The organism is Curtobacterium sp. AB451, from assembly GCF_050585845.1.
Taxonomy (GTDB): domain Bacteria; phylum Actinomycetota; class Actinomycetes; order Actinomycetales; family Microbacteriaceae; genus Curtobacterium.
The window spans coordinates 560561-653136 of the sequence record NZ_JBOBQG010000002.1; the positions used below are offsets into that span (position 1 = coordinate 560561).

The window sequence follows — 92576 nt, forward strand, 5'->3', positions numbered from 1 at the left end:
CCCGCGGGGCCGTGCCGGCTCCGGCAGCGGGTCCGATCGACGTCCGGGCGCGTGTCGCCCTCGACCCGAACCCGATCGACCTGGCTCGACCCGGGGCGTTCGACCGGCTCGTCGAGGCCGTCCCGCCCGAGGCGACGGACCGCACCGCCCTGATGCGCGAGGCGCGGCGCGCGACGCTCGCCGTGCCTCCCGTCCGCATCCGGGGCTCCCTGCCGGGCGACCTCGACCGTGCACTCGACGCCCTGCCGGACGACGTCACCCCGGTCGTCCTGACCACCGGGACCCTCGTGTACGTCCCCGGGGTGGACCGCCAGCGCGTCGTCGACCGCATGCGTGAACGCGGCGTGCACTGGATCGCGCTGGAACGTACGGGGATCCTCGCCGGGGTCGCCCGGACCCTGCCGGACGACGTCGACCCCGCCGATCCGGACGCGTTCGCGACCGCGTCGCTCGACGGTGTGGCCGCGGCCGTCTCCGATCCCTTCGGGGTCCGCGTCCGGTGGCTCGCCGACCCGAACCTGTGACCGGTCTTCGCGACAGTCCAGCGGCGTGCCAGGGTCCGGATGCCCTCCACCCCTACGATGTGCGAGACCCGCCCTGACCGCGATCGGAACCGCAGTGACCGCCACACCCGCCCACGAGCGCAGCGCTGACCAGCTCAGCGCCGACCCGCTCAGCGAGCTCGCGAGGCACGTGCTCGCGTTCGAGCAGGAGCGGGCGCGGCACGACCGCACGAAGGAAGCGGAGATCCGGGTCGAGTTCGACATGTCGCCGGCTCGGTACTACCAGGTGCTGAACCGCGTGATCGACTCGCCGGCGGCGCTCGCGTACGACCCGCAGCTGGTCTCCCGGCTGCAGCGGCTCCGGTACGCGCGCACCAGTGCCCGGGCAGCGCGCACCTTCGTCGCGCCCGGCCCCGCACCCGAAGGACGTGAAGAGGAACGATGACGACGAGATACCCCCGAGACCGGTTCGACGACGTCGCCGACGGCCCGCGGGTCGGGGCGCACCGTGGGGCGCAGCGGCGGGGACGCGGCTGGATCGCGTTCGCGTGGGCGGCCCTCGCCACCGGTGTCATCGTCGCGATCGGCGTCGGGGCGCTCGCGCTGCTGAACGGCACCTACTCGTTCGACAGCGCCGGATCGCCGTCCGCGTCGGCCTCGGCGTCGGCGTCCGCCTCGGCGAAGCCGTCGGCGTCCGCGTCCTCCCCGGCGTCCCAGGCCCCGGCGGCGGCGACCCCGGCCGACCAGGGTGCGACGACGCTCGTCGTGCTGAACGGCACGTCGACGACCGGCCTCGCGGCGAAGGGCAGTGCGGCGCTGACCGCTGCCGGGTGGAAGGTGACCTCGACCGGTGACGCCGGCACGACCGGGACCACCGCGACGATCGTCTACTACCAGCAGGCGGCGCAGGCCACCCTGGCCCAGGGGATCGCGAAGTCGCTCGGGGTGACGGCCGTGCAGCAGTCGGCGGCGTTCCCGAACGCGGACATCAGCGTGGTGCTCGGCGCGGACTACGCCGGCTGATCGGTCCGGACGCATTCCGTCGGTCCCGACGCATTCCTGGGTGCGTTCTCCGGACGATTGATCGTGCATTTGTGACGAGTGTGTTTCCGGCACGTTGATTCTTGTCGGAATCGACGTTGAACAACGTCACACCTCTTGCCCTGTCGGCATTGTTCGGCAAGAGTCGTGCCGGGACGGCGACAGCGCCGTCCGCATCAGCACCACCGCAGGGAGCAAGAGATCATGGCCAACGGAACCGTGAAGTGGTTCAACGCCGAGAAGGGCTTCGGCTTCATCACCGTCGATGGAGGGGGCCAGGACGTGTTCGTGCACTACTCGGCAATCGACATGTCGGGTTACAAGGTCCTCGAGGAGGGCCAGGCAGTGACGTTCGACGTCGGCACCGGGGCGAAGGGGCCGCAGGCCGAGTCCGTCCGTCCCGCCTGAGTCCGAACCACCGCGAACGCGTCGTCCCCACCGGGGCGGCGCGTTCGTCGTGTCGGGGCCGGTGCGTGACGCGCCGCTCGTGCCGGGCCGGCGTGTGACGGGCCGGTGCGTGTCCTGGGAACTCGACCCGCGCCTCCCGGCGGTGTTGCACTCGACCCCTGCGAGTGCCAGAATCGGCGTTGGCACTCGCTCACGCTGAGTGCCAGCACGACCCCCATGACGACGTCCGGGAGGGACGAGAAACTCACATGGCTAAGATCATTGCTTTCGACGAGGAGGCCCGCCGTGGCCTCGAGCGCGGCCTGAACATCCTGGCTGACGCCGTGAAGGTGACGCTCGGCCCGCGCGGCCGCAACGTCGTCCTCGAGAAGAAGTGGGGCGCCCCCACGATCACGAACGACGGTGTCTCCATCGCCAAGGAGATCGAGCTCGACGACCCGTACGAGAAGATCGGTGCGGAGCTCGTCAAGGAGGTCGCCAAGAAGACCGACGACGTCGCCGGTGACGGCACGACCACCGCGACCGTCCTCGCCCAGGCCCTCGTCCGCGAAGGCCTCCGCAACGTCGCCGCCGGTGCCGACCCCGTGTCGCTCAAGCGCGGCATCGAGAAGGCCGTCGCCGCCGTCTCCGACCAGCTCCTCGCCAACGCGAAGGACATCGAGACCAAGGACCAGATCGCCGCCACCGCGTCGATCTCGGCCGCCGACCCGACCATCGGCGCGCTCATCGCCGAGGCCATCGACAAGGTGGGCAAGGAAGGCGTCGTCACCGTCGAGGAGTCGAACACCTTCGGCACCGAGCTCGAGCTCACCGAGGGCATGCGCTTCGACAAGGGCTACCTGTCGCAGTACTTCGTCACCGACCCCGAGCGTCAGGAAGCCGTCTTCGAGGACGCCTACATCCTGATCGTCAACTCCAAGATCTCGAACATCAAGGACCTCCTGCCGGTCGTCGACAAGGTGATCCAGGCGGGCAAGCAGCTCCTGATCATCGCCGAGGACGTCGACGGTGAGGCCCTGGCCACGCTCGTCGTGAACAAGATCCGCGGCATCTTCAAGTCCGTCGCCGTCAAGGCTCCGGGCTTCGGCGACCGCCGCAAGGCCATGCTGCAGGACATCGCGATCCTCACCGGCGGCCAGGTCATCTCGGAAGAGGTCGGCCTCAAGCTCGAGAACGCGACGCTCGACCTGCTCGGCAAGGCCCGCAAGGTCATCATCACCAAGGACGAGACGACCATCGTCGAGGGTGCCGGCGACGAGGAGCAGATCGCGGGCCGCGTCCGTCAGATCCGCTCCGAGATCGAGGCGACCGACTCCGACTACGACCGCGAGAAGCTCCAGGAGCGCCTCGCGAAGCTCGCCGGTGGCGTGGCCGTCATCAAGGCCGGTGCCGCGACCGAGGTCGAGCTCAAGGAGCGCAAGCACCGCATCGAGGACGCCGTCCGCAACGCGAAGGCCGCCGTCGAGGAGGGCATCGTCGCCGGTGGTGGCGTCGCGCTCATCCAGGCGTCCGTCGTGCTCGACACCCTCGAGCTCGAGGGTGACGAGGCGACCGGTGCGAACATCGTCCGCGTCGCGATCGACGCGCCGCTCAAGCAGATCGCGCTGAACGCCGGTCTCGAGCCGGGTGTCGTCGCCGCCAAGGTCCGCGAGCTCGAGTCGGGTCACGGCCTCAACGCCGCGACCGGTGAGTACGTCGACCTCGTCGCCGCGGGCATCATCGACCCGGCCAAGGTCACGCGTTCGGCGCTGCAGAACGCTGCGTCGATCGCCGGTCTGTTCCTCACGACCGAGGCCGTCGTCGCCGACAAGCCCGAGAAGTCCCCGGCCATGCCGGCCGGCGACCCCACGGGTGGCATGGACTTCTAGTCCGTCGTTCCGGAAGGGCCCCGCACGCTGCGCGTGCGGGGCCCTTCCGCGTGCGGGGGCCCTTCCGCGTGCGTGCGGGTGCCGGCCGGCCGTTGCACCGAGCGGGCGAAATACGTCACGCTCGGGGCGCTCCGGCGGCGTATCCCGCCCGCTCGGCGCTCAACGCGCGGCGTGTCCTGCCCGCCCGGTCCGCGGGTTCCTCACGCACAGGAGGCGCGGCCCGGCGGTTCTCCACAGGTTGCGGTTCCGAGAGCTCACGCCGAGCGCCTCGTCGAGACGATTGAGCGCATGCGTGATGCTTCCCATCTTCCGGATCCGTTCCGCCATGCGCCGTTCCGTGTGCGGGACGCCCTCGCGCGGCACGTCCCTGCCGGCCGACTCCGCCGACGCGACCTCGAATCGCCCGTGCACGGTGTGCGCACCCGGGCGGGCTCGGCCACCAGTCGGATCGATGCGATAGCCGTGGTGCTCCGAATCGATCAGCACTTCAGCCACACGAGCGCCGCGGTCATCTGGGGTGCCCCGTTGCCGTCGGCGGTCCGGGAAGGGCCGCTCCACGTCACCTCGACCTCGGACACCGCGATGCGCCGCAACGGCGTGGTGGGCCATCGCTCCGCAGCACCGGACGTCCGGCAGCGTGGCGGCAAACGGGTGAGTGCGCCGGCGCAGGCCTGGTTCGAGTGCGCCGGGATCCTCGACCTTGTCGATCTCGTGGTGCTCGGCGACCACTTCGTGGGGCGGAGTGGACTCTCGACCGTCGATGAGCTGGCGAATGCGATCCGTCCTGGTGCGCGGGCGTCTCGAGCGGCACGCGCAGCGCTGGCCCTGGTCCGTGTCGGTGCAGAGTCGGCGATGGAGACGCGCTTCCGGCTCGCTGTGGTCCACGCGGGATTCGCCGAGCCGCAGCTCAACATCGACGTCCTCGATGAGGCCGGTGTCTTCCTCGGACGAGTCGACATGGCGTGGCCGGAGTACCGGATCGCACTGGAGTACGACGGCGACCACCACCGGGAGCAGGAGACCTTCCGGCACGATCAACGCCGCCGCAACGGCTTCGAGGTGAACGGGTGGCTCGTGATCCACGTCACCGCCGCGGATGCCGCGCGCCCGGCTGTCATGTTCGAGCGACTGCGGCAGGCGTTCGTGCTGCGAGCGGGCGGGACACGCCGCAACCTCGACGCCGAGAGGGCGCTTCTCGCCGATTCGGATCGCCGAGTGTGACGTATTTCGCCCGCTCGACGACGCATGCCGGCGGGGCGGGGCGGGCCCGACGGGGCGGGCTCGGTGGGCGCGGGCCCGGCGGGCCCGGGCGCGGGCCCGGGCGCCGCGCGGCGCCCGCGCTCAGGCGCCGGCGGGCGCGGGGGCCGCGGGCGGGGTGTAGTCGCGGGGGAGCAGGGGGAGCCACACGCGGAAGGTCGCGCCGCCGCCCTCGGTGTCGAACACCTCGACCGAGCCGTTGTGCGCCGCGACGATGCCCGAGACGATGGCGAGTCCGAGCCCCGAGCCACCGGTGTCCCGGGCCCGCGAGGTGTCGGCACGCCAGAAGCGCTGGAAGATCTTGTCGCGCAGCTGCGGCGGGATGCCCTCACCGTGGTCGATCACGTCGATGTGGGCCATCCCACGCTCGTCGTCCACGCCGATGCCGATCTCGATCGGGTCGTCGTGCTCCGTGAAGCGCATGGCGTTGCCCATGAGGTTCGTGACGATCTGGCGGATCTTGTTCTCCTCCGCCAGGACGATCGGCGGCCGCTTCGGCAGCACGACGGTGGGCAGCGGCGTGGTCTCGTCGGAGGGGGCAGCCGTGCCGTCGACGCCCATCGCGCGGGTGCGGCGGGCGCGGAGCCGCGCGATCGTCTGGCGCGAGAACGCGATCGGGCCGGTCGTGTTCGCGGACGTCGGCGATGCCGGGGGCCCGTCGCCGGAACCGGGGGCGGAGGCGGGAGCCGACGCCGGACGGACGGCATGCGGCACGCTCTCGCCGGTCACCGAGTCTTCGACGAGCACCTGGATCTCGCGATCGGGGTTCGACGCCATCGTGTCGAGCGCGGAGTCCCGGGCGATGGCGACGAGGTCGACCGGGCCGAGCTCGAGCGGCTTCGACTCGTCGATGCGGGCGAGCTGCAGCAGATCCTGCACGAGGAGGCCCATGCGCTGGGCTTCCTTCTCGATACGCTCCATCGCCTGGGCGACGTCCTCTTCCTTGCGGAGCGCGCCCATCCGGTAGAGCTCGGCGTAGCCGCGGAGCGACACGAGGGGCGTGCGGAGCTCGTGGGAGGCGTCCCCGACGAACCGGCGCATCTGGTCGATGGTGCGCTGCCGGTCCTCGAACGCGGAGTCGATGCGCTCGAGCATGGAGTTGAGGGACCGGTTCAGCCGACCGACCTCGGTGTTGGGGGTGTCGGCTTCGAGGCGCTGGTTGAAGTCACCGGCTGCGAACCGGGCAGCGGTGTCCTCGACGTCGCGCAGGGGGTCGAACGTCGCCGTCACGAGGAGCCGCGTGAGCATGGCGCCGAGCAGGATCACCGAGGCGCCGAAGCTCAGGAAGATGGCGGTGAACCGCAGGACGGTCTGGTCGGTGTCGGCGCTCGACACCGCGACCAGGACGTACCCGGCCTGCGTGGTGCCGGTCGACTGGTCCTGCAGCGATGCCGGGATGACCTGCGCACGCCACTCGTGGTTGTGCTGGCTGTCGTACAGCGAGAAGCGCGAACTGGTCTGCGCCGCGGAGGAGAAGTCGAGTTCGTGGATGTCGGGGCGGCTCGACGCCGGGGTCTGGCAGATCTGCTTGCCGGCGGAGTCGTAGGCGGCGACGTACGCGCTCTGCGAGAGGACGACGGAGAGCTTGCAGTACTGCTCACCGTCGCTGATGTTCTGACCCTCGAGCTGTTCCGTCGTCTGACGGACGTTGTTGTCCAGCTGCGCCATGAGGTACGTCGACAGCACCGTCATCGTGCCGAGCCCCGCGACGAGCAGTCCGAGCGCCACCAGGAGCACCGTGATCCCGGTGATCTTGGTGCGCAGGGAGATCCCGTCCCACCAGCGGCTCATTCTCGTGTGCATGCTTCCCCAACGATAGACAGCGGTCGCCCGGTGAAACCGGACGACCGCCGTGAAGTCGAGCCCCGAGGAGCCCGGACGCGCTACGGGGCCTTGGAGGCCTTCAGCATGTAGCCGAACCCGCGCTTGGTCTGGATGATCGGCTCGGCCGAGTACTGGTCGAGCTTGCGGCGCAGGTAGGAGATGTACGACTCGACGATGCCGGCGTCGCCGTTGAAGTCGTACTCCCACACGTGGTCGAGGATCTGCGCCTTCGACAGCACGCGGTTCGGGTTGAGCATGAGGTAACGGAGCAGCTTGAACTCGGTCGGGGAGAGCTCGATCTGCGCGTCGCCGATGGTGACCTCGTGCGTGTCCTGGTCCATCGTGAGCTCGCCGGCGCGGATGATCGCGTCTTCCTCGTCGTTCATCGTGCGACGGAGGATCGCCTTGATGCGGGCCACGATCTCGTCGAGCGAGAACGGCTTCGTGACGTAGTCGTCGCCGCCCACGGTGAGGCCGGTGATCTTGTCCTCGGTGTCGTCCTTGGCGGTGAGGAACAGGATCGGGGAGGTGTAGCCCGACGACCGCAGGCGCTTGGTGACGCCGAAGCCGTTCATGTCGGGCAGCATGACGTCGAGGATGATCAGGTCCGGCTCTTCCTCGAGCACGGCGGAGATCGCCTGTGCTCCGTTGCCCACTGCGCGCACGGCGAAACCGGCGAAGCGCAGCGAGGTCGTCAGGAGGTCGCGGATGTTCGGCTCGTCGTCGACGATCAGGATCTTGGGGCCATCGCTCATGGTCCTATCTTCTGACCGTTCCCTAGTGGTTTCCTGAGAGCGGTTGGTGCGTCAGCCAACGACCGCCTGGACCTGATCGGCGTCGAGGATCGTGTAGGAGTACCCCTGCTCGGCGAGGAAGCGCTGTCGGTTCTGCGCGAAGTCCTGGTCGACGGTGTCGCGCGTCACCAGCGTGTAGAACGACGCCGGCAGCCCGTCCTTGTTCGGGCGCAGGAGTCGGCCGAGTCGCTGGGCCTCCTCCTGCCGGGAACCGAACGAGCCGGACACCTGGATCGCGACCGTCGCGTCGGGCAGGTCGACCGAGAAGTTCGCGACCTTCGAGACGACGAGCACGTCGATCGTCCCCTCGCGGAAGGCCTGGTAGAGCCGCTCCCGCTCGTCGACGGGCGTCGCACCCGTGATCTCGGCGGCGTCGAGGGACGCAGCGAGGTCGTCGAGCTGGTCGATGTACTGCCCGATCACGAGGATCTGCTCACCGCGGTGCTTCTCGATGAGCTCGCGGACCACCGGGGTCTTCGCCGGTGAGGTCGCCGCGAGCCGGTAGCGCTCGTCGTCGCTCGACGCGGCGTACTCGAGGCGGTCCTGGTGGGGCAGGTCGATGCGCACCTCGTAGCAGGCTGCGGGGGAGATGTACCCCTGCGCCTCGATCTCCTTCCACGGGGCGTCGTAGCGCTTCGGTCCGATGAGGGAGAACACGTCGCCCTCGCGGCCGTCCTCGCGCACGAGGGTCGCCGTGAGACCGAGTCGGCGCCGCGCCTGGAGGTCGGCGGTGAGCTTGAACACCGGTGCCGGCAGCAGGTGCACCTCGTCGTAGACGATGAGGCCCCAGTCGAGGGCGTCGAGGAGCGACAGGTGCGTGTACTCGCCCTTCCGGCGGGCGGTGAGGATCTGGTACGTCGCGATCGTGACGGGCCGGATCTCCTTCACGCTGCCCGAGTACTCGCCGATCTCGTCCTCGGTGAGGGTGGTGCGGCGCAGCAGCTCGGACCGCCACTGCCGGGCCGAGACCGTGTTCGTGACGAGGATGAGCGTCGTGGCCTTGACGGTCGCCATCGCCCCGGCTCCGACGAGCGTCTTGCCGGCGCCGCACGGCAGCACCACGACGCCCGAGCCCTGCGCGAAGAAGGTGTCGACCGCCTGCTCCTGGTACGGCCGCAGGTGCCAGTCGTCGGTGTCGAGGTCGATCGGGTGCGGCTGGCCCGGCGTGTAGCCGGCGAGGTCCTCGGCCGGCCAGCCGAGCTTCACGAGCTCCTGCTTGATCTGCCCGCGGGCCCACGGCAGGAGCTCGACCTCTTCCGGGGACCGCATGTCGCCGAGCAGCGGCTTGATCCGCTTCGACCGGATGACCTCGGCGAGGATGGTCGGCTCAGACGCGGTGAGGAGGAGCACCGGCTGCCGTTCGAGCTCCTCGGTGGGGGAGTTCGCGACGGCGGGCGCGTCTGGGCGTTCCTCACGCCGGATGACGAGCCGACCGTAGCGCGCCACCGTGTCACGGATGTCCACGGTCACGCTCTGCGGGACGGGGAACTTCGCGAAGTGCTCGAGCGTGTGGATCATGCTCTCGGCGTCGTGTCCGGCGGCGCGCGCGTTCCAGAGGCCGAGCCGGGTGATGCGGTACGTGTGCACGTGTTCCGGCGCGCGTTCGAGCTCGGCGAACACCGCGAGGTCGTGCCGTGCGTCCTCGGCGTCGGGGTGCGCCACCTCGAGGAGCACGGTGCGGTCGCTCTGCACGATCAGCGGTCCGTTCATGACGGATCAGCCTAGGCCGCTCGGCTGCGAGCCAGCGCGGATCGGCTCAGCGGTGGATCAGGCGTCACTCTCCACGGCCACCACGAGGGAGAGCGGGAGCGTGCGTTCGACGTCGGCGGTCGTGTCGCGCCCCCGCACCCGGCCGGCCGCGACCGACGTCGGCACGATCGAGAACGGCCGCTCGGAGCCGTCCGGCATGCGCACGGTCAGACGGATCGGCGTCCGCCCGCGGACGGCCAGGTCGATCTGCCGTCCCAGCCACTCCTGTTCGGGCTCGGCGTCGCCCCGCTCGGTCGTGACGCGGAGCCGCTCCACGAGTGCGTGCGCCGCCTGCTCCGGGTTGCGTCCGGTGGTGCGTCGTCGGACGGGAGGAACGGATCCCGCCGCGGGGCGGGCTGCGGCCGTCAGGACGGCCGGGTAGCGCTGGCCCTCGAGCGCCGTGTGGACCACGTGCGGCGGGTAGCGGGTCACCAGGGTCGTGAGGTCGCTGCGCTCCCACGCCAGCTGGCGGAGCTCGGCGTCCACACCGACCAGGTCGAGCTGGTCCGGGGTGCCGTGCACGCGGGCGCCGATCCCCTCGGGCCCGACGTCGACCACGATGCTGCCGTCGCGGGAGGACACCTGGTCGACGAGGTACGACAGCGGCTGCGGGACGTCCGTCGCCGACAGCCGTTCGAGCAGGGCGACGACGTCCTGCCGGGTGTGCCCGGCCCGGAACGCCCGGCGGAGCGAGTCCTCGGAGATGCGGTACCGCGCGGCGAGACCCGGGGCCTCGAGCACGGCGACGGTCCGGAGCGCCGCGTCGTCGACCGGGGCGAGCGGGCCCGGGGCGATGACGGTGAGGTCGTGCTGCAGGTACACGGCGTCCACCGTGCGGGGGAGGTCCTCGGCCGCGGGGGTCGGGTCCCCGTCGAGCAGTGCGCGCCCGGTGCTCGTCACGAGCCCGTCGTCGGTCACGCCGAGCGCCGCCGCGGTGCCCGCGACGTCGAGCAGCACCGCGTCGAGCCAGCGCGAGCCCGCGGGGTAGGCCCACCGGCCGACCGACACGAGGTCGCGGAGGTCGTCGCCTGCCACGTCGAGCACCGTCCGCACGGCGGGGTCGAGGGCGTCCCGCCACGCCGAGACGAGCGTCGACCAGCGGTCCGGCCAGCCGGCGACGAGCCAGGCGTCACCCGGTGCCGTCGTCGCCCACGTGCCGTCACCCGGCGCGGCGAACCCGACCCGGTCGAGCAGCGCCAACCGGTCGGGCACGAGGGTCGGGTCCGCCCCGGCCCGATCGCCGAGCGTCTTCGCGAGCGGCGTGCCGATGCCGCCCTTCACGAGCTCGCGGACGGCGCCCTCGGACACCGCCCGCAGCAGTTCGGCGAGCACGGTCATCGTCTCGAAGGCGCGCTCCGCGCCGGTCGTGCGTGACCGCTCGTCATCGTCCGTCCCGCGGGCGGGAGTGACGGGGCGGGGCTGCGCCGCGCCTCCCGGGAGTCCCGCGACCTCGTCGTGGGCGGCCAGACGGGCCGACACCGCGTCGTCGACGCCGCCGTCCTCGTCGGCGAGGCCCAGCGCGACCGCGGGGGCGAGGTCGTCGGCCGACCCCGCGCCGTCGCGCAGCGCGAGCAGCGTCCGGCGGGGCAGGTGCTCGATCGCGGCGTCCACCGCGTCGTCGGTGCGGAGCGCCTCGGCGAGGTCGAAGAAGTCCGAGACGCGCAGCGGACCGGTCTCGGCGAGGACCGCCGTGGGGAGTCGACGCGCCACGACGAGCCGTTCGAGGGCGTCGTCGGGCATCGCCCGGAGCCGGGCGGCCAGGTCTGCGGTGGTCGTCATCGTCCGCCGCGATCGTTCGACGCGGGCCTCAGCGACTCGCTCGGTTCTCACGGGCACGTCGAGTCCAGACGATGCCGAGGAGCACGAAGAGGAGGACCATGCCGATCGGGAACCCGTACAGCGGGATCGCGAGCACGACCGGCCACGGCATGGAGCCCGCGGCGCCCGGGGCCGTCAGCCAGACGATGATCATCGCGACGAAGCAGAGCAAGCCGAGGATGATGATCCCGCCGACCATGAACGCGAGGGCGCGTTCGGTACGATTGAACGTCACCGGGGGTTGCGCGGAGTCCTGCGTGTTCCCGGCGGATCGGGTCGGCTTGGCCATCGACCCAGGATATCCGACGCACCACGGCCGTTCCACGATCACGAGGAGACCGACGAATGCCCACCGGCAAGGTCAAGTTCTACGACGACCAGAAGGGGTTCGGGTTCATCACCGGCGACGACGGCGAACCCGTCTTCCTGCACGCGTCCTCGCTCCCGGACGGCGTCACGTCGGTGAAGGCCGGTTCGCGGCTCGAGTACGGCGTCGTCCAGGGGAAGAAGGGGTCGCAGGCGCTGTCCGTGCGGCTCCTCGACCCGCAGCCGTCGCTCGCGAAGATGTCCCGCCGATCGGCGGACGACATGGCCGTCATCGTCGAGGACCTCGTGAAGGAGCTCGACCGGATCAGCGGGGACTTCCGGCACGGCCGGTACCCGAAGAACGGCACCCGAATCGCTGCGATCCTGCGGCACGTCGCTGACCAGTTGGACGCGTGATGACCGATACCTCCCCCGTTGCCCCGGCTCCCTCCGAGGACCTCACCGCGCTCGCCCGGACGGCGCTCGTCGAGGTGACCCCCGAGTCGACCGTCGGCGCGTTCGCCGGCACCGTCGACGAGGGCGACGGCGTCGTCTCGGTGCTCTTCGCCAACCGGATGGCCGGCTACCCCGGCTGGCGCTGGACCGTGTCGATCGCCCAGGTCGCCGGTGACGAGCCGACCGTGCTCGAGGTGGAGCTCATGCCGGGCGACGGTTCGCTGGTCGCACCGGAGTGGGTGCCGTGGTCCGAGCGGCTCGCCGAGTACCGGGCCGGGCAGGACGCCGACGGCGCCGCGGGCGAGCACCCCGACGAGGACGACGAGTTCGACGGCGACGAGGACGAGGACGACGACGCGGACGAGGACGCCGACTACGACGACTCGGACGACGACGAGTCGGACGACGACGAGTCCGACGACGAGGACGACTTCGACGCAGACGAGGACGACCTCGACGAGTCCGACGACGACGACATCGACGGGGTGGACGTCGACGAGCTCGACGGCTCGACGGAGGACGACACCGACGACGCCCCCGAGCAGGACGCACCCGCCGAGCCCGTCCGCGGCCGCCGACGGACCCAGCGGGTCCGCCCGGTCGACCCGGACGCCGACCTCGAGCTCGATCGACTGGACGCCGGCGAGGTCGACCCGGAGCACCACCGCTCCTGACCGGTGACCGACCGGTCCCCGGGAAGGACAGGAGGCGCGGTGCCAGCTGGCACCGCGCCTCCTGTCACGAGGACCGACCGCCTCAGCGCAGGGCGTCCACCGTGAAGTCGATCGCCCGCACGAGCTTGGCGACGTCGTCCGGGTCGATCGCGGTGAAGGTCGCGATGCGCAGCTGGTTGCGACCGAGCTTCCGGTACGGCTCGGTGTCCACGATCCCGTTCTGGCGGAGGGTCGCGGCCACGGCCTTGGCGTCGATCGCGTCGTCGAGGTCGATCGTGGCGACGACCTGCGACCGGGCTGCGGGGTCGGTCACGAACGGCGTCGCGTAGTCGACCGACTCGGCCCAGTCGTAGAGCGTGGACGACGAGGTCTTCGTGCGCGCGTCGGCCCAGCCGAGCCCGCCGGACTCGTTGATCCACCGGACCTGGTCGTCGAGCAGGATCAGGGTGGCGAGTGCGGGGGTGTTCAGCGTCTGGTTCAGCCGCGAGTTGTCGACGGCGTTCTTGAGCGACAGGAACTCGGGGACGTAGCGGTCGCTCGCGGCGATCCGCTCGACGCGCTCGATCGCCGCGGGGGAGAAGAGCGCGAGCCACAGGCCGCCGTCCGAGGCGAAGTTCTTCTGCGGGGCGAAGTAGTAGACGTCCGTGGCGCCGACGTCGAACCGGGCACCACCGGCGGCGCTCGTCGCGTCGACCACGGTCAGGGCGCCGGGGTCACCCGCGGCGCGGACGACCGGGGCCATGACGCCCGTCGAGGTCTCGTTGTGCGGGTAGGCGTAGACGTCGACGCCCTCGACCGGCTCGAGCGACGCGAGGGACCCGCCGGGGGCCTCGACCACGTGCGGTGCCTCGAGCCAGGGGGCAGCCGCGGCCTTGGCGAACTTCGAGCCGAACTCGCCGAAGGACAGGTTCTCGGCACGGCGCTCGATGAGCCCGAACGCGGCGGCGTCCCAGAACGCGGTCGAGCCGCCGTTGCCGAGGACGACCTCGTAGCCGTCGGGCAGCTCGAAGAGGTCGGCGAGGCCGGCGCGGACGCTGCCCACGAGGTCCTTGACGGGCTTCTGACGGTGGGAGGTGCCGAGGATCGTCGCGCCGCGGGTCACGAGGGACTCGAGCTGGGCGCCACGGATCTTGGACGGTCCGCAGCCGAATCGGCCATCGGTCGGGAGGAGTTCGGCGGGGATGACGATGTCTGCCATGCACCGATCCTAACGAGCGGTATCCCAGCGCGAGTGACCGTGTACCGGCCGGACGGGGCGGGCCGACACCGCGCCTCCTGGCCGCATCACGCACGTCCTTCCTTGCGTCGTGCAAGCGTCGGTCGCTCCATGTCGTCCCGAACAAGTAGGGTGGGGCGCGCTGGGCCCAGACATGAGAGGCGGACCGTGACCGATCTCGTCGACACCACGGAGATGTACCTTCGCACCATCCTCGACCTCGAGGAAGAGGCGATCGTGCCCCTGCGCGCTCGCATCTCGGAGCGCCTCGGCCACTCGGGTCCCACGGTCTCGCAGACGATCGCCCGCATGGAGCGCGACGGCCTCGTCGTCGTCTCGGGCGACCGTCACCTGGAGCTCACCGACGAGGGACGGTCCCGCGCGACGCACGTGATGCGCAAGCACCGGCTCGCCGAGCGGCTGCTCTCCGACGTCATCGGCCTCGACTGGGCGTTCGTCCACGACGAAGCATGCCGCTGGGAGCACGTGATGAGCGAGCAGGTCGAGGTCCGGCTGCTCGAGATGCTCGGCAACCCGACCGAGTCCCCCTACGGCAACCCGATCCCCGGCCTGGCCGAGATCGGCGGACCGGCGGCACCGGGCTTCCTCGACGGCGTGCAGAACATCGTCGCCGCGACCGAGGGCACCGACGCCGTGGCGACCGGGATCATCCGCCGCCTGGGCGAGCCCGTGCAGTTCGAGCCGGAGCTCCTCCACCAGCTGCGGTCCGCCGGGGTCATGCCCGGCCGGGTCGCGAGCGTGCAGCGCGCCGGCGCCTACGTGGCGGTGCGTGTCGACGGCGAGGACGCCGGCATCGAGCTGCCGACCGAGGTCGCGCAGCACGTCTACATCGAACGTTCCTGAGGCGTCTGCCCCCGGAACTGGGGCGAGGCCGATTCCTGCGCGCTGATCAGGGCTTCTTTACCGTTCTGTTACAAACGGGCGTTTTCATCTCGACAAGGTAACGGTCGCCACGTACACTCGTCCGAGTCCGCCGGCCACCCACGAGGCCCAGGACCCGTGACAGGACGTCTCGAACCCGTCTCCTGTCTCGATCGGAAACGATGACGAACGGATGGGGTTGCACGGCCGGCGATCACCCCCGCTGGCAGTGGTGACGAGACGCCGGAGACACCCCTTGACGCAGACCGGTTCCGCCGCGGACGACCAGACGCCCGCGAACCCGACGAACACCGTGATCGCCACCGACGCCCCCGTCTCACGCCGCGCAGCGCGCACCGTGACCCCGGTTCGCGACGCCCCGCTCCCCGGCGGTCGCCGCGCAGCCCAGGCAGCCCGTGCCGCCGCGACGACCAAGGCGAGCTCGTCGGCCCGCAAGCGCCGCTTCCTCGCGCCGGTCGTCCTGACGGTCGCCGCCGGCATGTTCGGCACCGTCGCGGTCGCCCCCGCGTTCGCCGCGACGTCGCAGTCGACCGGTACCGACGCCGCCGCCGCGCAGCGCCAGGTCCGCACCACCCAGGCCCAGAACTTCTCCGTCTCCGACGCGGTCGCCCTCGCCGGCACGAGCCGCGACGGCTACGGCGCGACCTCCCAGTCGACGCTCGACGCCGAGGCCGCGAAGAAGGCCGCCGACGCCGCCGCGAAGCAGGCCGCCGCGCAGGCTGCGGCCACCCAGGCGGCCCGCGCCCAGACCGCGTCGCAGTACGCCTCGTACACGGGCCCCAGCGCTTCCGACTACGTCGCCTCGTCGACCGCCGCGAACACCCCGTTCTCGCTGCCGGCCGTGGTCGCCACCGCCAAGCAGTACATCGGCACCCCGTACGTCTTCGGCGGGGCCGACCCGTCGGGCTTCGACTGCTCGGGCTACGTCATGTTCGTGTACGCGCAGTACGGCATCAACCTCGCGCACTCCGTGCCGCTGCAGGACCAGGCCGGCACCACGATCCCCGAGTCCGAGGCGCAGCCCGGTGACGTCGTCATCTTCAACAACGAGGCGCACGACGGCTTCTACATGGGCAACGGCATGATCATGGACGCCCCGAAGCCCGGCGGCTCCGTCTCGATCCGTCCGATCTGGACCAGCGACTACCACATCGTCCGTTTCGGCATCTGACGACGGGGCGCCCACGGGGCACCTCGGCCGCGACGACCGAGCGTCGATCCCGTGAACATCGCCGGAACCGGCCCGTGCACCCTCGTGCCGGGCCGGTTTCTGACGTACCCTGACCCTGCACCGGCCCGAACGGTCCGAGCAGGGAGACCCCATGTCAGCGTTCCGCACGACCCGCACCATGGGTCGGCGCGCGCACGTCGACATATGGTCGACCACCGCCTGCGTGCACGAGCACGCCCCTGCATGACGAGAGCACTGCCCATCCGGGTGGTGCTCTTCGTGGTTCAGGGGCCGTTCGCGCGAGCGGAGGTCACCTGCGCGGTACCCCGGTCCGACGCACCCGCACAGCCTGGAAGCCGTCCAGGCACGTCGGAAGGGAACCCATGCGCACTCTCGTCCTCAACGCCGGTTACGAGCCCCTCGCGGTGATCTCGTTCCGTCGGGCCCTCGTGCTGGTCATGAACCAGAAGGCCGCCATCGTCGCCGCCGACCTCGACCACCCGGTCACGGGATCGACGTCGACCTACGACCGTCCGTCCGTCATCATCCTCACCCGGTACGTCCGCATCCCGCACTCGAGGCTCGTGCCGGTGTCCCGCCGGGGCGTCCTGCGCCGGGACGCGAACCGGTGCGCGTACTGCGACCGGCACGCCACGACGATCGACCACGTGCAGCCCCGCTCCCGCGGTGGCGAGGACTCGTGGGAGAACCTCGTCGCCTGCTGCCTGGCGTGCAACAACACCAAGGGCGACCGCACCCCGCAGGAGATGGGGTGGCGGCTCCGCTTCCACCCGAAGGCGCCGCACGGGGCGTCGTGGGTGGTGCGGGGCATCGAGCGTCCGCAGTCGGAGTGGGACGAGTACCTCGTGGCCGCGTAGCGGCTGATGCCGCGGCTGACGCCGTGGCGGACGGGAGGCGCGGGTCGGCACCGGCCCGCGCCTCCCGTCCGCCGGGATCCGCGTCGGACTGTCGGGACCCGCGTCGGACGGTCGGGCGCTGCCTGCGCGCGCGATGCGTCCGCCGGGACCCGCGTCGGAGTGTCGGGTGCGCGGCGTAGCGTGCCGCCATGGCCGAGACCCCGTGGATCGACGACGACACCATCGCGGACCTCCGTGCGCGGCTCCGGGCCACCCGGTGGCCCGACGCCCCGGTCGGCACGGGCTGGTCGCTCGGGATCGACGTCGACGAGCTGCGGGCGCTCGTCGCGTACTGGGCGGACGGCTTCGACTTCGCGGCGCACCGAGCGACGCTCGCCGCCCTGCCGTCGCGTCGGACGGTCGTCGACGGCATCGGCATCCACGTGCTGCACGTGCGCGCGGCGACACCGGGAGCCCTCCCGCTGCTGCTGGCGCACGGCTGGCCGGACTCCGGGTGGCGGTTCCGCAAGGTGGTCCCGATGCTCGTCGACGCCGGGTTCGACGTCGTCGTGCCGGACATGCCCGGGTACGGCTTCTCGGACGCCCCGCCCCGCGTGCTCGACGCCCGCGAGGTCGCGGGCCTGTGGGCCACGCTCATGACCGACCTCGGGTACGAGCGGTTCGCGGTGTCCGGCGGGGACATCGGCTCGCACGTCGCACGGTACCTGGCGCTCGACCAGCCCGACCGTGTCGTCGCCGTGCACCGGATCGACGGCGGGCTCGCGTGGCCCGGCCTCGACGCATCAACGCTCTCCGCCGCCGAGCAGGAGTTCGTCGCCGCGACCGACCGCTGGCGCACCGCTGAGGGCGCCTACGCGATGCTGCACCGCACCAAGCCGCAGACCGCCGCGGTCGGGCTGACGGACTCACCAGCCGGGCTCGCGGCCTGGATCGTGGAGAAGCTCCGGTCGTGGAGCGACTGCGGCGGCGACCTCTGGTCGGTGTACACGCGAGACGAGGTGCTCGCGCTCGTCACCGAGTACTGGGCGACGGCCACGATCGGGTCCTCGATGCGGATGTACCACGCCAACGCGGCGATCCCGGCGTCGCAGCTGGCCCGTCGGGTCGAGGTGCCGTCCGGGTTCTCGATCTTCCCCGGCGACATCGTTCGGGCGCCCGTGGAGTGGCTCGAGCGGACGACGAACCTCGTGTACCACCACGAGCTCGACCGGGGCGGGCACTTCGCGCCGTTCGAGCAGCCGGTGCTCTTCGTCGACGAGGTGCGGGCCTTCCTGGAGCCGTTCCGCCGCTAGAGTGGTGGGGCCAGCCTCTGTAGCTCAATGGAAGAGCAGTTCCGTCCTAAGGAAACGGTTGGGGGTTCGAGTCCCTCCAGGGGCACCGAATCATCGTGGGGGTTCGAGTCCCTGCAGCGCCTCCAAGGGGCACCAACGCTGGCCAGCGGCGCCAGTCGATGTACCGGCTGGACTCCCCGTACGATTGACGTCGTGTCCAAGGTCCTGAGCAGTCTCCCCGTCGGCGAACGAGTCGGCATCGCGTTCTCCGGAGGTCTCGACACCTCCTGCGCGGTCGCCTGGATGCGCGAGAAGGGAGCGGTGCCCTGCACGTACACGGCCGACATCGGCCAGTACGACGAGCCGGACATCGACGCCGTCCCGGGGCGCGCGCACGAGTACGGTGCCGAGATCGCCCGCCTCGTCGACGCGAAGAGCGCCCTGGTGGAAGAGGGCCTCGTCGCCCTGCAGACCGGCGCGTTCCACATCCGTTCCGGCGGCAAGACCTACTTCAACACGACGCCGCTCGGCCGCGCCGTGACGGGCACGATGCTCGTCCGCGCCATGAAGGAGGACGGCGTCGACATCTGGGGCGACGGCTCCACCTACAAGGGCAACGACATCGAGCGGTTCTACCGCTACGGCCTGATGGCGAACCCGCGGCTGCGTGTCTACAAGCCGTGGCTCGACTCCGAGTTCGTCGAGGAGCTCGGCGGCCGCAAGGAGATGAGCGAGTGGCTCGTCGCCCGTGGCTTCCCGTACCGCGACTCCGCCGAGAAGGCGTACTCGACCGACGCCAACATCTGGGGCGCCACGCACGAGGCGAAGAGCCTCGAGGAGCTCTCGAGCGGCCTGGACATCGTCGAGCCGATCATGGGCGTCGCCGCGTGGCGTGACGACGTCGAGGTCGCGACCGAGGTCGTGTCCGTCCGCTTCGAGGCCGGCCGCCCCGTGGCGATCAACGGCGTCGAGTACGCGGACGCCGTCGCCCTGGTGTACGAGGCGAACGCGATCGGTGGCCGCCACGGTCTCGGTGCGTCCGACCAGATCGAGAACCGCATCATCGAGGCGAAGAGCCGCGGCATCTACGAGGCGCCGGGCATGGCGCTGCTGCACATCGCCTACGAGCGCCTGCTCAACGCGATCCACAACGAGGACACGGTTGCGTCGTACCACAACGAGGGCCGCCGCCTCGGTCGCCTGATGTACGAGGGCCGGTGGCTCGACCCGCAGTCGCTCATGCTCCGTGAGTCGCTGCAGCGCTGGGTCGCCTCGGCGGTCACGGGCGAGGTCACCCTGCGGCTCCGTCGCGGTGACGACTACACGATCCTCGACACCACGGGGCCGGCGCTGTCGTACCACCCGGACAAGCTCTCGATGGAGCGCGTGGGCGACGCCGCCTTCGGTCCGGACGACCGCATCGGCCAGCTGACGATGCGCAACCTCGACATCGCGGACTCCCGGGCACGCCTCGAGCAGTACGCCGCCGCCGGCCTCATCGGTGGCGCGACGGGCGAGCTCGTCGGGCAGCTCGAAGCGGGTGAGTCGGAGGAGATCCTCGGCGGCACGGTCGTCACCTCGGACGCCGACGACGCGCTCGGTCGTCGGACGGACCTCGCGTCCGAGGGCGCAGCGTTCGACTCCGGCACCGACTGACCACGACACGGTACGACGAAGGGGGCCTCCGCGACGTGCGGAGGCCCCCTTCGTCGTGGTGTGCTGCGCCCGGGCCGGCGGACGGGCCGGGGTCGAACGACATTGTCGATGTCGTACGACATCGATGACGTCGCTGCCGGGCGTGTGCAACTGTTGCAGCCGCGGGCGAACGACATGGTCGACGTCGAACGACATCGACGTTGTCGTTCCGGGGCGGCAGCGCGGACGGTGCAGACGACCCGAGCGCCCGAGCGCACCCTCGCCCGACGCGGACGCACGACCCGCGTCAGCGCGCCTCCGCGGTCTCCTCGCGCTTCTGGCGCCACGGGCGTGCCGGCTGGTCGGGCCCGTCCCACACCTGGATCGCTCCCCAGGCGGCGGCGAGCAGCGGCACCGAGATGATCGCGCCGGTGATGCCCGCGAGCACGGTGCCGGCGGTCAGCCCGATCAGGATGACGAGGCCGTGCAGCTTCAGCGTCTTGCCCATCAGGACCGGCTGCAGCAGGTTGCCCTCGAGCTGGTTGACGAGCACGACGATGCCGACGACGATCAGCGCCGGGACCGGACCGAGTGCGACGAGGGCGACGAGCGCGGCGAGGATGCCGGCCGCGGTGGCGCCGACGATCGGGATGAACGCCGTGATGAACACGACGACGGCGAGGGGGAGCGCGAGCGGGACGCCCACGATCGCGATGCCGACCCCGATGCCGATCGCGTCGACCGCGGCGACGGTGGCGGTGCCGCGGACGTACCCGCCCAGGGTCAGCACCACCCGGTCACCGACGCGACGGGCCCGGTCGTAGCGTGCGCCGGTGAACGGGCGGAGCAGGAACTCCCAGATGCGCGGCCCGTCCTTGAGGAAGAAGAACAGCACCACGATCATCAGCACGAGACCGGTGAGGAAGTTCGCCGTGGCCGACGCCCCCGCGAGGGCGCCGGAGCCGAACTGCGAGCTGGTGACGAAGTCCTGGATGCCCTTGACGGCCTCGTCGATCTGCGACTGGTCGATCGAGATCGGCAGCGTCGACGCGAAGTCCTGCAGCTGGTCGAAGCCGCGCAACGCGGACTTCTGCAGGTCGGGCCACTGCGAGACGACGGCGACGACGATGAGCCAGCTCACCAGCCCGAGCACGACGAGCACGCCGATGAGGACTGCGAGGGTCGCGAGCACGGACGGCACCCGGTGCCGGCGCAGCCACGACACGACGGGGTGCATGGCGGACGCGATGATGAGCGCGAGGAGCACCGGGATCGTGACGACGCTCAGCGTGGCCGCGGCGTAGACGATGCCGATGACCACGACGAGCAGGACGATCAGCTGCAGGCAGCGGGTGGCCAGACCGCCGAACGAGTCCGACCAGAGCTTCGTCACCCTGCTCGGCGGGGTGTCGGGGTGCGGGGTGTGCGGGCTGCCGAACAATGGCATGGGGCTCCTCGGGGTACGGGTGTGCCCGCCCACCGTACCGGCGCGGCGACGATCCGGGCCGGGGTGTGTCGACGGGGCCTCGATGCGTGTTCCGGACGGTTCTCGTGCCGAGGGTCGCGCGACAGTACGCTGGTGGACATCGGACCGACTCAGGGTCCCGTCGTCACGATGCTCCTCGCGGTCTGCGGGGTCTGGCGTGACGGGACGGTCCGATCGGATCCGGAGTGCGCATCACTCCGACGAAGGGCTGGTCACGTGACCGCCACGCTCCACACGTTCTCGCACCCCGTCGAACTGTTCGCCGGTTCGCCCCGCACGCCCCTCGGTCCGCTGGCCGTCTCCGTCGTCGAGCTGGTGCTCGCGTGACCGACCGCCGCCAGGAGGACTGGCACCGCCACGGCATGCGCTCGCCCGAGGACATCGCCGACCTGCTCGCCGCGCGGCTCGGTGGTTCGGACGAGACGCTCCGCGCGGTCGGACCGACGTGGGACGAGCCGTCCTACGCGGACTTCCTCGGCGAACAGCTCTGAACCGACCGCTGACGCGCCGCTGACGCGCGTGCCGGACGGGAGGCGCGGTGCCGGCTGGCACCGCGCCTCCCGTCCGTCGTGGCGTCCGGTCAGACCGCCGCCGCCTCCTCGAGCGCGGCGTCCGCCCGCTCCGGTGACCCCGCGGCGAGACCGCGGGCGATCCGTCCGCGGGACAGCGCCCACAGCACCAGCGCCGCGACGAACACGAGCACCTCGGTGACGGTCAGTGCCCAGATGATCCCGGCGAGCCCGAACCACAGGTTCCCGACGAGCACGATCGGGATGAACAGCACGCCCTGCGCCATCGAGAGCACCATAACGGGCAGCACCATCCCGGTCGCCTGGAACAGCGACGTGAGCAGGCCGGTGAAGCCGTTCACGATCGTGGCGACGAGTTGTGCGGTCAGCATGGTCAGGCCGATCGCGAGCACCGAGCGGTCGCCCGAGAAGATCGTGAAGACCTGCTCGCGGAACACGAAGACCGTGCCGGAGAACACCAGGACGATCGTCCCGACGGTGAACGCGGCACCACGGAGCGCGGCGCGGAGCCGGTCGGCGTCACCCTTGCCGAACGCGTAGGCGAGCAGCGGCAGGACGCCGATCGTGACGCCCATCACGAGGAACTCGGGCACCTGGGCGATGCGGACGGCGACGCCCATCGCCGCGAGCGGGTCGCCCCCGTACCCGGCAGCGAGGTTGTTCAGCACGAGGGTCGTCACGATGAGGAACCCGGCCTGCAGCAGTTCGCTCGAACCGATGCCGAACACCGGCCCGACGACGTCCCTCCGCAGCGTGAACCACTTCGGTGCGAAGCGCACGTTCGCGCTGTTCCGCTGGAGCCAGACGATCCAGTAGCCGATCGCCACGACGTTGCCGAGGCCGACGGCGAGGGCGGCGCCGGCGACGCCCCAGTGCAGCACGAGGATGAAGAGCACGTCGAAGACGAGGTTGCCGACGGTCGACAGGACGAGCCCGATCATGGCCTGCCGCGCCGCCCCTTCGGAGCGGACGATCTGCTCCAGCGTGAACGACGCGGCGAGCACCGGCACGAACGCGAGCATGACGGCGACGTAGGCGCTCGTGGCGGGCGCCGCGGCGGCGTCGGCACCGAGCACGGCGACGAGCGGGTGCAGGAACACCAGGCCGAGCACGGCGAGGACGACCCCGGTGGCGACGGCTCCCCAGAGGGCGAAGGCGGCGACGCGCTTGATGTCCTCGGCCTGGGCGGGATCGTGTTCCGAGGCCCCGAGCATGCGCGACATGAGGGCGCTGCCGCCGACGCCGAACACGCCGCCGACGGCCATGATGATGCCGAGGAGCGGGGTGCCGAACGTGATCGCGGCGAGCAGCGAGGTGTCGTGCTGCGATCCGACGAAGCCGGCGTTGATGACGTTGTAGACGGCGCTGACGACCATCGCGGCGGCCATCGGGACGCACAGGTGGACGAGGGCGCGGCCGATCGGGGCGGCGGACAGGTACCAGCGGTTCCTCGCCGCGGCGGTGTCGGGTGCGGTGGTGCTCATGGCTGCCTCCTTCTGGGCACGGCGGAGCGCGCGCCGACCGTGGGTCGGCGCCGCAGGGCATGACGGATGACGCGATCGGCGTGGGCCGACGCGCGTGGGTGGGTCGCGCCTCCTGGACGGGCCTGGAGGCGCGGGTCAGGTCACCGGGTGGGTTCCGGCAGCTCCGCGGTCACCTTGTGCAGGAGCGCCTGCAGGGTGGCGCGCTCGTCGGCGTCGAGCGGTGCGAGCAGGACGTCGTCGAGGGCGACCATGGCGTCCTCGAAGCCGGCGATGAGGGCGATCCCCTCGTCGGTGGCGAAGACGCGCTTCGTCCGGGCGTTCCGGGCGTCCGCCCGGCGTTCGACGAGCCCGCGCCGCTCGAGCCCCTGCAGGAGGCTCGAGACGCTCGCCGCGCTCGTCCGGGTGATGTCGGCGATGTCCCGCTGGATCGCGCCGGGTGTGTGCTGCAGGTACCCGAGGACGAAGCTCTGCTCCTGGGTGAGGTCGCGTTCGCGGACCCACTCCTCGGCAGCCTTCCGTTGGGCCCACCCGATCCAACGCATCTGCTGGAGGGGGGAGTCGAGCCGAGGTACCTGGTGCTTCATGATCAGAACACTAACCGTTCGACATCTAACTGTCAACGATCGAACATCGAATCCCGTGCGCCCCCGAACGGGGGTATCGCCAGCACCGGGGAAGCGCCTTGTAGATTGCTCAGGAAGCGCGGTCTCACCAACCGCACATCCTCAGCTCGACGACGTCGCCGAGCCCACCCCGGGGGGATCAGGACATGGCACGAGGACGAACGATGCGCGCACGATCGATGCGCCCGTCCGTGGACGCTGCCTGCACCGCTCACCGCCTCGCCGGAGGTGATCACTCCGGATAGCCGCGCCCGCGCGCAGCACGACGCGCACACGTGACTCCGGGCCGCCCCACCAGCGCGCCCGTCGGATCCCCCGCCCACCAGCGGGGGATGGATCAGCAGGCGGACGACCTCCGCCTGGAGGAAGAGGCACCATGCCACGCACTGCAACACGCTTCGCGCTCCGCGCGGGCGCCACGGCCACCGTCGCGGCCGTGATCATCGGGGGAGCAGCCCTCCCCGCGCACGCCGCCGCGAGCGACGTGACCCAGGCCGAGGGTCGGCTCGTCGCCGGCAGCGGAACCGTCGACCTCGACACCGTCGCGGCGCTCGCCGGGTCCTTCGGGGCCACAGCGCCCGGCGGGACGACCGCCGGGCAGTCGGACCCGCTCGACCTCTCGGTGCTGGACAGCCTCGGGATCACCGTCCCCGGCGGCATCCAGCTGCTCGGCCAGAACGGCCTCGTGAACGTCGGCGTCGCCGGCCAGGTCGCGAGCACGGACACCACCTCGGCGGTCGCCGCCGCCGGCGCGGTCGGTGCCGACGGCGCGATCCAGGTCGGCCCCGGCACCCCCGGCGCCGGCGCGACCGTCAACCTCACCCCGCTGCTCGGCGGGCTCGACGTCGACGACGTCGTGAGCGAGCTCTCGGTCGGTCTCGGTGCCCTGTCGGCCCGTGCCGAGGCGACGCGCACGTTCGACGGCTCGGACGTCTCCACCGACTACCAGGTCGCGGGTGCGCAGGTCCGGCTCGTGAGCCCGGCCGTCCAGCAGCTCGTGACCTCGCTGGACACGACGCTCGGCACGACCGACGACACCGTGAACACGGCGATCGGCGAGGACGGTCGCACCACCGAGCTCACCGACGCGCTGCTCGACCCGGTGACCGACGCGGTGAACACCCTCGGGCTCGGCACGCTGACGCTCGAGGACACCACCGCCCAGCTGACCGCGGACATCGACCTGCAGGGCGCGCTCGCCAGCGTGACGCAGCAGCCGCTCACCGACGGGCCGGTCACGATCGACCTGTCCTCCGGCGTCGTCACGATCGACCTCGCGCAGCTCTACACGCTGAACGACCTGCCGGCGAACACCACGCTGCTCGACGACGCGACGATCAACGCCCAGATCACCGGCGCGATCTCGGACATCCTGACCGACCAGCTCCCCGCGCTGCTCACCACCAGCCTCACGAACGCGCTGGACGTCGCCGACGTGCAGCTCGTCGTCAACACGGGCGTCGACCTCCTCGGCGCGGACGTCGCGGGCCTCACCCTGACGGTCGACACCACGGTCGGCGACCTGCTCGGCACCGGCGACGGCGCCACGCTCGCGGTCGCCGGGACCGGGATCCTCGCCCCGGTGCTCGACGAGCTCGACCCGCTGCTGCAGCCGCTGCTCGGGTCGACCATCGTCCCGGGGCTCACCGGCATCCTCGGTGACGTCCTCGGCGGCGACTTCGTCGCGGAGACCGTGCAGACCCTGGTCACGACGATCACCTCGACCGTCACCGCTCTCGACCCGCTGCTCGACGTCGTGAACGAGGTCGTGTCGGTCACGATCAACTCGCAGACCGACCCGTCCTTCACCGAGCCGACGGCCGACGACACCGGGGCCACCACGGTCCGGGCCGTCCGCCTGCAGCTCGTCCCGGCGGCCGACCTGGCGACGGTCGACCTCGCCACGGCGACCGTGCAGGCCGACCCGTTCGCGGGCATCGTCATCACCTCGCCCGAGGACGGCACGGACTACGCCGTGGAGACCGACGACGACACCACCGACGTCCCGGTGACGGGGACCGCCGAGCCGGGCGCCGACGTCGACGTCACGCTCGACGGTGACGACGAGGGCACGCAGTCGACCGTCGCCGACGAGGACGGCACCTGGACCGTCACGTTCCCCGGGGTCGCCGTCGGTGACCACGAGGCCGAGGCGATCGAGACCATCGGCACGCTCGTGAGCGACCCCGACACGGTGACCTTCGCGGTCGCCGCGGCCCCGGTCGACCCGACCGACCCGACCGACCCGGGCACGCCCGGTACGCCCGGCACGCCGGGTGCCGGCGGCGGCACGGGCGGTGGCGGTGTCGGCGGTGTCGGGAACAGCGGTGCTGGGACCGGCAACCTCGCCTTCACCGGTGCCGAGGTCCTGCCGATGCTGCTCCTCGCCGGGCTGCTCCTCGCAGCCGGTGGCGGGACGCTCGTCGCCCGTCGCATGCGTCGGGTCTGACCCTGACGGGCGTCGGTCGTGACCGGCGCCCGTCTCCCGGGCCCGCGGCGCGTTTCGGGTCGTCGCGGTCCCGCCGGTGCGGTGGTGGTTCGGGCCACCACCGCACCGGCACCCCTCCTGCTGCTCCTCCGGCCGACCGGTCCCACCGGTCGGCCGCTCCCGCTCCTGCTCCTGCTCCTGCTCCTGCTCCTGTTCCCGCTCGCGACGTGAGGACCTCCGTGCACGACCACGACACCCACCCGCTCGACCGCCACGTCGGACCCCCGCACGTCGAACGCTTCGTGCTGACCCGGGCCCAGGAGACCATCGGCGTCGTCTGCACCTGCGCGATCGGTGCGGACCACGACAACACGATCCGGCCGATCGGCGCGGATCGCGTGCACTGAACCCTGTGCACGCGGCCGGTGCAGCGGGATACTGGGGTGGTGCGTGAACTCCAAGCCCAGATCGCGGCGGACCTCGACGTCCAGCCGACCATCGACCCGCAGCAGGAGATCGACCGCCGGGTCGGGTTCCTCCGCGACTACCTGCTCACCACCGGCGCGAAGGGGTACCTCCTCGCGATCAGTGGCGGGCAGGACTCGACCCTCGCCGGCAAGCTGACCCAGCTCGCCGTCGAGTCGCTCCGTGCCGACGGGCACGACGCGTCCTTCACGACCGTGCGCATGCCGTACCGCGTGCAGGCCGACGAGGACGACGCCCAGCTCGCGCTGCGGTTCATCGGCGCCGACCCGGGCATCACCGTCAACATCGAGCACGGCGTCGACGGCGTCGTGCAGGACACCGCGGCCTCCGGCGTGGAGCTGAGCGACTTCGTCAAGGGCAACGTGAAGGCCCGCATGCGCATGGTCGCGCAGTACGCCGTCGCCGGGCAGCGCGGCCTGCTCGTCGTCGGGACCGACCACGCGGCCGAGGCCGTGACCGGCTTCTTCACGAAGTACGGCGACGGCGGCGTCGACCTCACCCCGCTCACGGGCCTGACGAAGAGCCAGGGCCGACAGCTGCTCGAACACCTCGGCGCGCCGGCGCGGCTGTACGAGAAGGCCCCCACCGCCGACCTGCTCGACGAGACCCCCGGGCAGACGGACGAGGCGAACCTCGGCCTGTCCTACGCCGAGATCGACGCCTACCTGCAGGGCCACGACGTCCCGGTCGAGGTGGCCGAGGCGATCGAGTCGCGCTACCGGGCGACCGAGCACAAGCGCCAGGTCCCGGCGACACCCTTCGACGCGTGGTGGCGCCAGGGCGCGTAGACGCTCGAGCCACCCCGTCCAGGAGGCGCGGTGCGGGTCCGACCCGCACCTGGGCCCCGCCGGCCGGTTCCGGAGCGACGCGCCAGCGGCGGTTCGGCCGTGCCCGGTGGGAGCCTCCTGTCCGGCCCCGCGCGCTCCTAGGATGGAGACCGACAGAACAACAGATGCGGAATCCAGGTCGCCGCCGGTGACCCGTTCCGCGAGGGGGAGTCATGGAAGTCCTGTTCGCACTCGGAGCCGTCCCGCTGATCGTCGTGGGGATCGTCGTCCTGGCGGTCGTCGTCCTGATCTACGCGAAGCTCGTCTACCGGAACGCCGGCGCCGACGAAGCACTCATCATCACCGGCAAGCGGTCCCGCAAGGTGAAGAACCCGGACGGCACCGAGACGGTCGAGTCCGGCATCAAGGTCGTCCTCGGAGCCGGTGTGCTGGTCCGGCCGTTCTTCGAGCGGGTCGCCAAGATCTCGCTGAGCTCGCGGGCCATCGACATCAACGTCAACGCCCAGGACTCGCGCGGCGTGACCATCGACGTCGAGGCCGTGGCACTCGTCAAGGTGGGCGAGGCCGACGCCTCGATCCGGGCGGCAGCACAGCGCTTCCTCGGCCAGGAGAAGAAGATCGACGACTTCGCGCGCGAGGTCCTGTCCGGTTCCCTCCGTGCGTCGATCGGTGCGACCGACGTGTCGACGATCATCCGCAACCGCGACCAGCTGACGGTCGCCGTGCTCGACGTCGCGAAGGACGCGCTGCACAGCCAGGGGCTCGACGTCGACTCGTTCGAGATCAAGGGCATCTCGGACCGCAACGACTACATCAGCGACCTCGGCCGTGCCGAGCGCGCCCGGGTCCGGCTCGAGGCCGAGAACGCCGAGGCCCAGGCCGACCGCGAAGCCCGCGAGGCCCGTGCCACGGCCGACCAGGCGATCGCCGAGGCGGAGAACACGCTCGCGATCCGCCGGGCCGCCCTGCAGCTCGACGCCGATCGTGCCTCTGCCGAGGCGGCCGCCGCCGGCCCGCTCGCCCAGGCGCGTGCCGCCCAGGGCGTCGTCGAGCAGGAGCAGCTGACCGCGCAGAAGCGTGCCGAGCTCCGCCGCGCCGAGCTCGAGTCCGAGGTCTCCGCCGTCGCCGAGGCCCAGGCCCGCAAGACCCGTGTCGAGGCAGAGGCCGCCGCCGCCGCCCAGGTGGAGACCGCCCGTGCCCAGGCCGAGGCCCGACGCATCTCGGCCGAGGCGATCGCCGCCGAGGCCCAGGCGGAGTCCGAGGCTCGCAAGCTCGCCGCCGACGCCTCCCGCGCCGAGGGCGAGGCGGCAGCCGACGCGATCCGTGCCAAGGGTCAGGCCGAGGCCGACGCCACCAAGGCCCAGGCGGACGCCCTCGCCCAGCACTCCGAGGCGGTCCTCCGGGTCAAGGCCATCGAGACGCTGCCGAGCATCGCCCGCGAGCTGGCGGCACCGATGGGCAACATCGACAAGCTGACCGTCGTGTCCTCGGACGGTGCCGGCGCGCTCTCGAAGAGCGTCGTCAGCCAGTTCAGCGAGGTCGACGCCCTGCTCGGGACCACCGCGGGCTTCACGTTGAGCGACATCGTGAAGAGCACCACGACGGGGCAGGCCGCGGCCCGTGCGGTCGTGCGTGAGCAGGAGTCCGCGACGGCCGAGTAGCCGGTCACGCGCCAGGTGCGGGCGCGGCGGGGATCAGTCCGCGTCGCGCCCGTCGTCGTCCCGACGGTCGCGCTGCTGGCCACCGGCGTCCTCGCGCTCGCCCCGACCGTCGTGCTCGCCCGGGTCGCGCTCCGCGCCCCGACGCTGGTCCGCCAGCCGTTGCTGCCAGACGACGCTCCGCGCGGCCCCCTCGAGGACGTCGTCCACGCTCCGGCCGGTCTGTGCGGCGAGGGCTCCGCCGAGGCCCGCCGTCAGGGTGCCGCCGGCGGACGCGAGTCGTTCGACGACCTGCTCCTGCCGGTCGGTCAACGGTTCGTCGATCATCTCGTCGACGGTGTCGCGGATGTTCTGCTCGCTCGCGTCCAGGGCCGCCTCGTCACCCGAGTGCAGCGCTGCCGCTTCGCCGACGACGACGAGTCCGAGCCGCGCGGCATCGTCTTCCGGGCGCTGGCCTTCGTGCTCGTCAGTCATGAGCGGGACCGTACGCTCGACCGGATCACGCTTCCTGGACAGCGGGGTACGCCGGCGGTTCCCCCGACGGCCGTTCCGCCCACCGTCGGAGCAGCCACTCGGCCGCGGCCAGCCCTTCGCGCCGCTGGAAGTCCCGGAGCGTCGGCATGTGCGGGATGTCCGGCCGCGCCGCCTTCTCGAAGAACGTGCCGGCCAGTCCGGCGAGGACCGCGTCCACGCTCGCCGACGACAGACCGGTGAACACCGGGTGGGTGGCGAGGTGGTGCTCGACGTCGGCGTCCTCTCCGCGGACGAGCACGTCGAGCAGGTACGTGAGCGGGTCGAGCCAGTGCGCGCCGACCGAGGCCCACGGCCAGTCGACGATCCAGACCACGTCGTCGGCGTCGACGAGCAGGTTGTCGGCTCGGCAGTCCACGTGCGCCAGCGACTGCCCGTCCGTCGCTGCGGCGGCTCCGCGAGCGGCCTCGGCGAACGCCGCTGCGGCGGCCACCACGTGGGCCGGGACGACCCCGGGGAACCCGCCGTCGAGCATCCGGTCCCACGCGGCGAACTCGACGACGAGGTCGTCCGCGACCCGGGGGAGCCGCGCGAGGGCTCCGATGGCGGGCGGCAGGGTGTCGAGGGCGTCGAGCACCGCACCGATGTCCGAGCCGTCACGGGCGCCGCCCGGGTGGCGACCGTCGACGTCCTCGATGACGAGGGCGATCCAGTCGTCGCCGTCCACGGTCGCACGGAGCACCGTGTGGAGTCGCGGTGCCTGCACGGTGGACGGCAGGTGCCCGAGCACCTCGGCCTCGCGCTCGTGCATCCCGAAGGCGTCCGGGTTGCGGGACCGTGCCAGCGTCTTCACGAACGCGCACCGGCCGCCATCGGTCACCACCCGGTCGGCACCGCCGGGGGAGTACCCGCCCGCCTGCGACACGGCGTGCACCACCGCGCCGCCGAGCGCCGTCTCGATGCCCTCTCGCACCACCGCCGGCACGTCGGTCCAGGTCGTCCGCCCCATGCGGTCCGACGATACCTGCGAAGACGTTCACCAAGCATGCACAATGGGAAACATTGCGTTGCGGGCAAACCTGCTGGTGGTGTAAAGTTGCAGCGTCTGCAAGGTTGACCCGCCGTCATCGGCCCGCCACACGCTCCGGCGTCCCTCGCGACCACCTCCAGCCACCACACCCATCCCTGAAGGACCCGCATTGTCCACTGCCACCGCTCCCGTCGAGGTCCAGCGCGGACGACAGGACTCCCCGGCCAGCGCGCCGGGGAAGCCGATCATGTCGCACCGCCAGATCCTCCTCGTGATCTACGGCCTCATGGCCGGCATGTTCCTGTCCTCGCTCGACCAGACGATCGTCGGCACCGCGATCCGCACGATCGGTGACGACCTGCACGGCCTCGACCAGCAGGCCTGGGTCACCACGGCCTACCTGATCGCGTCGACGATCACCACGCCGATCTACGGCAAGCTCTCCGACGTCTTCGGTCGTCGCCCGCTCTACATCTTCGGCATCGCGGTCTTCATCATCGGCTCGCTGCTGTCGACGATGTCCACGTCGATGATCATGCTCGCCGCGTTCCGTGCCTTCCAGGGCATCGGCGCCGGTGCGCTGATGTCGCTCCCGCTGGCGATCATGGGCGACATCCTCGCCCCGCGTGAGCGTGCCAAGTACCAGGGCTACTTCCTCGCGGTGTTCGGCATCTCGAGCGTCATCGGACCGCTCATCGGCGGCCTGTTCTCGGGCGCCTCCACCATCCTGGGCGTCACCGGCTGGCGCTGGGTCTTCCTGATCAACGTGCCGATCGGCATCGCCGCACTCCTCATGGTGATCGCGTTCCTGCACCTGCCGAAGTTCGGCGACGCCAAGGCGAAGCCCCGCATCGACTGGTGGGGTGCCACCTCGGTCATCGTCACGCTCGTCCCGCTCCTCCTCGTGGCCGAACAGGGCCGCACCTGGGGCTGGGGCTCGGCCGGCGCGATCGCCTGCTACGTGATCGGTGCCCTCGGCCTGGTCGCCTTCCTCGTCATCGAGACGCTCATGCAGGACGACGCGATCATCCCGCTCAAGCTCTTCCGCTCGGGTACCTTCTCGATGGCCACGGTCCTCGGGTTCCTGGTCGGCTTCGCGATGTTCGGCGCCATGCTGACCATCCCGCTGTACCTGCAGATCGTGACCGGCCTGACGCCGACCGAGTCGGGCTTCGCGACCCTGCCGATGATCGGTGGGCTCATGATCGCCTCGATCGCGTCCGGTCAGATCGTCGCCCGCACCGGCCGCTACCGGATCTTCCCGGTGATCGGCACCGCGCTCGTGTCGCTCGGCTACGTCGTCCTGACGTTCATGACGATCGACAAGCCGCTCTGGTTCCTGATGATCGGCATGTTCCTGATCGGCCTCGGCCTCGGGCAGCTCATGCAGAGCATCACCCTCGCCTCGCAGAACTCGGTGCAGCCGCGTGACATGGGTGTGGCGACCAGCTCGGCGACGTTCTTCCGCCAGATCGGTGGCACGCTCGGCACCGCGGTGCTCCTGTCCGTGCTCTTCTCGATCATGCCGGCGAACATCCTGCACGCCACCGCCGACCAGAAGAACCTCACCGGTGCGCTCGACGCCGCGCTCGACCCGACCGTCGCCACGGCGAAGGCGAACCAGGGCGTGATGGACCAGATCTGGAACCCGATCGTCACGCCGATCAAGCAGCAGGTCCAGTCCGGCCTCGACCAGGCCACCGCGCAGGTGACCCAGGCCACCGCCGGCGCCCCCGAGGCCGTGCAGCAGCAGGCACTCACCGCGGCGGCCGACAAGGCCCACGCGTCGGCGCAGGACGGCAAGCTCATCGTCGACTGGTCGGACGACGCCCAGCGCACCTACTGGGTGAACGACCTCGCGCCGACCCTGTCGAAGCAGATCGAGAAGGGCACGGGCGACTCGGCCTCGTCGAGCAGCGAGACGAGCGACACGTCCTACCTGAACGGCGCGGACGCGGCGCTGACCCGCCCGTTCATGTCCGGGTTCAACGCCTCGGCCGTCACGGTCTACTGGGTCGGCTTCGCGGTCATCCTGCTCGCGTTCGTCCTGAGCTGGTTCTTCAAGGCGCCGCCGCTCCGCAAGAGCTCGGCCCTGCAGGAGCAGGCGGACAGCGCGAGCACCGCGGACGACCTCGAGGTCCAGGCGGTCAAGGCCGCCGACACCATGGGCTCGCCGACCGCTCCCGGCACGGGGTCGATCCCCGTCCAGCGGGACCGCGTCTAGCAGCGGACACCGGGGCCTCCCGTCACCGGACGGGAGGCCCCGACCCGCACCAGGAGCAGCAGTGAGCACGATCGAGTCCCACCCGGTGGCCGACAGCGGCCTGCGGGAGCGCAAGAAGCAGCAGACCCGGGCTGCCATCCACCGGTCCGCCCTCGAGCTCGTCACCGAACGCGGACTCGCCGGCGTCACCGTCGAGGAGATCTGCGCGGCCGCCGACGTCTCGCCCCGGACCTTCTTCAACTACTTCCCGTCGAAGGGCAACGCGGCCCTCGGCCTGCCGTCGACCACCGTCCCGGACGACGCCCGCGCGCGGTTCCTCGCCGGTTCCGGTGCGCTCGTGTCCGACCTCTGCGACCTCGTGGCGCAGACCGTGACCCTGCCCGAGGACCGCCGCCGGATGAAGGCGCTCGTGCAGGCACGGCCGGAGATGGTGCCGACGATGCTGCAGTGGACGGCCGACGCGCGGACGGCGATCGTCCGGGTGGCCGCCGAGCGGGCTGACGCCGACACGGCCCGGACCGCGGTGACCCTCGTCATGGCCGCGGTCATCGAGGCCGCGCACCGGTTCACGGTCGCGTCCCGCGACGACCTGGCGGACCGGCTCCGCGGTGTGGTCGCGGAGATGGGTCTGCTCGCCACCGCCTGAGCGGCGCGACCACGTCCACGAGGAGCGCCCCGCCGGCCGGTACCGGCGCGACGAGCCGGCGGCGTGGCGGCCGTGACAGGAGGCGCGGTGCGGGTCCGACCCGCACCGCGCCTCCTGTCTGTCTGCCCGCCGTCTCACGCTGTCATCCGATCACTCGCCGCGCTTCGTGGCCGGAACATCGCAAAAGTCCCTCTTGACAGGCAAGACATCGGATGTTTCGATGAGTCCGTTCGGTCGACGGTGACCGGACGGGTAGGAGAGACGATGAGCCGCATCACCGGTCTGCGCGTCCGCGACGTCCGGTTCCCGACCTCGCGGGACCACGACGGATCCGACGCCATGAACCCGGCGCCCGACTACTCCGCCGCCTACGTCGAGATCGCGACGGACGCCCTCGACGGGCACGTCGGCGCCGCCTTCGTCTTCACCATCGGACGCGGCAACGAGGTGCAGGAGGCAGCGATCGCAGCGCTCCGCGAGCACGTCGTCGGAGCGGACGCCGAAGCGGTCCTCGCCGACATGGGCGGGACCTGGCGCACCCTCGTGCACGACTCGCAGCTGCGCTGGCTCGGTCCGGAGAAGGGCGTCATGCACATGGCCATCGGGGCCGTCGTGAACGCACTGTGGGACCTCCGGGCGAAGCGCGCCGGACAGCCGCTGTGGGCACTGCTCGCCGACCTCCGCCCCGAGGAGCTCGTCGACCTGGTGGACTTCCGCTACCTGAGCGACGCCATCACCCCGGACGAGGCCCTCGAGCTGTTCCGGACGGCCGAACCCCTCCGCGCCGAGCGGCGCCGGCGGTTGGAGCAGACCGGCTACCCGGCGTACACGACCACCCCCGGCTGGCTCGGCTACGACGACGAGAAGCTCGCACGCCTCTGCCGCGAGGCCGTCGACGAGGGCTTCACGCAGATCAAGCTCAAGGTCGGCGGTGACCTCGACGAGGACGTCCGACGTCTGGGGATCGCCCGCGCCACGGTCGGTCCGGACGTCCGGATCGCGATCGACGCCAACCAGCGCTGGGACGTCGACGAGGCCGTCACGTGGATCGAGCGCCTCCGTCCGTTCGACCTGGCGTGGGTCGAGGAGCCGACGAGCCCCGACGACGTCCTCGGGCACGCCGAGATCGCCCGCCGCATCGCCCCGATCCCGGTCGCGACGGGCGAGCACATGGCGAACCGGGTGATCGCGAAGCAGCTCATCCAGGCCGACGCGATGTCCGTGCTGCAGATCGACGCGACGCGGGTCGCCGGGGTGAACGAGAACCTCGCGATCCTGCTCCTCGCCGCCAAGCACGGGGTCCGGGTGTGCCCGCACGCCGGCGGGGTCGGCCTGTGCGAGGCGGTCCAGCACCTGTCGATGTTCGACGCGGTCGCCCTCACCGGGGACCTCGACACCCGCTGCATCGAGTTCGTCGACCACCTGCACGAGCACTTCGTGACCCCGGTCGACGTGCACGACGGCCGCTACTGGCCGCCGACCGCCCCCGGTGCCGGGACCGAGATGCTCGCCGACAGCCTCGACGACCACGCGTTCCCGGACGGTCCGGTCTGGGCCGCCGTCGACACCGACGTCCCCGACGCCGTGCGCGTCGCCTGACGCCTCCCGATCCGCTCCATCCCTCACCCCGATCACCACGACGAAGTGGAGACTCCGATGCACCGACGCCGAATCGTCGCGGGACTGGCGGCCGCCGCCGCCACCGCGCTCGTCCTGGCTGGTTGTTCCTCCGGCAGCAGTGCCGGTGGCAGCCAGTCGAAGGACGCCATGACCTGGTCCATGTGGATCGCCGGGAAGGAGGACAAGGCCGCCTGGCAGAAGGTCGCCGACACCGTGAAGAGCGAGGACGGCATCACCCTCACCATCCAGGGCGCCCCGTTCGAGAACTACTTCACGAAGCTCAGCACGCAGCTCAGTGCCGGCAGCGCGCAGTGCATCGTGAGCATGCAGTCGCTCCGCGCGGCGAACTACACGTCGTCACTCCTGTCGCTCGACGACCTCGCGAAGAACGACGGGCTCGACCTGTCGGCGTACGACAGCACGGCACTCGACGGCATGAAGGTCGACGGCAAGCTCTACGGTCTGCCGTACGACACCGGGCCCATCCTGATGTTCTACAACAAGGACCTCTTCAAGCAGGCCGGCGTGGCCGACCCGGAGCCGGGCTGGACCACCGACGACTTCGAGCAGGCCGGCAAGGCGCTCAAGGCCAAGGGCATCACCGAGTTCGGCTCGACCGTCGGCGACCTCAACCTCGAGTCGATGATCTACGGCTACAACGGCGGCCGCGTGATCACCGAGGCCGGCAAGGTCGACGCCACGGACCCGAAGTTCGCGGACGGCCTGGACTGGCTCGCCAGCCTCGTGAAGAAGGGCTACGCGACCGAGGCGTCGTCGGACACCTCGACCCCGGGCAACGACTTCGCCGCGGGCAAGGTCGCGATGTACACCGACGGTCCGTGGTCGCTCATCAGCCAGAAGGCCAAGGTGCAGTTCGACCTCGGCGTCACGACGCTGCCGGCCGGGACCTCGGGCCCGTCGACCTTCGCCGCCGGTTCGGGCTTCGGCATCTCGAAGCAGTGCAAGTACCCGGAGCAGGCGTTCAAGGCCGTCCAGACGATGACGAGCGAGAAGGTGCTCACGTCGCTCGCCGAGCAGGGACGCGCCTTCCCGGCACGCACCGCGGCCCAGGGGGCGTGGTACTCCAGCGCCGGCATCGACGGGGCGGAGACCGCGCTCAAGGCGGCCCTCGCGAAGTCCTCGCCGCTGCCCGGCAACAAGCAGAGCGACCAGCTCGGCCAGCTCTTCACGCAGTACGCGCTCCAGGCGATCAACGGGCAGACGTCCGGCAAGAACACGATGTCCTCGATCGCCGGCCAGCTCGGCACGCAGTGACCGACGTGACCGTCTGACGGACGGGAGGCGCGGGTCGACCCCGCCCCGCGCCTCCCGTCCGACCCACCCAACAGGAACCGGCGAACGACGAGGAGGTCGTCCATGACCACCATCCAGGACCCACCGGCGGTCCCCGCCGTCGCGACCGCGGTCGCGACGGGCACGGCGACGCCTCGCCCCAGGGGCGGCGACGCCGCGGGCGTCGTCGGACGACGATCGTGGTGGGGCGCCGCCTTCGCCGCGCCGCACTCGATCGGCCTCGTCGTCTTCACGGCGTTCCCGATCATCGCGTCGCTCGTGGTCAGCTTCATGAACTGGCCGATGCTCGGCGAACGCAGCTGGGCGGGCGTCGAGAACTACGCGCGGCTGTTCCAGGACCCGGTGTTCCGGACGGTGACGCTCAACACGGCCCTGTTCGTCGTGCTGTACGTGCCGCTCAACCTCGTCGTGTCGCTCGGGCTGGCGGCGTGGTTGACGCCCAGGATCGCCGGTCGGCACGTCTTCCGCGTCCTCTTCTTCATCCCGACCATCACGCCGATCGTCGCGAACGTCGTGGTCTGGCGGATGCTCTACCAGCCGGGCGGGGCGATCGACGCGAGCCTGCGGTCGACCGTCGGCGTCGGGGCTCCGAACTTCCTCGCCGACGAGCACTGGGCGATGCTCGCCATCGTCGCGATGAGCGTCTGGCAGGGCTTCGGGTACAACATGCTCATCTTCTCGGCGGCGCTCGACGCCGTCCCCGAGAACCAGATCGAGGCGTCGCAGCTCGACGGGGCGAACGCGTGGCAGACGTTCTGGGCGATCAAGTTCCCGCTCATCTCGCCGTCGGTGTTCTTCGCCACGATGATGACCCTCATCACGTCGTTCCAGGTGTTCGTGCAGCCCTTCGTCCTCACCAAGGGCGGACCGGGCACCGCGACGGAGACCCTCGTGCAGTACATCTACAACACGGGCTTCCAGAACCAGCAGCTCGGGCTGGCCTCGGCCGGCGCCTGGGTGCTGTTCGTCATCATCCTCGGGATCACGGCCGTCCAGTTCCTCGGACAGAAGCGGTGGGTGCACTATGAGTGAGCTGACCCGACCCCGCACGAGCGGGTTCACCACGGCGAACCGGACGGTCAACCCGCGGTCCGTGCCCCGGACCGCCTCGGCGCCCCGCCCCGGACGCGTCCGGCACGCGATCGGCTACGCGCTGCTCTGCCTCGTCGCGCTGCTGTTCGTGTCGCCGCTCGTCTACATGGTCGCCACGAGCCTCAAGCCGGCGGACCAGGTGTTCACCACGCCGCCGACGCTCTGGGGGCGGTCCCTCGAGTGGGACAACTACGTGCAGGCGTTCACCTACCTGCCGTTCGCCCGCTTCATCCTCAACGGGATCCTCGTCGCGGCCGCCGGCACCGCGATCAACGTCGTCGTGGCGGTGCTCTCCGGCTACGCCTTCTCACGGCTGCGCTGGCGGGGCCGGAACACCGTGTTCCTGCTCTTCCTCGTGACGCTGATGATCCCGCAGGACGTCCTCGTCATCCCGATGTACGTGATGATGCAGGGCTTCGGCTGGGTCGACACGTTCCAGGCGCTCATCGTGCCGTGGGCGTTCACGGCCCTCGGGGCGTTCCTGATCCGGCAGTTCTTCCTCACCGTCCCGCAGGAGCTCGACGACGCCGCACGCGTGGACGGCGCCGGCGCGATCCGGACCTTCGTGTCGGTGATGCTGCCGCTCGCCCGGCCGACCATGGCCGTGCTCGCCGTGTTCTCGTTCATCTCCTACTGGAACTCGTTCCTGTGGCCCCTCGTCGTGGTGAACGACGTCGAGGCCCACGGCACGATCCCGCTCGGTCTGCAGCAGTTCTTCGGACAGCAGGGTTCCGAGTGGAACCTCGTCATGGCGGCGTCGGTGATCTCGATGCTGCCCACCGTGATCCTGCTGATCCTGCTGCAGAAGCACCTCGTCAAGGGCATCGTCACCTCCGGCCTCGGTGGCCGGTAGCCGACCTCGCCAGGGCGCGCCGCGCCTCCCGACCGTCACCCCTGAAAGGAAACCGCCCCACATGACCATCACCGCACCCGCAGAGCCGCAGACCGCGACCGACGCCTCCGGGCTGCCCGCGTGGTTCCGCCACGACCGGTTCGGCATGTTCATCCACTGGGGGCTGTACGCCCTGCCCGCCCGGCACGAGTGGGTGAAGAACCGCGAGCGGATCACCGACGCGGACTACCAGAAGTACTTCGACCACTTCGACCCGGACCTGTTCGACGCCGCCGACTGGGCACGTCGCGCCCGCGAGGCCGGCATGAAGTACGTCGTGCTCACCACGAAGCACCACGAGGGCTTCGCGCTCTGGGACTCCGCGCTCACCGACTACAAGTCCACGAACACCCCGTTCGGCCGCGACATCGTCCGCGAGTTCGTCGACGCCGTCCGCGCCGAGGGCCTGCGGGTCGGCTTCTACCACTCGCTCATCGACTGGCACCACCCGGACTTCACCGTCGACGGTGTGCACCCGCGCCGGGACGACGGCGACGAGGCGATCGCGGCGTTGAACGAGGGCCGTGACATGGCGCGGTACCGGGAGTACCTGCACGGCCAGGTGACGGAGCTGCTGTCGGACTACGGGCGGATCGACTACCTGTTCTACGACTTCTCGTACCGCGACAACGACCACGAGGACATCTGGGGCGGCAAGGGCCGCGACGACTGGGGCTCCGAGGAGCTCCTGGCGCTCACCCGACGGCTCCAGCCCGGCATCATCGTCAACGACCGCCTCGACCTGCCGGGGGACATCGTCACGCCGGAGCAGTACCAGCCGGACAAGCCGATGGAGGTCGACGGCGTGCCGGTGCCGTGGGAGGCCTGCCAGACGCTGAACGGCTCGTGGGGCTACGACCGCGACAACCTGAACGTCAAGAGCACCGACCTGCTCGTGCGCATGCTCGTCGACGGCGTCTCGAACAACGGGAACATGCTGCTCAACGTCGGGCCAACCGGTCGCGGCGAGTTCGACGGGGTCGCCCGCACCGCGCTCGCCGGGATCGGGGAGTGGATGCGTCAGCACGCCCGGTCTGTGTACGGCGCCGGACCGTCCGCGTTCACGGCCCCGGCGGGGACCGTCCTCACCCAGAACGGGAACCGGCTGTACCTGCACCTGTTCACGTGGCCGTTCGAGCACGTGCACCTCGCCGCCCTGGCCGGACGCGTCGAGTACGCCCAGCTCCTGAACGACGCGTCGGAGATCCACTTCCGTGAGATCCCGCCGGGGACCCGGGCGCAGAACACCGGGCTCGGCGGGCAGCCCGCGGGGACGCTGACGCTCACGCTGCCGATCGTGCGGCCCGACGTCGCGGTGCCCGTGGTCGAGCTGTTCCTGCGCGACTGATGCAGCGCGTGCTGACCCGCACCCGGTTGCGGGCGGGGAGCGAGGCGGCGTACGAACGTGTGCACGCCTCGGTCCCGCCCGAGCTGGCCGCCCGACTGCGTGCTGCCGGTGTGCACGACTGGACGATCTGGCGGGACGGGCAGGACCTCGTCCACCTCGTCGAGGTCGAGGACTACCGGGCGATGCGGAAGGCGCTCGCCGACGACCCCGTGAACGCCGAGTGGCAGGCGGTCGTGAACCCGCTGCTCGAGGTGGACGACGACTACTCCGGCAGCGACGACGGGATCCCGCGGGTCTGGTCGCTCGCGGCGCAGGTGGACGCGTGACCGGCGGTCTGCCGGACCTCGACCGCGGGCCGTTCTGGTTCGGTGGCGCCGGGATCGGCAACCTGCTGCGCGAGGTCTCCGACGAGGACGCCCGTGCCACGGTCGACGGGGCCTGGGACGCCGGGGTGCGCGGGTTCGACACCGCGCCGCACTACGGGCTCGGGCTGTCCGAACGACGGCTCGGCCGGGCACTCGCCGAGCGGCCGCGGTCCGACTACCTGGTGTCGACGAAGGTCGGACGCCTGCTCGTGCCGGGGCGGGGAGCCGGGGACGACCTGGCCTCCGGCGGGTTCGCCGTGCCGGACGACCTGGTCCGGCAATGGGACCCGTCGCCGTCGGGCGTGCGGCGGTCCCTCGACGAGTCCCTCGGGCGACTCGGGCTCGACCACGTCGACGTCGCGTACCTGCACGACCCGGACGTGTACTCGTTGCGGGACGGGTTGACGCAGGCGCTGCCGACCCTCGCGGAGCTGCGGGACGAGGGGGTCGTGCGGGCGGTCGGCGTCGGGTCGAACTCGGTCGAGGCCCTGGACGCGGCGGTGTCCACCGGCCTGTGCGACGTCGTGATGCTCGCGGGGCGGTACACGCTGCTCGAACAGCCGGCGGCCGCCCTGGTCGCACGGTGCGAGGACCTCGGGGTCGCCGTGGTCGCGGTCGGCGTCTACAACTCGGGGCTGCTCGGGCGGGAGCGGCCGGACGCCACGGCGACGTACGACTACGCGGCTGCCCCGCGGGCGCTCGTCGACCGGGCGAACGCGATCGCGGACGTCTGCGAACGGCACGGGGTCACGTTGCCGGAGGCCGCGCTCGCGTTCCCGCGCCGGGCCGCTGCGGTCCGGGCGATCGCGCTCGGAGCGCAGTCGGCCGAGCAGGTTCGGTCGAACGTGGCCCGGGTCGCGGCGACGGTGCCCGAGGCGCTCTGGGACGACCTGCGCCGGGAGGGCCTGCTCGCCGTCTGACGCGCCGCGGCCGCGCGGGGTGGAACCACGAAACCGACGTCGAACCAGCAGCAGTGGCTGGTTCGACGTCGGTTCCGTGGTTCGACGTGCGTCCGACTAGCGGGTGCGGGCGCTCCGGCCGGCGAAGCGCGTGTAGATGAAGAGCACGATGACCGCACCGATGATCGAGCCGATGATGCCGGCCGGCTGGAAGAAGCCGTCCATCGGGTCGTGCTGGAAGATCAGGAACCCGAGGAACCCACCCACGAACGACCCGATGATGCCGAGCAGGATGGTCATGGGGATCGAGATGTGCTGCTTGCCGGGGACGATGAGCCGGGCGAGTGCGCCGGCGATGAGTCCGATGATGATCAAGCTGATGATGAGACCGAGCACGGTTTCCTCCTCGTGGGTGCGGTTGCCGCGGCATGGTTTGCCGGAGTCAGCGCCGAGGTCAGACCCAACTCGCCCCTGCCTGGGAGGATTGTCGGCTTCAGTCGAGCGACCGCCGCAGCCAGCGCTCGACGCCCTCGACGTGCGCCACGACGAGCGCCTGCACGAGCTGGGGGTCGCGGCGCTGCATCGCGTCGACGATCGCCGCGTGCTCGTCGAGCGTGCGCTGCACGGAGCCGTTCTGCGTGAGCCCGCGCCAGACCCGCACCCGCACGGTCTTGCTCGAGAGCGCGTCGAGCAGGCCGGACAGGTACTGGTTGCCACCGATGCCCGCGATCGTGGAGTGGAAGAGGAGGTCGTGGGCGACGAGGTCCTCGACGCCGGTGTCCTCGCCGACGGACTGCATGAGCGCGTGCAGGTCGTCGATCTGCTGCTGCGAGGCGCGGGCGGTCGCGAGGACGGCGGACGCCGGTTCCAGGATGCGCCGGACCTCGAGCAGGTCCACGAGCGAGCGGTCGTGGTGCATGTCGACGACGAACGAGACCGCCTCGAGCAGGACGGCGGGCTCGAGCGAGGTGACGTAGGTCCCGTCACCGCGTCGGACGTCGAGCACGCGGATGAGCTCGAGGGCCTTCACCGCTTCGCGCAGGCTGTTGCGGGACAGGCCGAGCGACTCGCTCAGCTCCTTCTCGGGCGGGAGGCGCTGCCCGGGTTGGAGCTCGCCGCTCACGATCATCTGCTGGATGCGTGCGATCGCATCGTCGGTCAGCGACGCCACGTCACCACCTCCTGCTCGGCCGCTCGCGGACGCGAGCGGACAAGACGACGATAGCCGCGCCTCCGGGCACCATCAGGCCGGACGGAGCCGGAGTGCCTGCATCCCGCCGTCGACCGCGAGGTCGACGCCCGTCGTCGACCGGGCGAGGGGACTCGTGAGGTACGCGACGGCCTCGGCGACCTCGTCGGCGGCGACGAGGCGTCCGTGCGGTTGGCGCGCCTCCAGGGCGGCCCGTTCCGCCGCCGGGTCCGCCGCCGTCGACAGCAGTCGCGCCACCCAGGGGGTGTCCGCGGTGCCGGGGTTCACAGCGTTGACGCGGATGCCCTCGCGGATGTGGTCCGCTGCCATCGCACGGGTGAGTGCGGCGACGGCGCCCTTCGTCGCGGAGTACAGCGCCCGCTGCGGCAGCCCGGCGGTGGCCGCGATCGAGCAGGTGTTCACGATGCTCGCGGCGTCCGACTCCCGCAGGTGCGGCAGGCAGGCGCGGGACAGGCGGACGGCGCCGAGGACGTTCACCTCGTACACACGGCGCCACTCGTCGTCGGGGTTGTCCTCGACGGTGCCCTGGGCGCCGATGCCGGCGTTGTTCACCAGCACGTCGAGACCGCCGAGCGCGTCGACCGCCTCCCGCACCGCCGCGCGGACGGAGTCGTCGGACGCGACGTCACAGCGGAACGACAGGTCGTCGTCGCCGGGCTGCAGGTCGAGCACCGCCACGCGGGCACCGCGGTTCTGCAGGGCGGCGGCGATCGCGGCACCGATCCCCGAGGCGCCGCCGGTGACGATCGCGCGCAGGCCCTCGTGGGTCCCGGCGGTCACGCCGCACCGACCGTCTGGCGCTGCGAGCCGAGACCCTCGGCGGTGAGCTCGACGACGTCGCCGGGCCGCAGGTAGGGCGCACCGCTCCCGAGCGCGACCCCCGCCGGCGTCCCGGTGCTGATCACGTCGCCCGGGTACAGCACCATGAACTGCGAGAGGTACCGGACGATCTCGGCCGGCCGGAAGATCATGTCCCGGGTGCTGCCGTCCTGCCGCAGGTCGCCGTTGACCCGGAGCTGCAGCGTCAGCGCGTCCGGGTCGAGCCCGTCCGCCTCGAGCGCTGCCGGGGTGACCAGCCACGGGCCGAGCGGGTTGAACGTCTCGCACGACTTGCCCTTGTCCCACTGCCCGCCGCGCTCGAGCTGGAACGCCCGCTCGGAGACGTCGTTGGCGATGGCGTACCCGGCGATGTGCGCCGCGGCCTCGTCCTCGGACGCGCAGTACCTGGCCGTCGTGCCGATCACGATCGCGAGCTCGATCTCCCAGTCGGTCTTCTCGCTGCCGCGGGGGACCAGGACCTCGTCGTCGGGGCCGATCACCGTCATCGGGTCCTTCATGAACACGATCGGCTCGGTGGGGATCTCGGCACCGGTCTCGGCGGCGTGGTCGCGGTAGTTCAGGCCGATGCAGACGACCTTGCCGGGCCGGGCGACGGGCGCTCCGCGCCGGAGGTCGTCCGCACGGTCGAGCACGGGCAGGTCGCCGGCGGCGCGGGCGTGCCGGACGAGCGCGTCGGGACCGGGGTCGGACGCCAGGAAGCCACCGCTGATGTCGCTCGTGAGGTTCCGGAGGTCGAGGACCTCGCCGTCGTCGTCGATTGCCACGGGGATCTCGCTCCCCGACGGGCCAAGTCGTGCGAACCGCATCGTTCCTCGCTCTCCTGCTGCGGCGGTGCAGCGGAAACATCCTATGTCTGCGTCGGCGCTCCGGCAAGGTACACACGCTCGGCCGTTCCCCGGAAGACCGTGTCGCGTTCGGCCGGCGAGAGGTCGGCGAGTGCGTCGCCCGTCGTCCGCAGCACCTCGGCGTACCCGGCGGCCAGCGTCGACACCGGCCAGTCGGACCCGAACAGCGAGCGGTCGGCGCCGAAGTGCTCGATGACCATGCGGGCGTACCGGGCGACCGGACGCTCCCGCCAGTCGGTGCCGGCCTCGGTGAGGAGCCCCGACACCTTGCACGTCACGTTCGGCCGGGCGGCGAGCTCCCGCATCCGGTCCGGCCACGCGGGGTCCCCGGTGTCGATCGTCGGCTTGCCGGCGTGGTCGAGGACGAACGACCCCTCCGGTACCGCGTCGACGAGGGCGACCGCCGCCTCGTGCTCGCGGGCACGGACGAGCAGGTCGAACGCCAAGCCGGCGCTGGCGACCGCCCGGACGCCACGGACCACCTCGGGGCGGGCGAGCCAGGCGGGGTCGGGCTCGTCCTGCGCCTGGTGCCGGATGCCGACCAGCCGGTCGCCGCCGGTGCTGCTGCGGATCGACGCCAGCCGATCGGCCACGTCGGACGCGGTGAGGTCGACCCACCCCACGACCCCGGCGACCGGTGCCGGTTGCGCCAGGAGCCAGGCGGTCTCGTCGGCATCGTGCACGGCCTGCACGGCGATCGTCCGGCGGACGTCCGTGCCCGCCGTCGCCCGGCGCAGGTCGTCCACGTCGAAGCGGCGTCGGATCGGGGCGACGGAGTCGTCCATCCAGGGGTACGGCCGGTCGGCAGGGTCCCAGAGGTGGTGGTGAGCATCGATGATCACGCGGCCATCATGCCGGATTCATCCGATGTCCGCGCACAACGGACGTCGACGCGACCAGCGGACGGGAGGCGCGGTGCGCGTCGGACGCACACCGCGCCTCCCGTCCTGGTCGCGTCGCGACCCGACGTCAGACGACGCCGGCGGCCTCGAGCTCCGAACGCAGCTCGGCGTCGGACGGCTCGACGAAGTGCTTGCCGTTCGGCAGCACGACGACGGGGATGTTCTTCCGCCCGCTGATCTCCTCGGCGCGGTCCGCGGCCGTCAGGTCCTGCTCGACGTCGACGTACTCGTAGTCCACGCCGAGCGTGTCGAGCAGCGCCTTGGAACGGCGGCAGTCGCGGCACCAGTCCGCACCGAACATCGTGACCTTGTCGAAGGATGCATCGCTCATGCCCAGAGACTACGTCCGGCGCCCCCGCCGCATTCCCGTGACGACCCGCGCCGCCACGGAGCAGCATGGCCCCATGAGCCTGTCCACGGACGTCCGCGCCGTCCACCCGCACCACCGCCACGGCTGGTGGTGGAAGACCCTGCTCGTCGGGTTCCTGCTGTGGGTCGTCACCATCGTCGTCACGATCACGACGCTGAACGCGAACCTCGTCCCGACGATCATCCTGCTCGGCAGCTTCCTCGTGCCCTTCACGGTCGTGCTCTTCGTCATCGAGCGGGTGACCGGCTCGGTGAGCACGATGCAGCTCATCGTCGCGTTCTTCGTCGGCGGGATCCTCGGCGTCCTCGGGGCGTCGTTGCTCGAGGCGAACCTGCAGCAGGACGCCCTCGTGTACATCGTCGTCGGCTTCGTCGAGGAGTTCGTCAAGGGTGTCCTCCTGCTGTTCGTCGGGTGGCGCGTCCGTCCGAAGACGGCCAGGCAGGGGGCGCTGCTCGGGGCGACGGTCGGTGCCGGGTTCGCCGCGTTCGAGTCGGCGGGCTACGCGTTCAACGCGGCGATCACCGCGCGCGGCATCGACCTGGCCTCCCTGCTGCAGACCGAGGTCGTCCGGGCCGTGCTCTCGCCCGTCGGGCACGTGCTCTGGACGTCGATCCTCGGCGCGGTGCTGTTCGGCGCCGCCCGCGGCCGGGACCGCTTCCGGTGGTCCTGGGCGCCGCTCGTCGCCTACGTGGGGGTGTCGCTGCTGCACGGGCTCTGGGACTCGAACTCGACGATCTCCACGCTCCTGGCGTTCGTCGTGACGGGCACCCCGTTCTCGGCGGCGCGGAACGGGTACGTCCCGGCGTCGATCGCCGGTGTCGCCACGACCCTGTACGTCATCGGGCTGGCGATCGTGTCGGCCGTCGGCGTCGTGGTCCTCGTCACGGTGCTGCGTCGGCACCGCCGGCTCGACCGGGCGGGGACCGCACCCGATGCCTGGCCCGCGCCGTGGCGGTCGGGGCCGGCGGACGGCGGCTGGGACGGCACACCGCCGCCGCACGTGGTGCGCTGAGCGCCGGCGCCTCCCCGCCACCCGCTCGCCCTACGATTGGGGCATGCCGTCAGGAGCCGACCCCGAGACCCGCGCCTGGGCCTCGGCGGCCGTCCGACGCTTCACGGGCGCGACGAACCTGCTCGTCGCCGCTCGTCGCTTCCGCATCGTCGGCGGCGACCCCCGCGACGTCGCCGCCCTCCGCGCCCTCCTCGCCGGACTCGGCGCGCGCGAGGCCCTGCCCCACGAACCCGTCGACCAGCTCTGGTGCGCCGGGTCACCCGAGGACTCCACGCCCGTCATCGAACGCGAGGCCGACCGACCACGTGGAGCCACCCTGGTCGTGGTCGACGCCGGACGGCACCTCCCCGCCGTCGACGAGGACGCCTTCGGCCCGGTCGCGATCGCCCGTCCCGGCGTCCTCGCGGTGCCGATGCTGTCCGACGACGTCTTCCTCGTCTCCACCGGCCGCGACCCCGAGGACGACCCCGCGGCCGAGGCCCGCCTGCGCTGGGCCCGCCGGTCGATGCCGGTGTCGCGTGCGGTCGCCGCCGAGCTCCGGGACGGTGGACTCCTGCGCGGCACCCGGATCGGCGTCGCGATGGTCCTCGAGCCGAAGACCGCCGTGCTGAGCCTGCTCCTCCGGGACGCCGGTGCCGAGGTCGTCGTCTACGCGCACGCCGACGAGACCGACGACGCCGTCGCCGACGCACTCCGCCGTGCGGGGCTGACGGTGCACGCGAACAGCACCGCCTCGCTCCCCGAGCAGCGGGCACTCGCCCTCGCGATGCTCGACACCCGGCCGCACGTCCTGCTCGACGACGGCTCGCACGTGATCCGCCTCGCACACCAGGAGCGGCCGGACCTGCTGCCCACGATGCTCGGCGCCGCGGAGGAGACCACGAGCGGCCTCCGCCCGCTCCGCACCATGGCGGCGCGCGGGGAGCTCGGCATCCCCGTGGTCGCGGTGAACGACGCCCGCACCAAGACCTTCTTCGACAACCGGTACGGCACCGGCCAGTCCACGGTGTTCGCGGTGCTCGACCTGCTCGACCGGCTCCCGTCCGGCACGCACCGCGTGGTCCCGGGAGGCGCGGCGGTCGTCGCCGGGTTCGGGCACGTCGGCGAAGGGGTCGCGCTGGTGCTCACGGCGCTCGGCCTGCGCGTGACCGTCGCCGAGACGGACCCCGTGCGCGCCCTGCAGGCGCTCTTCGCCGGCCACGCCGTCGCGCCGCTCGCCGAGGCGGTGCAGGACGCCGACCTCGTGATGAGCGCCACCGGGGTCGCCGACACGATCGACCTCCGCGCACTGCGGTCGTGCGCGGACGGCACGGTCGTCGCGGTCGCGGGCGGGGTGGAGCACGAGGTGGCACTCGACGACGCCCGCGCGGCCGGCGCCGAGCGGACCGTGGTCGGCCCGAAGGCCGAGCGGCTCGTCTTCCCCGGTCGGGACGACGGCCCGATCGTGCTCGACGGCGGCGGCTGCATCAACATCACCGCAGCCGAGGGCAACCCGGTCGAGATCATGGACCTGTCCTTCGCCGCACAGCTCGGTGCCGTCCGGATGCTCCTCGAACGCGGCGACGAGCTCGACCGCGCCGTCGTGCCGATCGACCCCGCGGTCGACGACGCGACCGCCCGCGTGGCGCTCGCCGCGTTCGGAGCGCCGGCCGCGCCTCCCGGACCGCTCGCCGAGCAACCCGCCGACCGCGAGCCGGACGTCCGGACCCACCGGTTCGGAGACCCCGCGTGAGCGGCGCGCACCCCGTCACCGTGCACTCGGCGCGCGTCGTCGTGCCGATGACCGCACCGCCCATCGCGGACGGCGCGGTGGCGGTGCGGGACGGTCGCATCCTGCACGTCGGCGACCGCTCCTGGGTCGTCGACCAGCTCGCCGGCTCGGGCACGCCCTTCACCGAGCGCCCGTGGCGGGGCGCCCTGCTGCCGGGGCTCGTGAACGCGCACTCGCACCTGCAGTACACCGGCATGGCCAGTGTCGGCCAGCGGCAGTACACCGGGTTCGAGGACTGGGCCGCCGCGTTCAACGAGGACTACGCCGAACCGCACGACTGGCACGCCGAGGCGACCCTCGGTGCGACGGCGTCGATCCTCGCGGGCGTGACGAGCATCGCCGACATCGTCACGGACATCGAGGCGTCGACCGTGCTCGCCGAGGCCGGACTCGGGGGCATCGCCTACTGGGAGGTCATGGACTGGGAGAACGCGGCGTGGCAGACCCACGGCCGCGACCAGGTCCTCGCCGAGCTCGAGCGGATCCCGACGGACCCGGGCGCGGGGCTCTCGCCGCACGCGCCGTACTCGCTCGACGTCGCACCGCTGCTCGAGCTCCCCGACATCGTGCGTCAGCGCGGACTCCGGCTGCACCTGCACCTCGGCGAAGCCGCGTTCGAGGGGGAGCGCACCGCCCTCGGTCCCGTCCCCGGACTCGAGGGGGTCGACGGGGTCGGCCACGGCAACGACTGGCACCTCGCCAACGTCCCGTCGTTCCGGGCCATGCGCGCCCTCGGCTTCGGCGCGAGCGCGACCGCGTTCGTCGACCGACTCGGTGTCCTCGGGCCGGACTGCCACATCGCGCACGGCGTCTACATGACCGCCGCCGACCGGGCACTCCTCCGCGCGCGGGGGACCGCGGTCGCACTCTGCCCGCGCTCGAACGCCGTCATCGGACTCGACCCACCGCCCGTCGCCGACTACCTGCGCGAGGGCAGCCCGATCGCCATCGGCACGGACTCGCTGTCCTCGTCGCCGTCGCTCGACCTGATGGCCGACGTGACGGCCCTGCACCGGATCGCCCGCGCCCAGGGATACGGACACCGCGACCTGCACGAACGGCTCCTCGCCGCGGCGACCCTCGGCGGCGCGCACGCGATGGGGCTCGCCGTCGGGCCGGACCGGATCGGGCACCTCGCCGTGGGGGCCCGTGCCGACCTCGCGGTGTTCGACGTCGACGCCCGGACCGTGCCGGACGCGCTGGCCGAACTCGTCGAGGACGGTGCCGGCCGCGCGGTCGCGACCGTCGTCCGCGGCACGGTCCGCGCCGTCGAGGGCGCGCTCACCGCCGTCCCCACCACCCCTGGACGTCCCCTGGAGGAATCGTGACCGAGACCGCACCCCGCCCCGGCATGGCCGCCCGTCGCACCGTCGACGGCACGCTGATCGAGTGGCTCGACGTGCCGAAGCGCGCCGTCGCCCTCGGCATGGAACCGCACCCGGAGGGCGGCTGGTACGTCCGCACCTGGACCTCGCCCGCGACGGTGTCGACGCCCGCCGGCGACCGCCCCGCGGCCACCCTGATCCACTTCCTGCTGCCGCCGGGTGAGGCGTCCGCCTGGCACCGGGTGACGAGCGACGAGATCTGGATGTGGCACGGACCCGACGCCGTCGACCTGCAGCTCGGCGGCGACGGCGACCAGCCGGAACCCGGCGCGACGATCACGCTCGGCCCGGACGCCGGACGCGACCGGGTGAACGACGCGCAGGCGTTCGTGCGCGGCGGCGTGTGGCAGCGGACCCTGCCCGGCGAGGGCGAGGTGCTGCTGAGCTGCCTGGTGTCGCCCGGGTTCTCGTTCGAGGACTTCACGCTCGCCGAGTAGTCGCGAGACATCCGTTTCGCGTTGGTATCCCACCGCGAAGTACACTTCGTCCTGCCCCCACCCCCTCGCACGAAGGCCCGACCGTGACCCGATCCCTCCGCCTGACCATCGCCGTCGCGACCGCCGCGGTCGCCGCCCTCGCCCTCAGCGCGTGCTCGACCGGCAGCAGCAACGCCGCGGGGACCGTGACCGACGGCAAGCTCACCATCGCGACCGGCCAGCCCGCGTACTCGCCGTGGGTCGAGGACAACAAGCCGCAGTCCGGCAAGGGCTTCGAGGCCGCCGTGGCGTACGCCGTCGCGAAGGAGATGGGCTACGCGAAGTCCGACGTCGTCTGGAAGCGCAGCACCTTCGACAGCGCGATCGCCCCGGGCCCGAAGGACTGGGACCTCAACATCCAGCAGTTCTCGATCGACGCCAAGCGCAAGAAGGCCGTCGACATGTCCACCGCGTACTACACGACCACGCAGGCCGTCGTGACCACCGAGTCCTCGAAGGCCGCGGGCGACACGACCATCGCCGCGCTCAAGCAGGACGCGATCGGCGTCGCGACCGGTTCGACGAGCATCCAGAGCGTCAAGGACGTCCTCGGCGTGACCCCGCAGGTCTTCAACTCGAACGACGACGCGATCCTCGCGCTCAAGTCCGGGCAGATCGACGCGATCGTCACCGACCTGCCGACCGCGTTCTACATGTCCGGCGCGCAGCTCGACGGCAAGGGCACCGTCTCGGCGCAGTTCCCGGCGGACGGCTCCGGCGACCAGTTCGGCTTCGTGCTGCCGAAGGGCTCCGAGCTGACGAGCAAGGTCGACGAGGCGCTGACGGCACTCAAGGCGGACGGCACGCTCGAGGACCTGCAGACCAAGTGGCTCTCCTCGGAGACCGGCACCCCGGTCCTGAAGTAGCTCCGTGAGCCTGCCAGCAGGCGCCGGGTCCCCGGTGACCGCACCCGCGCCGAGCCAGGTCGAGCTGGAGCGTCGGCTGTACCGTCGCCAGCGCGGGCGGCGCTCGCTCGTGGTGTCCGTGGTGTCGACGCTCGTGGTCGTCGCCGTCGTCTACTTCGGTGTCGTGAACACCCCGGGGTGGGCCGCGGTCCAGCAGTCGTTCTTCGACCCGCAGACCGCGATCGACTCGTTCCCCGACATCCTGCTGGGCCTCTGGCTGAACATCCGGATCCTGTTCTTCAGCGCGATCGGCGTCGCCGTGTTCGGCACGCTGCTCGCCGTCGTCCGGGGGCTGCGGAGCCCGGTGTTCTTCCCGCTGCGGATGCTCGCCACCGGGTACACCGACCTGTTCCGCGGGCTGCCGCTCATCATCGTGCTGTACCTGGTCGGCTACGGGATCCCGGGGCTCGGGGTCTTCCCCCGCCTGCCCGCCGAGGTCTGGGGCACGATCGCGATCATCCTGACGTACTCGTCGTACATCGCCGAGGTGCTCCGCGCCGGCATGGAGGCCGTGCACCCGTCGCAGCGTCTCGCCGCCCGGTCGCTGGGGCTGTCGCACGCGAAGACCCTGCGCCTGGTCGTGCTGCCGCAGGCGATCCGCAAGGTCACCCCCGCGCTCATGAACGACTTCGTCTCGATGCAGAAGGACGTCGGCCTCGTGTCGATCCTCGGCGCCGTCGACGCCGTCCGGTCGGCACAGATCGCCCAGGCGGAGACCTACAACTTCACGCCGTACTTCGTCGCCGGTCTGCTGTTCGTGCTGATCAGCCTGCCGCTGATCCGCGTCACGGACGCGATCGCGCGCCGGCAGCAGCGCCGTGAGCAGATCGGAGGGACCGTGTGAGCGAGGTCAGCCAGGAGGCGCGGGTCGCGCCCGACACGTCGGCTCGCGTCCTCGAGCTGCGCGGGGTGCGCAAGTCCTTCGGTGAGCACGAGGTGCTGCGCGGGATCGACCTGGCGGTGCACCGCCACGAGGTCATCTGCGTCATCGGCGCGTCCGGCTCCGGCAAGTCGACGCTCCTCAAGACGGTCAACCTGCTCGAGGGCATCGACGACGGCGAGATCCTGCTGCAGGGCACGGACATCGCGGACCCGCGGATCGACGTCGACGCGACCCGGGCGCGGATCGGCGTCGTGTTCCAGCAGTTCAACCTGTTCCCGCACATGAGCGTGCTCGACAACGTGACGCTCGCCTCGCGACAGGTGCACGGCGTCGGCAAGGCCCCGGCCGAGGCGACCGCGCGGCGGCTGCTCGACCGGATCGGTCTCGCCGACTTCGCCGGGGCGTACCCGGACCGACTCTCCGGCGGGCAGCAGCAGCGCGTCGCCATCGTCCGGGCGATCGCGTCCGACCCCGAGCTCCTGCTGCTCGACGAGGTCACGAGCGCCCTCGACCCGCAGCTCGTCGGCGAGGTGCTCGACCTCGTCACCGAGCTCAAGCGTCAGGGATCGACGATCCTGATGACCACGCACGAGATGCACTTCGCGCGGAACGTGGCGGACCGGATCGTGTTCCTGCACCGGGGCGAGGTCGTGGAGCAGGGCGCCCCCGCCGACGTCCTCGACGCACCGCAGCACCCGGCCCTCGTCGCGTTCCTCGCCCGCGTCCACGCCTGACCGCGCGCCTAGGGCGTCAGCAGCACCTTCCCGACGACCTCGCCGTCGCGGACCCGGCGGTGGGCCTCGGCGGCCTGGTCGAGGGGCAGGACCGAGTCGACCACCGGACGCACCCGGCCGTCGGCGACGAACGGCCAGACGTCCCGCCGAACGGCCTCGACGATCGCGGCTTTCTCGTCGAGGGGGCGGGCACGGAGCGTCGTCGCGCTGATCGTCGCCCGCTTCCGCATCATCGCGCCGAGGTCGAGCTCGGCGGTGCTCCCGCTGCCCGAGGCGATCACGGCGACGTGCCCGTTCGGGGCGAGGACCTCGAGGTTCCGCGCCAGGTAGTCGGGTCCGACGACGTCGAGCACCACGTCGACCCCGCGGCCGTCGGTGAACGCGAGCGTGCGCGCGACGAAGTCCTCGGTGCGGTGGTCCACCACGAGGTCGGCGCCGAGCTCCCGTGACGCCCGGACCTTCCGCTCGCCGCCGGACGTGGCGACGACCCGAGCGCCGAGCGCCTTCGCCCAGAGCACCGCGTGCGACCCCATCCCGCCGGTGCCGCCGTGCACGAGCAGGGTCTGCCCCGGTCGGAGCCCGGCGAGCATGCCGACGTTCGAGTACACCGTGCACGCGGCCTCCGGCAGCCCGGCGGCCTCGATGAGGTCGACCCCGTCCGGGACCGGCAGCACCTGGGTGGCCGGGGCGACGACGAGCGACGCGTAGCCGCCGCCGGAGAGCAGGGCGCAGACCCGGTCGCCGACGGCGAACCCGTCGACGCCGTCACCGAGCGCGCGGACCACGCCGGACACCTCGAGCCCGAGGACGTCGGAGGCACCGGGCGGCGGCGGGTAGTTGCCGGCGGCCTGCTGCAGGTCGGCGTTGTTCACGCCGGCGGCGGCGACCTCGATCAGGACCGCACCGGCGCCGGGGACCGGGTCCGGGACGTCGTGCAGGTCGAGGGTGCCGTGCTCGGAGGTGATCGCTCGCATGCACCCGACGGTACTCAGGGCCGGTGAGCCGTCCCCGTGGGCCCGTCCCTCCTGTGCGTCTCCCATGTAGCCTCGATGCGGATCCGCACCCCGTCCGGGGTCGCGGGCACGATCTCCGGGGGACCATCACCATGCGCACGAAACTCGTCTCGCTCACCACCGCCGTCATCGCCGTCGCACTCCTCACCGGTTGCTCGGCCGGCGGCTCGGGGTCGGGGTCCGACGCCACGACGGCCGCCGAGTCGACGCCGACCGCGACCCAGACCAAGGCCGAGGCATGCAAGCTGTTCACGACCGAGGTCACCGACGCCACCAAGGGCATGCAGTCGCAGCTCACCGAGCTGCAGAGCGACCCGCAGGCCGCGATGGCGAAGCTCGACGAGTTCGACGCCACGCTGAAGGAGAGCGCCGACAAGGTGACGAACACCGAGGTGAAGCCGAAGACCGATGCGTTCGCCGGCGCCTTCTCGGACTTCGTCGGCATGACGAAGGAGCTCGCCGCCTCGAAGGACCCGTCCGCGCTGTCGAGCTCCGGCTTCACCGAGGGCCTCCAGAAGCTGGAGACCACCGGCAAGGAGTTCCAGCAGGTCTGCCAGTCCTGACGCTGGCCGACACGCGCGCGCGACCCGCGCCTCCTGGACCGTCACGGACCGTCCTGGAGGCGCGGGTCGCGTCGTCTACGCAGCCGCCGGTCGCGACGCGTCCAGGCGGGCGACGTCCTCCGGACGGAGCTTGACCGTCGCGGCAGTCACCGAGTCGAGGATCGACTGCGGCCGCGAGGCGCCGGGGATCGGGACGACGACGTCGCTCTTCTGCAGCTCCCACGCCAGCGCGACGACCTGCGGGGTGACGCCGCGGTCGCGGGCGATGGTGGCGAAGTCCTCGTAGGCGGTGCCGAGGGTCGCGGCGTTCGCGATGCCGCCGAGGGGGCTCCACGGCAGGAACGCGATGCCGAGCTCGTCGCACAGCGCGAGTTCCGGTTCGCTCGAACGGAACTTCGGGGAGAACTGGTTCTGCACCGAGGCGAGCCGGCCGCCGAGGACCTCGTTCGCCGTGCGGATCTGGTCGGGGTCGGCGTTCGAGATGCCGGCCATCCGGATGACGCCCTCGTCGAGGAGCTCGGCGAGCGCGCCGATCGAGTCGGCGTACGGCACGGCCGGGTCGGGACGGTGGAACTGGTAGAGCCCGACCGCGTCGACTCCGAGGCGCTTCGCCGAGGCCTTCGCGGCCTCCTTGAGGTACTCGGGACGGCCGTCCTGGGCCCAGGCGCCGGGCTCCGGGCGGAGGTGTCCGCCCTTGGTGGCGATGAGGACGTCCGAGGTGTCGCCGTGGAAGCCGCGCACGGCCTTGGCGATGAGCTCCTCGTTGTGCCCCACCTCGTCGTGGGCGGCCAGGTGGTAGGCGTCGGCGGTGTCGATGAGCGTCACGCCCGCTTCGAGCGCCGCGTGGATCGTCGCGACGGCCTGCCGCTCGTCCGGACGCCCCTCGATGGACATGGGCATGCCGCCCAGCCCGATGGCACTGACCGACACGTCTCCGATGACTCGTTGCTTCATGCCCCCAGCATGCGCCGGAGGGGCGTGCACGCGCCCAGGTGCGTCAGGGGCCGGTCACACCGTCGGACGTCGTGCCCACACCGGTGCGTGCTCGGGGAGCGGACCGAAGGCGATCCCCCGCGCGTAGAGCCCCCGCACCGGCGGCACGTACCGGGCGAGCAGGACGGGGAGCAGGGGCGGCCCGTCCCGGAGCGCCCCCGCGAAGGCCCGGGCGAACACCACCCGGTGCAGCACCGCCTGCGCCGCCTGCACCAGGACTGCCGGTGGGGTCCGGCGACGCTGCACGGCGGCGAGGGTGCCGTCGAGGGCCGCGCCGCGGAGTCCGCGCCCGAGCGCCGGGGCCAGGACCGCGGCCGTCGCGACGGCGTCCTGCACCGCCAGGTTGATGCCGACGCCGCCCGCGGGGGACATGGCGTGCGCGGCGTCGCCGATGCAGAGCAGCCCCGGACGCCACCACCGGGGCAGCCGGTCCATCCGGACGTCGAGCACGTGCACGTCGTCCATCGAGGCGATCGCGTCCACCCGGTCGGCGAAGTCCGGTCGGAGCCTGGCGACGCGTTCCCGGAAGGACGCCAGCCCCTCGGCGCGGAGCGCGGCGTCCGAGCCCTTCGGGGCGAAGTACGCGACCTGGTGGTGTTCCGGTCGGGGGAAGCTCAGCAGGACGTCCGTGCCGGAGAACGCCGGGACGAGGGCGGTGGCCTGGTCGCCGGGTTCGCGGGGGAGCCGGAACCACCACGTGTCGAACGGCACCGGGAACGACCGCGGGCGGAGTCCGGTGGCGGCGCGGAGCACCGAGTCGCGGCCGTCCGCGGCGATCACGACGTCGGCGCGGAGCTCCTCGACGGGGCCGTCGGGATCGCGGTACGGGCGGAGGTGTACGCCCGTCACCACCCCGTTCTCCTCGATGGTGCCGGTCGCTGCGAGGCCCATCGAGATCCGGAACGACGGTTCCTCGCGCGCGGCGGTGACGAGCAGGTCGAGCAGGTCCCACTGCGGCACCATCGCCACGTGGTCGTACGGGGGTCGCAGGCGGGAGAAGTCGCCGAGCAGCAGCCGTGACCCGTCCGGCATCGGCAGGGAGAAGTCGTCGAGGCGCGACTGCGGCAGGCGCCGGAAGCGGGCACCGAGTCCGAGCTCGTCGAGCAGCCGGATCGTCGACGCGTGCACGGTGTCACCGCGGAAGTCCCGGTTGAAGTCGTCGTGCTTCTCCACGACGCGGACGGCGATGCCGGCGCGGGCGAGCAGCAGGCCGAGGACGACCCCGGCGGGGCCGCCGCCGACCACCGCGACCGTCGTCCGCGAGACCGTCACCATGCCGGGGACGCTACGCCGATCGGAGCGACGTGCGCCCTACGCGCTCGCGGAGACCGAGGACGAGGCCGACGGGCCGTCGGCGGCGTCCGCGAACACCACGCCGCCCCACGCGATCACGACGATCGCGAGCACGAACCCGATCGCGGCGATCCACCACGACGACCGCCGGCGGATCCACGCGCCGATCGACAGCACGAGCGTGGCGACGCCGACGACGAAGGCGCCACCGACCGCGATCGCCGCCCCGCCGAGGTAGCCGCCGGGTGTGCACCCGGACGTGGCGTCGCACGTGGCGGTCGCCGACACGACCGCGATGATCCCGACGACCGCGGTGACGATCGTCATCACCGCGCCGAACGCCAGGAGCAGCACGGTCGAGATCCGGTCGGCGAGCTTCGCGGGTGGGAAGAGCGTCGTGCCGCCCCGCTCCCAGGCGCCGCGCTGCGGGTCCCGGGGGTCGGGCGATGACTGCGGCGGGCCGCCGGGGACGTTGGACCAGGTCATGGCTGCAGTCCTACCGCGCCTCGACGCCGAACGCCTGTGCGAGGCGCTGGATCTTCTGCGCGCGCCCGAGTCGGGGCAGGTCGGAGCCGTCACGGATGACGCGGCCCCGTGCCTCGAAGTCGTCGAGGAAGTCCTGCGCCCAGGCGACGTCGGTCGGCGTGGGGGAGATGACCTCGTTGATGACCGGCAGCTGCTCAGTGTCGAGGCACAGCTTGCCGGTCAGCCCGAGCGAGACCGCGACCTGGGACTGCTCGCGGAGGATCGGGTGCGACGACCCCACCGTCGGGCCGTCGATCGGTCCGGGCAGGTCACCGACGCGCGAGGCCACGACGAGCTTCGAGCGCGGGTACGCCATCGCGAGCGTGTCCGCGCTCGTCCCGGTGTCGCGTCGGTAGTCGCCCGAGCCGAACGCCAGGCGGAACGCGCCCTGTGCCTTCGCGATGGAGACCGACTCCTCGATGCCGAGCGCCGACTCCACCAGGGCGATCACCGGGGTCTGCCCGCCGAGCCGGTGCCACGTGTCGGTGACCTGCGCCGGGGACTCGGTCTTCGCGAGCATCACGCCCTGCAGCCCCGGCAGGCCCCGGAGCTCCTCGACGTCGTCGGCCCAGAAGTCCGTCGTCACGTCGTTGATCCGCACCCAGGCCTCGCCGCCGCCCGCGAGCCAGGACGCCACGGTGCCGCGGGCCTCGGGCTTCGCCGCCGGGTCCACCGCGTCCTCGATGTCGAGGATGATCTGGTCGGCACGGGACCGCTGGGCCTTCTCGAAGCGGTCGGCGGCGGTGCCGGCGACGAGGAGCCATGAGCGTGAGATCTCGGCGGGGACCGATCGACGCCGGTTCGGCGTGGGGGTGGGAGGGGCGGTGCGGTCGTCGATGGCCATGCCCCGTTGGTACCACACCGGCGCGCCCGGTCGCGCGTCGGCGGGGTCCGGAAAGTCCGAAACCTCGGGTCATTGCCAGAGTGCCAGCCCGCTTCCGCCTACAGTGTCGGATGTGTGGCGAGCGGACAGGGTGACCGACGGCGAGGACGACGTGAACGACGACGTCCCCGTCGAGGGCGCCGACGCGCCCGCGGACGGGCGGGACGGACAGCAGGGGGAGCAGGACCAGCGGGGGCAGCAGGAAGAGACCGCCGTGACGGACGAACCCGACCGCACCCTGCGCCCGGAACTCCAGCTGACGAGTCCGCAGGCGATCAGCCTGGGTGACCCGCGCCTCCAGGCCGGCAACGCCGCCGAGCCGGTGTGGGACGTCTGGCGCGGCCAGCTCGCCGGCGTCGGCGGCACGAGCCCCCTCACGCACTTCAGCGACCACCCGCGTGCCCGCATCGAGCTCTCGACGACGCACCCCGGTGGCCTCGCACAGTTCATCACCGGCAAGACGACGCTCCTGTCGAGCCTGATCCGCGACGAGGTGGCGCTCCGTGCTGCCCGCATCGCCGCCGGTCACGTCGAGGCCAAGGGCACCGAGCTGTCCACCGTGCGCGGCATCGACGCCGTCAAGCTCGGCATCGGCATGGCCGACTGGCAGCACGGCGACGAGCAGTTCCGCGGACCGGTCCTGCTGCGCCCGCTCGCGATCCGTCGGCACGGCCGCGACTTCGAGGTCCGCCTGCTCGGCGAGCCCGTCCTGAACCCCGGCCTCGCCGACGCCCTGCACGAGCAGTTCGGCGTCATCCTCGACGCCCAGTCCTTCGTGGCGTTGGCCCAGCAGGACGGCTCGTTCACGCCGAACCCCGTCATCGACCGGCTGCGCGGCCTCACCGCGCACATCCCGGGCTTCTCGGTGCACGCACGCCTCGTCGTGTCGACCTTCGCCGAGGTCGCGACCGGCATGGTGGAGGACACCGAGGACCTGTCGCACCCCGTGCTCGACGCCCTCGCCGGCAACCCCAGCGCCAAGTGGCAGGTCGAGCAGTCCTACCACCCGGTCGAGCAGACCCCGTCGGACGAGCGGAGCCCGGAGACCGACACGCTCCTGCTCGACGCCGACGACGAGCAGGAGAACGTGATCGCGCAGATCACGGCCGGCAACTCGATCGTCGTGAAGACCCTCCCCGGCACCGGTGGCACGCAGACGATCGTGAACGCGCTCGGCGGTCTCGTCGCGGCGAACAAGCGCGTGCTCGTGGTCAGCCCGCGCCGGGCGACCCTCCGCGGCATCGCGGCGCGCTTCGCCGAGGTCCAGCTCCCCGGTGTCGCGGTCACCCCCGGCACCCTCCGCCGTGACGTCGTCCGCGCGATCGCCCGCAACGAGAAGGCGTCTCGTCCGAACCTGCGCGAGGTCGACGACGCCCTGGTCCGGCTCCGCAAGGTGCTGAAGGACTACCGCGGTTCGCTGACCCGCGTCGACCCGGACTTCCGGGTCTCGGTGCTCGACTGCCTCGTCGAGCTCTCCCGCCTGTCGCTGCTGCCGGTCCCGCCGTCGACGACCGCGCGCCTGTCCGCGACGTCGGTGACGAGCATGGTCGAGGGACGCTCGCGCGTCGCCGAGACGATGGTCAGCGCGGCGAACCTCGGCGAGTTCCGCTACGGCCCCGACGACTCGCCCTGGTACGGCGCGAAGTTCTCCACGAGCGACGGCGCCCAGCGGGCACACCGCATCGCGAAGGACCTCGACGCCGACGCGCTGCCGACCCTGCTCCGCCGCGCCCACGACCTCGTCGCCACCACCCACATGCGGCAGTTCACGACGATCAACGAGCTCGGCATCTACCTGCGCCTGCTCACCGAGATCCGCGACACGCTCGACCGCTTCCTGCCCGTCGTCTTCGACCGCTCGGTCTCCGAGCTCGTCGCCGCCACGGCCCCCCGGGGCGAGGGCGCGCCGATGTCGTCGACGAACCGGCGCCGGCTGAAGAAGCTCGCCCGCGAGTACGTCCGCCCGGGTGTGCACGTGTCCGACCTGCACGAGGCGCTCACCCGCGTCCAGCAGCAGCGCGTCCTGTGGCAGCGGTACGTCGCCGCCGGGGTGAACCCCGAGGTGCCCACCGGCATCGCGGACGTCCAGGTGCTGTTCTCGAACGTGGTGGAGGACCTCGCGCGCCTCGACGAGCCGCTCGGCCGCACCGCCCGCGAGACCCAGCTGGCGAACGTGCCGATCGACGAGCTCGTCCCGACGATCGCCCGCCTCGCCGAGGAGTCCGACGTCCTGCACAACCTGCAGGAACGCACCGAGCTCATGCAGACCCTGCGCGACCTGCAGCTCGAGCCGCTCATCACGGACCTGGCGAACCGGCACGTGCCGGACACCCACGTCCCCGCCGAGCTCGAGCTCGCGTGGTGGCAGTCCGCCCTCGAGACGATGCTCGAGTCCGACCGGGCGCTGCTCGGTGCGAACACCGACATGCTCGACCGGGTCGAGGCCGACTTCCGGCTCGTCGACGACGCCCACGCGGCCGGGGTCTCCCAGGGCCTCGCGTGGCAGCTCGCCGAGAACTGGAAGGTCGGACTCGTCGACTGGCCGGACGAGGCCACCGCCCTGAAGACGCAGCTCAAGGAGGGCGCGATCACCTCGCGTCTGCTGCAGGACTCCGCGCCGCACCTGTCGCGGTCCATCGCGCCCGTCTGGCTCGCGAGCCCGTACGAGGTGTCGCAGATCGCCGACACGATGCCCTTCGACACGGTCATCCTCGTCGACGCCGGTGCCGTCACCATCGCCGAGACGGTCGGTGCGGTCCGTCGCGCCCGACAGACCGTGGTGTTCGGTGACCCGGTCACGCAGACCCCGTCGCCGTTCCGGATCGCCGTCGACCCGGCGCACCGTGCGCTGCAGGTCGACGAGGGCACGCTCGACGCCTTCCACGCCGACTCCGCGCTCGCCAAGCTCTCCACGCTCCTGCCGACGCTGTCGCTCACGCGCTCGTACCGGGCCGGCGGCGAGGACCTGGCCGAGCTCGTCAACCGTCGCTTCTACGGCGGTCGCATCGAGTCGCTCCCGTGGGCCGGCTCGTTCCTCGGGCACGGCTCGATCGCGCTCGACTACGTCAGCGACGGCAAGGCCGTGCCGGACCCGGAGTCCGGAGCGGTCGAGAGCGTCGACGCCGAGGTGGACCGTGTCGTCCGGCTCGTCATGGACCACGCCCGCACCCGTCCGACCGAGTCGCTCATGGTCATCACCGCGTCGGCGAAGCACGCGGTCCGCGTCGAGCAGGCGGTGCTCACCGCAGCCCAGGGGCACAAGGACCTCACCGAGTTCGTCATCGGCGACCGCGCGGAGCCGTTCATCGTCGCGACGCTCGAGCAGTCCGTCGCCCAGAGCCGCGACCGCGTGGTCTTCTCGATCGGCTACGGCCGGACGCCGCACGGCCGGGTGCTCCGCGACTTCGGCCCGCTCGGCAAGCCCGGCGGCGAGCGGCTGCTCGCGGTCGCGATGACCCGTGCGCGCCGCTCGATGGTGATCGTCACGTGCTTCCAGCCGTCGGACATCGAGGCCGAGCGCATGGGGCACGGCACCGTCGCCCTCGCCGAGATCCTCGCCGAGGTCCGCGCGCGCACCACCGCCGAGTACGTGCCGGACGACTCCGACCCGCTGCTCGTCGACCTCGCCCGCCGGCTCGAGATGCGCGGCATCCCGGTCGCGCTCGGGCACCGTGGCAAGCTCGGCCTCGTCGCCGCGCACGGCGGGGTGTGCGTCACGATCGAGACCGACGCGACGCTCGTGCAGGGGTCGCTCCGCGAGTCGCTGCGCCTCCGCCCCGAGGTCCTGCGCCGACTCGGCTGGCACTACGTGCGCGTGCACGCGTTCCAGCTCTTCTCCGACCCGGACCGCGTCGCGAACACCGTCGCCCAGGTGCTCGGCGTCGACCGCGGCGTGACGCAGGAGATCTCGATCCCGCCGATCCCCGCTCGCCGATGAGCACGTCGGATCTCGATCCCGGCGTGCCCGCCACCGGGCCCGCCCGCCGATGACCCCTCGGCCGAGCCGGCGGGCCTCCCGGCCGGCCGGTCCGGTGACGCCGGAGACCGACCAGCTGGTGGGCACGTGGTCGCGGGCCGACGACGCGTCGTCAGCCGCGCCTCCCGACCGCCCGGCGACCGACGGCGGCGAGCCGGAACCGCGTCCAGGAGGCGCGGCTCGGCCCCGCCGCCGCGTCACCACCCAGCCGGTGCCGGGGTACGACCCGGTGGCGCCGCCGGAACCGGCGCGGCACCGCGACGGGGAGAACGACGACCAGCTCCGGCGGGACGTCCCGCCCCACTGGTAGCGGGTAGCCTGTCCTGCGATGACTGACACCGTGCGGGAGCGCCCCGACTGGCAGACCTGGCCGAACCTGATCTCCCTGGTCCGCCTGCTGCTGATCCCGGTGTTCGTCTGGCTCGTCGTCGCCGGACACCCCGGCTGGGCGCTCGTCACGCTCGTCGTCATCGGCGTGAGCGACTGGGCGGACGGCTTCATCGCCCGCAAGTTCGACCAGGGCTCGAAGCTCGGCAAGGCCATCGACCCCGTCGCCGACCGCCTCGCGATCATCGCGATCGTGCTGTCGCTCGTGCTGACCGGGCTGCTGCCGTGGTGGGTCGTCGCCGTGGTGGTGCTCGTCGACCTGGTGCTCGTCGTGCTCTCGAGCGTGCTGTTCCACGGCAACCCGGACCTCGACGTCACGTGGACCGGCAAGATCCGCTCCGCACTGCTCTTCGTGGGCCTGCCGGTGCTGCTGTTCTCGGCCGTGCACACCGTCGACGAGAACGCCCCGTGGGTCCGGGTCGTCGCCCTGGTGTTCGTGTACCTCGGCACCGTCGGCCACGTGCTCGCGGGTGCGCAGTACGCGGTGGCGATGTTCGCCAAGCGCCGCTCGGTCGCCGCCGCGCGCTGACGCCGCGCGCCGCCGCTGCGCCCCGCACGACGAAAGTCCGCCCGAGCCACGCGATCGCGCGGTTCGGACGGACTCCGGTGGTGCGCCGGACTAGAGCTTCGTCGTGCCCCCGATGCCGGGACCCTCGGGAGCGGTGGACGGTGCCACGTGCGCACCCCCGCCGGTGGCCACGGCGCCGCCGTTCTGCGAACGGAGCAGGTCGCGGATCTCGAGCAGCACCTCGACGTCGGTGGGCGGGACGTCCTGCGGCGTCTGCTCCTCGTCGTTCTTGACCCGCTCGAACGCCACCTTCTTGAGGTGGTTCACCGGCAGCACGAGGGCGAAGTAGACCACCGCGGCGACGATGACGAAGTTGATGACCGCGCCGATGATCGCACCGAACTTGAGCTCGGCGGGATCGGTGCCCGTCGCGGTCGGGATCTTCAGGATCAACGCCGTGTCGAGCGAGGACGCGTTGAACACGGCCCCGATGAGCGGGTTGATGAGTGCGTTGACGATGACGGTCACGATGGCGGTGAACGCCGCACCGATGACGACTGCGACGGCCAGATCGATGACGTTGCCGCGGAGCAGGAACTCCTTGAACCCCTTCACGGGACTCCTTCCGGGTCGAGGACGGCCGCCGGACGGCGACGCTCTCAACCTACCGAGGAGTCCGGACGACGGTCAGGACGCGGCGGGCTTCGGCGTGGTCGAGGCAGCGGGCTTGGCGGCTGCGGGCTTCGACTCGGTCTTCGCGGGCGTCGACGACGACGAGCCGGACGAGCCCGAGCCCGACGAGCCAGAGCCGGACGACTCCGACGAGCCCGACGACTCCTTCGGGGCCGGACGGGAGTCGGTGCGGTAGAACCCGCCGCCGTTGAACGTCACGCCGACCGGCGAGAAGACCTTGCGCAGGACGCCGCCGCACGCCGGGCACTCGGTGAGCGTGGCGTCGGAGAAGGACTGCTTGATGTCGAAGGCGTTGCCGCACTCCGTGCAGCGGTACGAGTAGGTGGGCACCCTAGCTCCGGAAGGTGATGATGCGGGACGGCGTGATGATGCCGTCGACGGGTTCGTCGTGGGTCTCGCGCGGGACCTCGTCGAGGTACTCCGCGTCGAAGATCACAGCATAGACGGGCGGTCGGTTCGCCATCGACCCGAGGGTCTTGTCGTAGTAGCCGCGTCCCCAGCCCATCCGGACGCCGTCGTGGCCGACCGCCGCGGCCGGGGCGAGGATCGCGTCGACGTCGTTGATCGCGAGGGGGGAGAGGACCTCACCGACGACCTCGGGCACACCGGCGATCCCCTCGGTCTCCGAGACGCCGTCGCCGACCGCCCAGTCGAGCAGCCCGTCCTCGCGCGTGATCGGCAGGAGCACCCGGATGCCGCGCTCGAACGCCCAGTCCAGGAACGGCCGGACGTCCGGCTCGTCCGGCGCCGAGAGGTACACCGCGATCGACTCGACCTGCCGTTCCTCGGCGAAGCGCTGCAGGGTCGCCGTGAGCGCCTCGGTGTCCGTCTCGCGTTCGGTCGTGGTCCGGGTGCGCCGCCGCTGCCGGAGCTCGGCTCGCAGGGCGCGCTTCTCGTTCCCGAGATCGGCGGTCATGCCGAGGAGTCTACCGAGGGCACGTGTTGCGGCTTTCCGCCGCCGAGCGCGGGAAGCCGTGTCCTCCGTAGCGACGACATGCCCCGTCCAAGGGTCATCCGATACCGTCCAGGCATGGGCTTCCAGATTTCGAAGGCCGTGATCCCCGCCGCAGGCCTGGGCACGCGCTTCCTCCCCGCCACCAAGGCGATGCCGAAGGAGATGCTCCCCGTCGTCGACAAGCCGGCCATCCAGTACGTGGTGGAAGAGGCCGTCGGCGCAGGGCTCACCGACGTGCTGATGATCACGGGCCGCAACAAGAACGCGCTCGAGAACCACTTCGACCACGTGTCCGAGCTCGAGGAGACCCTGAAGAAGAAGGGTGACCACGAGAAGCTGCAGAAGGTGAACCAGTCCACGGACCTCGCCGACATGCACTACGTCCGCCAGGGCGACCCGCTCGGCCTCGGCCACGCCGTGCTCCGCGCGAAGATGCACGTCGGCCGCGAGCCGTTCGCCGTGCTCCTCGGCGACGACATCATCGACGCCCGCGACCCGCTGCTCAAGCGCATGATCGAGGTCCAGGGCGAGAAGAACGCCACCGTCGTCGCGCTGCTCGAGGTCCCGGAGTCGCAGACGCACCTGTACGGCATCGCCACGGTCGAGGAGACCGACACCGACGACGTCGTGAAGATCACCGGGCTCGTCGAGAAGCCCCCGCAGGGCGAGGCGCCCTCCAACCTGGCGATCATCGGTCGCTACGTCATCCGCCCCGAGGTCTTCGACGTCCTCGAGAAGCAGGAGCCGGGCAAGGGCGGCGAGATCCAGCTGACCGACGCGCTCATGAAGATGGCGAACGCCGAGGAGTGGACCGGCGGCGTGTACGGCGTCGTGTTCCGTGGACGCCGGTACGACACCGGTGACAAACTCGACTACATCAAGGCGATCGTCCAGCTCGCCTCGGACCGCGAAGACCTCGGCCCCGACCTCAAGTCGTGGCTCAAGGAGTTCAACGCGGGCGAATAGACGACCCGTCGCCGAACGGGTCCGGGGATCATCCCCGGGCCCGTTCGACGCTCCCGGAGGAACCAGCGCGATGACGACGATCCCGACCCTGTCCCACGGGCGGGTCACCATCCGGCCCCTCCGCCTCCGTGACACCCGTGACCTCGACGTCGCCCTCGCGACCAACCGTTCCTGGCTCCGCACGTGGGAGGCCACGAACCCCTCCGGACACGTCTCCACCGACGTCCGCGGCAGCATCCGCGCGCTCCAGGCCAACGCCCGCGCGGGGCTCGGGCTCCCGTTCGCGATGGAGCTCGACGGCCGCTTCGTGGGGCAGCTGAACGTCTCCGGCATCACGTACGGTTCGCTGGCCAGTGCGTCGATCGGCTACTGGGTGGTCGAGGACGCCGCCGGCCACAACGTCACGCCGATCGCCGTCGCACTGGCGGTGGACCACTGCTTCCGCGTCGTCGGCATCCACCGCATCGAGATCTGCATCCGCCCCGAGAACGCGCCGTCGCTGCGCGTCGTCGAGAAGCTCGGCTTCCGGTACGAGGGGCTCCGCCGCCGCTACATCCACATCAACGGCGACTGGCGCGACCACTTCTGCTTCGCGCTCGTGGCGGAGGAGGTCCGCGAGGGCGTCCTCGAACGCTGGGTCCGCGGCCAGGTGCCCCCCGGGCTCGGTTCCGTCCCGCTCGCGGCACGCGACGAGGCGGCGATGCCGCTGCACACCACGCCCCGCGTCTGACCCGAGGGTCCGGTCCGTCCAGCGGCACGGCCGGGGAGGCGCGGCTCGTCCCCGGTGATTTCGTCGCGACACGCGCAACACGCGTCCGGCAATCACCGGACGGGGGAACCCCCGCCCCTACCGTGTCCCCATGGCAGGTATCGGCTCCTGGGGCGGCGGCATCGTCCTGCTCATCGCGGCCGTGCTCTGGCTCGTCTACCTCATGCCGTCCTGGGCGGCCCGTCGGCAGTACCTCGCCACCGAGCGGAACGCGATCCGGCTGCAGCAGACCCTCCGGATCCTCGCGCAGACCGCCGAGCTGCCGGACGAGGTCCGCATCGAGATGAACGCGAAGTCCCTCGCCGAGGCCCAGCGGGTCGCGAAGTCGGAAGAGGCGAAGCGCACCGCGATCGTCCGCGCGCACGAGGCCGCCCGGCAGCGCGAGATCACCCGTCGCCTCGCCGAGCAGGCGCCCGTGCTCGAACGTGCCTCGTCGGTCCCCGCCCTCACCGCGATGCGCATGCGCCGGTCGCGGCTCGGCGCCACCCTGCTCGGCACGGCGGGTCTCGTCGTCGCCGTCGTCGTGTTCGTCGCCGTGCCCACCGCCTGGCTCGTCGGCGTCGCCGGTCTCGTCGCCGTCGGGGGATCCGCAGCGGTCCTCGCGCAGCTGCACCAGGTCGCGACGGCGCGGAAGGCGCGGACTGCGACGGCCGTGCCGGAGCCCAGCCGCGCCTCCAGGCCCGCGAGCGAGTGGACGGACCCGGCGCCGCCGCTGTCCACCGAGCAGGCCGCCGAGCCCGCTCGTGACCGCAGCTGGACGCCGAACAGCATGCCGAAGCCGCTGTACGTCGAGCGCCCGAAGGTGCCGGTGGCATCGCCGGAGTCGTCGGCGGAGCTCGCCGCGCGACTCAGGGAGCGCGTCGCCGCGGCCAAGGCGGAAGCCGAGGCCGAAGCGGCCGCGATCCGTGCCGCCGAGACCGACCCGTCGCTCGCCCGGGTGTCGCGCATGCGCCCCGACGTCGAGGAGGCCGTCGCGTCGCTGTCCGCGCACGACCAGGGCCGACTCGCGGAGCGTCTGGGACTCCGAGCCCCCGTGACGGAAACGGCGGCCGCCGAGCCGTCGATCGCACCGTCGCCCGCACCCGCCGCGCCCCCGGCACCGCCGAGCAAGTGGGCGGGGATGGGGGTCATCGACGACGACGGCTACCAGCAGACCGACCTCGACGCGATCATGCGTCGGCGGCGCGCCGTCTGAGTGGTCGATTTCGGATCGACCGCGCGCTGGTGCTAGTGTGGTCGAGCACTTGGGGCTATGGCGCAGTTGGTAGCGCGTCTCGTTCGCAATGAGAAGGTCAGGGGTTCGAATCCCCTTAGCTCCACTCCACGGCAGAAGGCCACCCGATCGGGTGGCCTTCTCCCGTTCCCGGGGTCGTCCGACGTCAGCCGGGGACGCTGTCCGTCAGGACGCCCGCGTGCGCGAGGTCGATGTGGATCGCGTTCGCGGCCTGCTCGAAGGCGCGGTTGCCCCGTGCGATCCCGAGCGCACCGCCCTTGAGCGCCGACTTCCCGGCACCGCGCAGGAGCCGCGCGACCGTCCGGCCGTCCGGTGTCACCATGATCTGCACGTCGAGCCGGGTGTGGAACGTGCGGTCGTTCGCCATCCCGCCGATCAGCAGGGTGAGGCCCATGCTGCCGCGGGTGGCGCGGAGGGCTCCCTGCTCGCCGTCCTCGACGGTGTAGCCCTCGCGGGCGAGGGCGCCGCGGACGCGGGTCCGGACCGAATCGGGGTCGGCGGCGACGAAGAAGTCGTGGCTCTCGGGCATGTGCGTGCTGATCCTCTCGATGGTGGTTCCTGCCAGCGATCATGCCGTGCCGTCGCCTACCCTGGGAACCACCATGACTGCTTCCCTGACGCGCCGCTCCCTGCTGTCCCTCGCCGGGGTGACCGGGATCGGGCTCGCCGTCGCCGCGTGTTCGTCGGGAGGCGACGGCACGGGCACGGGCGGGAGCACGGGTCGTGCCGCGTCCGGCAGCGGATCGGCCACGCCCACCGCGAAGCCGGTCGCGAAGGCGCTCACCCCGGCGAAGGTCCCGCTCGCCGGCGGCGTGACGATCACCGTGGCCGGCTCCGGGCTGGCAGCGGTCAAGGGGGTCACGGTCGGTGGCATCGCCGCGCGCGACGTGGCGGCGACCGCCACGAAGGTGACCTTCACGGCACCGCACCAGGCGATGTACACGCCCGAGTCGGCGGACGTCGCGCTCTTCACGACCGCGATCGAGCCGTCGCCGTCGGCGAACCAGTCCTCGGACGGCAACGGCAGCGCCGCGAACGACGGGCAGACCGGGGCGACCCAGGACTCCGCGACCGCCACGCCCACACCGACCACCGCGCCCGTCCCGGATGCTTCGACCGCGGTCGCGACGACGAGCCTCGCGTACGCGGCGCTGACGGACGTCGACCGGCAGCTCGAGTACGCCATGGCGCACTGGAAGGACTACAACCTCGCCGAGTACGGCACCATGAACCCGATCGGCGGCGACTGCGCGAACTACGTCTCGCAGACCCTGATCGCCCGCGGCTGGCAGCAGCGCTCGGACTGGTACAACCGTGCGGCCGGCGCCGAGCACTCCGCGACGTGGACCTACTGCCCGACGATGGACCCGTGGCTGAGCGCGAACGCCGCCGAGTTCGGGCTCACCCGTCGGTCCCTCGACGAGCGCGACAAGGTCAAGGTGGGCGACATCGTGTTCTACGACTGGAACGACAACGACTCGCCGGACCACACCACGATCGTCTCCGAGGTGTTCACCGAGCCGGACGGCACGATCCGCATCAAGTCGGCGAGCCACAACCAGGACGGCCCGTACCGCGACCTCGACGAGATGATCACGGTGCAGCACCCGGGCGGCACCGCCTGGTTCCACACCTTCGACGCGTAGCGCCCGCGCCGCCGCGCGCCAGGCGCGCATCAGGACGCCGCCGCCCGTCAGGGGTAGCCGAGGAACCAGAGCAGCACGACGGCGACCGGGTGCAGGCACACGCCCACGACGAGCCACGCGACCGCCCGGCGTCGCGTGCCGACGAACACGTCCGACCCGAGCAGCGGCGCCGTCGGCATGAGCAGACGGGGCAGGGACTGCTGCGGCAGGAACACCGCCACGAGGTACAGCCCGTACGCCGCGGTGAACGCCCACACGTCGACGCCGAGCGCACGGACCGACCTCCGGGTCCAGAACCACACCGCGCCGGCGAGCACCGCCACCACGAGCACGATCCCGAACGGCCCGAGCCACGTCCGGGCCATCGTGAACCACGGGGTGAGCGGCGCGAAGTGCTGCCGGCCGACGAAGCCCACCCACCAGGACAGCTCGGTGTCGAGGTACGCGTTCGGCCGCCCGGTCACGGCCGAGGCGATCACCGGCCACGCCAGCCCGGCCGCGGCGACGACGAGCCCCGACACGACGATCGCGACGGCGTCCCGGACCGGCAGCGTCCGGCGCTCCGCGACCCACCGCGCGACGAGGTGCACCGCGAGCGCGACGGCCAGCGCGAGCACCCCGGGCTTCGTGAACGCCGCCACGAGCCCCAACGGCGCGATCAGCCAGTACCGCCGCCGGACGAGCGCCAGGAGCGCCCCGAAGAGCAGCAGCAGGAACGTGCTCTCGGCGTAGGCGACCTGCAGCAGGAAGCCGGTCGGCCCGAAGGCGAAGAGCGCGGTCGCCCAACGTGCCCGGTGCGAGCAGCCCACGGCCAGCACGAGCCGGTACAGCAGGACGCACGCGCCGGCACCGGCGAGGGTCGCGACGAGCACACCGGCCACCCAGAACGAGCCGCCCGTGAGCGGCATGACCGCGCGCACGATCGTCGGGAACACCGGCAGGAACGCCCAGGCGTTCGGCACGACGTGCCCCGCGTCGTCGAGGGGGAGGGTCGTCGGGTACCCGTGCTCCGCGATGATCCGGTAGAACGACGCGTCCCACGACCCCGAGAACGTGAAGAACGACGGGTCGCGTCGGACCGACGCGAACGGCCAGCCGTTCGCGGTCGCCACGCCGTAGACGGTGGCGAGCAGGACCGTGCTGACCACGCGTGAGGCGAGCCACAGGAGCAGGGGAGTGGTCCAGCCGCCGTGGCGCGCCTCCGGGGCCGGCCGGGAGGCGCGGGTCGTCTCCGGCGCGCTGGTCACCGCCCGATCCTCGCACGTCCAGGGCGCCGCCCCGGTGTCCGCAAGGCGTACACGACCAGCGTCGGCGCAGTGCGCGGGGCGTTGCATGGACCGCGTTCCCTGGAAGACGCAACCACAGGAGGCACCATGCCGTTCATCACCGTCGGAGCCGAGAACGGGCACGACATCGACCTGCACTACGACGACTTCGGGTCGGGCGACCCGGTCGTCCTCATCCACGGCTGGCCGCTGTCCGGCCGCTCGTGGGAGGGGCAGGTCCCTGCTCTCGTCGAGGCCGGGCACCGTGTCATCGCGTACGACCGCCGTGGCTTCGGCCAGTCGTCGCAGCCGTGGGGCGGGTACGACTACGACACGTTCGCGGCCGACCTCGAGTCGCTGCTCGACCAGCTCGGGTTGACCGAGGTCACGCTCATCGGGTTCTCGATGGGCGGCGGCGAGCTCGCCCGCTACGTGTCCACCTACGGCACCGGCCGGGTGAAGAAGCTCGTGTTCGCCAGCGCGGTGCCGCCGTACCTGTGGAAGTCCGACGACAACCCGGACGGCGGGGTCGACCAGGACCTCGCCGACTGGTTCTCGAACGGGATCACCGGGGACCGCCCCGCGTTCCTGCACGAGTTCGTCGACCTGTTCTACACGGCGGGGGAGCCCTCGCCCGCGAACGAGCCGCTCGTCTCCGCCGACCAGCGCGCCTACGACCTGGCGATCGCCGAGCTGGCGTCGCCGAAGGGCACGCTCGACTGCACGGTCGCGTTCGCCACGACGGACTTCCGCGACGACCTCACCAAGGTCGACGTGCCGACGCTCGTGATCCACGGCGACTCCGACGGCATCGTGCCGTTCGAGGTGTCGGGCAAGCGAACCGCCGCGGCGATCCCGGACGCGCAGACCCACCTCATCGCGGGTGGGCCGCACGGCGTCCTGGCGTCGCACCGGGACGAGTGGAACGAGGCCGTGCTGCGGTTCCTCGCCTCCTGACCCTCGCCTCCTGACCCGCGCCGAGACGCCGCGTGGGTCTCGCGCCGATCTCCGCGTCTCGTGAGCAGCAGTGGTCGGGTCCGTTCGACGGACCCGACCACTGCTGCGCACCGAGGACGTGCCTCCCGGCTCCTGCGCTCGGTCAGCGCCCGGTGACCGCCTGTCGGATCTGCTCGATCGGCATCTTCGGGGTGCGGTCGGCGTGCAGCAGGCCGTTCGTCTCCTGCATCGTGTCCGTCAGCTGCGTGTAGCAGGACCCCGCCAGGAACGAGCTCGCCCGGATCGCGTCGTACAACGCGGTGATCCGGGCGATCCAGTCGTCACCGTCGGCCGCGGTCGTGTAGCCCCAGCCGTCCTCGCGCTGGACGCCCGGCTGGTGGTTCACGCCACCGAACTCGGTGAGCATGACCGGCTGCCCGCGGTCGACCGCACCGCCGACGAGCACCAGGCGGTCCGCCGGCCCCGTGCCGTAGAACAGCTCCGTCCGAGCGGCCTCGTCGGCGTACGTCGCGGCGAGCCGATGCCCGTCGCCCTCGTAGTCGTGGATCGTGGTGATGTCGGAGTCGACGTGCTCCCAGCCGTCGTTCGAGATCACCGGGCGGGTCGGGTCGATCGCCCGGGTGACGTCCGCCAACGCCCGCGCGTAGGCCTGCTGCGCCGGGTCGGTCGCGATGTGCTGGACCCCCCAGCTCTCGTTCGCGGGGACCCACGTGACGATCGAGGGGTGTGAGGCGTCGCGTTCCACGGCGTCCATCCACTCCCGCATCAGCCGCTGCACCGCCCGCGGCGAGAACGCGTAGGCGCCGGGTGCCTCGCCCCACACCAGGATGCCGAGCCGGTCCGCCCAGTAGAGGAACCGGGGGTCCTCGATCTTCTGGTGGTTCCGCGCGGCGTTGAAGCCGAGCTCCTTGATGAGCTCGACCTCGCGGCGGAGGGCAGCACGCGACGGCGCCGCGATGTGCGAGTCCGGCCAGTAGCCCTGGTTGAGGACGCTCCGGACGTCGTAGCTCCGACCGTTCAGCAGGAACGCGCCGCCGCCGACCCCGACGGTGCGGACGCCGAAGTACGTCGAGACGGCGTCGAGGCTCCGGCCGTCCGGGTCGAGCAGTGCAACGGTCGCGTCGACGAGCCGCGGCGTCTCCGGGGACCAGTGCAGTTCGTCCTCGGCCTGTCCGTTCGCCTGCCGCGCGATGGGGACGAGCACGTCGAACTCGGTCCCGGTGTCGCCGAGCGTCGACTCGATGGTCGCGAGGTGCTCGTCCTGCTCCTCCCAGCGGGCGTCGACGCGGAGGCGCTCGCCGCCCACCCGGGGTCCGGCGGTGCGGACGGTCAGACGGAGGGTCTGATGGTCGACGGTCGTCCAGCGGAGGTACTCGATCGACGTCGTGGGCACGGCCTCGAGCCAGACCGTCTGCCAGATGCCGGTGGTGCGGCGGTACCAGATGGCGTGCGGCTCCTCGTGCCAGTCCTGCTTGCCGCGGGGCTGGGTGAGGTCGTGCGGGTCGTCCTCGGCGCGGACGACGAGCGTGTGCACGGCGTCGGCGCCCGCCTGGCCGTCACCGCCGGCCTGGCCGTCGATGCCGCCCGCCGTCAGCGCGTCCGTGACGTCGAACGAGAACGGCGTGTGGCCGCCCTCGTGCGCCCCGACGAACCGGCCGTCGATGAAGACCCGCGCGCGGTGGTCCACGGCGCCGAAGTGCAGGAGGAGCCGCGGAGCCGCGTCGCCGTGGCCGGCTGCCTGCAGGTCGGCGCGGTCGATGGTGCGGGAGTACCAGACGACCGGGTGGAAGCCCGGCTCGTCGATGCCGGACGCGACGGACTCCGGTGGGAACGGGACGACGATGTCCCGCGCGTCCGGGAAGCCCGCCCGCCACCGGGGGTCGTCGCCGTCGTTCCGGAACGACCAGGTGCCGTCGAGGTCGGCCCAGTGCGTGCGGAGCATCTGGGGTCGGGGGTACTCGCCGTCCTGCCGGGTGGCGAGCGGGAGGGCGTCGGGGGAAGCGGTGGCGGGTGCGGCGACGATGCCGTCGAGCGAGCTCATGGCACCATGCTGGCGTGCTCCGTACATCGTTGTAAAGGGCACGTCGCCGATTGCCGGAGCGTCCGTCGGGGTCGGCCCGGCGGCTCAGTCGATCGCGGCGTCCCGGGTGAGGACCATGACGTCCATGCGGCCCTGCTGCACGAGCTCACCCCGCTGGTTCCGGAGCGAGACGGTCCGCTCGACGATGCCCGTCCGCCCCGAACTCGTCAGCCGGGTCGACAGGATCTCCACCTCGCACGTCAGGGTGTCCCCGATGAACACCGGCGCGGTGAAGCGCCACTGGTCGATGCCGAGCAGGGCGACCGCCGACCCCTCGAAGACCCCGGTGCGCGCGATCAGCCCGAGGCAGAGCGAGGTGCCGAGCAGTCCGTGCACCACCCGCTGGCCGTACCGGGTCTTCGCGGCGAACTCGACGTCGGTGTGGACCTGGTTGTTGTCGTTCGTCCACGAGGCGAACGACACGACGTCCGCCTCGGTGATGGTCCGGCCCGGGGTCGTGAAGGTCTGTCCGGCGGCGAGGTCCTCGAGGTAGTGCGGCACCCGGTCATCCTCGCAGACCGGCCGTGGGCCGGCGCCGCGTGCCGAGCCGGACGCACCACCCTCAGGCCCCGGCGCGTACGGTTCGCCCCATGAGCGACGAGGCACCCGTCCCCGCCCCCGGCGAGCCCACCGACCGCACCCTCGCGGGCTGGATCGCCCACCAGCGCTGGTACACCGCGAAGGGCGGGACCCCCCGGCTCCGCACCCTCGCCGAGCCCGCCGGGACCCGGCTCGTGCTCGACGACGTCCCCACCGGCCCGGTCCTCTACCAGGTGCCGGTCGGCACCGACGACACCGGGGCGGTCCGCGACGCGACCACCGACCCGGACTGGATCCGCGGCCTCGCGGCACGCATCGACGCCGACGACGAGAGCCTCGTCCCGATCGGCTCGGTGCGGAGTTCCCGGGTGCTCAGCGGCGAGCAGTCGAACACCTCGGTGATCTGCGAGACCGACTCCGGGGCCGAGGTCATCGTGAAGGTCTTCCGCGTGCTGCACCACGGCGACAACCCGGACGTGACCACGCAGCTCGCACTCTCGGCGGCCGGCAGTGCCCGGGTCCCGCGCGTCCACGGCGCGCTCCGGGCGTCCTGGCCGGACGCGGGCCGTGCCGACGGCACCGCGACCGGGCACCTCGCTTTCGCGCAGGAGTTCCTGCCCGGCCTGCAGGACGCCTGGCGCGTGGCGCTCGGCGACGCCCGCGACGGCACCCCCTTCGCCGCCGACGCCGAGCGGCTCGGTGCCGCGCTCGCCGAGGTGCACCGCACCCTCGCCGAGGTCCTGCCGACCGAACCGGCCGACGAGGCACGCCGCACGGCCGCGATCGCCACGATGCACGGCCGGCTGGACGCCGCGGCACGCGAGGCCCCGGCGATCGCCGAGCACGTCGACGCCGTCCGCGGGGTGTACGCCCGGGCAGCCGACGCCGAGTGGCCGGACCTGCAGCGGATCCACGGCGACCTGCACCTCGGACAGGTGCTCGCCGCCCCGGAGCCCCGCGGCTGGGTCTTCCTCGACTTCGAGGGCGAACCGCTCCGCCCGCTCACCGAGCGCTCGCTGCCGGACGTCACGCTCCGCGACGTCGCCGGCATGCTCCGATCGTTCGACTACGTCGCCGGTGCGCTCGCGCAGGACGCCGAGCCCGTCGATGCCGGGGCGTGGGCACACGACGCGCGGTCGGCGTTCCTCGACGGGTACCAGCGGGGGACGGGATCGGACCTGCGGGCACACCGCGAACTGCTCGACGCGTTCGAGCTCGACAAGGCCGTCTACGAGGTCGTCTACGAGACCCGCAACCGTCCCGACTGGGTCGGCATCCCGCTCGCCGCGGTCACGCGCCTGGTCGCGCGCAGCGCGGCCTGACCGACCGACCGAGGGCTGCGGCCCGGGACGGGACCGGACGACGCACGGGAGGCGCGGTGCCAGCCGGCACCGCGCCTCCCGTCCGTCATCGGATGACGCCCGTCAGGTGACGGGGCCGGTGTACTTCTCGCCGGGGCCGGCGCCCGGCGCGTCCTGGATGCTCGACGCCTCGCGGAACGCGAGCTGCACCGAGCGGAGGCCGTCACGCAGCGGACGGGCGTGCTGGTCCCCGATCTCCGTCGCGGCGGCGGTGACGAGCCCCGCGAGCGCGGTGATGAGCTTCCGTGCCTCGTCGAGGTCGGTCTGCTCCTCGGGGTCGTCCGCGAGGCCGACCTTCACGGCCGCGGCGCTGAGGAGGTGCACGGCCACGGTGTTGATGAGTTCGACGGCCGGCACCTCGGCGATGTCGCGGGCGGCCTCGCCGGGCTCGGGGGATGGGGTGTCGGTCACGGTGCTCCTCTGCTAGACTCTTCCGCGGCAGATGCTGTCTGCGTGCCCGGACTCGTGCGAACGAGGCCGAACACGTGCTCAGCGTCACGAAAGAGGAGTCTCTCCCACCCGCGGCCGCGCACCACAGGCTACCGGGTCCACACCGCTCCACCGGCGTCCGCGCCGGTCGGCCGTCCCGCAGGGGTCGGCGTCGGGCGGCTGCCGAACGGGTCGAAGATCCGTGCGTCAGATCTCCTCTCTCGTGCCGTCGCCCAGGGCAAACGCCCCGGACGGCCACCACCTGATTGAAGGAGCTCCGCATTCCCGATCCCCGTACCAACGACCGTATCCGCGTCCCCGAGGTCCGACTCGTCGGCCCCCAGGGCGAGCAGGTCGGCGTTGTCCCCATCGCCGTCGCACTGCGCCTCGCGCAGGAAGCCGAGCTGGATCTGGTCGAGGTCGCGCCGAACTCGAAGCCGCCCGTGGCGAAGATCATGGACTACGGCAAGTTCAAGTACGAGGCCGCTCAGAAGGCCAAGGAAGCCCGTCGCAACCAGGTGAACACGGACCTCAAGGAAGTCCGGTTCCGCCTGAAGATCGACGTGCACGACTACGAGACGAAGCGCAAGCGCGCCGAGGGCTTCCTCCTCGGTGGCGACAAGGTGAAGGCGATGATCCTCTTCCGTGGTCGCAAGCAGTCGCGTCCGGAGCAGGGTGTCCGTCTCCTCCAGAAGTTCGCCGAGGAGATCGCCGAGTTCGGTGTCGTCGAGTCGCGTCCGACCCAGGACGGCCGCAACATGACGATGATCATCGCCCCGCTCAAGAACAAGTCCGACGTCAAGGGCGAGCAGAACGCCAAGCGCGCTGCTCAGAAGGCCGAGCGTCGTGCGTCGGAGCACGCTGCGAAGGGCAAGGAGACCACGGACGTGGCTCCCGAGTCCGAGCAGGCCGAAGCTCCCGCCGAATAGGTCCCACCGACCGATCCCGCAACGACGCGGCCCCCCATCCATCCCACGGAAAGGCACCACCATGCCCAAGCAGAAGACCCACTCCGGGTCGAAGAAGCGCTTCAAGGTCACCGGTAGCGGCAAGATCATGAAGCAGCAGGCCGGTATGCGTCACAACCTCGAGGTCAAGAGCGCCAAGCGCAAGGCCCGCCTCAACGAGGACCAGGTCCTCGCCAAGGCTGACGCGAAGAACGTCAAGAAGCTCCTCGGCCACTGAGCCCCGCAGAACGTAAAGGAATAGATCAATGGCACGAGTAAAGAGAGCGGTCAACGCCGCCAAGAAGCGCCGCGTCATCCTCGAGCGCGCCGAGGGCTACCGCGGTCAGCGTTCGCGTCTGTACCGCAAGGCCAAGGAGCAGGTCACCCACTCCCTCGTCTACGCGTACCGCGACCGTCACGCGAAGAAGGGCGAGTTCCGTCGCCTCTGGATCCAGCGCATCAACGCCGCGTCGCGTGCGAACGGCCTGACCTACAACCGCCTCATCCAGGGCCTCGGCCTGGCCGGCGTCGAGGTCGACCGTCGCATCCTCGCGGACCTCGCGGTGAACAACCCCGAGACCTTCGCGGCGCTCGTCGAGACCGCCAAGAAGGCGCTCCCGGCCGACACCTCGGCCCCGAAGGCTGCGTAGTCAGTTCTTCTGCTCCCGAAACCCCCGCCGGTCCGGCGGGGGTTTCGTCGTTCCTAGACTTGTCCCGTGAGCGATCTCCTCGAGAACCCCAAGGCCGGCCGTGTCCGCGCCGTCGCAGCGCTGTCGAAGAAGGACGTGCGCGCCGAGACGGGCCTGTTCCTGCTCGAGGGGCCGCAGGCGGTGCGCGAGGCCATCGAGTACCGCCCGGAGCTCCTCCGCGAGCTCTACGTGACCCCGACGGCCGCCGCGCGCTACGGCCTCGACGACGCGCCCGTCGACACCTGGTTCGTCACGGAGCAGGTGCTCGACGCGATGGCCGACACCGTGACGCCGCAGGGCGTCGTCGCGGTGTGCCAGCAGTTCCCGACGTCGGTGAAGGACGTCTTCCCCGACCCGGGTGCGGTCGTCGAGACCGACGACGACGCGGGCCAGGAGGCGCGGGGCGGCCTGCCGGGGATCGTCGCGATCCTCGAGGAGGTGCGTGATCCGGGCAACGCCGGCACGATCATCCGTGCGGCCGACGCCGCCGGCGCCGACGCGGTGGTCCTCACCGGGCGCAGCGTCGACCCGTACAACCCGAAGGTGGTCCGGTCGACCACGGGATCGCTCTTCCACGTCCCGGTCTCGGTCGGCGTGACCCTCGCCGACGCGGTGTCCCGTGCCAGGGGCCTCGGCTACACGATCCTCGCCGCCGACGTCTCGGGCGACGACCTGCCGGAGGTCCGCGCCGACGGCATGCTCGACGGCCCGACCGCCTGGGTGTTCGGCAACGAGGCCCGCGGCCTGACGAGCGAGGACCTCGCCCTCGTCGACCGTGCGGTCAAGGTGCCGATCTACGGCCGGGCAGAGTCGATGAACCTCGCGACCGCGGCGTCCGTCTGCCTGTACGAGTCGGCGTTCGCCCAGCGCACGGCCCGGTCCTCCACAGCCCACTGACACGCCGGGTCGATCCACCCGTCCGGCGGGACGGGCCGCGGTATCCCAGGGGCCGGTAGGCTTGGGCCTCGTGTCAGAACCTCTCGAGATCAGCGAATCGGCCGTCGCCGACGCCGTGGACCGGGCCCTCGCTGCGGTCCGTGCCACGACGACCGTCGCCGAGCTGAAGCAGGCCAGGGCCGAGCACACCGGCGAACAGTCCGCGCTGGCGCGGATGAACGCGTCGATGCGCAGCGTGCCGCCGGAACAGAAGGCCGCCGCGGGCAAGCTCGTCGGACAGGCCCGTGGCCGGGTGAACCAGGCGGTCGCCGAGCAGGAGTCCGTGCTCGCCGAGGCCGAGGAACGCGCACGGCTCGACGCCGAGCGCGTCGACGTCACGGCGCTCCCGACCCGCCGGGTGCCCGGGTCCCGGCACCCGCTGTCGCTCCTCAACGAGACCGTGGCCGACATCTTCGTCGGCATGGGGTGGGAAGTGGCGGAGGGTGCCGAGCTCGAGCACGAGTGGTTCAACTTCGACGCGCTGAACTTCGACCCGGACCACCCCGCCCGTGCCATGGCCGACACGATCTTCGTCGAGCCGGTCGAGCGGCATCTCGTCATGCGCACCCACACCTCGCCGGTGCAGGTGCGGTCGCTGCTCTCGCGCGACCTGCCGCTCTACGTCATCGCACCGGGGCGGGTCTACCGCGCCGACGAGCTCGACGCCACGCACCTGCCGGTCTTCACCCAGGTCGAGGGCATCGCGATCGACAAGGGCCTGACCATGGCGCACCTGCGCGGCACGCTCGAGCACTTCGCGCGCCAGATGTTCGGGGCCGAGGCGCAGATCCGTCTCCGTCCGAACTACTTCCCCTTCACCGAGCCCAGCGCCGAGATGGACGTCTGGCAGCCGAACGCCAAGGGCGGCGCGCGGTGGGTCGAGTGGGGCGGCTGCGGCATGGTCAACCCGAACGTCCTGCGAGCCGCCGGCATCGACCCGGCCGAGTACCAGGGCTTCGCGTTCGGCATGGGCATCGAGCGGACGCTGCAGTTCCGCAACGGCCTGAACGACATGCGTGACTTCCTCGAGGGCGACATCCGCTTCTCGCAGCAGTTCGGAACGGTGGTCTGATGCGCGTCCCACTCCGTTGGCTCGGCGAGTCCGTCGACCTCCCCGACGACGTCTCCCTCGAACACGTCCACGCGGCGCTCGTGTCGGTGGGCTTCGAGGAAGAGGACGTCCACACGTACGACCTCACGGGTCCGATCGTCGTCGGCCGGGTGCTCGAGCGTGAGCCCGAGCCGCAGAAGAACGGCAAGACGATCAACTGGTGCCAGGTGGACGTCGGCGAGCCCGAGCCCCGCGGCATCGTCTGCGGCGCGCACAACTTCGACGTCGGCGACCTCGTCGTCGTGACGCTCCCGGGTGCGGTCCTGCCCGGGCCGTTCCCGATCGCCGCGCGGAAGACGTACGGGCACGTGTCCGACGGCATGATCGCGTCGGCCCGCGAGCTCGGCCTCGGTGACGAGCACGACGGCATCCTCCGCTTCGCGGACCTCGGCATGGAACCAGAGGTCGGCGCCGACGCCATCGCGCTCCTCGGGCTCGACGACGCCGCGGTCGAGATCAACGTCACGCCGGACCGCGGGTACGTGCTGAGCATGCGCGGCGTCGCCCGCGAGTACGCCCACGCGACCGGTGCGACCTTCCACGACCCGGTCGAGCGCGTCACGCCCCGCTCGGGCGAGGGCTTCCCCGTCACGATCGACGACACCGCGCCGATCCGGGGCCGGGTGGGCGCGCACACGTTCGTCACCCGCGTCGTCCGCGGGATCGACCCGACCGCGACGACCCCGGCGTGGATGGTCTCGCGTCTCGCCCTCGCCGGTGTCCGGTCGATCTCGCTGCCCGTCGACGTCACGAACTACGTCATGTTCGAGCTCGGCCAGCCGCTGCACGGGTACGACCTCGCCACGCTGCAGGGTGGGCTCGGCGTCCGTCGTGCGATCGCCGGCGAGACCCTGACGACCCTCGACCACGTCGACCGGACGCTCGACCCCGAAGACCTCGTCATCACCGACGACGCCGGTCCCGTCGGCCTCGCCGGCGTGATGGGTGGCGCCCGGACCGAGATCTCCGACCGGACCACCGACGTCCTGATCGAGGCGGCGGGCTTCGACCAGGTGTCCATCGCCCGGACGGCGCGTCGGCACAAGCTCCCGAGCGAGGCGTCCCGACGCTTCGAGCGCGGCGTCGACCCGCTCGTCGCCGAGGCCGCCGCGAACCGTGCCGTCGACCTGCTCGTCGAGCTCGCCGGCGGCACCGCCGACGCCCTCGGCTCGACGCTCGTCGACACCGAGCCCCGCCCGACGGTCACGATGCGCATCGCCCGTCCGTCCGAGCTGGTCGGCGTCGACTACACCGACGCCGAGGTCGTCGACACCCTCCGCGCGATCGGTGCGTCGGTCGACGTCGACGGCGACACCCTCGCCGTCACCCCGCCGACCTGGCGCCCCGACCTCACCGACGACACCACCCTCGTCGAAGAGGTCGCGCGCATCGTCGGCTACGACCGGATCCCGAGCGTCCTCCCCGTCGCACCGCCCGGCCGCGGGCTCTCCGGGCACCAGCAGGCACGGCGTCGCGTCGCCGCCGCACTGGCCGCCGACGGGCTGGTCGAGGTCGTCACCGCACCCTTCGTGTCCCAGGCCACGCAGGACGCGTACCCGGGCATCGACGGCGCGGGCGGCCCGAGCGTCGTCCTGGCCAACGCCCTCGACAGCGAGCAGAGCCTCCTCCGGCGCAGCGGCGTCCCGGCGCTCGTCGACGCCGCCCGCCGCAACGTGTCCAGGGGGCTCGTCGACGTCGCGCTGTACGAGACCTCGCGGGTGTTCCTGCCGGTCGCGGGCGAGACGCTCGGGACCGACACGGTGCCGGCCGGTGCGGCCCTGCCCGACAGCGACACCCTGGCCGCGCTCGACGCGTCGCTGCCCGCGCAGCCGTTCCACGTGTCCGCGCTGCTCACCGGCAACCGGGTCGTGAAGCAGCCCGGCGTGCAGCCCGAGCCGTACGGCATCGCGGACGCGCTCGACGTCGCCCGCTCGGTCGCCTGGGCCGTCGGCGTGGACCTCACGGTCGCGCAGACGACGCACCCGTCCCTGCACCCTGGTCGCGCGGCGGCGCTCCTCGTCGGCGGGCGCGTCGTCGGCGTCGCTGGCGAGCTCCTGCCCGAGCTGACCGAGGCCGCGGTGCTGCCGCGGGTGGTCGCGGTCGTCGAGCTCGACCTCGACGCCCTCGTCGCTGCGGCACCCGAGCTCGTGTCGGTCGCCCCGATCGTCTCCTACCCGGCGGCGACGCAGGACCTCTCCCTCGTGGTGGGTGCCGACGTCCCGGCGGGTGACGTGCTGGACGCTGTCCGCGGTGGTGCCGGAGACCTGTTGGAGTATGCTCGGCTCGTGGACGACTACCGGGGCTCCGGCGTGGACGAGGGACAGAAGTCCCTGACGTTCGCGCTGCGCTTCCGCGCCACGGACCGCACGCTGACCGCTGCCGAGGCCACCGAGGCCCGTGACGGCGCAGTCCGACGTGCCGGCGAGCGATTCGGGGCGACCCTGCGCGACTGATCCCATCGGGACCAGCACCGCCCGGGGCCGCCGCCTCCGACTCTCTCGACGACCAGTCCGACCAAAGGTGGAATCCCATGTCCGTATCCGTCGCCGTGGCGGGAGCCTCCGGCTACGCGGGCGGTGAGCTCCTGCGCGTGCTCTCCGCCCATCCCGAGTTCGACGTCAGGACGGTGACGGCGTTCTCGAACGCCGGACAGCCGCTCATCGCGACGCAGCCGCACCTCCGCTCGCTGTCGCACCTGACCCTCGTCGAGACGACGGCGGAGAACCTGCGCGGACACGACGTGGTGTTCCTCGCGCTGCCGCACGGGCAGTCCGGCGCGATCACCGAGGAACTCGGTGGGGACGCCCTGGTCGTGGACTGCGGGGCGGACCACCGGCTGACGGACCCGGCGGCGTGGGAAGCGTTCTACGGCGGCGAGTACCACGGCGCGTGGACCTACGGCCTGCCGGAGCTGCTGCACGCGGCACCGACGCCCGGGTCGGCCGACGAGTGGCGGGACGTCGACGACATCGAGACGCAGGGACGGCAGCGCGCGGCCCTCGTCGGGACCAAGCGGATCGCCGTCCCCGGGTGCAACGTGACCGCGGTGACGCTCGGCATCCAGCCGGGCATCCAGGCCGGCCTGGTCGAGTCGGACGACCTCGTCGCCGTCCTCAGCGTCGGTCCGAGCGGTGCCGGCAAGAAGCTCGCGACGACGTACCTGGCGTCCGAGATCATGGGCTCCGCCAGTGCCTACGCGGTCGGCGGGACGCACCGGCACGTCCCCGAGATCCAGCAGAACCTCGTGGTCGCCGGGGCCGCCGACGTCACGATCTCGTTCACGCCGGTGCTCGTCCCGATGGCCCGTGGCATCCTCGCGACGACGACCGCGAAGCTCGCCCCCGGCGTGAGCGCACGCGACGTCCGCCTCGCGTGGGAGCAGGCCTACGCCGACGAGCCCTTCGTGCACCTCCTGCCCGAGGGCGAGTTCCCCCGGGTGGCGGACACGATCGGTGCCAACACCTGCCTGGTCGGCATCGCGGTCGACGAGGCCGCAGGCCGCGTCGTCGCGGTCAGTGCCCTCGACAACCTCGCGAAGGGCACCGCCGGAGCGGCGGTCCAGTCCACGAACATCGCCCTGGGCTTCCCGGAGACCCTCGGCCTCAGCACGGACGGAGTCGCACCGTGAGCGCAGACGCAACCCAGTCCACCCAGGGCGACCCGGGCCTCCAGGGCGTCACCGCGGCAGCGGGGTTCCGCGCTGCGGGCGTGACGGCGGGGCTCAAGGCGAGCGGCACGCCGGACGTCGCCCTCGTCGTCAACGACGGACCGGCGGCCGCGGTCGCCGCGGTGTTCACGAGCAACCGGGCACAGGCACACCCCGTCATCTGGTCGCGCCAGGTCGTCGGTGACGGTGTGGCGCGCGCGGTGGTCCTCAACTCCGGCGGTGCCAACTGCTTCACCGGCCCCTTCGGCTTCCAGACCACCCACCTCACGGCCGAGGCGGTCGGCGCGGCACTCGGCATCGGCGCGGGTGACGTCGTCGTCTGCTCGACCGGGCTGATCGGGGTCGGCGACCAGACCTTCCGCGACAACGTCCTCCGGGGCGTCGACCTCGCGAGTGCGGCCCTGTCGTCCGACGGCGGCCCGGACGCAGCGACCGCGATCATGACCACGGACACGAAGCCGAAGCAGTCGGTCGTCTCCGAGGACGGCTGGACCGTCGGCGGGATGGCCAAGGGCGCCGGCATGCTCGCGCCGGGCCTCGCGACCATGCTCGTCGTCATCACGACCGACGCGGTCCTCGGCTCCGACGACCTCGACCAGGCGCTCCGCGCGGCCACGCGGGTCACGTTCGACCGCGTCGACTCCGACGGCTGCATGTCGACGAACGACACCGTCGTGCTGATGTCCTCGGCAGCGAGCGGCGTCACCCCCGAGGTCGGTGACTTCCAAGAGGCCCTGACCGCCGTCTGCGCGAACCTCGCACGGCAGCTGCAGCAGGACGCGGAAGGCGCGAGCCACGACATCGCGATCGAGGTCGTGCACGCCGCGACCGAGGACGACGCCGTCACGGTCGGGCGGAGCGTCGCCCGCAACAACCTGTTCAAGGCCGCGGTGTTCGGCAACGACCCGAACTGGGGCCGGGTGCTCGCGGCGATCGGCACCACCGACGCCGAGTTCGACCCCTACGCCGTCGACGTCTCGATGAACGGCGTGCGCGTCTGCCACGCCGGCGCACCCGACGAGCCGAGCGACCGCGTCGACCTGACCCCACGCGACACGCACGTGCTGATCGACCTCGGGGTCGGCCCGCACGCGGCGACGATCCTGACGAACGACCTCACGCACGACTACGTGCACGAGAACAGCGCGTACTCCAGCTGATGGCCGACGACACCGGATTCCTCTCGAAGGAAGAAGAGCACGAGCTCGCGACCGTCAAGGCCGCGACGCTCATCGAGTCCCTGCCGTGGCTGAAGCGGTTCTCGGGCAAGATCGTCGTCGTCAAGTTCGGCGGCAACGCGATGATCAACGGGGACCTCAAGCGCGCGTTCGCCGAGGACATGGTCTACCTCCGCTACGCCGGCCTGCACCCGGTCGTCGTGCACGGCGGCGGCCCGCAGATCTCCGCCGCCCTCAAGGAACAGGGCATCGAGTCCGAGTTCCGCGGCGGGTACCGCGTCACCACGACCGAGGCGATCACGGTCGTCCGCGACGTGCTCGCGGGCGAGGTCAACCGCGAGATCGTCGACCTGGTGAACGAGCACGGCGAGGGCCTCGCGGTGGGCGTGTTCGGTGACGGCGGCTCACTGTTCACCGGCGAGAAGAAGGGCGTCGTCGTCGACGGCGAGCACTTCGACCTCGGACACGTCGGCGACATCACGCACGTGGACCCGTCCGGGGTGCTCGCCGCGATCGAGGCCGGTCGCATCCCGGTGGTGTCGAGCATCGCGATCGACGACGCCCACCCCGACCAGGCGCTCAACGTGAACGCCGACGCCGCGGCCGGAGCGCTCGCGATCGCCCTCAAGGCGTCGAAGCTCATGATGCTCACCGACGTCCCGGGCCTCTACCGCAACTGGCCGGACCGCGACTCGATCGTCGACCTCATCGCGGTCGAGGAGCTGCGCGCACTCCTGCCGTCGCTCGAGTCGGGCATGATCCCCAAGATGACCGCGTGCCTCGACGCCGTGGTCGGCGGGGTCGGCGGGGCGACGATCATCGACGGGCGCATCCCGCACTCGATCCTGCTCGAGGTCTTCACCCTGCGCGGTGCCGGCACCGAGGTGATCCCGGACCCCAGCCGACGCACCGAGAACCAGATGACCCACGCCGAGATCGGCCGACGCGTCGCAGCACCGTCGACCGACAGCGGCACCGGCCAACACGTGGCCAGCACGACCGAGAAGGGACAGCAGCAGTGAGCACCGAGACGCAGACCGAGACCTGGAACGACCGGTTCGGGGCGTCGCTCATGCGATCCCTGACCCCGCCGAAGATCATGCTCGAACGTGGCCAGGGCTGCCGCGTCTGGGACGTCGACGGCAACGAGTACCTCGACTTCCTCGCCGGCATCGCCGTCAATTCGCTCGGCCACGCGCACCCCGCGCTGGTCGAGGCGATCAGCGACCAGGCCGCGAAGCTCGTGCACGTCTCGAACTACTTCGCGACGCCGCCGCAGCTCGAGCTCGCCGAGCGACTCAAGCGCATCACGGGTGCCGGGGACGCCGGCCGGGTGTACTTCGGCAACTCCGGCGCCGAAGCGAACGAGGCCGCCTTCAAGCTCGCGCGCCTCAACAAGGGCGCCGACGGTCGGAAGACCCGCATCCTCGCCCTGAAGCAGGGCTTCCACGGCCGCACGATGGGTGCGCTCGCGCTCACCGGCAAGCCCGCCCTGCAAGAAGACTTCCTGCCGATGGTCCCGGGTGTCGAGCACATCGACACGTCCGTCGACGCCCTCGAGGCGGCCCTCGACGACACCGTGGCCGCGCTGATCCTCGAGCCGATCAAGGGCGAGGCCGGCGTGGTCGACCTGCCCGAGGGCTTCCTCCTCGCCGCCCGCCGCCTGACGGAGGAGCACGGCGCGCTGCTGATCCTCGACGAGATCCAGACGGGCGTCGGCCGCACCGGCAACTGGTTCACGTACCAGGGGCACGGCTTCCAGCCGGACGCCGTCACGGTCGCCAAGGGCATCGCCGGCGGGTTCCCGATCGGGGCGCTCGTCACCTTCGGCTGGGCGTCCGACCTGTTCTCGGCCGGCCAGCACGGCTCCACGTTCGGCGGCAACCCCCTCGGCACCCGGGTGGCGAACGCCGTCCTCGCCGAGATCGAGCGCGCGGACCTCGTGTCCGGTGCGGTGACGAAGGGGGAGCGCATCCGCGCGGGCATCCAGGGCATCGGGTCACCCCTCGTCGAGGAGGTCCGCGGATCCGGCCTGCTCATCGGGGTCGGACTCACCGGGCCGATCGCCGCCGCCGTCAACGCCGCCGCGCTCGAGCGCGGTCTGATCATCAACGCCCCGAACGAGTCGAGCCTGCGCATCGCGCCGCCGCTCATCGTGTCCGACGCCGAGATCGACGAGTTCGTGTCGATCCTCGGCGAGAGCCTCGCCGCAGTCGCCGCCGAGCAGGGCACCACCACCCAGGAGACCTCAGCATGACCCGTCACTTCCTCCGGGACGACGACCTCAGCCAGGCGGAGCAGTCCGCGATCCTCGACCTCGCCGAACAGATGAAGGCCGACCGCTGGGGCGCGAAGCCCCTCGCCGGGCCGCAGAGCGTCGCCGTGATCTTCGACAAGTCGTCGACGCGGACGCGGGTGTCGTTCCACGTCGGGATCTCCGACCTCGGCGGCAGCCCGCTCATCATCTCCACCGCCAACAGCCAGCTGGGCGGCAAGGAGACCCCGACGGACACCGCGCGGGTCCTCGAGCGCATGGTCTCGGCGATCGTGTGGCGCACCTACGGTCAGGCCGGACTCGAGGAGATGGCGGCGAACACGAGCGTGCCCGTCGTCAACGCCCTGTCCGACGACTTCCACCCGTGTCAGCTGCTCGCCGACCTGCTGACCATCCGCGAGCACCGCGGCACGCTCGCCGGGCAGACCGTGGCGTTCGTCGGCGACGGCGCGAGCAACATGGCGCAGTCCTACCTGCTCGCCGGCGCCACCGCCGGCATGCACGTGCGGGTCGCTGCGCCGTCCACGTTCTCGCCCGCCGCCGATGTCGTCTCCGATGCCGAGCGCCGCGCTGCCGAGACCGGCGGGTCGGTCCTCGTCGTGACGGACCCGGTCGCGGCCGTCGCCGGTGCGGACGTCGTCGTCACGGACACCTGGGTGTCGATGGGCAAGGAAGACGAGAAGCAGGCGCGCCTGGACACGTTCAACGGGTACCGCGTGGACGACGCGATGATGGCGCACGCCGCCGACGACGCCGTCTTCATGCACTGCCTGCCGGCCGACCGGGGCTTCGAGGTCACGGCCGAGGTCATCGACGGTCCGCGCAGCATCATCTGGGACGAGGCGGAGAACCGGCTCCACGCCCAGAAGGCACTGCTCGCCTGGCTCCTGGCAGCGAACGCGACCGGCGCCCCGGCGACCGGCGCCACCGCGACCGGCGCCTCGGCGACCGGTACCCCCGCGATGACCAGCGCCCCGGCGACCGCCTGACCGAGGGAGACCACCGTGGCAGACCGCGTCGTCCTCGCGTACTCCGGCGGACTCGACACGTCCGTCGGCATCGGCTGGCTGCGTGAGGCCACCGGCAAGGACGTCGTCGCGCTCGCGGTGGACGTGGGCCAGGGCGGCGAGGACCTGGCGGCGATCCGGCAGCGCGCACTCGACTGCGGCGCCGTCGAGTCGATCGTCGTCGACGCCAAGGACGAGTTCGCGGACGACTACCTCGCGCCCGCGCTGCAGGCGAACGCGTCGTACCAGAAGCGCTACCCGCTCGTCTCCGCGTTGAGTCGGCCGCTCATCGCGAAGCACCTGGCGCTCACGGCGAAGCAGCTCGGCGCCGACAGCGTCGCCCACGGGTGCACGGGCAAGGGCAACGACCAGGTCCGGTTCGAGGCCGCGGTCGCGGCGATCGCCCCCGACCTGACGAGCATCGCGCCCGTCCGGGACCTCGCGCTGTCCCGAGACGAGGCCTTCGCCCACGCCCGGCAGCGGGGTCTGCCGATCGGGCAGTCGGAGCGGTCGCCGTGGTCCGTCGACCAGAACGTGTGGGGTCGTGCGGTCGAGACCGGGTTCCTCGACGACCCGTGGACCGCGCCGGTCGAGGAGCTCTACGCGTACACGCAGGACCCGACCGTCCCGCGTGACCCGGACGAGGTGACGATCACCTTCGAGCGGGGCGTGCCGGTCGCCATCGACGGCCAGCGCTTCAGCGTCCTGCGCGTCGTGCAGGAGCTCAACGCGCTCGCCGGCAAGCACGGTGTCGGCCGCATCGACGTGGTCGAGGACCGCCTCGTCGGCATCAAGTCGCGCGAGGTCTACGAGGCCCCGGCTGCCGTGGCGTTGATCACGGCGCACGAGGAGCTCGAGAACCTGACCCTCGAGCGCGACGTGAACCGGTACAAGCGACGCGTCGAGTCGGACTGGGCCGACCTGGTCTACGACGGACTGTGGTTCAGCGGACTCAAGCGGAGCCTCGACGCCTTCATCGCCCACACCCAGCAGCACGTCTCGGGCGACGTCCGGCTCCGGCTGCACGCGGGCCGTGCGGTCGTCACGGGTCGTCGGTCGAGTCAGAGCCTCTACGACTTCGAGCTCGCGACCTCCGAGACGAGCGACGCCTTCGACCAGTCGCGGTCGAAGGGCTTCATCGACATCTGGTCGCTGCCGAGCAAGATCTCCGCCCGACGCGACCTCGCGAACTGACCCGGACCCCAGACCGCGAACCCCGGACCCGGCACCCCGAACCCCGACCCCGAACCCGAACCCCGGACCGCGAACCCCGGACCCGGACCCGGCACCCAGCACCCCGACCCGCACCACCGCCCCAGCACCGCTCGACCGGATGACGAGAGAACCATGACCGACGCGAACCAGCCCGCCGCCAAGACCGACGCCACCAACACCGGCGCCCTCTGGGGTGGCCGCTTCGCCGACGGCCCGAGCGCCGAGCTCGCCGCCCTCTCCCGATCGACCCACTTCGACTGGCAGCTCGCCCCCTACGACATCGCCGGTTCGAGGGCCCACGCCCGGGCCCTCGCCACCGCCGGGTACCTGTCGGCGGACGAGCTCGAGCGGATGCTCGCCGGACTCGACCGCCTCGAGGCCGCGCACGCCGACGGCTCCCTGCAGCCGGCCGACAGCGACGAGGACGTGCACGGCGCCCTCGAGCGCCTGCTCATCGCCGACCTCGGCCCCGAGCTCGGCGGCAAGCTGCGGGCCGGCCGGAGCCGCAACGACCAGATCGCCACGCTCGGCCGGATGCACATGCTCGACCACGGCCGCCGCATCGGCCACCTCGTCATCGACCTGTTGGACGCGATCTCGCAGCAGGCGAGCGAGCACCCCGGCGCGATCATGCCGGGCCGGACGCACCTGCAGCACGCACAGCCGGTCCTGCTCGCACACCACCTGCTCGCCCACGCGTGGCCGCTCGTCCGCGACCTCGAGCGACTCCGGGACTGGGCGGACCGCGCGAGCGTCAGCCCCTACGGTGCCGGTGCCCTCGCCGGCAGCTCGCTGGGACTCGACCCGTCGGCGATCGCCCACGAGCTCGGCTTCGCCCGCCCCGCGGACAACTCGATCGACGCGACGGCGGCACGCGACGTCGTCGCCGAGTTCGCGTTCGTCCTCGCCCAGATCGGCATCGACGTGTCCCGCCTGGCGGAGGAGGTGATCCTCTGGAACACGAAGGAGTTCGGGTTCGTCCGGCTCCACGACGCGTTCTCGACCGGGTCGAGCATCATGCCGCAGAAGAAGAACCCGGACATCGCCGAACTCGCCCGGGGCAAGTCCGGTCGGCTCATCGGCAACCTGACGGGCCTGCTCGCGACGCTCAAGGGCCTGCCGCTGGCCTACAACCGGGACCTGCAGGAGGACAAGGAGCCCGTCTTCGACTCGGTCGCCACCCTCGAGGTCCTGCTCCCCGCCTTCACCGGCATGATCGCGACCCTGACCTTCGACACCGACCGGATGGCCGAGCTCGCTCCGCAGGGCTTCTCGCTCGCGACGGACGTCGCCGAGTGGCTGGTCCGGCAGGGGGTGCCGTTCCGCGACGCGCACGAGGTCTCCGGCGCCCTGGTCCGGTACTGCGAGGAGCGGGGCGTCGAACTCGACGACCCCACCGACGACGAGTACCGGACGGTCTCCGAGCACCTCACCCCCGAGGTCCGCGGCGTCCTCACGATCGAGGGCTCGGTCGCATCGCGTGCGGGGATCGGCGGCACGGCGCCGGACCGGGTCGCCGAGCAGCTCGCGTCGCTCACCCGGCGCGTCCACGACCTGGCGGAGGGCGCGCCCTTCACCCGATGACCCACCCCACGCTCGCGCTGCTCTCCGAGCCGGCACCGGTCTCCGCACCCGCGCTGCTCGGTGCGACGATCGCGGGCAGGGGTGTGACCCTGCGCATCACCGAGGTCGAGGCCTACGCCGGCCCCACCGACCCCGGGTCGCACGGCCACCGCGGTCCGACCCCGCGGAACCGTCACCTGTTCGGACCGCCCGGGACCCTCTACGCCTACCGTTCGTACGGCATCCACACCTGCGTGAACGTGGTCGGCGGTCCGGACGGCACGTCCTCCGGCACGCTGCTCCGCGGGGCGCAGGTCGTCGACGGGGTCGAGACGGCGCGGGCCCGACGTGGCGCGGCCGTCGCGGACGTCGCCCTGGCGCGTGGGCCCGGCAACCTCGGCGGCGCGCTCGGTGCGGTCCTCGGCGAGGACGACGGCAGCGGACTCCTCGACGGGTCCGGCCCGTACCGGCTCACGTTGGCTCCCGGCCTGGAGGCGCGGCTCGCCTCCGACGGCCCGGCTCGCGTCGTCGAGGAGCTCCTGTCCGAGACGGTGCCCGGCCCGACCGGGACGGGCACCGTCCCACGGATCTCGCGCGGACCGCGCACCGGTGTCGCCGGCGTCGCCGGCGGCGCGCGGTTCCCATGGCGCTTCTGGCTCACCGGCGACCCGACGGTGTCGCCGTACCGGCGGCACAGGGGTGCGCTCGACTGATCCCCACCGGCACGGCCGACCCGCGCCTCCTGGCCCGTCTGCGCCGCTACAATGGCTGGGTGTCCAGTGAATCCGCTCACGATGTCCTGACGCGCCAGCAGAACGACCCGACCTTCGCCTCGGTCTGGGACGAACTGCGCTGGCGTGATCTGGTGCACGTCTCCACCGACGAGACGGCACTCGAGGAGGCCCTCGACGGTGAGCCGATCACGTACTACTGCGGCTTCGACCCGACCGCGGCCTCCCTGCACTGCGGCAACCTCCTGCAGCTGCTCACGATGCGTCGGATCCAGCTGGCCGGCCACAAGCCGCTGGCACTGGTCGGCGGATCCACCGGCCTGATCGGCGACCCCCGGCCGACCGCCGAGCGCACGCTCAACACCCGCGAGACCGTGGGGGAGTGGGTGACGCGTCTGCAGGGGCAGGTCTCACGGTTCCTCAGCCCGGACGGCGAGAACGGCGTGCGGTTGGTGAACAACCTCGACTGGACGGCACCGCTGTCGGCGATCGACTTCCTGCGGGACATCGGCAAGTACTTCCGCGTGAACTCCATGCTCAAGAAGGACGCCGTGGCCGCGCGTCTGAACTCCGACGCGGGCATCAGCTACACCGAGTTCAGCTACCAGATCCTGCAGGGGCTGGACTACCGCGAACTCTTCCTGCAGTACGGGTGCACGCTGCAGACGGGTGGGTCGGACCAGTGGGGCAACCTCACCTCGGGGACGGAGCTCATCCGACGGACCGAGGGTGCGACCGTGCACGCGCTCGGCACGCCGCTGATCACGAACTCCGACGGCACGAAGTTCGGCAAGAGCGAGGGCAACGCGATCTGGCTCGACCCGGAGATGACGTCGCCGTACGCCTTCTACCAGTTCTGGCTCAACACGGCGGACGCCGACGTGGTCGCCCGGCTGCGGCAGTTCACGTTCCTGTCCCGCGCCGAGATCGAGCGGCTCGAGCAGGCCGTGGCCGACGAACCCTTCCGACGAGAGGCGCAACGGACCCTCGCGTTCGAGGTCACGGCCGTCGTGCACGGGGTCGAGGCGACGCAGGCGGCGATCGATGCGTCGGCGGCCCTGTTCGGCAACGGCGACCTCGGTGCGCTCGACGCCGGCACGCTCCGGTCGGCGATCGCGGAGCTCCCGGGGTCCGTGGTGTTGCCGGGTGACGCCGACGTGGCCCGGGCCCTCGTCGACACCGAGCTGGTGAAGTCCCTCGGCGAGGCCCGCCGCGCGATCGACCAGGGCGGCGTCTACGTGAACAACGCCCGAGCCGACGACGCGACCGCGCAGCTGTCCGGCCTCGCCCTGCCCGGCGGGGTGGTCGTGCTCCGTCGTGGCAAGAAGACCCTCGCCGGCGTGACGCTGTCCTGATCGTCCCGGCCCGTCGATGCCCGGTTCCCCTGGTGGGAGCCGGGCATCGCTGCGTTCGGCGCCGGTTGTTGCACAACGCGACACGCCCGGGATGTGGCGCGTCTTGGCGCACCCGCTCAGAGCTGCGTATAGTTCTTACTCGTCACCCCAAAGGTGCGGCGGAGCGGCTGGAGCGAGAGCCCAGAGCCTGCCGGCCTCAAGCGGGACCATCCTCCACTGAAGTTCAGACCTGGCCTTGCGCTGGATCGCTTCGACGCCTAGGATGACTACTCCACCGGTTCTCTCCCTCGGGATGAGCCACAGGACCTCCGGGTCCGACGCAGGCTGCGTGCCTGGCCGGTGACTACCAAGAACGAATGCCTCTCTGGCGGAACCTC

General features: G+C 71.7%; 89 protein-coding genes and 2 tRNA genes (1 of these 91 cut by a window edge). 61 read left to right on the forward strand and 30 right to left on the reverse strand.

From position 1 onward, the window contains the following. The 6 genes from ACQXVK_RS06540 to ACQXVK_RS06565 all read left to right on the forward strand — a co-directional run. Window positions 1–524, forward strand: the end of a protein-coding gene (locus ACQXVK_RS06540; protein ID WP_430853064.1) for a DUF2332 family protein. It extends 547 nt beyond the left edge of the window; the window shows 524 of its 1071 coding nt (coding positions 548–1071); its start codon lies beyond the left edge, outside the window; it ends in the stop codon at window positions 522–524. 94 nt (window positions 525–618) lie between these two features. Then, a complete protein-coding gene (locus tag ACQXVK_RS06545; protein WP_022906608.1) occupies window positions 619–948 on the forward strand; it encodes a DUF3263 domain-containing protein in 330 nt (109 codons plus the stop codon). Further along, a complete protein-coding gene (locus ACQXVK_RS06550) occupies window positions 945–1526 on the forward strand; it encodes a LytR C-terminal domain-containing protein (protein WP_402267066.1) in 582 nt (193 codons plus the stop codon). The genes ACQXVK_RS06545 and ACQXVK_RS06550 overlap by 4 nt, the downstream gene beginning before the upstream one ends. A 222-nt stretch (window positions 1527–1748) precedes the next feature. Next, window positions 1749–1952 (forward strand): cold-shock protein, encoded by a 204-nt coding sequence (locus ACQXVK_RS06555; protein ID WP_058740472.1) that lies wholly within the window; start codon window positions 1749–1751, stop codon window positions 1950–1952. A 248-nt stretch (window positions 1953–2200) separates the two neighbouring features. Beyond that, a complete protein-coding gene (gene groL / locus ACQXVK_RS06560; protein ID WP_402267070.1) occupies window positions 2201–3820 on the forward strand; it encodes a chaperonin GroEL in 1620 nt (539 codons plus the stop codon). A gap of 288 nt (window positions 3821–4108) precedes the next feature. After that, a complete protein-coding gene (locus tag ACQXVK_RS06565) occupies window positions 4109–5041 on the forward strand; it encodes a hypothetical protein (protein ID WP_430853065.1) in 933 nt (310 codons plus the stop codon). 120 nt (window positions 5042–5161) lie between these two features. Here ACQXVK_RS06565 and ACQXVK_RS06570 read toward each other — a convergent pair whose 3' ends face one another. From ACQXVK_RS06570 to ACQXVK_RS06590, 5 genes are all read right to left on the reverse strand, one after another. Then, window positions 5162–6880 carry a sensor histidine kinase gene (locus ACQXVK_RS06570; protein WP_430853066.1) on the reverse strand — a complete coding sequence of 573 codons (1719 nt, stop codon included), beginning with the start codon at window positions 6878–6880 and terminating at the stop codon, window positions 5162–5164. Window positions 6881–6960: 80 nt separating this feature from the next. Next, window positions 6961–7656, reverse strand: a complete 696-nt coding sequence (locus tag ACQXVK_RS06575) for a response regulator transcription factor (RefSeq protein WP_430853067.1) — start codon at window positions 7654–7656, stop codon at window positions 6961–6963. Window positions 7657–7707: 51 nt separating this feature from the next. Further along, the gene (locus tag ACQXVK_RS06580; RefSeq protein ID WP_402267079.1) at window positions 7708–9405 is read right to left on the reverse strand and encodes a DNA repair helicase XPB; all 1698 of its coding nucleotides are present in this window, start codon (window positions 9403–9405) and stop codon (window positions 7708–7710) included. A 57-nt stretch (window positions 9406–9462) separates the two neighbouring features. Next, window positions 9463–11223 (reverse strand): helicase-associated domain-containing protein, encoded by a 1761-nt coding sequence (locus tag ACQXVK_RS06585; protein ID WP_430853068.1) that lies wholly within the window; start codon window positions 11221–11223, stop codon window positions 9463–9465. 28 nt (window positions 11224–11251) lie between these two features. Next, window positions 11252–11551: a hypothetical protein gene (locus ACQXVK_RS06590; protein WP_022906599.1), complete on the reverse strand. Its 300-nt coding sequence runs from the start codon at window positions 11549–11551 to the stop codon at window positions 11252–11254. A 56-nt stretch (window positions 11552–11607) separates the two neighbouring features. Here ACQXVK_RS06590 and ACQXVK_RS06595 point away from each other — a divergent pair, with 56 nt between their 5' ends. After that, window positions 11608–11985 (forward strand): cold-shock protein, encoded by a 378-nt coding sequence (locus tag ACQXVK_RS06595; protein ID WP_022906598.1) that lies wholly within the window; start codon window positions 11608–11610, stop codon window positions 11983–11985. Beyond that, window positions 11985–12698: a DUF3027 domain-containing protein gene (locus ACQXVK_RS06600; protein WP_402267088.1), complete on the forward strand. Its 714-nt coding sequence runs from the start codon at window positions 11985–11987 to the stop codon at window positions 12696–12698. Before ACQXVK_RS06595 ends, ACQXVK_RS06600 begins: the two co-directional genes overlap by 1 nt. An 82-nt stretch (window positions 12699–12780) precedes the next feature. Here the strand turns inward: ACQXVK_RS06600 and serC are convergent, their stop codons facing one another. Beyond that, on the reverse strand, window positions 12781–13896 hold the full coding sequence (serC, locus tag ACQXVK_RS06605) for a phosphoserine transaminase (RefSeq protein WP_430853069.1): 1116 nt from the start codon (window positions 13894–13896) through the stop codon (window positions 12781–12783). Between the two features lie 186 nt (window positions 13897–14082). On the opposite strand from serC, the gene ACQXVK_RS06610 reads away from it, so the two are divergent. The 6 genes from ACQXVK_RS06610 to argG all read left to right on the forward strand — a co-directional run bounded on the left by ACQXVK_RS06610 (window position 14083) and on the right by argG (window position 19793). Further along, window positions 14083–14778, forward strand: a complete 696-nt coding sequence (locus ACQXVK_RS06610; RefSeq protein ID WP_402267092.1) for a metal-dependent transcriptional regulator — start codon at window positions 14083–14085, stop codon at window positions 14776–14778. 274 nt (window positions 14779–15052) lie between these two features. Continuing rightward, window positions 15053–15988, forward strand: a complete 936-nt coding sequence (locus ACQXVK_RS06615; protein WP_402267095.1) for a C40 family peptidase — start codon at window positions 15053–15055, stop codon at window positions 15986–15988. Window positions 15989–16371: 383 nt separating this feature from the next. Then, entirely contained in the window at window positions 16372–16866 is a 495-nt protein-coding gene (locus ACQXVK_RS06620; RefSeq protein ID WP_430853070.1) for an HNH endonuclease, read from the forward strand. Window positions 16867–17054: 188 nt separating this feature from the next. After that, complete coding sequence (locus ACQXVK_RS06625; protein WP_430853071.1) at window positions 17055–18158, forward strand: epoxide hydrolase family protein; 1104 nt, start codon at window positions 17055–17057, stop codon at window positions 18156–18158. Window positions 18159–18171: 13 nt separating this feature from the next. Further along, window positions 18172–18243 (forward strand) — tRNA-Arg (locus ACQXVK_RS06630). 107 nt (window positions 18244–18350) lie between these two features. After that, window positions 18351–19793 carry an argininosuccinate synthase gene (argG, locus tag ACQXVK_RS06635; protein ID WP_430853072.1) on the forward strand — a complete coding sequence of 481 codons (1443 nt, stop codon included), beginning with the start codon at window positions 18351–18353 and terminating at the stop codon, window positions 19791–19793. A 286-nt stretch (window positions 19794–20079) separates the two neighbouring features. Here argG and ACQXVK_RS06640 read toward each other — a convergent pair whose 3' ends face one another. Next, window positions 20080–21219 (reverse strand): AI-2E family transporter, encoded by a 1140-nt coding sequence (locus ACQXVK_RS06640; RefSeq protein ID WP_402267104.1) that lies wholly within the window; start codon window positions 21217–21219, stop codon window positions 20080–20082. Between the two features lie 362 nt (window positions 21220–21581). On the opposite strand from ACQXVK_RS06640, the gene ACQXVK_RS06645 reads away from it, so the two are divergent. Further along, entirely contained in the window at window positions 21582–21749 is a 168-nt protein-coding gene (locus ACQXVK_RS06645; RefSeq protein ID WP_022906582.1) for a hypothetical protein, read from the forward strand. Window positions 21750–21838: 89 nt separating this feature from the next. Here the strand turns inward: ACQXVK_RS06645 and ACQXVK_RS06650 are convergent, their stop codons facing one another. Next, entirely contained in the window at window positions 21839–23272 is a 1434-nt protein-coding gene (locus ACQXVK_RS06650; protein WP_430853073.1) for an MATE family efflux transporter, read from the reverse strand. Window positions 23273–23412: 140 nt separating this feature from the next. Next, window positions 23413–23856, reverse strand: coding sequence for a MarR family winged helix-turn-helix transcriptional regulator (locus ACQXVK_RS06655; RefSeq protein ID WP_430853074.1), 444 nt, complete (start codon window positions 23854–23856; stop codon window positions 23413–23415). A gap of 415 nt (window positions 23857–24271) precedes the next feature. On the opposite strand from ACQXVK_RS06655, the gene ACQXVK_RS06660 reads away from it, so the two are divergent. The 5 genes from ACQXVK_RS06660 to ACQXVK_RS06680 all read left to right on the forward strand — a co-directional run bounded on the left by ACQXVK_RS06660 (window position 24272) and on the right by ACQXVK_RS06680 (window position 29258). Further along, window positions 24272–26344, forward strand: a complete 2073-nt coding sequence (locus tag ACQXVK_RS06660) for a choice-of-anchor G family protein (RefSeq protein WP_430853075.1) — start codon at window positions 24272–24274, stop codon at window positions 26342–26344. An 84-nt stretch (window positions 26345–26428) separates the two neighbouring features. After that, on the forward strand, window positions 26429–26554 hold the full coding sequence (locus ACQXVK_RS06665; RefSeq protein WP_430853076.1) for a hypothetical protein: 126 nt from the start codon (window positions 26429–26431) through the stop codon (window positions 26552–26554). Between the two features lie 8 nt (window positions 26555–26562). Further along, window positions 26563–26730 carry a hypothetical protein gene (locus ACQXVK_RS06670; RefSeq protein ID WP_022905701.1) on the forward strand — a complete coding sequence of 56 codons (168 nt, stop codon included), beginning with the start codon at window positions 26563–26565 and terminating at the stop codon, window positions 26728–26730. A 39-nt stretch (window positions 26731–26769) separates the two neighbouring features. Further along, entirely contained in the window at window positions 26770–27597 is an 828-nt protein-coding gene (nadE, locus tag ACQXVK_RS06675; protein ID WP_031261309.1) for an ammonia-dependent NAD(+) synthetase, read from the forward strand. Between the two features lie 212 nt (window positions 27598–27809). Beyond that, the gene (locus ACQXVK_RS06680) at window positions 27810–29258 is read left to right on the forward strand and encodes an SPFH domain-containing protein (RefSeq protein WP_022905699.1); all 1449 of its coding nucleotides are present in this window, start codon (window positions 27810–27812) and stop codon (window positions 29256–29258) included. A 33-nt stretch (window positions 29259–29291) separates the two neighbouring features. On the opposite strand, the gene ACQXVK_RS06685 is transcribed toward ACQXVK_RS06680, so the two are convergent. Then, a complete protein-coding gene (locus ACQXVK_RS06685) occupies window positions 29292–29729 on the reverse strand; it encodes a hypothetical protein (RefSeq protein WP_430853077.1) in 438 nt (145 codons plus the stop codon). A 25-nt stretch (window positions 29730–29754) separates the two neighbouring features. Next, entirely contained in the window at window positions 29755–30735 is a 981-nt protein-coding gene (locus ACQXVK_RS06690) for a hypothetical protein (protein WP_430853078.1), read from the reverse strand. A 268-nt stretch (window positions 30736–31003) separates the two neighbouring features. Here ACQXVK_RS06690 and ACQXVK_RS06695 point away from each other — a divergent pair, with 268 nt between their 5' ends. The 9 genes from ACQXVK_RS06695 (at window position 31004) to ACQXVK_RS06735 (ending at window position 41177) form a co-directional block, all read left to right on the forward strand. Next, window positions 31004–32980, forward strand: a complete 1977-nt coding sequence (locus tag ACQXVK_RS06695; protein ID WP_430853116.1) for an MDR family MFS transporter — start codon at window positions 31004–31006, stop codon at window positions 32978–32980. A 61-nt stretch (window positions 32981–33041) separates the two neighbouring features. Then, a complete protein-coding gene (locus ACQXVK_RS06700) occupies window positions 33042–33626 on the forward strand; it encodes a TetR/AcrR family transcriptional regulator (RefSeq protein WP_430853079.1) in 585 nt (194 codons plus the stop codon). Between the two features lie 264 nt (window positions 33627–33890). Next, the gene (locus ACQXVK_RS06705; RefSeq protein ID WP_402267127.1) at window positions 33891–35225 is read left to right on the forward strand and encodes an enolase C-terminal domain-like protein; all 1335 of its coding nucleotides are present in this window, start codon (window positions 33891–33893) and stop codon (window positions 35223–35225) included. A 57-nt stretch (window positions 35226–35282) separates the two neighbouring features. Further along, a complete protein-coding gene (locus ACQXVK_RS06710) occupies window positions 35283–36521 on the forward strand; it encodes an ABC transporter substrate-binding protein (protein ID WP_430853080.1) in 1239 nt (412 codons plus the stop codon). Window positions 36522–36623: 102 nt separating this feature from the next. Further along, window positions 36624–37592, forward strand: a complete 969-nt coding sequence (locus ACQXVK_RS06715) for a carbohydrate ABC transporter permease (protein ID WP_022908586.1) — start codon at window positions 36624–36626, stop codon at window positions 37590–37592. After that, window positions 37585–38505, forward strand: coding sequence for a carbohydrate ABC transporter permease (locus ACQXVK_RS06720; RefSeq protein WP_022908587.1), 921 nt, complete (start codon window positions 37585–37587; stop codon window positions 38503–38505). Before ACQXVK_RS06715 ends, ACQXVK_RS06720 begins: the two co-directional genes overlap by 8 nt. Before the next feature lie 61 nt (window positions 38506–38566). Beyond that, window positions 38567–39892 (forward strand): alpha-L-fucosidase, encoded by a 1326-nt coding sequence (locus ACQXVK_RS06725; RefSeq protein WP_430853081.1) that lies wholly within the window; start codon window positions 38567–38569, stop codon window positions 39890–39892. Beyond that, the gene (locus ACQXVK_RS06730) at window positions 39892–40218 is read left to right on the forward strand and encodes an L-rhamnose mutarotase (protein WP_430853083.1); all 327 of its coding nucleotides are present in this window, start codon (window positions 39892–39894) and stop codon (window positions 40216–40218) included. Before ACQXVK_RS06725 ends, ACQXVK_RS06730 begins: the two co-directional genes overlap by 1 nt. Beyond that, the gene (locus ACQXVK_RS06735) at window positions 40215–41177 is read left to right on the forward strand and encodes an aldo/keto reductase (protein ID WP_430853084.1); all 963 of its coding nucleotides are present in this window, start codon (window positions 40215–40217) and stop codon (window positions 41175–41177) included. The genes ACQXVK_RS06730 and ACQXVK_RS06735 overlap by 4 nt, the downstream gene beginning before the upstream one ends. Before the next feature lie 96 nt (window positions 41178–41273). On the opposite strand, the gene ACQXVK_RS06740 is transcribed toward ACQXVK_RS06735, so the two are convergent. The 6 genes from ACQXVK_RS06740 to ACQXVK_RS06765 all read right to left on the reverse strand — a co-directional run bounded on the left by ACQXVK_RS06740 (window position 41274) and on the right by ACQXVK_RS06765 (window position 45284). Beyond that, the gene (locus tag ACQXVK_RS06740; protein WP_416394297.1) at window positions 41274–41552 is read right to left on the reverse strand and encodes a GlsB/YeaQ/YmgE family stress response membrane protein; all 279 of its coding nucleotides are present in this window, start codon (window positions 41550–41552) and stop codon (window positions 41274–41276) included. A gap of 97 nt (window positions 41553–41649) precedes the next feature. Beyond that, entirely contained in the window at window positions 41650–42327 is a 678-nt protein-coding gene (locus ACQXVK_RS06745; protein WP_022908592.1) for a FadR/GntR family transcriptional regulator, read from the reverse strand. Window positions 42328–42399: 72 nt separating this feature from the next. Beyond that, window positions 42400–43146 (reverse strand): SDR family NAD(P)-dependent oxidoreductase, encoded by a 747-nt coding sequence (locus ACQXVK_RS06750; protein ID WP_430853085.1) that lies wholly within the window; start codon window positions 43144–43146, stop codon window positions 42400–42402. Further along, window positions 43143–44012: a fumarylacetoacetate hydrolase family protein gene (locus tag ACQXVK_RS06755; protein ID WP_430853086.1), complete on the reverse strand. Its 870-nt coding sequence runs from the start codon at window positions 44010–44012 to the stop codon at window positions 43143–43145. Before ACQXVK_RS06755 ends, ACQXVK_RS06750 begins: the two co-directional genes overlap by 4 nt. A 41-nt stretch (window positions 44013–44053) precedes the next feature. Next, window positions 44054–44893 carry an amidohydrolase family protein gene (locus ACQXVK_RS06760; protein ID WP_430853087.1) on the reverse strand — a complete coding sequence of 280 codons (840 nt, stop codon included), beginning with the start codon at window positions 44891–44893 and terminating at the stop codon, window positions 44054–44056. Between the two features lie 127 nt (window positions 44894–45020). Then, a complete protein-coding gene (locus ACQXVK_RS06765; protein ID WP_402267150.1) occupies window positions 45021–45284 on the reverse strand; it encodes a glutaredoxin family protein in 264 nt (87 codons plus the stop codon). 73 nt (window positions 45285–45357) lie between these two features. Here ACQXVK_RS06765 and ACQXVK_RS06770 point away from each other — a divergent pair, with 73 nt between their 5' ends. The 7 genes from ACQXVK_RS06770 to ACQXVK_RS06800 all read left to right on the forward strand — a co-directional run bounded on the left by ACQXVK_RS06770 (window position 45358) and on the right by ACQXVK_RS06800 (window position 52489). After that, window positions 45358–46335, forward strand: coding sequence for a PrsW family intramembrane metalloprotease (locus tag ACQXVK_RS06770; protein WP_430853088.1), 978 nt, complete (start codon window positions 45358–45360; stop codon window positions 46333–46335). Between the two features lie 43 nt (window positions 46336–46378). Beyond that, window positions 46379–48067: an adenosylhomocysteinase gene (locus ACQXVK_RS06775; protein WP_430853089.1), complete on the forward strand. Its 1689-nt coding sequence runs from the start codon at window positions 46379–46381 to the stop codon at window positions 48065–48067. After that, the gene (locus ACQXVK_RS06780; protein ID WP_430853090.1) at window positions 48064–49434 is read left to right on the forward strand and encodes an amidohydrolase family protein; all 1371 of its coding nucleotides are present in this window, start codon (window positions 48064–48066) and stop codon (window positions 49432–49434) included. The genes ACQXVK_RS06775 and ACQXVK_RS06780 overlap by 4 nt, the downstream gene beginning before the upstream one ends. Then, complete coding sequence (locus ACQXVK_RS06785; protein ID WP_022908599.1) at window positions 49431–49928, forward strand: cupin domain-containing protein; 498 nt, start codon at window positions 49431–49433, stop codon at window positions 49926–49928. Before ACQXVK_RS06780 ends, ACQXVK_RS06785 begins: the two co-directional genes overlap by 4 nt. A gap of 83 nt (window positions 49929–50011) precedes the next feature. Next, entirely contained in the window at window positions 50012–50833 is an 822-nt protein-coding gene (locus tag ACQXVK_RS06790; protein WP_430853091.1) for an ABC transporter substrate-binding protein, read from the forward strand. Window positions 50834–50837: 4 nt separating this feature from the next. Further along, a complete protein-coding gene (locus ACQXVK_RS06795; protein WP_416394306.1) occupies window positions 50838–51716 on the forward strand; it encodes an amino acid ABC transporter permease in 879 nt (292 codons plus the stop codon). After that, complete coding sequence (locus ACQXVK_RS06800) at window positions 51713–52489, forward strand: amino acid ABC transporter ATP-binding protein (RefSeq protein WP_430853092.1); 777 nt, start codon at window positions 51713–51715, stop codon at window positions 52487–52489. The genes ACQXVK_RS06795 and ACQXVK_RS06800 overlap by 4 nt, the downstream gene beginning before the upstream one ends. 8 nt (window positions 52490–52497) lie before the next feature. Here ACQXVK_RS06800 and ACQXVK_RS06805 read toward each other — a convergent pair whose 3' ends face one another. Then, window positions 52498–53463, reverse strand: coding sequence for an NAD(P)H-quinone oxidoreductase (locus ACQXVK_RS06805; RefSeq protein WP_430853093.1), 966 nt, complete (start codon window positions 53461–53463; stop codon window positions 52498–52500). 131 nt (window positions 53464–53594) lie between these two features. Between ACQXVK_RS06805 and ACQXVK_RS06810 the strand changes: the two genes are divergently transcribed. Continuing rightward, window positions 53595–54065: a hypothetical protein gene (locus tag ACQXVK_RS06810; RefSeq protein ID WP_022908605.1), complete on the forward strand. Its 471-nt coding sequence runs from the start codon at window positions 53595–53597 to the stop codon at window positions 54063–54065. A 75-nt stretch (window positions 54066–54140) separates the two neighbouring features. Here ACQXVK_RS06810 and ACQXVK_RS06815 read toward each other — a convergent pair whose 3' ends face one another. The 4 genes from ACQXVK_RS06815 to ACQXVK_RS06830 are packed head-to-tail and all read right to left on the reverse strand — an operon-like array spanning window position 54141 to window position 57720. Beyond that, window positions 54141–55019, reverse strand: coding sequence for an aldo/keto reductase (locus ACQXVK_RS06815; RefSeq protein ID WP_022908606.1), 879 nt, complete (start codon window positions 55017–55019; stop codon window positions 54141–54143). A gap of 54 nt (window positions 55020–55073) precedes the next feature. Continuing rightward, window positions 55074–56333, reverse strand: coding sequence for an FAD-dependent oxidoreductase (locus tag ACQXVK_RS06820; protein ID WP_430853094.1), 1260 nt, complete (start codon window positions 56331–56333; stop codon window positions 55074–55076). 36 nt (window positions 56334–56369) lie between these two features. Beyond that, on the reverse strand, window positions 56370–56837 hold the full coding sequence (locus ACQXVK_RS06825; protein ID WP_022908608.1) for a DUF6264 family protein: 468 nt from the start codon (window positions 56835–56837) through the stop codon (window positions 56370–56372). A 10-nt stretch (window positions 56838–56847) separates the two neighbouring features. Then, on the reverse strand, window positions 56848–57720 hold the full coding sequence (locus ACQXVK_RS06830) for an HpcH/HpaI aldolase/citrate lyase family protein (RefSeq protein ID WP_022908609.1): 873 nt from the start codon (window positions 57718–57720) through the stop codon (window positions 56848–56850). Window positions 57721–57973: 253 nt separating this feature from the next. On the opposite strand from ACQXVK_RS06830, the gene ACQXVK_RS06835 reads away from it, so the two are divergent. Continuing rightward, window positions 57974–61696 carry an AAA family ATPase gene (locus ACQXVK_RS06835; RefSeq protein WP_402267275.1) on the forward strand — a complete coding sequence of 1241 codons (3723 nt, stop codon included), beginning with the start codon at window positions 57974–57976 and terminating at the stop codon, window positions 61694–61696. A 367-nt stretch (window positions 61697–62063) separates the two neighbouring features. Beyond that, on the forward strand, window positions 62064–62651 hold the full coding sequence (locus tag ACQXVK_RS06840; RefSeq protein ID WP_022907543.1) for a CDP-alcohol phosphatidyltransferase family protein: 588 nt from the start codon (window positions 62064–62066) through the stop codon (window positions 62649–62651). 90 nt (window positions 62652–62741) lie between these two features. On the opposite strand, the gene mscL is transcribed toward ACQXVK_RS06840, so the two are convergent. From mscL to ACQXVK_RS06855, 3 genes are all read right to left on the reverse strand, one after another. Then, window positions 62742–63245 carry a large conductance mechanosensitive channel protein MscL gene (mscL, locus tag ACQXVK_RS06845; RefSeq protein WP_022907542.1) on the reverse strand — a complete coding sequence of 168 codons (504 nt, stop codon included), beginning with the start codon at window positions 63243–63245 and terminating at the stop codon, window positions 62742–62744. 72 nt (window positions 63246–63317) lie between these two features. Beyond that, on the reverse strand, window positions 63318–63653 hold the full coding sequence (locus tag ACQXVK_RS06850) for an FmdB family zinc ribbon protein (protein ID WP_430853095.1): 336 nt from the start codon (window positions 63651–63653) through the stop codon (window positions 63318–63320). A gap of 1 nt (window position 63654) precedes the next feature. Next, a complete protein-coding gene (locus ACQXVK_RS06855) occupies window positions 63655–64239 on the reverse strand; it encodes a 5-formyltetrahydrofolate cyclo-ligase (protein ID WP_430853096.1) in 585 nt (194 codons plus the stop codon). A 114-nt stretch (window positions 64240–64353) separates the two neighbouring features. Here ACQXVK_RS06855 and galU point away from each other — a divergent pair, with 114 nt between their 5' ends. The 4 genes from galU (at window position 64354) to ACQXVK_RS06875 (ending at window position 67332) form a co-directional block, all read left to right on the forward strand. Then, window positions 64354–65244, forward strand: a complete 891-nt coding sequence (galU, locus tag ACQXVK_RS06860; protein WP_022907539.1) for a UTP--glucose-1-phosphate uridylyltransferase GalU — start codon at window positions 64354–64356, stop codon at window positions 65242–65244. A gap of 70 nt (window positions 65245–65314) precedes the next feature. Then, window positions 65315–65974, forward strand: coding sequence for a GNAT family N-acetyltransferase (locus ACQXVK_RS06865; RefSeq protein WP_022907538.1), 660 nt, complete (start codon window positions 65315–65317; stop codon window positions 65972–65974). Window positions 65975–66104: 130 nt separating this feature from the next. Next, a complete protein-coding gene (locus ACQXVK_RS06870) occupies window positions 66105–67208 on the forward strand; it encodes a hypothetical protein (protein ID WP_402267193.1) in 1104 nt (367 codons plus the stop codon). Window positions 67209–67259: 51 nt separating this feature from the next. Beyond that, a tRNA-Ala gene (locus ACQXVK_RS06875) sits at window positions 67260–67332 on the forward strand. Between the two features lie 60 nt (window positions 67333–67392). Here the strand turns inward: ACQXVK_RS06875 and ACQXVK_RS06880 are convergent. Next, window positions 67393–67776 carry a hypothetical protein gene (locus ACQXVK_RS06880; RefSeq protein ID WP_430853097.1) on the reverse strand — a complete coding sequence of 128 codons (384 nt, stop codon included), beginning with the start codon at window positions 67774–67776 and terminating at the stop codon, window positions 67393–67395. 73 nt (window positions 67777–67849) lie between these two features. Between ACQXVK_RS06880 and ACQXVK_RS06885 the strand changes: the two genes are divergently transcribed. Continuing rightward, on the forward strand, window positions 67850–68893 hold the full coding sequence (locus tag ACQXVK_RS06885) for an amidase domain-containing protein (protein WP_430853098.1): 1044 nt from the start codon (window positions 67850–67852) through the stop codon (window positions 68891–68893). Between the two features lie 47 nt (window positions 68894–68940). Here ACQXVK_RS06885 and ACQXVK_RS06890 read toward each other — a convergent pair whose 3' ends face one another. After that, a complete protein-coding gene (locus ACQXVK_RS06890) occupies window positions 68941–70140 on the reverse strand; it encodes a hypothetical protein (RefSeq protein ID WP_430853099.1) in 1200 nt (399 codons plus the stop codon). Window positions 70141–70266: 126 nt separating this feature from the next. On the opposite strand from ACQXVK_RS06890, the gene ACQXVK_RS06895 reads away from it, so the two are divergent. Next, window positions 70267–71115, forward strand: coding sequence for an alpha/beta fold hydrolase (locus ACQXVK_RS06895; RefSeq protein WP_402267203.1), 849 nt, complete (start codon window positions 70267–70269; stop codon window positions 71113–71115). Between the two features lie 142 nt (window positions 71116–71257). On the opposite strand, the gene ACQXVK_RS06900 is transcribed toward ACQXVK_RS06895, so the two are convergent. After that, entirely contained in the window at window positions 71258–73156 is a 1899-nt protein-coding gene (locus ACQXVK_RS06900; protein ID WP_430853100.1) for a glycoside hydrolase family 2 protein, read from the reverse strand. 84 nt (window positions 73157–73240) lie between these two features. After that, the gene (locus ACQXVK_RS06905) at window positions 73241–73696 is read right to left on the reverse strand and encodes a MaoC/PaaZ C-terminal domain-containing protein (RefSeq protein WP_402267209.1); all 456 of its coding nucleotides are present in this window, start codon (window positions 73694–73696) and stop codon (window positions 73241–73243) included. 89 nt (window positions 73697–73785) lie between these two features. Between ACQXVK_RS06905 and ACQXVK_RS06910 the strand changes: the two genes are divergently transcribed. Beyond that, window positions 73786–75057, forward strand: coding sequence for a phosphotransferase (locus ACQXVK_RS06910; RefSeq protein ID WP_430853101.1), 1272 nt, complete (start codon window positions 73786–73788; stop codon window positions 75055–75057). A 102-nt stretch (window positions 75058–75159) separates the two neighbouring features. Here the strand turns inward: ACQXVK_RS06910 and ACQXVK_RS06915 are convergent, their stop codons facing one another. Continuing rightward, window positions 75160–75507, reverse strand: coding sequence for a DUF1844 domain-containing protein (locus ACQXVK_RS06915; RefSeq protein ID WP_402267215.1), 348 nt, complete (start codon window positions 75505–75507; stop codon window positions 75160–75162). Window positions 75508–75791: 284 nt separating this feature from the next. On the opposite strand from ACQXVK_RS06915, the gene infC reads away from it, so the two are divergent. The 15 genes from infC (at window position 75792) to tyrS (ending at window position 92199) form a co-directional block, all read left to right on the forward strand. Further along, on the forward strand, window positions 75792–76454 hold the full coding sequence (gene infC, locus ACQXVK_RS06920) for a translation initiation factor IF-3 (RefSeq protein WP_430853102.1): 663 nt from the start codon (window positions 75792–75794) through the stop codon (window positions 76452–76454). Between the two features lie 61 nt (window positions 76455–76515). Next, on the forward strand, window positions 76516–76710 hold the full coding sequence (rpmI, locus tag ACQXVK_RS06925; RefSeq protein ID WP_022903519.1) for a 50S ribosomal protein L35: 195 nt from the start codon (window positions 76516–76518) through the stop codon (window positions 76708–76710). A gap of 28 nt (window positions 76711–76738) precedes the next feature. Next, window positions 76739–77122 (forward strand): 50S ribosomal protein L20, encoded by a 384-nt coding sequence (rplT, locus tag ACQXVK_RS06930; RefSeq protein WP_022908516.1) that lies wholly within the window; start codon window positions 76739–76741, stop codon window positions 77120–77122. A gap of 66 nt (window positions 77123–77188) precedes the next feature. Then, the gene (locus ACQXVK_RS06935; protein ID WP_430853103.1) at window positions 77189–78058 is read left to right on the forward strand and encodes a TrmH family RNA methyltransferase; all 870 of its coding nucleotides are present in this window, start codon (window positions 77189–77191) and stop codon (window positions 78056–78058) included. A 70-nt stretch (window positions 78059–78128) separates the two neighbouring features. Then, a complete protein-coding gene (gene pheS / locus ACQXVK_RS06940) occupies window positions 78129–79169 on the forward strand; it encodes a phenylalanine--tRNA ligase subunit alpha (protein WP_430853104.1) in 1041 nt (346 codons plus the stop codon). Next, entirely contained in the window at window positions 79169–81661 is a 2493-nt protein-coding gene (pheT, locus tag ACQXVK_RS06945) for a phenylalanine--tRNA ligase subunit beta (protein WP_416394321.1), read from the forward strand. Before pheS ends, pheT begins: the two co-directional genes overlap by 1 nt. 77 nt (window positions 81662–81738) lie before the next feature. Then, window positions 81739–82836 carry an N-acetyl-gamma-glutamyl-phosphate reductase gene (locus tag ACQXVK_RS06950; RefSeq protein WP_416394322.1) on the forward strand — a complete coding sequence of 366 codons (1098 nt, stop codon included), beginning with the start codon at window positions 81739–81741 and terminating at the stop codon, window positions 82834–82836. Beyond that, window positions 82833–84035: a bifunctional glutamate N-acetyltransferase/amino-acid acetyltransferase ArgJ gene (argJ, locus tag ACQXVK_RS06955; RefSeq protein WP_430853105.1), complete on the forward strand. Its 1203-nt coding sequence runs from the start codon at window positions 82833–82835 to the stop codon at window positions 84033–84035. The genes ACQXVK_RS06950 and argJ overlap by 4 nt, the downstream gene beginning before the upstream one ends. Then, the gene (gene argB, locus ACQXVK_RS06960; protein WP_022908511.1) at window positions 84035–85075 is read left to right on the forward strand and encodes an acetylglutamate kinase; all 1041 of its coding nucleotides are present in this window, start codon (window positions 84035–84037) and stop codon (window positions 85073–85075) included. The genes argJ and argB overlap by 1 nt, the downstream gene beginning before the upstream one ends. Beyond that, a complete protein-coding gene (locus tag ACQXVK_RS06965; RefSeq protein ID WP_402267231.1) occupies window positions 85072–86310 on the forward strand; it encodes an acetylornithine transaminase in 1239 nt (412 codons plus the stop codon). The genes argB and ACQXVK_RS06965 overlap by 4 nt, the downstream gene beginning before the upstream one ends. Then, window positions 86307–87317: an ornithine carbamoyltransferase gene (gene argF, locus ACQXVK_RS06970; protein ID WP_430853106.1), complete on the forward strand. Its 1011-nt coding sequence runs from the start codon at window positions 86307–86309 to the stop codon at window positions 87315–87317. Before ACQXVK_RS06965 ends, argF begins: the two co-directional genes overlap by 4 nt. 15 nt (window positions 87318–87332) lie before the next feature. Next, complete coding sequence (locus tag ACQXVK_RS06975) at window positions 87333–88529, forward strand: argininosuccinate synthase (RefSeq protein ID WP_430853107.1); 1197 nt, start codon at window positions 87333–87335, stop codon at window positions 88527–88529. A gap of 153 nt (window positions 88530–88682) precedes the next feature. Next, window positions 88683–90134 carry an argininosuccinate lyase gene (argH, locus tag ACQXVK_RS06980; RefSeq protein WP_430853108.1) on the forward strand — a complete coding sequence of 484 codons (1452 nt, stop codon included), beginning with the start codon at window positions 88683–88685 and terminating at the stop codon, window positions 90132–90134. Next, window positions 90131–90826 carry a DNA-3-methyladenine glycosylase gene (locus ACQXVK_RS06985; protein ID WP_430853109.1) on the forward strand — a complete coding sequence of 232 codons (696 nt, stop codon included), beginning with the start codon at window positions 90131–90133 and terminating at the stop codon, window positions 90824–90826. Before argH ends, ACQXVK_RS06985 begins: the two co-directional genes overlap by 4 nt. 59 nt (window positions 90827–90885) lie before the next feature. Continuing rightward, complete coding sequence (tyrS, locus tag ACQXVK_RS06990) at window positions 90886–92199, forward strand: tyrosine--tRNA ligase (protein ID WP_430853110.1); 1314 nt, start codon at window positions 90886–90888, stop codon at window positions 92197–92199. Window positions 92200–92576: the final 377 nt, after the last annotated feature.

Bases quoted from the DNA above. Each gene is read 5' to 3' on its own strand.
- ACQXVK_RS06720 (WP_022908587.1), top strand. From the start codon at position 37,585: ATGAGTGAGCTGACCCGACCCCGCACGAGCGGGTTCACCACGGCGAAC.
- ACQXVK_RS06570 (WP_430853066.1), bottom strand. From the start codon at position 6,880: ATGCACACGAGAATGAGCCGCTGGTGGGACGGGATCTCCCTGCGCACC.
- ACQXVK_RS06710 (WP_430853080.1), top strand. From the start codon at position 35,283: ATGCACCGACGCCGAATCGTCGCGGGACTGGCGGCCGCCGCCGCCACC.
- ACQXVK_RS06685 (WP_430853077.1), bottom strand. From the start codon at position 29,729: ATGACTGACGAGCACGAAGGCCAGCGCCCGGAAGACGATGCCGCGCGG.
- ACQXVK_RS06755 (WP_430853086.1), bottom strand. From the start codon at position 44,012: ATGCGGTTCGCACGACTTGGCCCGTCGGGGAGCGAGATCCCCGTGGCA.
- ACQXVK_RS06650 (WP_430853073.1), bottom strand. From the start codon at position 23,272: ATGAGCACCACCGCACCCGACACCGCCGCGGCGAGGAACCGCTGGTAC.
- ACQXVK_RS06690 (WP_430853078.1), bottom strand. From the start codon at position 30,735: ATGGGGCGGACGACCTGGACCGACGTGCCGGCGGTGGTGCGAGAGGGC.
- argH (WP_430853108.1), top strand. From the start codon at position 88,683: ATGACCGACGCGAACCAGCCCGCCGCCAAGACCGACGCCACCAACACC.
- ACQXVK_RS06815 (WP_022908606.1), bottom strand. From the start codon at position 55,019: ATGAAGCAACGAGTCATCGGAGACGTGTCGGTCAGTGCCATCGGGCTG.
- ACQXVK_RS06625 (WP_430853071.1), top strand. From the start codon at position 17,055: ATGGCCGAGACCCCGTGGATCGACGACGACACCATCGCGGACCTCCGT.
- ACQXVK_RS06595 (WP_022906598.1), top strand. From the start codon at position 11,608: ATGCCCACCGGCAAGGTCAAGTTCTACGACGACCAGAAGGGGTTCGGG.
- ACQXVK_RS06895 (WP_402267203.1), top strand. From the start codon at position 70,267: ATGCCGTTCATCACCGTCGGAGCCGAGAACGGGCACGACATCGACCTG.
- ACQXVK_RS06810 (WP_022908605.1), top strand. From the start codon at position 53,595: ATGCGCACGAAACTCGTCTCGCTCACCACCGCCGTCATCGCCGTCGCA.
- ACQXVK_RS06555 (WP_058740472.1), top strand. From the start codon at position 1,749: ATGGCCAACGGAACCGTGAAGTGGTTCAACGCCGAGAAGGGCTTCGGC.
- ACQXVK_RS06585 (WP_430853068.1), bottom strand. From the start codon at position 11,223: ATGACGACCACCGCAGACCTGGCCGCCCGGCTCCGGGCGATGCCCGAC.
- ACQXVK_RS06550 (WP_402267066.1), top strand. From the start codon at position 945: ATGACGACGAGATACCCCCGAGACCGGTTCGACGACGTCGCCGACGGC.
- ACQXVK_RS06580 (WP_402267079.1), bottom strand. From the start codon at position 9,405: ATGAACGGACCGCTGATCGTGCAGAGCGACCGCACCGTGCTCCTCGAG.
- ACQXVK_RS06855 (WP_430853096.1), bottom strand. From the start codon at position 64,239: ATGACCGCCGATCTCGGGAACGAGAAGCGCGCCCTGCGAGCCGAGCTC.
- ACQXVK_RS06680 (WP_022905699.1), top strand. From the start codon at position 27,810: ATGGAAGTCCTGTTCGCACTCGGAGCCGTCCCGCTGATCGTCGTGGGG.
- ACQXVK_RS06725 (WP_430853081.1), top strand. From the start codon at position 38,567: ATGACCATCACCGCACCCGCAGAGCCGCAGACCGCGACCGACGCCTCC.
- argB (WP_022908511.1), top strand. From the start codon at position 84,035: ATGGCCGACGACACCGGATTCCTCTCGAAGGAAGAAGAGCACGAGCTC.
- serC (WP_430853069.1), bottom strand. From the start codon at position 13,896: ATGGCAGACATCGTCATCCCCGCCGAACTCCTCCCGACCGATGGCCGA.
- groL (WP_402267070.1), top strand. From the start codon at position 2,201: ATGGCTAAGATCATTGCTTTCGACGAGGAGGCCCGCCGTGGCCTCGAG.
- ACQXVK_RS06730 (WP_430853083.1), top strand. From the start codon at position 39,892: ATGCAGCGCGTGCTGACCCGCACCCGGTTGCGGGCGGGGAGCGAGGCG.
- ACQXVK_RS06880 (WP_430853097.1), bottom strand. From the start codon at position 67,776: ATGCCCGAGAGCCACGACTTCTTCGTCGCCGCCGACCCCGATTCGGTC.
- ACQXVK_RS06770 (WP_430853088.1), top strand. From the start codon at position 45,358: ATGAGCCTGTCCACGGACGTCCGCGCCGTCCACCCGCACCACCGCCAC.
- ACQXVK_RS06575 (WP_430853067.1), bottom strand. From the start codon at position 7,656: ATGAGCGATGGCCCCAAGATCCTGATCGTCGACGACGAGCCGAACATC.
- rplT (WP_022908516.1), top strand. From the start codon at position 76,739: ATGGCACGAGTAAAGAGAGCGGTCAACGCCGCCAAGAAGCGCCGCGTC.
- pheT (WP_416394321.1), top strand. From the start codon at position 79,169: ATGCGCGTCCCACTCCGTTGGCTCGGCGAGTCCGTCGACCTCCCCGAC.
- ACQXVK_RS06870 (WP_402267193.1), top strand. From the start codon at position 66,105: ATGGCAGGTATCGGCTCCTGGGGCGGCGGCATCGTCCTGCTCATCGCG.
- ACQXVK_RS06600 (WP_402267088.1), top strand. From the start codon at position 11,985: ATGACCGATACCTCCCCCGTTGCCCCGGCTCCCTCCGAGGACCTCACC.
- ACQXVK_RS06910 (WP_430853101.1), top strand. From the start codon at position 73,786: ATGAGCGACGAGGCACCCGTCCCCGCCCCCGGCGAGCCCACCGACCGC.
- rpmI (WP_022903519.1), top strand. From the start codon at position 76,516: ATGCCCAAGCAGAAGACCCACTCCGGGTCGAAGAAGCGCTTCAAGGTC.
- ACQXVK_RS06885 (WP_430853098.1), top strand. From the start codon at position 67,850: ATGACTGCTTCCCTGACGCGCCGCTCCCTGCTGTCCCTCGCCGGGGTG.
- ACQXVK_RS06695 (WP_430853116.1), top strand. From the start codon at position 31,004: ATGTCGCACCGCCAGATCCTCCTCGTGATCTACGGCCTCATGGCCGGC.
- ACQXVK_RS06775 (WP_430853089.1), top strand. From the start codon at position 46,379: ATGCCGTCAGGAGCCGACCCCGAGACCCGCGCCTGGGCCTCGGCGGCC.
- ACQXVK_RS06950 (WP_416394322.1), top strand. From the start codon at position 81,739: ATGTCCGTATCCGTCGCCGTGGCGGGAGCCTCCGGCTACGCGGGCGGT.
- ACQXVK_RS06565 (WP_430853065.1), top strand. From the start codon at position 4,109: ATGCGTGATGCTTCCCATCTTCCGGATCCGTTCCGCCATGCGCCGTTC.
- ACQXVK_RS06655 (WP_430853074.1), bottom strand. From the start codon at position 23,856: ATGAAGCACCAGGTACCTCGGCTCGACTCCCCCCTCCAGCAGATGCGT.
- ACQXVK_RS06900 (WP_430853100.1), bottom strand. From the start codon at position 73,156: ATGAGCTCGCTCGACGGCATCGTCGCCGCACCCGCCACCGCTTCCCCC.
- ACQXVK_RS06590 (WP_022906599.1), bottom strand. From the start codon at position 11,551: ATGGCCAAGCCGACCCGATCCGCCGGGAACACGCAGGACTCCGCGCAA.
- argF (WP_430853106.1), top strand. From the start codon at position 86,307: ATGACCCGTCACTTCCTCCGGGACGACGACCTCAGCCAGGCGGAGCAG.
- ACQXVK_RS06715 (WP_022908586.1), top strand. From the start codon at position 36,624: ATGACCACCATCCAGGACCCACCGGCGGTCCCCGCCGTCGCGACCGCG.
- ACQXVK_RS06805 (WP_430853093.1), bottom strand. From the start codon at position 53,463: ATGCGAGCGATCACCTCCGAGCACGGCACCCTCGACCTGCACGACGTC.
- ACQXVK_RS06820 (WP_430853094.1), bottom strand. From the start codon at position 56,333: ATGGTGACGGTCTCGCGGACGACGGTCGCGGTGGTCGGCGGCGGCCCC.
- ACQXVK_RS06985 (WP_430853109.1), top strand. From the start codon at position 90,131: ATGACCCACCCCACGCTCGCGCTGCTCTCCGAGCCGGCACCGGTCTCC.
- ACQXVK_RS06830 (WP_022908609.1), bottom strand. From the start codon at position 57,720: ATGGCCATCGACGACCGCACCGCCCCTCCCACCCCCACGCCGAACCGG.
- ACQXVK_RS06620 (WP_430853070.1), top strand. From the start codon at position 16,372: ATGCGCACTCTCGTCCTCAACGCCGGTTACGAGCCCCTCGCGGTGATC.
- ACQXVK_RS06640 (WP_402267104.1), bottom strand. From the start codon at position 21,219: ATGCCATTGTTCGGCAGCCCGCACACCCCGCACCCCGACACCCCGCCG.
- ACQXVK_RS06825 (WP_022908608.1), bottom strand. From the start codon at position 56,837: ATGACCTGGTCCAACGTCCCCGGCGGCCCGCCGCAGTCATCGCCCGAC.
- ACQXVK_RS06765 (WP_402267150.1), bottom strand. From the start codon at position 45,284: ATGAGCGATGCATCCTTCGACAAGGTCACGATGTTCGGTGCGGACTGG.
- ACQXVK_RS06865 (WP_022907538.1), top strand. From the start codon at position 65,315: ATGACGACGATCCCGACCCTGTCCCACGGGCGGGTCACCATCCGGCCC.
- ACQXVK_RS06705 (WP_402267127.1), top strand. From the start codon at position 33,891: ATGAGCCGCATCACCGGTCTGCGCGTCCGCGACGTCCGGTTCCCGACC.
- ACQXVK_RS06660 (WP_430853075.1), top strand. From the start codon at position 24,272: ATGCCACGCACTGCAACACGCTTCGCGCTCCGCGCGGGCGCCACGGCC.
- galU (WP_022907539.1), top strand. From the start codon at position 64,354: ATGGGCTTCCAGATTTCGAAGGCCGTGATCCCCGCCGCAGGCCTGGGC.
- ACQXVK_RS06840 (WP_022907543.1), top strand. From the start codon at position 62,064: ATGACTGACACCGTGCGGGAGCGCCCCGACTGGCAGACCTGGCCGAAC.